The 97,385-nt window shown below is 60.1% G+C and carries 87 protein-coding genes, 3 pseudogenes and 2 CRISPR repeat arrays (1 of these 92 running past the window's edge); of the genes and pseudogenes, 45 read left to right on the top strand and 45 right to left on the bottom strand.

Annotated features, from left to right (window positions below; all coding sequences use genetic code 11):
* Together VCA57_RS06540 and VCA57_RS06535 are read left to right on the top strand one after the other, a co-directional pair.
* Positions 1 to 193 (top strand): annotated as a pseudogene (locus VCA57_RS06540) (IS110 family transposase); the annotation flags it as partial.
* Positions 194 to 1,094 (top strand): annotated as a pseudogene (locus VCA57_RS06535) (IS3 family transposase); the annotation flags it as partial.
* Positions 1,095 to 1,121: 27 nt separating this feature from the next.
* A CRISPR array of direct repeats spans positions 1,122 to 2,769; the repeat unit is 28 nt; unit sequence TTTCTGAGCTGCCTATGCGGCAGTGAAG.
* A gap of 130 nt (positions 2,770 to 2,899) precedes the next feature.
* Here VCA57_RS06535 and cas6f read toward each other — a convergent pair.
* The 4 genes from cas6f to csy1 are packed head-to-tail and all read right to left on the bottom strand — an operon-like array spanning position 2,900 to position 6,849.
* Positions 2,900 to 3,463: a type I-F CRISPR-associated endoribonuclease Cas6/Csy4 gene (gene cas6f / locus VCA57_RS06530; RefSeq protein WP_411184155.1), complete on the bottom strand. Its 564-nt coding sequence runs from the start codon at positions 3,461 to 3,463 to the stop codon at positions 2,900 to 2,902.
* A 2-nt stretch (positions 3,464 to 3,465) separates the two neighbouring features.
* Positions 3,466 to 4,485, bottom strand: a complete 1,020-nt coding sequence (csy3, locus tag VCA57_RS06525) for a type I-F CRISPR-associated protein Csy3 (RefSeq protein WP_411184154.1) — start codon at positions 4,483 to 4,485, stop codon at positions 3,466 to 3,468.
* Between the two features lie 5 nt (positions 4,486 to 4,490).
* Positions 4,491 to 5,495 (bottom strand): type I-F CRISPR-associated protein Csy2, encoded by a 1,005-nt coding sequence (csy2, locus tag VCA57_RS06520; RefSeq protein WP_411184153.1) that lies wholly within the window; start codon positions 5,493 to 5,495, stop codon positions 4,491 to 4,493.
* Entirely contained in the window at positions 5,488 to 6,849 is a 1,362-nt protein-coding gene (csy1, locus tag VCA57_RS06515) for a type I-F CRISPR-associated protein Csy1 (RefSeq protein ID WP_411184152.1), read from the bottom strand. Before csy1 ends, csy2 begins: the two co-directional genes overlap by 8 nt.
* Positions 6,850 to 7,133: 284 nt before the next feature.
* Between csy1 and VCA57_RS06510 the strand changes: the two genes are divergently transcribed.
* Both VCA57_RS06510 and VCA57_RS06505 read left to right on the top strand, forming a co-directional pair.
* A complete protein-coding gene (locus VCA57_RS06510) occupies positions 7,134 to 7,484 on the top strand; it encodes a helix-turn-helix transcriptional regulator (RefSeq protein WP_411184151.1) in 351 nt (116 codons plus the stop codon).
* Positions 7,484 to 8,749 (top strand): type II toxin-antitoxin system HipA family toxin, encoded by a 1,266-nt coding sequence (locus VCA57_RS06505; RefSeq protein WP_411184150.1) that lies wholly within the window; start codon positions 7,484 to 7,486, stop codon positions 8,747 to 8,749. Before VCA57_RS06510 ends, VCA57_RS06505 begins: the two co-directional genes overlap by 1 nt.
* A 167-nt stretch (positions 8,750 to 8,916) precedes the next feature.
* Here the strand turns inward: VCA57_RS06505 and VCA57_RS06500 are convergent, their stop codons facing one another.
* The 13 genes from VCA57_RS06500 to VCA57_RS06440 form a co-directional block, all read right to left on the bottom strand.
* A complete protein-coding gene (locus tag VCA57_RS06500; protein WP_411184149.1) occupies positions 8,917 to 9,072 on the bottom strand; it encodes a hypothetical protein in 156 nt (51 codons plus the stop codon).
* Between the two features lie 131 nt (positions 9,073 to 9,203).
* Positions 9,204 to 9,410 (bottom strand): addiction module protein, encoded by a 207-nt coding sequence (locus tag VCA57_RS06495; protein ID WP_411184148.1) that lies wholly within the window; start codon positions 9,408 to 9,410, stop codon positions 9,204 to 9,206.
* A gap of 234 nt (positions 9,411 to 9,644) precedes the next feature.
* On the bottom strand, positions 9,645 to 12,995 hold the full coding sequence (gene cas3f, locus VCA57_RS06490) for a type I-F CRISPR-associated helicase Cas3f (protein ID WP_411184147.1): 3,351 nt from the start codon (positions 12,993 to 12,995) through the stop codon (positions 9,645 to 9,647).
* Positions 12,992 to 13,960 (bottom strand): type I-F CRISPR-associated endonuclease Cas1f, encoded by a 969-nt coding sequence (gene cas1f / locus VCA57_RS06485; RefSeq protein ID WP_411184146.1) that lies wholly within the window; start codon positions 13,958 to 13,960, stop codon positions 12,992 to 12,994. Before cas1f ends, cas3f begins: the two co-directional genes overlap by 4 nt.
* 201 nt (positions 13,961 to 14,161) lie before the next feature.
* Positions 14,162 to 15,810: direct repeats of the CRISPR family, unit length 28 nt; unit sequence CTTCACTGCCGAATAGGCAGCTTAGAAA.
* A gap of 93 nt (positions 15,811 to 15,903) precedes the next feature.
* Positions 15,904 to 17,280, bottom strand: coding sequence for an efflux transporter outer membrane subunit (locus VCA57_RS06480; protein ID WP_411184145.1), 1,377 nt, complete (start codon positions 17,278 to 17,280; stop codon positions 15,904 to 15,906).
* A 13-nt stretch (positions 17,281 to 17,293) separates the two neighbouring features.
* Positions 17,294 to 19,246, bottom strand: a complete 1,953-nt coding sequence (locus VCA57_RS06475; RefSeq protein ID WP_411184144.1) for an ABC transporter permease — start codon at positions 19,244 to 19,246, stop codon at positions 17,294 to 17,296.
* The gene (locus VCA57_RS06470; protein ID WP_411184143.1) at positions 19,240 to 20,412 is read right to left on the bottom strand and encodes an efflux RND transporter periplasmic adaptor subunit; all 1,173 of its coding nucleotides are present in this window, start codon (positions 20,410 to 20,412) and stop codon (positions 19,240 to 19,242) included. The genes VCA57_RS06475 and VCA57_RS06470 overlap by 7 nt, the downstream gene beginning before the upstream one ends.
* Positions 20,413 to 20,439: 27 nt before the next feature.
* Entirely contained in the window at positions 20,440 to 20,784 is a 345-nt protein-coding gene (locus VCA57_RS06465; RefSeq protein ID WP_411184142.1) for a DUF3325 domain-containing protein, read from the bottom strand.
* Positions 20,781 to 22,421, bottom strand: coding sequence for a PepSY-associated TM helix domain-containing protein (locus tag VCA57_RS06460; protein WP_411184141.1), 1,641 nt, complete (start codon positions 22,419 to 22,421; stop codon positions 20,781 to 20,783). The genes VCA57_RS06465 and VCA57_RS06460 overlap by 4 nt, the downstream gene beginning before the upstream one ends.
* Positions 22,418 to 22,705 carry a DUF3649 domain-containing protein gene (locus VCA57_RS06455; protein ID WP_411184140.1) on the bottom strand — a complete coding sequence of 96 codons (288 nt, stop codon included), beginning with the start codon at positions 22,703 to 22,705 and terminating at the stop codon, positions 22,418 to 22,420. Before VCA57_RS06455 ends, VCA57_RS06460 begins: the two co-directional genes overlap by 4 nt.
* A 192-nt stretch (positions 22,706 to 22,897) precedes the next feature.
* Positions 22,898 to 25,399, bottom strand: a complete 2,502-nt coding sequence (locus tag VCA57_RS06450; protein WP_411184139.1) for a TonB-dependent siderophore receptor — start codon at positions 25,397 to 25,399, stop codon at positions 22,898 to 22,900.
* Between the two features lie 106 nt (positions 25,400 to 25,505).
* Entirely contained in the window at positions 25,506 to 26,444 is a 939-nt protein-coding gene (locus tag VCA57_RS06445; RefSeq protein WP_411184138.1) for a FecR domain-containing protein, read from the bottom strand.
* A 5-nt stretch (positions 26,445 to 26,449) separates the two neighbouring features.
* Positions 26,450 to 26,959 carry a sigma-70 family RNA polymerase sigma factor gene (locus VCA57_RS06440; protein ID WP_411184137.1) on the bottom strand — a complete coding sequence of 170 codons (510 nt, stop codon included), beginning with the start codon at positions 26,957 to 26,959 and terminating at the stop codon, positions 26,450 to 26,452.
* Between the two features lie 129 nt (positions 26,960 to 27,088).
* Between VCA57_RS06440 and VCA57_RS06435 the strand changes: the two genes are divergently transcribed.
* Entirely contained in the window at positions 27,089 to 27,736 is a 648-nt protein-coding gene (locus VCA57_RS06435) for an HAD family hydrolase (protein WP_411184136.1), read from the top strand.
* Between the two features lie 41 nt (positions 27,737 to 27,777).
* Here VCA57_RS06435 and VCA57_RS06430 read toward each other — a convergent pair whose 3' ends face one another.
* The gene (locus VCA57_RS06430) at positions 27,778 to 28,008 is read right to left on the bottom strand and encodes a DUF1161 domain-containing protein (protein WP_411184135.1); all 231 of its coding nucleotides are present in this window, start codon (positions 28,006 to 28,008) and stop codon (positions 27,778 to 27,780) included.
* Positions 28,009 to 28,073: 65 nt separating this feature from the next.
* A complete protein-coding gene (locus VCA57_RS06425; protein ID WP_411184134.1) occupies positions 28,074 to 29,126 on the bottom strand; it encodes an aminopeptidase in 1,053 nt (350 codons plus the stop codon).
* Between the two features lie 108 nt (positions 29,127 to 29,234).
* On the opposite strand from VCA57_RS06425, the gene VCA57_RS06420 reads away from it, so the two are divergent.
* Positions 29,235 to 29,654: a hypothetical protein gene (locus tag VCA57_RS06420; RefSeq protein ID WP_411184133.1), complete on the top strand. Its 420-nt coding sequence runs from the start codon at positions 29,235 to 29,237 to the stop codon at positions 29,652 to 29,654.
* Between the two features lie 341 nt (positions 29,655 to 29,995).
* On the top strand, positions 29,996 to 31,291 hold the full coding sequence (locus tag VCA57_RS06415) for a putative bifunctional diguanylate cyclase/phosphodiesterase (RefSeq protein WP_411184132.1): 1,296 nt from the start codon (positions 29,996 to 29,998) through the stop codon (positions 31,289 to 31,291).
* Positions 31,292 to 31,355: 64 nt separating this feature from the next.
* Here the strand turns inward: VCA57_RS06415 and VCA57_RS06410 are convergent, their stop codons facing one another.
* The 3 genes from VCA57_RS06410 to VCA57_RS06400 all read right to left on the bottom strand — a co-directional run bounded on the left by VCA57_RS06410 (position 31,356) and on the right by VCA57_RS06400 (position 33,305).
* Positions 31,356 to 31,781 carry an OsmC family protein gene (locus tag VCA57_RS06410; RefSeq protein WP_411184131.1) on the bottom strand — a complete coding sequence of 142 codons (426 nt, stop codon included), beginning with the start codon at positions 31,779 to 31,781 and terminating at the stop codon, positions 31,356 to 31,358.
* A gap of 146 nt (positions 31,782 to 31,927) precedes the next feature.
* Positions 31,928 to 32,923: an LLM class flavin-dependent oxidoreductase gene (locus tag VCA57_RS06405; RefSeq protein ID WP_411184130.1), complete on the bottom strand. Its 996-nt coding sequence runs from the start codon at positions 32,921 to 32,923 to the stop codon at positions 31,928 to 31,930.
* 166 nt (positions 32,924 to 33,089) lie between these two features.
* A complete protein-coding gene (locus tag VCA57_RS06400) occupies positions 33,090 to 33,305 on the bottom strand; it encodes a dodecin (RefSeq protein WP_411184129.1) in 216 nt (71 codons plus the stop codon).
* Positions 33,306 to 33,465: 160 nt separating this feature from the next.
* Between VCA57_RS06400 and VCA57_RS06395 the strand changes: the two genes are divergently transcribed.
* From VCA57_RS06395 to VCA57_RS06385, 3 genes are all read left to right on the top strand, one after another.
* Positions 33,466 to 33,972 carry a sigma-70 family RNA polymerase sigma factor gene (locus VCA57_RS06395; RefSeq protein ID WP_411184128.1) on the top strand — a complete coding sequence of 169 codons (507 nt, stop codon included), beginning with the start codon at positions 33,466 to 33,468 and terminating at the stop codon, positions 33,970 to 33,972.
* The gene (locus VCA57_RS06390) at positions 33,969 to 34,931 is read left to right on the top strand and encodes a FecR domain-containing protein (RefSeq protein ID WP_411184127.1); all 963 of its coding nucleotides are present in this window, start codon (positions 33,969 to 33,971) and stop codon (positions 34,929 to 34,931) included. The genes VCA57_RS06395 and VCA57_RS06390 overlap by 4 nt, the downstream gene beginning before the upstream one ends.
* 126 nt (positions 34,932 to 35,057) lie before the next feature.
* A complete protein-coding gene (locus VCA57_RS06385; RefSeq protein ID WP_411184126.1) occupies positions 35,058 to 37,439 on the top strand; it encodes a TonB-dependent siderophore receptor in 2,382 nt (793 codons plus the stop codon).
* 149 nt (positions 37,440 to 37,588) lie between these two features.
* Here VCA57_RS06385 and VCA57_RS06380 read toward each other — a convergent pair whose 3' ends face one another.
* Positions 37,589 to 38,470 (bottom strand): LysR family transcriptional regulator, encoded by an 882-nt coding sequence (locus VCA57_RS06380; protein WP_411184125.1) that lies wholly within the window; start codon positions 38,468 to 38,470, stop codon positions 37,589 to 37,591.
* 135 nt (positions 38,471 to 38,605) lie between these two features.
* Here VCA57_RS06380 and trpB point away from each other — a divergent pair, with 135 nt between their 5' ends.
* From trpB to VCA57_RS06365, 3 genes are all read left to right on the top strand, one after another.
* Positions 38,606 to 39,817 carry a tryptophan synthase subunit beta gene (trpB, locus tag VCA57_RS06375; RefSeq protein WP_411184124.1) on the top strand — a complete coding sequence of 404 codons (1,212 nt, stop codon included), beginning with the start codon at positions 38,606 to 38,608 and terminating at the stop codon, positions 39,815 to 39,817.
* Positions 39,814 to 40,623: a tryptophan synthase subunit alpha gene (gene trpA, locus VCA57_RS06370; protein ID WP_411184123.1), complete on the top strand. Its 810-nt coding sequence runs from the start codon at positions 39,814 to 39,816 to the stop codon at positions 40,621 to 40,623. Before trpB ends, trpA begins: the two co-directional genes overlap by 4 nt.
* 108 nt (positions 40,624 to 40,731) lie before the next feature.
* On the top strand, positions 40,732 to 41,364 hold the full coding sequence (locus VCA57_RS06365; RefSeq protein WP_411184122.1) for a TetR/AcrR family transcriptional regulator: 633 nt from the start codon (positions 40,732 to 40,734) through the stop codon (positions 41,362 to 41,364).
* A gap of 172 nt (positions 41,365 to 41,536) precedes the next feature.
* On the opposite strand, the gene argA is transcribed toward VCA57_RS06365, so the two are convergent.
* The 4 genes from argA to VCA57_RS06345 form a co-directional block, all read right to left on the bottom strand.
* Positions 41,537 to 42,835, bottom strand: a complete 1,299-nt coding sequence (gene argA / locus VCA57_RS06360) for an amino-acid N-acetyltransferase (protein ID WP_411184121.1) — start codon at positions 42,833 to 42,835, stop codon at positions 41,537 to 41,539.
* A 98-nt stretch (positions 42,836 to 42,933) separates the two neighbouring features.
* Complete coding sequence (argE, locus tag VCA57_RS06355; protein ID WP_411184120.1) at positions 42,934 to 44,124, bottom strand: acetylornithine deacetylase; 1,191 nt, start codon at positions 44,122 to 44,124, stop codon at positions 42,934 to 42,936.
* Between the two features lie 210 nt (positions 44,125 to 44,334).
* Positions 44,335 to 45,597, bottom strand: a complete 1,263-nt coding sequence (locus VCA57_RS06350; RefSeq protein WP_411184119.1) for an inorganic phosphate transporter — start codon at positions 45,595 to 45,597, stop codon at positions 44,335 to 44,337.
* A 39-nt stretch (positions 45,598 to 45,636) separates the two neighbouring features.
* Positions 45,637 to 46,314, bottom strand: a complete 678-nt coding sequence (locus tag VCA57_RS06345) for a TIGR00153 family protein (RefSeq protein ID WP_411184118.1) — start codon at positions 46,312 to 46,314, stop codon at positions 45,637 to 45,639.
* 112 nt (positions 46,315 to 46,426) lie between these two features.
* Between VCA57_RS06345 and VCA57_RS06340 the strand changes: the two genes are divergently transcribed.
* Positions 46,427 to 47,791, top strand: a complete 1,365-nt coding sequence (locus tag VCA57_RS06340) for an inorganic triphosphatase (RefSeq protein ID WP_411184117.1) — start codon at positions 46,427 to 46,429, stop codon at positions 47,789 to 47,791.
* A 233-nt stretch (positions 47,792 to 48,024) separates the two neighbouring features.
* On the opposite strand, the gene VCA57_RS06335 is transcribed toward VCA57_RS06340, so the two are convergent.
* Positions 48,025 to 49,401: a glutamine synthetase family protein gene (locus VCA57_RS06335; RefSeq protein WP_411184116.1), complete on the bottom strand. Its 1,377-nt coding sequence runs from the start codon at positions 49,399 to 49,401 to the stop codon at positions 48,025 to 48,027.
* Positions 49,402 to 49,678: 277 nt separating this feature from the next.
* On the opposite strand from VCA57_RS06335, the gene VCA57_RS06330 reads away from it, so the two are divergent.
* The 9 genes from VCA57_RS06330 (at position 49,679) to VCA57_RS06290 (ending at position 59,820) form a co-directional block, all read left to right on the top strand.
* Complete coding sequence (locus tag VCA57_RS06330; protein WP_411184115.1) at positions 49,679 to 50,431, top strand: gamma-glutamyl-gamma-aminobutyrate hydrolase family protein; 753 nt, start codon at positions 49,679 to 49,681, stop codon at positions 50,429 to 50,431.
* A 43-nt stretch (positions 50,432 to 50,474) separates the two neighbouring features.
* On the top strand, positions 50,475 to 51,833 hold the full coding sequence (locus VCA57_RS06325) for a glutamine synthetase family protein (protein WP_411184114.1): 1,359 nt from the start codon (positions 50,475 to 50,477) through the stop codon (positions 51,831 to 51,833).
* Positions 51,834 to 51,925: 92 nt separating this feature from the next.
* Positions 51,926 to 53,299: an aspartate aminotransferase family protein gene (locus tag VCA57_RS06320; protein WP_411184113.1), complete on the top strand. Its 1,374-nt coding sequence runs from the start codon at positions 51,926 to 51,928 to the stop codon at positions 53,297 to 53,299.
* Positions 53,300 to 53,455: 156 nt separating this feature from the next.
* Positions 53,456 to 54,550 (top strand): polyamine ABC transporter substrate-binding protein, encoded by a 1,095-nt coding sequence (locus tag VCA57_RS06315; protein ID WP_411184112.1) that lies wholly within the window; start codon positions 53,456 to 53,458, stop codon positions 54,548 to 54,550.
* A 68-nt stretch (positions 54,551 to 54,618) separates the two neighbouring features.
* The gene (locus VCA57_RS06310; RefSeq protein ID WP_411184111.1) at positions 54,619 to 55,710 is read left to right on the top strand and encodes a polyamine ABC transporter substrate-binding protein; all 1,092 of its coding nucleotides are present in this window, start codon (positions 54,619 to 54,621) and stop codon (positions 55,708 to 55,710) included.
* Between the two features lie 53 nt (positions 55,711 to 55,763).
* Positions 55,764 to 56,906 (top strand): polyamine ABC transporter ATP-binding protein, encoded by a 1,143-nt coding sequence (potA, locus tag VCA57_RS06305; protein WP_411184110.1) that lies wholly within the window; start codon positions 55,764 to 55,766, stop codon positions 56,904 to 56,906.
* A 26-nt stretch (positions 56,907 to 56,932) separates the two neighbouring features.
* Positions 56,933 to 57,814 (top strand): ABC transporter permease subunit, encoded by an 882-nt coding sequence (locus VCA57_RS06300; RefSeq protein WP_411184160.1) that lies wholly within the window; start codon positions 56,933 to 56,935, stop codon positions 57,812 to 57,814.
* Complete coding sequence (locus VCA57_RS06295) at positions 57,811 to 58,704, top strand: ABC transporter permease subunit (RefSeq protein ID WP_411184109.1); 894 nt, start codon at positions 57,811 to 57,813, stop codon at positions 58,702 to 58,704. Before VCA57_RS06300 ends, VCA57_RS06295 begins: the two co-directional genes overlap by 4 nt.
* 168 nt (positions 58,705 to 58,872) lie before the next feature.
* A complete protein-coding gene (locus VCA57_RS06290) occupies positions 58,873 to 59,820 on the top strand; it encodes a sensor domain-containing diguanylate cyclase (protein ID WP_411184108.1) in 948 nt (315 codons plus the stop codon).
* 25 nt (positions 59,821 to 59,845) lie between these two features.
* Here the strand turns inward: VCA57_RS06290 and VCA57_RS06285 are convergent, their stop codons facing one another.
* Positions 59,846 to 60,466, bottom strand: coding sequence for a TetR/AcrR family transcriptional regulator (locus VCA57_RS06285; protein ID WP_411184107.1), 621 nt, complete (start codon positions 60,464 to 60,466; stop codon positions 59,846 to 59,848).
* Between the two features lie 80 nt (positions 60,467 to 60,546).
* On the opposite strand from VCA57_RS06285, the gene VCA57_RS06280 reads away from it, so the two are divergent.
* Positions 60,547 to 61,401 carry an oxygenase MpaB family protein gene (locus VCA57_RS06280; RefSeq protein WP_411184106.1) on the top strand — a complete coding sequence of 285 codons (855 nt, stop codon included), beginning with the start codon at positions 60,547 to 60,549 and terminating at the stop codon, positions 61,399 to 61,401.
* Between the two features lie 52 nt (positions 61,402 to 61,453).
* Here the strand turns inward: VCA57_RS06280 and VCA57_RS06275 are convergent, their stop codons facing one another.
* Entirely contained in the window at positions 61,454 to 63,847 is a 2,394-nt protein-coding gene (locus VCA57_RS06275; RefSeq protein ID WP_411184105.1) for a penicillin acylase family protein, read from the bottom strand.
* A gap of 113 nt (positions 63,848 to 63,960) precedes the next feature.
* Between VCA57_RS06275 and VCA57_RS06270 the strand changes: the two genes are divergently transcribed.
* The gene (locus tag VCA57_RS06270) at positions 63,961 to 65,025 is read left to right on the top strand and encodes an AraC family transcriptional regulator ligand-binding domain-containing protein (RefSeq protein ID WP_411184104.1); all 1,065 of its coding nucleotides are present in this window, start codon (positions 63,961 to 63,963) and stop codon (positions 65,023 to 65,025) included.
* Between the two features lie 8 nt (positions 65,026 to 65,033).
* On the opposite strand, the gene VCA57_RS06265 is transcribed toward VCA57_RS06270, so the two are convergent.
* Positions 65,034 to 65,645 carry a DUF6436 domain-containing protein gene (locus tag VCA57_RS06265; protein ID WP_411184103.1) on the bottom strand — a complete coding sequence of 204 codons (612 nt, stop codon included), beginning with the start codon at positions 65,643 to 65,645 and terminating at the stop codon, positions 65,034 to 65,036.
* A gap of 84 nt (positions 65,646 to 65,729) precedes the next feature.
* Between VCA57_RS06265 and VCA57_RS06260 the strand changes: the two genes are divergently transcribed.
* Entirely contained in the window at positions 65,730 to 66,662 is a 933-nt protein-coding gene (locus VCA57_RS06260; RefSeq protein WP_411184102.1) for an alpha/beta hydrolase, read from the top strand.
* A gap of 57 nt (positions 66,663 to 66,719) precedes the next feature.
* Here VCA57_RS06260 and VCA57_RS06255 read toward each other — a convergent pair whose 3' ends face one another.
* Complete coding sequence (locus tag VCA57_RS06255) at positions 66,720 to 67,487, bottom strand: DUF2059 domain-containing protein (RefSeq protein ID WP_411184101.1); 768 nt, start codon at positions 67,485 to 67,487, stop codon at positions 66,720 to 66,722.
* A gap of 120 nt (positions 67,488 to 67,607) precedes the next feature.
* Between VCA57_RS06255 and VCA57_RS06250 the strand changes: the two genes are divergently transcribed.
* A complete protein-coding gene (locus tag VCA57_RS06250) occupies positions 67,608 to 68,240 on the top strand; it encodes a 2OG-Fe(II) oxygenase (RefSeq protein WP_411184100.1) in 633 nt (210 codons plus the stop codon).
* 17 nt (positions 68,241 to 68,257) lie between these two features.
* Here VCA57_RS06250 and VCA57_RS06245 read toward each other — a convergent pair whose 3' ends face one another.
* Entirely contained in the window at positions 68,258 to 68,815 is a 558-nt protein-coding gene (locus tag VCA57_RS06245) for a DUF6160 family protein (RefSeq protein ID WP_411184099.1), read from the bottom strand.
* 221 nt (positions 68,816 to 69,036) lie between these two features.
* Between VCA57_RS06245 and VCA57_RS06240 the strand changes: the two genes are divergently transcribed.
* Both VCA57_RS06240 and VCA57_RS06235 read left to right on the top strand, forming a co-directional pair.
* On the top strand, positions 69,037 to 69,552 hold the full coding sequence (locus tag VCA57_RS06240; RefSeq protein ID WP_411184098.1) for a DUF523 domain-containing protein: 516 nt from the start codon (positions 69,037 to 69,039) through the stop codon (positions 69,550 to 69,552).
* Positions 69,553 to 69,588: 36 nt separating this feature from the next.
* Complete coding sequence (locus VCA57_RS06235; RefSeq protein WP_411184097.1) at positions 69,589 to 70,023, top strand: DUF4399 domain-containing protein; 435 nt, start codon at positions 69,589 to 69,591, stop codon at positions 70,021 to 70,023.
* A 60-nt stretch (positions 70,024 to 70,083) separates the two neighbouring features.
* On the opposite strand, the gene serA is transcribed toward VCA57_RS06235, so the two are convergent.
* Positions 70,084 to 71,313 carry a phosphoglycerate dehydrogenase gene (gene serA, locus VCA57_RS06230; RefSeq protein WP_411184096.1) on the bottom strand — a complete coding sequence of 410 codons (1,230 nt, stop codon included), beginning with the start codon at positions 71,311 to 71,313 and terminating at the stop codon, positions 70,084 to 70,086.
* A 185-nt stretch (positions 71,314 to 71,498) separates the two neighbouring features.
* Between serA and VCA57_RS06225 the strand changes: the two genes are divergently transcribed.
* The 5 genes from VCA57_RS06225 (at position 71,499) to VCA57_RS06205 (ending at position 76,319) form a co-directional block, all read left to right on the top strand.
* Positions 71,499 to 72,893 carry an FAD-binding oxidoreductase gene (locus VCA57_RS06225; protein ID WP_411184095.1) on the top strand — a complete coding sequence of 465 codons (1,395 nt, stop codon included), beginning with the start codon at positions 71,499 to 71,501 and terminating at the stop codon, positions 72,891 to 72,893.
* A 196-nt stretch (positions 72,894 to 73,089) separates the two neighbouring features.
* Positions 73,090 to 73,755: a fumarylacetoacetate hydrolase family protein gene (locus VCA57_RS06220; protein WP_411184094.1), complete on the top strand. Its 666-nt coding sequence runs from the start codon at positions 73,090 to 73,092 to the stop codon at positions 73,753 to 73,755.
* 124 nt (positions 73,756 to 73,879) lie between these two features.
* A complete protein-coding gene (locus tag VCA57_RS06215) occupies positions 73,880 to 74,815 on the top strand; it encodes an SdiA-regulated domain-containing protein (protein ID WP_411184093.1) in 936 nt (311 codons plus the stop codon).
* Between the two features lie 82 nt (positions 74,816 to 74,897).
* Positions 74,898 to 75,245 carry a NirD/YgiW/YdeI family stress tolerance protein gene (locus tag VCA57_RS06210; RefSeq protein ID WP_411184092.1) on the top strand — a complete coding sequence of 116 codons (348 nt, stop codon included), beginning with the start codon at positions 74,898 to 74,900 and terminating at the stop codon, positions 75,243 to 75,245.
* 75 nt (positions 75,246 to 75,320) lie between these two features.
* Positions 75,321 to 76,319 (top strand): SdiA-regulated domain-containing protein, encoded by a 999-nt coding sequence (locus VCA57_RS06205; protein WP_411184091.1) that lies wholly within the window; start codon positions 75,321 to 75,323, stop codon positions 76,317 to 76,319.
* On the opposite strand, the gene VCA57_RS06200 is transcribed toward VCA57_RS06205, so the two are convergent.
* Positions 76,222 to 77,619 (bottom strand): NorM family multidrug efflux MATE transporter, encoded by a 1,398-nt coding sequence (locus tag VCA57_RS06200; RefSeq protein ID WP_411184090.1) that lies wholly within the window; start codon positions 77,617 to 77,619, stop codon positions 76,222 to 76,224. The genes VCA57_RS06205 and VCA57_RS06200 overlap by 98 nt on opposite strands.
* Before the next feature lie 137 nt (positions 77,620 to 77,756).
* On the opposite strand from VCA57_RS06200, the gene VCA57_RS06195 reads away from it, so the two are divergent.
* The 4 genes and pseudogenes from VCA57_RS06195 (at position 77,757) to VCA57_RS06180 (ending at position 81,994) form a co-directional block, all read left to right on the top strand.
* Entirely contained in the window at positions 77,757 to 78,677 is a 921-nt protein-coding gene (locus tag VCA57_RS06195; RefSeq protein WP_411184089.1) for a LysR substrate-binding domain-containing protein, read from the top strand.
* Between the two features lie 99 nt (positions 78,678 to 78,776).
* Positions 78,777 to 79,958, top strand: a pseudogene (locus VCA57_RS06190) (Cache 3/Cache 2 fusion domain-containing protein); the annotation flags it as partial.
* Positions 79,953 to 80,813 (top strand): methyl-accepting chemotaxis protein, encoded by an 861-nt coding sequence (locus VCA57_RS06185; protein WP_411184159.1) that lies wholly within the window; start codon positions 79,953 to 79,955, stop codon positions 80,811 to 80,813. The pseudogene VCA57_RS06190 and the gene VCA57_RS06185, both read left to right, overlap by 6 nt.
* A gap of 395 nt (positions 80,814 to 81,208) precedes the next feature.
* A complete protein-coding gene (locus VCA57_RS06180) occupies positions 81,209 to 81,994 on the top strand; it encodes a gamma-glutamyl-gamma-aminobutyrate hydrolase family protein (RefSeq protein WP_411184088.1) in 786 nt (261 codons plus the stop codon).
* A gap of 56 nt (positions 81,995 to 82,050) precedes the next feature.
* Here the strand turns inward: VCA57_RS06180 and VCA57_RS06175 are convergent, their stop codons facing one another.
* Together VCA57_RS06175 and VCA57_RS06170 are read right to left on the bottom strand one after the other, a co-directional pair.
* Positions 82,051 to 83,550: a YifB family Mg chelatase-like AAA ATPase gene (locus VCA57_RS06175; RefSeq protein WP_411184087.1), complete on the bottom strand. Its 1,500-nt coding sequence runs from the start codon at positions 83,548 to 83,550 to the stop codon at positions 82,051 to 82,053.
* 40 nt (positions 83,551 to 83,590) lie between these two features.
* Positions 83,591 to 83,860, bottom strand: coding sequence for an accessory factor UbiK family protein (locus VCA57_RS06170; RefSeq protein WP_411184086.1), 270 nt, complete (start codon positions 83,858 to 83,860; stop codon positions 83,591 to 83,593).
* 425 nt (positions 83,861 to 84,285) lie between these two features.
* Here VCA57_RS06170 and glnK point away from each other — a divergent pair, with 425 nt between their 5' ends.
* The 4 genes from glnK to sutA all read left to right on the top strand — a co-directional run bounded on the left by glnK (position 84,286) and on the right by sutA (position 87,869).
* Positions 84,286 to 84,624, top strand: a complete 339-nt coding sequence (gene glnK / locus VCA57_RS06165) for a P-II family nitrogen regulator (protein ID WP_021700071.1) — start codon at positions 84,286 to 84,288, stop codon at positions 84,622 to 84,624.
* A 33-nt stretch (positions 84,625 to 84,657) separates the two neighbouring features.
* Positions 84,658 to 85,974 (top strand): ammonium transporter, encoded by a 1,317-nt coding sequence (locus VCA57_RS06160; RefSeq protein ID WP_411184085.1) that lies wholly within the window; start codon positions 84,658 to 84,660, stop codon positions 85,972 to 85,974.
* A 76-nt stretch (positions 85,975 to 86,050) separates the two neighbouring features.
* Complete coding sequence (locus VCA57_RS06155; protein WP_411184084.1) at positions 86,051 to 87,301, top strand: ammonium transporter; 1,251 nt, start codon at positions 86,051 to 86,053, stop codon at positions 87,299 to 87,301.
* A gap of 238 nt (positions 87,302 to 87,539) precedes the next feature.
* Positions 87,540 to 87,869, top strand: coding sequence for a transcriptional regulator SutA (gene sutA / locus VCA57_RS06150; RefSeq protein WP_411184083.1), 330 nt, complete (start codon positions 87,540 to 87,542; stop codon positions 87,867 to 87,869).
* A gap of 138 nt (positions 87,870 to 88,007) precedes the next feature.
* On the opposite strand, the gene VCA57_RS06145 is transcribed toward sutA, so the two are convergent.
* From VCA57_RS06145 to lptM, 6 genes are all read right to left on the bottom strand, one after another.
* Complete coding sequence (locus tag VCA57_RS06145; protein ID WP_411184082.1) at positions 88,008 to 88,703, bottom strand: HAD family hydrolase; 696 nt, start codon at positions 88,701 to 88,703, stop codon at positions 88,008 to 88,010.
* Complete coding sequence (gene xerC / locus VCA57_RS06140; RefSeq protein WP_411184081.1) at positions 88,700 to 89,596, bottom strand: tyrosine recombinase XerC; 897 nt, start codon at positions 89,594 to 89,596, stop codon at positions 88,700 to 88,702. The genes VCA57_RS06145 and xerC overlap by 4 nt, the downstream gene beginning before the upstream one ends.
* A 110-nt stretch (positions 89,597 to 89,706) precedes the next feature.
* The gene (locus tag VCA57_RS06135) at positions 89,707 to 90,405 is read right to left on the bottom strand and encodes a DUF484 family protein (RefSeq protein WP_411184080.1); all 699 of its coding nucleotides are present in this window, start codon (positions 90,403 to 90,405) and stop codon (positions 89,707 to 89,709) included.
* Positions 90,402 to 91,232, bottom strand: coding sequence for a diaminopimelate epimerase (gene dapF / locus VCA57_RS06130; protein WP_411184079.1), 831 nt, complete (start codon positions 91,230 to 91,232; stop codon positions 90,402 to 90,404). Before dapF ends, VCA57_RS06135 begins: the two co-directional genes overlap by 4 nt.
* Before the next feature lie 12 nt (positions 91,233 to 91,244).
* Entirely contained in the window at positions 91,245 to 92,498 is a 1,254-nt protein-coding gene (gene lysA, locus VCA57_RS06125) for a diaminopimelate decarboxylase (protein WP_411184078.1), read from the bottom strand.
* A gap of 9 nt (positions 92,499 to 92,507) precedes the next feature.
* Entirely contained in the window at positions 92,508 to 92,684 is a 177-nt protein-coding gene (lptM, locus tag VCA57_RS06120) for an LPS translocon maturation chaperone LptM (protein WP_411184077.1), read from the bottom strand.
* 396 nt (positions 92,685 to 93,080) lie between these two features.
* Between lptM and cyaY the strand changes: the two genes are divergently transcribed.
* From cyaY to rnk, 3 genes are all read left to right on the top strand, one after another.
* Positions 93,081 to 93,413 carry an iron donor protein CyaY gene (cyaY, locus tag VCA57_RS06115; RefSeq protein WP_411184076.1) on the top strand — a complete coding sequence of 111 codons (333 nt, stop codon included), beginning with the start codon at positions 93,081 to 93,083 and terminating at the stop codon, positions 93,411 to 93,413.
* Positions 93,394 to 93,600, top strand: coding sequence for a DUF1289 domain-containing protein (locus VCA57_RS06110; RefSeq protein WP_411184075.1), 207 nt, complete (start codon positions 93,394 to 93,396; stop codon positions 93,598 to 93,600). Before cyaY ends, VCA57_RS06110 begins: the two co-directional genes overlap by 20 nt.
* Positions 93,601 to 93,718: 118 nt before the next feature.
* Positions 93,719 to 94,126 carry a nucleoside diphosphate kinase regulator gene (gene rnk, locus VCA57_RS06105; protein ID WP_411184074.1) on the top strand — a complete coding sequence of 136 codons (408 nt, stop codon included), beginning with the start codon at positions 93,719 to 93,721 and terminating at the stop codon, positions 94,124 to 94,126.
* A 51-nt stretch (positions 94,127 to 94,177) separates the two neighbouring features.
* Here the strand turns inward: rnk and VCA57_RS06100 are convergent, their stop codons facing one another.
* Together VCA57_RS06100 and VCA57_RS06095 are read right to left on the bottom strand one after the other, a co-directional pair.
* The gene (locus tag VCA57_RS06100; RefSeq protein ID WP_411184073.1) at positions 94,178 to 95,869 is read right to left on the bottom strand and encodes an ABC transporter ATP-binding protein/permease; all 1,692 of its coding nucleotides are present in this window, start codon (positions 95,867 to 95,869) and stop codon (positions 94,178 to 94,180) included.
* Positions 95,866 to 97,385: the 3' portion of an insulinase family protein gene (locus tag VCA57_RS06095; protein ID WP_411184072.1), read on the bottom strand. It continues 1,267 nt past the right edge of the window; the window shows 1,520 of its 2,787 coding nt (coding positions 1,268-2,787); its start codon lies beyond the right edge, outside the window; its stop codon occupies positions 95,866 to 95,868. Before VCA57_RS06095 ends, VCA57_RS06100 begins: the two co-directional genes overlap by 4 nt.

Genomic DNA, 97,385 nt, shown 5'->3' with positions numbered 1-97,385 from the left:
GGCTAAGGCGGTAACTGCGACCGCACGCAAGATCGCGATCCTGTTCTACAACGCGATGCGCTTCGGCATGGCTTACAAAGATCCAGGAGCCGATCACTACGAGCAAAAGTATCGGGAAAGAGTAGTTAAGGGATTGCACCGCAGAGCGGCAAAGTTTGGCTTCACGCTTCAGACCGTCGAAGGTGTTTCTTAGGAAGGCCGCCGCGTACTTTGCCAAGGAGTGCGGCTGAAGTACGCCTTCATCAATCATCTATCCGCAGACTATCCGGTTCGCCGTCTGTGCCTGACTCTAAAAGTGCATGCCAGCGGTTACTACGCCTGGCTGGCAGAGCCGAAGTCGGCACGAGCCAAGGATGATCAGCGGCTGCTAGGCCTGATCAAGCACTCGTGGCTAGAGAGCGGTGGCGTCTACGGTTACCGCAAAATCCATGACGATCTGCGCGAGCTTGGCGAACAGTGCGGCAGGCACCGCGTTGCTCGATTAATGCGTCAGGAAGGACTGCGTTCGCAGACGGGTTACCGACGTCGACCGGGGCGTTATGGTGGCAAGCCTCCAGTAGCTTCGCCGAATCATCTGGAGCGTCGATTCAACGTCACCGAACCCAACAAAGTCTGGGTTACGGACATAACCTACATACGTACCTATGAGGGCTGGTTGTTTTTGGCGGTGGTGCTCGATCTGTTTTCTCGGCAGGTTATTGGCTGGTCGATGAAGCCGCAGATGACTTGTGATCTAGCGATTGATGCGTTGCTGATGGCGGCGTAAGCCCAAGCAGGAAGTGATGATTCACTCAGACCAGGGCAGCCAGTTCAGCAGCGGTGACTGGCAGAGTTTCCTGAAAGCCAACAACTTGCTTGGTAGCATGAGTCGACGTGGTAACTGCCATGACAACGCGGTAGCAGAAAGCTTTTTCCAGTTGCTGAAGCGAGAGCGGATCAGGCGAAAGATCTACAGCACCAGGCAAGATGCTCGCGCTGATGTGTTCGACTACATCGAGATGTTCTACAACCCAAAACGCCGACATGGTTTCAACAATCAGCTGTCACCGGTAGAGTTTGAAAAGCGTTATTTCCAGAGCCTGGAAAGTGTCTAAGAAATCCGGGGCGATTCAAACGGGCTTTTTCTGAGCTGCCTATGCGGCAGTGAAGCTGCTGGCGGTCGACATCATTCTCGAATCGCTTTTCTGAGCTGCCTATGCGGCAGTGAAGCATGGTCATCAGCCGAACGCCTCTGCGGTCACTTTCTGAGCTGCCTATGCGGCAGTGAAGAAGTGCGGCGTTGTATTGCGCCGCCTCAGCTATTTCTGAGCTGCCTATGCGGCAGTGAAGAAGGTCAGGCTGTGTGAGCGCGCCGCACCGCTTTTCTGAGCTGCCTATGCGGCAGTGAAGACTTGCACCATGTTGCCGATGATGTAGAGCTTTTTCTGAGCTGCCTATGCGGCAGTGAAGAGCAGCGGTGCAGCATTGGCCGGGCTGCTTGATTTCTGAGCTGCCTATGCGGCAGTGAAGGTGAAGGCGCACCTGCGGGTGCGGCACGATCATTTCTGAGCTGCCTATGCGGCAGTGAAGTGACCTATCAGGACTGATGAGCGCGTTTGATATTTCTGAGCTGCCTATGCGGCAGTGAAGCCGAGCTACAACAACATCGAGGCGCAGACCAATTTCTGAGCTGCCTATGCGGCAGTGAAGGAGTTTGCAATCGGCGAGCGCGACCAGTTGTTTTTCTGAGCTGTCTATGCGGCAGTGAAGATGGGTAGGAAGGGAGTGAGTGGCTTCAATATTTTCTGAGCTGCCTATGCGGCAGTGAAGGCTGCTCACCAGTTGTCGCATCAAGCGGCTCTTTTCTGAGCTGCCTATGCGGCAGTGAAGAGCGATGGCTCGGTGTTCTACCAGCTTGGCCATTTCTGAGCTGCCTATGCGGCAGTGAAGCTTGCTGATGCCCTGGCTGGTGCCGCTGTGGTTTTCTGAGCTGCCTATGCGGCAGTGAAGTTGAGTCCCTTGAGGGTGCACCAGGCTCTGATTTTCTGAGCTGCCTATGCGGCAGTGAAGGTTAAAGGGCGCTCAGTGCCGCCGGCGTCACCTTTCTGAGCTGCCTATGCGGCAGTGAAGATCTGCATCGACCCATCCGGCGGCCGCTGGTTTTTCTGAGCTGCCTATGCGGCAGTGAAGACGCCTGGCGGAAAGTTCGCCACAAGGCTGCCTTTCTGAGCTGCCTATGCGGCAGTGAAGAAACCGTGCCAGAATATCCGCAGACGTAATTATTTCTGAGCTGCCTATGCGGCAGTGAAGCAGGCTACACCGCTGTGATGGATTACACGCCATTTCTGAGCTGCCTATGCGGCAGTGAAGTGACCAAAAAAACATTGAAGGCATATCACGTCTTTCTGAGCTGCCTATGCGGCAGTGAAGCGGACGTATGAGACAGAGTTAAGGAAGCTGCTTTTCTGAGCTGCCTATGCGGCAGTGAAGACCGTTAAGCTACCGAACGGCGCTACTGTAGATTTCTGAGCTGCCTATGCGGCAGTGAAGAGCGTTTATGGCGGTGGTATGGACCTCCACCTTTTCTGAGCTGCCTATGCGGCAGTGAAGATACATGGTTCTTGAGCTTTCAGAGGAGTCTGTTTCTGAGCTGCCTATGCGGCAGTGAAGCTTGGCGATAGCGTCAGCGCCTTGCAGTTCTATTTCTGAGCTGCCTATGCGGCAGTGAAGGCATAGGCAGCAGGTTTTTAGCCTTGTACTGATTTCTGAGCTGCCTATGCGGCAGTGAAGTAGCACCATAAAGCCGTAACGCTTTGCTCTGCAAAGCGTTTTTGGCCTTTTGGGGTGTTTGTCCCTGTTTTTTAGCTATTGGCTAAGTCTTTGATTTTTAAAGAGCCTGTTCCTTGTTCTGAAAAAAGGGTTAAAACCAGGGCACGGTTGCTTCGTGGCTGAGGCCGTAGGCGTTGAAGGTGCCGGGTTGGGGGTTGGTCTGGAGCGGGCCTTGGGCGATAAACAGGCGGAAGCGTTGGCCGCTGCTTTGGCTGCGCAGGTCGATAAAGGGCAGGGCCGTGGTTTTGCCGGCGTGGTCGGGGATGCGTTGTCGGGCTTGTTCCTCGGTCAGGCCGTGGCGCTTGATGGCGCGGCGGCGCAGGCGCTCGGGGTTGCTGTCCACTTGTACGCGGCGCAGGCGGCGGTGCTGGGCGTTGGCCGGTACGACGGCCAGCTCGCCGAGCTGCACATGGTCACGCATGCCCTTTAGCCAGTTGCCGGCCAGTAGCTGGTCCAGCGCTGCAGCACTGCCGTGTAAGCGCAGGCGTTGGCCGAAGCCATGGCCGGCGCTATCGCCATCGGGAAAGCTGATGCCGATAGCGGTGCTGCCCAGCTCGACCAAGCCACGGTGCAGTTTGGCGAACAGCGCGCTCATCAACTGCGTGGCGGCAAACTCCGGGTCGGGCAACAGTTTCAGGTCGAGGTAGTGGTCCATGGCTAGCCCGCCTCGCCGAAGACACCACCGCGAATCAGGGTGGCCATGACGAAATGCTGGTCGCCTGCGCTCGGCACTTTGTCCTTGAGCAGCCAGTTATCCAGCAGGTTGTAGAAGTCGGCCTTGGCTTTGGGCTGGCGGTAGGCGCGGCCTTCGGTGGTCACTGAGCCGTAGGGTTCCACGGCGATAGGGCCGAGGTCACCGGCATCGGGGTACCAGGTGTCGACGGTGCGCAGGGCGTTGCCGAGCTTTTGTGAGTGGATGCCGGCGATATCGTTGACCTTATAGAGCGTTTTGCTCTTATCGCCGCGCTCCCGACCAAGGATCAGCTCCTGCGACGGGAACACTTCCTGGCCAGCGCCGATACGCACGTAAGCGGTTACGCCGAGCAACACATGGCGTTCGCCGCCGAGGCCGCTGGCGATCAGGCCGGCCAGTTCGCCCAGCGCGGTGGTGGTTGCACCTGTGGCGTCGAAGTTACGCAGCGAAAGGCTCAGGGCGTCGAAGGTCCATTGTTTAGCGGCTTTGCCGTCGACCAAGTGGGCGACCTGCACTTCGACCTGTTCCGCGCCGATGCGGTTGCGCCACAGGAAGCGACCGTTGGCCAGGTTATGCGCGTAGCGCCGCGCCAGTTCGCCGAAGCCATGGGCGCTCACGTAGCCTTGCACGGTCTCCAGCAGTTTTTGCCGGTAGTCAGCCGCGTTACAGGCCGAGGGTGTGCCGGCACCGCCGAGTACGCGCAGGGTGAAGCTAACGCGCAGGGTGTCGGCGTCGTGTGGCAGGGCGGCGACGTCGACGGTTTGCAGGTTGGGGTTCTCGATGGCGGCATCGAGCTTGGCGGGGTCTTGGTCTTTGGTTTTGAGGCGGTTGGAGATGGTGCCGCGCACGGATTTGGTTTCTACGGCCAGCGGCTGCCAGTTGTCGCGCGCGTGCCAGTCACCGGCATAAAACAGCGCGTCGGAGGGGTCCAGCTTGCGCTCAAAGGCCAGTACGGAAGCGGTTTTCAGAGGTGTGGTGGTCATGATGGTCACTCCTTGTCATCAACAGAAAGGCTACGGGCATAGTGGTTGTGGCAGCGGTACAGGCCGGCGTCTGGCGCGGCGCTGGTGCACCAGAGCAGGTCATCGACATCGCGCAGGCGGTGTGGGCTGAGCCATTGGCCGATGGAATACAGGCTTTCAACGAAGCGCAGTGGGGTTTGCCCGTCGCGCGCGTTGGCGACGGTGCCGGCCTCTTGCAGCGGGCTTAGCGCGCCATAACCCACGGGGATCGGCACCAGCCAGCCGTTGGGGATAACCCGTTGCGCACGCCATTCAACCTTGGCCGGCTGAGTTTCGCTGGCCGCATGGGTTTCTGTGGCGCGGATATTCAGCCGCGAGAGGTCGAGCCAGGCGTCGAGCAAGTCGGCGTTGGGGCTTTCGCCGCGCAGATTATCCAAGCGCGTGGCAAGCAGGTCGTCACGGCTGACCAGGGCAAAGCCCGGCAACCAGCGGCGGCGCAAGCGGCGGAACTGCTTGCTGCGATCCTCACCACTTTGCGCCAGGCGCTCCAGTGAGGGTTTGCGCTGCGGGTCGAGAAACACGCTGCCGCCGGCGATGCGCATGCCACCGAGCAGGTCGGCAATGTCGTTGGCAATCTGCTGGCGCGGCGGGCCTTCGCCCTGTACCGGGTCGGGCTGATCGCCTTCGGCATAACCACTGACGGCGAAGACCAGGGTGATGTCCAGATGGATGCGCCCTTCTTCAACGATGCCGGCGGTTTCGCCACGCTCGTTGACCGGGTTGCGGGTCAGGTGGAAGGCGCGCTGGTAGCCGTCGGTAACTTGCGCCTCATGGCTATGGCAGATCACCCCGACGCTGTCGAACAGTAGCGGGTAGCGGCCATCCAGCTTGCGCTCGACAGCGTGCATCAGACCGATAAACGCGCTGATGGCAGGGAAGCCCCAGGTTAGCGGGCTGGAGATGGCGTTGGCGTTCTGCACCCGCACGTGGGGAATAATCAGCAGGCCGTTGGAGGATGGCAGTTCACTCATGCTCGTCTCCCAGGTCGCGTTGCTCGCGCTCAAATTGTTTTAGCCAAGCCTGGTTTAGCCCGTTGAGGTCGAGCCACAGGGCGTCGCTGCCGAACTGTTTGGCCCAGTAGCTGTTTTCCACATCACCGACCGAGAGCTTGCTGACCAAGCGGGCGTTGAGCCAGTTAGCGAAGCGCTGGCGGATTTCATCGACCCAGGCCATGCGTCGCCACTCGCTGGCAAACACCGCGTCCTGGCCGGCGCGGCGGTAGTCCAGCCACAGTTGCTCGGCGCGGTTGAGGTTGCATTCGGGCTTGGCCGACCAGCCCGGCTCAAAGGCCCACAGCTCGGCGGCGTACTGCAGCAATTCGTCGATCAGCTCGGTTAGCAGTTCATCGCGGCTGTTGCGGGTGTGCACATTTGGCGGCGGGCCACTAAGCAGGAAGTCACGCAGCGAACGTACCAACTCGGCCACGGCCGGGCGCTTGCCAAAGGCGGGGAAGATCGAGCCGTCCGGCGTGCGGATTGGCAAGCGCACATCGCGCTGTTGCCAGCTTGGCGGCAGCGAGGCGAGCAGGTAGTTGTCACCACGCCGTTCGCTGTTGAGCTGGGAGATATTTTGCGGCTTGGTGCCGCCGAGCTTCTGCACCGCCAACTGCGGGTACTCGTGGATCACGCCAGGGTGAACCTGCTTATCGCGACGTGCTTGGCGCGCCTCTTTAGCCGGCTCGCCGAAGCGATCCGCCTGAATGCCCAAGTAAACCCGGTGCGCCAGTGAGCTGGCATACAGAGGCGCGAGCAAATGAAAGTGCGCGTCGTTGTGCGGGTCATCACCGGCCAACCAGTAGAGCTGCTTGCCATGGGTGTGCGAGGCCAAACCGTCGCGCGGGCGGGTGATGCTGGTAAAGGCCTCCGCCAGGTTTTGCGCCTGTTCGGCATCGCCATGCAGCGCGGCCAAGGCGTCGCCATCGTTTGCCAATAGCAGGCTGAGCAGCGGCTGGCCGTCGTGCTCCAGCTTGAGCAACTTATACACATCCAGTGCGGCGGCGTTGCCCACCACATCGCCGGCAAAATCGTCGCCCAGGCAATGGCTGCCGACCAGTTGATGCTGGGGCAGCGCGCTTGGCAAACAGTAGAGGTTGCTGCCCTTGGCATCCGGGTGGATCGCCTTGAGCGTATGCGTCACCGCCTGAATCTGCCCGGCGCGGCGGGCGGCATCTGCCAGCCAGGTGGCCGGTGCGTATTGGGCCTGCAGGGTGGCGCGTTTGGGGTCGTCGTCGCTCAGGCCTTCAAGTTTGCTGGCCAGGCGCTCGGCGATAAAAGCTTCAATCAGGGCGCGAATTTCGCTTTGTCGGCGAGGGGATGGGTCGTGCATAGCAACAAATCCTTGTGCTGGATGGCGGCAGTAAAAGTAGCACTGTTTTGCCATCAGTCTTGAACACCCCTCCTTAAGGCGTATAACCCAGAAATGCAGCTTTTATGATTCAATCGCTCGTAGGTGAAGTATTTATGCTGCAAAAAATAGTTGTGAGGTTTGTAAGCTTCATTTAAATATGAAGCACATAAGCTTCTAATAGATTTTTTAGCAGCGTATAAGGCTCTTTTTATCCAATAGAGCCTTATATGCTTCACTTCTGCTGTGAATAACGAGGTGAACCCATGCGCAACACAGTGTTGACTCAGATCAAACGCCGGCGCGTGCAGCTCGGCTTGAAGGGTACAGACATGCCGCTGCGGGTGGGCTTGAATCGCCAGCAGTACGGCAAGATCGAGAAAGACGGCAACCCCAGCCTGGCCACTCTGGACAAGATCGCCGAAGGCCTGGACGCAACGCTGATGCTGATCCCCAAGGAGCTGGTGCGCCAGGTCGAGCAACTGCTTGCGAGCGGCGCGACCGATGCCGGCAGAGCGCAGCTGAATTACCCCTTGGTTCAGCCGCCAGTGCTTGCGTCTGGTGTGGGGATCAAGGAGACCATTGAAGATCCCTGGCAAGACCTGGATAACCACTGATGGCCGGCGAACAGGTTTCGGCACTCAAGCTGACGCTGCATGGGCAGTTGGTGGGCTACGTTGCCGGCTATGCGCATAACCGCACGGTGTTGTCGTTGGCGGCGGAGTTTATCGCCGATCAAAGTCGCCCCGCGTTGAGCCTGTCATTGGCCAACCCGGCCACCTTCGCGGCTCGGGCCAGCAAGATATTTCCGGTGGCGACCAACATGCAGCTGCACCCGCTGCTGAGCAATCTGCTGCCTGAGGGTGCCCTGCGCTTGCTGTTGGCCCAGCGCTTGAAAATCCATGAGCACAACGAATTTCCGCTGCTGGTGCATTTGGGTGGCGACTTGCCTGGTGCGTTGGTCGCCGAGCCGGTTGCCGCTGAGGCCATTCCGGACGCAGCCTTTGGCGACCGTGGACGGCTTGATCGGGTGGCGGTGGATGCGTTGGGCCGGGTGGCACATTTCTCCCTGGCTGGGGTGCAGATGAAGTTTTCCATGCGCCAGCGCGATGGTCGCTACCAGTTGGGGGATGCCACGGCTCCCGGCGACTGGATCATCAAAACACCTTCCACGGTGCATGCTCATGTGCCGCTGAACGAGTACACCAGCATGCAACTGGCGGCGTTGGCTGGGGTGGATATCCCGGAGATTCGCCTGGTAGAACTCGACAAGCTCGAACGCCTGCCAGAGATCAAACTGCCGGACGAAGGTTACGCCTACGCGATTCGCCGCTTTGACCGGGCCGAAGGCACCCGCGTGCATGCCGAGGACTTCGCTCAGGTGCTGTTCGCTTATGCGGCGGATAAGTACCAGAAGGCCAGCTACGAGCAAATCGCCCGGCTGATCTACCAGAACACCTTCAACGGCCAGCGCGATGCGGTGCAGATGGCCGTGCGCTTGTTGGTCAACATTCTGTTGGGTAATGGCGATGCTCATTTGAAGAACTGGAGCATCCTCTACCCGGATGGCATCGCGCCGGTGCTGTCGCCGGCCTACGACATTGTGTTCACCAAGGCCTACATTCCTGACGAGCAGCACTACGCGCTGAACATGGCGCAGAGCAAACAGTGGTACGCGGTATCGCTTGAGCACTTCCGCCGTTGGGCCAAGCGGGCGGACCTGCCGGAGTCGCCGATCCTCTACAACCTCAAAGCCGCCATCAGCAAAGCTCGCGAACTGTGGCCGGCCGCCTTGCGTGACAGCCCAATGCACGACGCGCACAAGGCCGCCCTGCGTGAGCATTGGCGGGCGTTGCATGAGGATTTTAGGATTGAGGGTTAGGGCTTCCACCCAACGGAGTCGCGGCTAAAGCCCCTCCCACAGGTCTTCAAATGCCGTGGGAGGGGCTTTAGCCGCGACGCTTGCAGCGCTTTCAAGGATTATCGCGAATAACGGCTAGGCGCCCCCTTCGCTTCTACAGGTAGTGACCAATTATGTGTGTCGTGACGCTAGCGGCTCAGCCAGTAATCCGGCTGCCGATGGTGGTGAGCAACGGCGAGTATCAGGATCACTTCTGCAAGCACCGCATAATGCAGGGAGTAGGGGAAGCGCGGCAATGTAGCCTTGCGGATGTCGTCGCGGTCGATGGGGTACATCAGGGGCATGCGCTGTATGCGTTCGCTGGTTTAGCGTACTTCAGCGATAAGCCGGTTACCCAGGCCGGGTTGTAGCTCGTCCAGCCAGGTGCATGCGGCCATCAGTTCGTCGCGGGCAATACGGGCGAAACGAACCTGCATCAAGAGCGCTCCAGCGCCTCGTTGAGGGAAAGCGTTTCCAGCTCGCCAAGGTGGTAGGCCTGCAGGCGGCGTGCGGCCTCTTCGCCCCAGATGCGCTCAATTTCAGGGTCGGGTTTGTCCAGGCTATGCAGCAACTGCTGGGCGATTTCAAAGCGCTGCGTGGCCGGCAATTTGAGGGCTTGCTCGACGAATTTCTCGGTGCTCATGGGCATCTCCCGACAAGGCGCGATAGGCGGTTAGCTTGAGCCTGCAGTGGCCGAAAGGCAACCAACTCGCGGGTAGGGTGTCGATCACCCTACGGCTGGATTGCCTGGCATCGTGACGTTCACCCAACCGGTTCGCGGCTAAAGCCCCTCCCACAGGGAATAGCTGCCTCTGTGGGAGGGGCTTTAGCCGCGATGCTTTAGCCCTGCTGCACGCCGCGCAGGGTGTAGGGGGGCTCACCTACGTTTGGCAAAACCCAGCAGCGGATGCGAGCGCCAGCCGTTGTCGTTATTTACCAGGCTGATGGTGCCGAAGCGTTTGGCGCAGGCGTGCAGATCCATGTCCAGCTCATCGGCCAGCTCATTGAGTGCGACGAGGTAGTCGGTGCTGCCCCAGGGGCTGATGCGCGGGCCGGCCAGTTCGCTATCGTCAATTTGCTGGTGCTGGCTGTTTTCCACCGGCACGTATTCCACTTCATAACGGCGTTTGCCGGGATCGATGCGGGTCAACTGATAGCGCTCGCCGTCTTCGTCGGGCAGCAGCACCAGCTCGACGCGCTGCTGGGTATCCAGGCGGAATGGCTGCTGTTGCTGAGCGATGGCCGTTAGGTGCAGCTGCGGCTGGCTCCAGCTGTCATGGCCATTCAGCTCGCGGGGTTGGCTGCTTTGCCGCAGGCGTTCGCGGGGGGACAGCGTGGCAGGGTCGGGCTCGGCTTTATGCAGCATCCAGTCTTGCAGACGGGCGTGTTCCAGGTCGACCAGATTACCGTGGTGGTTAAGCGGTGCTGGCCGTTCGAGGATGCGCGGGCGGGCGTCGATACGTTGGTACTGCTCAGCCTCTAGCAGCTTATCCAGGCGGTGCGAATTCAACAGCCACGGGCGTTCATTCTCGAAACCTGGTTTGCAGAATGCGGGCTTGTCGCGGTGTTCGGCGTGGCGCAGGTTGCTGTCGAAGATCTGCACATTGACTTGCGCACAAGGCTCGGGGCGATGACGGCGCACCCGGCCGGCAAGCTGGATCAGTGAGCGCATCGACGACGGCTCGACCAGCGCCCAGTCGTAATCATGGTCGCGGCCGACCTCGGTAACCGGCGAGCCGAGCACAATAAACAGCTGCTCCGGTTCATCAAACCGCGTCAGGCGCTGGCGGATCTCGGGCAGGGCGAATACCGCCTCGGGCTGTTCACGATTGAGGGTGGCGTCCAGCTGGCTTTCGATGGCCGAGCGCAGCAGCAGAGGGAATTGCGAGTGGTAAACGCACAGGTGAATCCGTGTGCCTGCAACGGCACCCAAGCGGAACAGCGCCAGGGCGACATCGAACAGCGGTTCGATATTGGCCATGCGCACCAAGCCGAAGCTGACCCGTTTGCCGCTGTGCGGGTCGATTGTGGCGTGGGCTGCATGCAACTGCTGGGCGGCGGCTAACACCTGCTCGGCAAAGGCTTGGCGGATTTCTTCGGGGCGTTGGCTGGCGAAACGCAGCTGAAGCAGTTGACCATGACGGCGCGCCGGTTGAGTGCCGAGCCAGGCGTGGCGACGCTCGGCAAACAGGTGATGGGCCGCGCTAAACGCTGCGCTGTCGCTGCAGTCCAGGCGGGTTTGCCGTTGTTCATCAATCCAGGCGCAGGCGATGGCCGGCACCTCGCCGGGGTGCTCGCCGCGATGTTGTTGGTACTCCACGCGGCCGGCGCGGTAGGCCTCGAACAGCCCCTGAATCAGCGCCGGCGGCAGGGTGGCCGAAGACAGCAGCACGCGGCTACCGAGCAAGCCGGCCCAATGCACCAGGCGCGCCAGGGCAGGCAGATCGGCGATGTCGAAATCGTCCGGCTCGTCGAGCACCAGATCACCGCTCATCAGGCGCAGCATGGGCGCGATTTGCCGGCCACCGCGTTGGCTTTCGGTGGCCGGGGTCAGGTGGTCGATGGTGCACACCAGCAATGGCGCAACCAGCAGGGCGCGTACTTGCGGTTCGTGAATCACTTTGTTGAGCAGTGGGTGGGCGTCGTGATTGCCGTCGAACCGCACGTGCCCGTCGTCATCAAACAGCGCCTGGCTGGAGGCCGAGCCGCTACGCTCGGCTGCGTTTTCGTGGTGCTCAAACAGCTCACGGCTGGCGGCACCGCCCACGCGGATCGCCAGATCATCCTCGCCGAGGCGCAGGCGATCACGAAAAGCCCGGCCGGTTTGCAAGGTCAGGCTGCGCAGGCCCAGGGCAAAGGCGCAGCGCATGCCGCGTTCGGGGTCGCTCAAGGCGTACATGATGCGCGCGTTGCCGAGGGTTTTGCCGCAGCCGGTGGAGGCCATGTTGACGATAAACGCGCCGTGCCGTGCGGCCTGTTCGCGCATGCTGGTGGCCAGGTCGGCGGCTTTGTCCTGCCAGCGGAAACGCTCGTCGCGGCTGCGTTTCTTCAGGCCTTTGTGGCGCGCCAAGCGCGGCAGGCTGCGCTCAAAATCCGCCAGGCGATGGCCGATCAGCGCGGCGTTGGCCTCGACGCCCAGCAGGTGTTCGTCTAGGCCTTGGTTGGGTTGGCCCGTCTTGCGTTCGGTATTGGCCCACAACGGATAGTTGGTTTCGCCCGGCACCCGGCCTGCGTCGGTGAGGCTGGAGTAGTAGTGGTCGGCGAGCATCAGGCTCAGGCGCGACAGGTGCATCAGGTAGGGGCTGCGCAGCCAGTCGGTTGATGTGCGTCGTGGCAGCAGAGCGAGCAGGCGTTCGGCCTGTTTGCTGGCGCGTTTGCACCAGCGCTCGGTAGTCACCGGTAGGCCGTGAGGGAACTGCCAGTAGGGCTCGATCAGGGCTTTGTCCTGGGTGCTGCAGTGCTCGTTCCAGGCGGCGTCGATATCGCCCGGTAGGTTCTGCAGCATGCCCAGTTGGAAGTTTTTGATTTTGCCGCCCAAGCGAACGTCTTCGCCCGGCATCACTGGCAGGCGGTGATGGGTCAGCACCAGCCAGGCCAGGGCCGCTGCCAAGGGTGGCAGGCTGTTGAAGGGTTTGTCGCAGGCACTGTCGAGGCCGTCGCGTTGCAGGCGCGTAAGCCAACTGGCGTGATCGGCCGCGCTGGGCTTGGCCAGGCGCGCCAGCCAGGCTGGGTCGTCGTCCGTGCCGACAAAGGCCTGGAACAAGCGCAGCGAGGTCCACTCGTGGCGGTACAGGTTGCGCTCCATAGGCGCGCCGGGCTTGAGGCGGTTCTGGAAGGCCAGGCTGGCTTTGCCGAGGTCATGCAGCAGGGCGGCCAGGGTGCTGAGCAGGCGGATGTCCTCTGCGCTGTGCCAGTCGTTTTCATCGGCTTTACGCAGCACATCGCGGCGGGTGGTGTTGGTTGGCACCGCGCCTTGAGCATTGAAGCGGCTGGCATCGCCGACGATCCACAGCAGTTCGCTGTGATCGCGCCCGCGAATCCAGTGGCAGGCCACGGCGCTGTTGCGCCGGGCGCTTTTCTTCAGCAGCTTGCGTAAGGTATCCAGGCCGGCTTGGGTGATTGGGGTTTGCCAGGTGCGTTCGCCACGGCGCTCGGCGAATTGGTCGAGAATGCGCCGGCTCTCCACCAGAGCGCGCTTGTCGCACTGGCTGATTAGCAGGATGTTCATGCGCCGACCTGCTCAGCCACGGCCTTGAGGGTGTCGATCATAAAATCCAGGGCTTCGCCTCGGGTCAGGTTCTCGATGCAGGCTTGGCGGAACTCCTGCTCCTCGTCGCCGCGCACCGCGCTGACAAAGGCTTGCGGCAGGATGGTGGCGTCCTTGACCAGATCGGCCACGTCAAACACCAGCCCGCCGCGCCGGGTCTTGCCGTGCAGCACGGCTAAACCATGAGGAATACCGAGCACCCAGGTGGCGCTGGCGGCCAGGCCGTAGGCCAGGTAATTGCCGTGGTCGAGAAAACGGTTGGCGGGGTCGCCACCTGAGCCATTTTTGGCGCGGGTAAAGTCGCCATAACTCACCGCGCGGGCGGCCAGGGCGAACAATTGCTTGCTGAGCCGTGCTTCTTCGGTAAGTAGCCAGGTGTTATCGGGCGCGCCCTGGATCGCCGTGCGCGAGGCATCAAGGGCGCGTTCGAGCGCTGCCGCATCGATATTAAATCCGGCATCCTTCAATACCCGATTGTTTAACCAACCCTGACGAATACGTTGCAGGCGGGCCAATTGAAATGCTTTGGCAGCATCCAACCGCTTGCTGTCGTCAAACCAGAAGCGCACCCATTTTTGCAGGTACTCGGTGGGCCGATATTCACTTTGCGGTGAGAACCAGGCGACCTCCACATCCATCTCATTGGCGGAAAACAGCGGTGTACCGCCGCCACCACAGAAGCCCACCAACACACCGGCCTTGGCCAACTCGCGCATCGCTGCCTGGGTCACCGAGGTGCCCGTGCCGAGCAGGATGGTTGTGGTGTTGGCGATGGGGATATTCCAGTACAGCGATTGCTTGCCGGCATCGGTGACGTACTCAACCCGCCCGCCGTTAACCAGCACGCGACAGTGCTGCAAGTAATACAGGTTGGCGCGTTTGGAGTGCAGGATGGTCTTGAGGTCGCCGGGGCTGATGTCGTCCATGAGTAGGCTCTGCGCAATGATCTAAGGCGCATTCTGGGCACCTTCACGGGCAAATGAAACGTCGCCACGCCGACCCTTTTCTACGGGCCTTGGGCGATCCCTTGTAAATCAATAGCTTGGCCAAGCCTGCCAAAAAAGGGTTTTGCAGCGCAAAACCGGCATAAGCTATCGAGCGTGGGGCGTTGCGGGATAAGCTCTCTACTTCACTGCCGAATAGGCAGCTTAGAAAAGCTCGCGAACAATTGAGCCGTCAGGCTTGAGCTTCACTGCCGAATAGGCAGCTTAGAAATGAACTCGCCGCCTTCCTCCATCACCAAATCACTTCACTGCCGAATAGGCAGCTTAGAAACTCTGGCGGTGGCGGTGCGGTCGATAGCGTCAACTTCACTGCCGAATAGGCAGCTTAGAAATTGGAAGCGGCAACCCATACCGGGCCGAAAGACTTCACTGCCGAATAGGCAGCTTAGAAATTGCAATGTCGTGAGAAAATGGACAGAGCGTCCTTCACTGCCGAATAGGCAGCTTAGAAAGTATGAGAACAGCGGGCGCGATTGTTTACTTCCTTCACTGCCGAATAGGCAGCTTAGAAATGGGAGATCATCTATGTGATTAGTAACGCTGCCTTCACTGCCGAATAGGCAGCTTAGAAAAAGCTGAAAGAGGCCAAGGAAGAAAAGGCCGACTTCACTGCCGAATAGGCAGCTTAGAAAATCCCAGCGGATGCCAGGCGCATGTTGCGGCCCTTCACTGCCGAATAGGCAGCTTAGAAAACGACCAAGAGCGCGCCGCGCAGTCTGGTCAGCTTCACTGCCGAATAGGCAGCTTAGAAAAGAAGGTCTACTTGGTAAAGGTGCAAGATGACCTTCACTGCCGAATAGGCAGCTTAGAAAGAGGTGTCGGTGAACTTGCCTTTGTCGCCGCCCTTCACTGCCGAATAGGCAGCTTAGAAAAAGAATATCCAGGCTGCAACAGGCATAAGCAACTTCACTGCCGAATAGGCAGCTTAGAAAGATGTGGTCAAGCGCATACAGGACAGCGCTGTCTTCACTGCCGAATAGGCAGCTTAGAAAAGCAGCCTTGGCCGCTGGATGACGCAGAGCCACTTCACTGCCGAATAGGCAGCTTAGAAACCACAGTATTGCCAGTAACGGGCGTTCTGTTCCTTCACTGCCGAATAGGCAGCTTAGAAACTGCCGAGCTTCAGTAAGACACACCGCTTTATCTTCACTGCCGAATAGGCAGCTTAGAAATCGATGCGTTGGCCGGTGGCGCGGCGCTCATCCTTCACTGCCGAATAGGCAGCTTAGAAATGTCATTGAATGCCGCTGCTTGCGGTGCACGCCTTCACTGCCGAATAGGCAGCTTAGAAATGCCCATTCTCCAGCTGGACCAAGCCAACGAACTTCACTGCCGAATAGGCAGCTTAGAAACGCACGATCTGGGGTGAAGCGCGGGGCGAAGGCTTCACTGCCGAATAGGCAGCTTAGAAACTAATCGCCCTGCTTGCCGGCCTGTCATCGCTCTTCACTGCCGAATAGGCAGCTTAGAAACATTCCATGCTCCGGCATCTGGCGTATACGGCCTTCACTGCCGAATAGGCAGCTTAGAAAGCCGACAGCGCATTCCTCATGACCTTCGATGACTTCACTGCCGAATAGGCAGCTTAGAAACACTGGGTGAGCTTCTTGGGTGGCGGTGCTGGCTTCACTGCCGAATAGGCAGCTTAGAAAAGTCCGCAACCCCGATAACGATAGAAACCACCCTTCACTGCCGAATAGGCAGCTTAGAAAAAAACCGCCACGGCCGACACCACCGCCGCAGACTTCACTGCCGAATAGGCAGCTTAGAAAACACACCGGATTGGCAAGATAGTGTGAGCTCCATTAACTGCCGAATAGGCAGTTTTCAACAAACCACCCAGGCGGTGCGGTCTTCGTTTGGGCTTATGGCGCGGTTGAGGCCATTTGCCAGCCGCCGCCGAGGGTGCGGTATAGGGTTACGCCGGCTTGCAGGCGTGTCAGTTGCAGTTGCGCGCTGTTGTCTTGGGCGGTGTAGAGGGTGCGTTGGGTGTCGAGCAGGGTGAGCAGGGTTTCTGCGCCGGCGCGGTAGCGTGACTCGGATAGGTTGAAGGCCAGCTCGGCTTGTTCCAGTACAGCTTGCTGCGCTTGCCACTGGGCTTCGATGCCGGCCAAGCCGTTGAGTGCCAGTTGCACCTCGGCAAAGGCGCTGATGATGCTGCTGCGGTAGCTGGCCAGCAATTCTTCGCGCTGGGCCGCCGCCAGGTCGCGGCTGGCTGCCAGGTAGCCGCCGTCGAAGATTGGCGCGAGCAATGCTGCGGTTAGTGAGTAGAGCGGGTCGGCGAATACATCTGCCACTCTGGCGGCGTTACCGCCAGCCGTTGCCGTTAGGTTTAAGCGGGGCAGCAGTGCAGCGCGAGCGGCCTGCAGATTGGCATCGGCGGCGGCCAGTTGTGCTTCGGCGCGGGCCAGGTCCGGGCGACGCAGCAGTAGTTCGCTGGGGATGCCGGCGCTGACTGTTGGTAGCTGTAGGGCGTCGAGTGGCTGTGCGGCCAGTTGCAGTTGGCTGCTGTTGCTCTGGCCCAGCAATACCGCCAGGGTCACGCGGCTGTCTTCGCTCTGTTGGTTTAACGCGGCGAGGGCGAGGCGCTGTTCGGCCACCACGCCGCGTTGTTGAGCTTGCTCCAGGCGGGTCGCTGCGCCGGCGCGTTGGCGTGATTCGACGGTGCTCAGCACCCTTTCGGCGTTATTCAGGTTGAGTGTGGCAATGCGTCGGCGTTGTTCCAAGCCAACCCATTGCAGCCAACTCGATACCACGCTGGCGCTAAGGGTGACGTGCAGCGCGGCGCGGTCGAACTGGCTGGCGCGCAAGTCGGCCAAGGCGCTGTGCTGGTCGGCAGCGAGACGGCCCCAGAGGTCGACTTCGTAGCTGGCGGCCAGCCCCGCCGAGTAATCGCGGCCGTCCACTTCGGCCGCGCCACCCAGGCGGCCTTCATGGCTTGCGCCGAGAGTGCCATCAAGCTTGGGCAGCAAGGGTGCGCCGGCCATCCGTGCGCTGGCTTCGGCCTGTCGCACGCGGGCCAGGGCGGCGGCCAGGTCGTCGTTGGCGCTTAACGCTTGTTCGACCAATTGATCCAGCTCGGCATTGGCGAAGCCGCGCCACCAATCGGCAGTAACCTGCTCGGCCGGCAGCGGTGCATGTTGCCATTGCGTGGGGGCAGCTGGGAGCGCCGTGGCGGGCTCCTGGCGCGCGCAGCCGTGCAGGGCGAATAGGCTGAAGAGCATAAGCAGGCGGTAATTCATGACGCAGTTCATCCTATTCCGCGGCCAACGCAACGACGGGGTCGAGGGCGGCGGCGGTTTTTGCCGGCAGGTAGCCGAACAGCAAGCCGGTGGCCACCGCGCAGACGAAGGCGGCCAGCATGGCGCTTAGAGAAAAGATCAGTGGCACGTTCCACAGGATCAACCCGGCACCGACCAGCAGCCCCAGCAGCACGCCGATGCTGCCGCCCACCAGGGTCACCAGCACGGCTTCACCGAGGAACTGCCGCAGGATGTCGCGTTGGCGCGCGCCTGTGGCCATGCGGATGCCAATTTCACGGGTGCGTTCGCGCACGGTCATCAGCATTACGTTCATCACGCCGATGCCGCCAACCAGCAGCGATACGGCGGCGATCAGGCCGAGCATGCGGGTCATGCTGTCTTGCGTGGCGGCCTCGGCCTGGACCTTGGCGGCGGCGTTGTCGACGGTGAAGTCCTGGCGGCCGTGACGGGCCAGCAGCAGCTCGCGCACCGCTTCGCCCGCCGCGCTTACCTGGCGCGTTGAAACCGCCGTGAGGGTGGCGTATTCGGGGTCGAGAATGTCCTGGTAGACCCGCGCGCGCCCGGCTTTGTAGGGGATGAACACCATGTCGTCGTAGTAGTCGGCACCGGATTCTTTGCCCTTTTCCAGCATGACCCCGATGACCTCGAACGGCGCATCGCCGATCAACAACTGGCGACCCAATGGGTTGGGCTCGTCGCGGAAGAACACTTGCCGCGCCTTGTGCCCGAGTACGACCACCGGGGCCAGGGAGTCGTCTTCGCTAGCGTTGAAGAAGCGGCCCAGCGCCAGCGGCCAGTGGTGGATCGCCGGCAGTTGTTCGTTGCTGGAGTACACATAGGTATCGCGCGCCACATTGCCGTATTGCACCGGCAGTGGGTTGCCAATGACCGCCGTGGCCAGGTCAACCTCCGGCAGCCTGGCCACGGCTTCCAGGTCATCCTCGGTGAGCACGCCCCATGGCCCGCCCTCTGGCGGCTGGGCGCTGAACAGGTAGAGGGTGGTGGCGCCCATCGAGGCCATTTGCGTCATCACTTTCTGCTTGGTGCCCAGGCCGATGGCCAGCATGACGATCACCGAAGCAACGCCGATGACGATGCCGAGGAGGGTCAGTGCGGTGCGAAAGCGGTTCAGCCACATCACCCGCCAGGCCGAGCGCGCTACCTCGTGGAAGGTTTTCCACCAGGCCAGGTTTGGCACGCTGCCGGCGGCGGCCATGTCCGGCGCGGGCAGCGCTTGGGCGCTGGGTTGTGCACCGCTGTCGCTGACGATTTCGCCATCGCGGATCTCGATAACCCGCTGCGCCTGGGCGGCCACGTCGCGGTCGTGAGTAATCAGGATCACCGTATGCCCGGCCGCCGCCAGTTCGCGCAGCAGGGCCATGACCTCCTGGCCGCTGTGCGAGTCGAGGGCACCAGTGGGCTCGTCCGCGAGAATGATCCTGCCGCCGTTCATCAACGCGCGGGCAATTGAGACGCGCTGCTGTTGGCCGCCGGAAAGCTGGCTGGGGCGATGCTCAAGACGCTCGCCCAGGCCCAGGCGCGCGAGCAGGCTGCTGGCGCGCACGCGGCGTTGTTCGGCATCGATGCCGGCATACAACGCCGGGATTTCCACGTTCTCGCGGGCGGATTCGGTGGCGATCAGGTGGTAGCCCTGGAACACAAAGCCGAAGGCCTCACGGCGTAGCCAGGCCAGTTGGTCGGCGTCAAAGTCGGCGACATCGCGGCCGGCAAAGCGGTAGGTGCCGGAGGTTGGCCGGTCGAGGCAGCCAAGCAGGTGCATCAGGGTCGATTTGCCAGAGCCGGACGCGCCGACGATGGCGACGAACTCGCCAGCGGCAATTGCCAGGCTGACGCCGCGCAGCACGGCCACTTCTGGCGCGCCATCGTGGCCGCCATAGCAGCGGCGGATCGCCTGCAGCTCGATCAGTGGCGGGTTGCTTACCACTGGAACCTCGTCACGCGGGTGTCTGGTAGCTCAGCGGTAATCAGTTGCTCGTGCTCGTGCAGGCCGTTGAGCACCTCGGCGCGTTGCCGGCTGCGAGCGCCGACCTGGATTTCGCGGTCTGCCGGGCGGCCCTTGGCATCGAGGATGCGTGCATTGAATACGCCGCTTTTGCCTTCGACCATTTGCAGCGCCTCCAGCGGCACGGTCAGCACGTCGCGGGCTGCTGCGCTGATAAAGGTCACTTGGGCGGTCATTTGCGGCATCAGCTCGCCATCGTCGTTGTTAACGTCGAACAACACGGTGTACTGCACGGCCTTGACCGGCTGCGGCGCAGCGCTGGCGTCGCCACTGGCCGAGGCCGCCACGGGTGGCGAGGGCAGCACTTGGCGCACGCTGCCGTGCCAGCGCCGGCCATCGCCGCCGAGGGTGGTGAAATACAGCGGCATGCCGACCCGCAGTTGGCGGATATCCGCCTCGGAAACCTTGGTCCAGGCGGTCATGGCCGAAAGGTCGGCGATGCGCATAACGGTTGGCGTTTGGTAGGTGGCGTTGAGCGTTTGCCCCTGTTTGACGTCAACCCCAAGCACGGTGCCGGCAATGGGCGCATAGAGCCGGGTGTAGCTCAGCTGGGCTTCGTTGCCTTTGAGGCGCGCCTGGCTCTCGGCAATTTGCGCGCGCAACTGCTTGAGCCGGGCTTGCGCGGCTTTCAGGTTGGCGGCGGCTACTTGCACGTCTTCCTCGCGGGTGGCTTGGTCCGCCACCAGGCGTTGCTGGCGCTGGTGCTGTTGCTGCGCCAGAGTCAGTTGCGCCTGCTGTTCTTCGAGTTGCGCGCGCAGGCCGTCCAGCGCGGCACGGTCGGCCTCGACGGTGGCTTGATGCAGGCTGGCGTCGATCTCGGCGAGCAACTGGCCCTTTTCCACTTGATCGCCGGGAGCGACATGCAAACGGGTGATTTGCCCGGATACCTGCGCGCCTACCTCCACCGATTCACGCGGTTGCAGGGTGCCGATGGCCACCACCGTGGCTTCGATATCCCCCCGGCTGACGGGCTCGGTGGCGAAGGCGGGCGCGGGGTCGCCGTGCCACAGCCACAGTACGCTCAGCATGCCGAGGGGCAACGCCAGCAGCAGGCTGCGGCGGACAATTTTCGAAGTGGGCAAACGCATACGACTTGGTCCTTGTACACCAGCGGGTCAGCCGGCACTCCACAACAGCACAGGCAGACTGCCCAGCATGGCCAGCACCATCAGCAGCGCTGCGCCTTGTGGGCGATAAGGGAGTAGCAACACCAGCAGCAGGGCGGCGGCGCTGAGCAGGCCAAACCAGATCACCACGCCAACCGCGCCGCCCCAGGCCTGAACGCAGGGCCACAGAGCGATGGCCAATAGCAGCCAACCTGCCAGCCGTAGGCCACGTTGCCGGCGCGGTGCCTTGCGCGACCAAACTTGTTGGTGATGACGGTCCATGCCCAGGCACAGCGCGGCCATGCCGGCGTAGCAGAGGGCGGCAGCCAGGAGCAGGGCGAGTGTGGTGCTCATGACGCCACCTCCACGCTGGCTGTGCGCGGGCTGTTCCGCCGGGCTTTGGCGGTGGCCGGCTGCTGGCTCTTCTGCCAGACCCGGCGCGCGGTCCACAGGCAGAGCAGACCGAGGGCGATGGCCACTAACTCGACCCCGGCACGTTCGCCATCGCCACGCTGCAAGTAACGGATGAACTGATCGCCGACCACCAGCCAGTTGAGTAGCGGCAGCGTCAGGCAGAGCAGTGCCGTGGCCAGCAGTTGCTCGACCCAGGCGCGTGTTGCGGGTCGCCATGCCGCGTGCACGAAGGTCAGCAGCCAGACAACAAAGAAGGCCGCTACTTCCCATTCAGGGCGGTCGGCGATGCCCAGTGGAATAAGCCGGTTACCCCAGAAGAAGGCGATACACGCCAGGCTCAGGCCGCTGATGGAGGCGATGTTGAGCACCTCGATCACCCGGTAAACCTGCGGCGTGCGTGCACCGAACTCATTCAGCGCGCGCTGGCGACGCTTGACCATAAACAGGATCGCCCCGGTGGCCATCATGGCCGCGCCGGCCAGCCCGCAGATGAAGTACAGCCAGCGTGCGGCGTGACCGCCAAAGGCCGCGAAGTGCAGGTTGCGCATCACCGACTGCACGTCCTGGGCGGCACCACCACGCAGCTCGCCTGGGGCTTGCAGGTCGAGTTGCGCGCCGCTGACGCCGTCAAAGAACACCTGCCCGGCACCATCGCCGAGCAGGCGGTACTCGCCGGTTTTTTCGATAAAGCGGCCAAAGGTCACCACGGAAGCGCTGCTATCGCCCGGATGCTCGACGCTGACAAAGCTGACCGGACGCTGCAGTTGTTGCTCGCTGCTGAGCAGCAGCGCATCGAGTGCGGTGACGGGCGCATCAATGCCGGTTTCCTCGCGTGGCTCGGGTTGCGTCAGCAAGTTGGCAAAGTAGGCGTCATCGCTGGGGTAGTGCACGGCGATGCCAGCCGGCATGTAGAGCATGTAGAAGGTTGCCAGGCCGGTGTAGGCGATCATTAGCTGGAAGGGCAGGCTGAGCACCGAGACGGCGTTGTGCGCGTCCAGCCAACTGCGTTGCGCCTTGCCTGGGCGGAAGGTGAAGAAGTCCTTGAAGATGCGTTTGTGGGTAATCACGCCACTGACCAAACCCACCAGCATGGCCATGGTAAAGAAGCCGACAAACCAAATGCCGGCAGTGCCCGCATGGAACTCGAAGTGCATGTGCACGAAATGATGGCCGCCTTCGCTCTCGCGTTCGTCCGTGGCCTTGATCGGTTCGCCGCTGGTGGCGTCGATGCGGATGTTGTGGAACTGCTCGTTCTGGTCTTCCCAGAAAAGGCGCACGGCGGCGTCGTTATCGTTGGGTAGGCCAATGCCCCAGAAGTGGCTGCGGGGCACGTGCTCGCTCAGGTAGGCCTGGCCCAGGCGTACGGCTTGTGGGCGATCCACACCGTCGTCCATGCCGCGGGTTTCACTGGCTTGCGGCAGCTGCGGTTTCATCCAGCGGGTGATGGCATCGTCGAACACACCAAAAGTGCCCGTGAGGAACACCACGAACAACACCCAGCAGGCCCACAACCCGCCCCAGGTGTGCAGCCAGGCCATTGATTGACGTAGGGCGGTTTTCTCTTCGGCTTGGCTCATTGCATGCCCCTCCCCAGCCACCAGCCGAGTAGCGCCAACAGCACTGCCGGCAGCAACAGGCCGAGCCAAGCGCGGCGGTTATCCTGCACTGCAAAAACCCAGATGATGGCTGCGGTATACACCGCAAAGCTGGCCAGTGAGGCGGCCAGAATGGCCTGGCTCTTGGGCAATGGCAGTACGGCCCCGAGCATGATTACCACCGCTGAGGTCAGGGCGTAGCCGCCGAAAATTGCGGCAGCTGTTCGCGACAGCAATGTGAGCATGGGGCTGCGGGGGGAGGGCATGGGTTTCATCAGTAACCGATCAACAAGGTGTGAATAGACAAACTGCTGGTGCGGCCAGCAGCGCGACTAGAGGGTGGGCTTATATCTAGGACGGATAAGCCCGGCAAAACAGGAAGCATCGCGCGGCGCAAGCTGTGACCGAATGTGTCTGGCGTGCGCCGGCTATTCGCGCGGCAGCACGCCGGAGCTACCTCAGAACTCCATGCGCAGGCCCACGGTGGCGTTGCGAGGGGTGCCGAAGTAGCTGGAGGAAGTGGTGGTGTAGTACTCCTCGTCGAGCAGGTTGTTGAGGTTGAGGGTGGCGCTGAGCTGCTTGGTTAGCGGGTAGCGAACAAAGGCATCCACCAGGGCGTAGTCGTCCTGGGTGAAGCGCACGCCTAGCGGCCCCATGCCGTCGCTGTAGATCTCGCTCTGCCAGTTGACCCCGCCACCGAGGGTCAGGCCGTTACCGACGCTACGCAGGGTGTAGCTGGTGAACAATTTGGCGGTGTTCTGCGCGACGTTGGTGTTGAGCTTGTTGCCCTCGGCATCCTTTACCAGGTTGCGGCTAAAGCTGGCGCTGGCCTGCCAGTCGGTGGCCAGCTCACCGCTAAGCTCCACCTCGAAACCACGGGTTTTGGTGCCGGACTCGGCGCGATAGGCTTGGCTGCCGTCCGGTGCAAACTGGCCATCACCCAAGGACACGGCAAGGTTGTCTTGCTCGATTTGGTACAGCGCCAGACCAAGGTTCAAACGGTTATCGAAGAACGCCGCCTTGCTGCCAACTTCATAGCCCACGCCTTCCAGCGGGTCGATATAGGCGCCGTCCAGGGTCTTGTTGCTTTGTGGTTTGAAGATGCTGGTGTAACTGCCGTATAGCGACCAGTTGTCGTTGAGGTCGTAGACCACGCCCGCAAACGGGGTGACGACCCCGGTTTCTGTGCGTTTTTCATTGCTGTCGGTGGCCGTTGGATCGAAGTAATCGGTTTGAACGGTGTTTTCCCAATCGATCACCCGGGCGCCGAGAATCACCGACAAGTCATCGCTGATGCGCAAGCGAGTGCTGCCATAGGCGGCCGCCTGCTCTTCGTTAAAGTCTGTGCGGCCATCGGCTGGCAGTTCCGGGCGGCCTGGTGTACTGCCATCCCAACTGTAGATATTGTCGATTGTGGGGAATCGGCCTGTTACGGCGTCACGCCACCAGCTGTAGGTTGGGGCTTTGTAGTCGGTTTTCTGCTGGCTGTAGCCGAGCACAACATCGTGCTCGCGACCGAACAGGTCGAAGTTGCCGGCCACGTTGAAGTCGAAGCTGTTCTGTACCGGCTTGGCTTGCCAGCGGTTGGCGTAGAAGACGACCCCGCCGCCTGTGGCTGGGTTCGGATTGCCGCCACCGGCGTAACCACTCAGTTCATCGAACTCGTTGCGGCGCTGGTTGAGGGTCAGCTTGGCTTTCCAGCGTTCGTTCAGGTTGTGTTCGAGTATGGCGAAGCCGGAAACCGCGCTGCGCTTGGAATAGGCCCAGCTCGCACCGGCGGAGTCTGACCGGCTCCAGTTGGCCAGCGAGCCATCGCTGTTGAACAGCGGCAGGCCGCCACGCGCATGGTCGTTAAAATTGTCGGATTGCGAGTCGATGCCCATGGTCAGCAGGGTATCGGGGGTGAGGTCGGCCTCGATCACGCCGTAGAACACTTTTTTGCGTTCGTTGAGGCGGTCGATAAAGGAGTCATTCTCCTGATACGCGCCGACAATACGTCCGCGCAGATTGCCGCTTGCGCTCAGTGGGCCGCTGACATCAACCTCGGTGCGCTGATAGTTCCACGAACCGCCCTTGACCGTGACGCTGGCTTGCGGTTTGAAGGTCGGGCGTTTGCGGATCATGTTCAAGGTGGCACCAGGCGTGCCCACACCGTTGGTTAGGCCAGTGGCACCACGGATAATTTCCACCCGGTCATAGAGCACCATGTCGTTGCTTTGCGCGGTCGAGCCATAGTTGCTGTTGAGTAATTGCAGGCCATCGATTTGGTAGTTTTCCACGGCAAAGCCGCGTGAGTAGATGGTGTTGCTGTCAGAGCCGCTGTTGCCGTTCTGGTTGATGGTCAGGCCGGGTGTTTGCCGCACCACCTCGTTGAGTTCGCTGAGGCCTTGGTCGCGCATGCGCTGGCTGGTGATTACCGTGACTGACTGCGGCGTTTCCCGAATGGACAGGGGCAGGCCGGTGGCGGTGCTGGTTGAGCCCGTGGTGTAAGAGCTGCTGCCTTCGCTGGTATCGCCCAGGCCCTGGCCCGTGACTGTGGTGGCACCGAGGTCCAGCGAGTCACTGCTCTGGCGTGGCAGCAGCGAGTAATTGCCATTGGCTTGTTCGACGGCTTGCAGCGTGCTGCCGGCCAGCAACGCCTGTAACGCCTGGTTGGCGTTGTAGCGACCTTGTAGCCCGGCGGATTGCTGCCCGGCGGCAGCTGCGGGGGTGAACGAAACGGTGACCCCAACTGTGGTCGAGAAGTGCATCAGGGCTGTTTCCAGCGAGCCGGCAGGGATTGCAAAGTCGAATTCCGCCGCTGCTGTTTGTGCCCACGCCGCAGGCGCTGCCAATAAGGCGCTCGCTGGCCCTGCGAGGGCGGCACCGAGCAGTGCGCAGCGGATTGCGCGGCGCAAGGGTTGTGGGGTGACGGCGGCGTGCGGGTGCGGAGCGTGGAGGTACGACTTGCAGGAGAACATTAACTTTCCTTTCGCCCTATGGCAGGTAATGGCAGCGTCTGTATGCGCCTCTACCTACCAAGACGAATGAGAATTTAAATCAACAACCCCTGTAAGAAAAAACCTTCTACCGCGCCTCCAGTTGCGCCCAGTAGCGGGTGAAACGATTGACCCGCACCGGTAGCGTGGTGGCGAGGTTATCCAGCACGCCGTCGATGTCTTTGAGTTGGAATATCCCGGAAATACGCAAGTCGGCGATCGCAGGTGCGGCGCGAAGATGGCCGGGGTGGTAGCGCGACAGCTCGGTGAGGAAATCCGCCAGTCGCCAATCGCTGACGACCAATAGGCCGCGGCTCCAGGCATCGGCGTATGGCCGCGCCGGCTCCAGCGTGCCAGCGTGCTGCGCGGAAAAACTCAAGCGCTGCCCGCTGGAAACGTGGACTGCCTGCTCGGGCACTGCGTCTGGGCGTACCTCAACCGCATGTTGCAGCACCTCAACCTGCGTGCGTTCGCCGTCGCTGCGCACCAGAAAGCGCGTGCCAAGCGCGCGGATGCTGCCTTGTGCGCTGTGCACGATAAACGGCCGCGCGAGCTGGTCCTTGGCCGTCTCAATAAGGATTTGCCCGCTGTACAACTGCACTTCGCGTAACTGTGCGCTGTAACGCACGTCTACCGCGCTGTTGGTATCCAGTGTCAGCTGGCTGCCGTCGTCCAGGTTTAGGCTGCGGCGCTGGCCGCGTTCGGTACGGTAGTCGGCCTTTAGCTGCTGCCAGGGTGTGAGCTGCCAAACCAGAGCGCCGCTACCGCCTGTCATCAACAGAACACTGAGCACCTTGAGGGTATCGCGGCGGTTGCTGTGGATGCCGGCCAATAGTGGCTTGGCCACTACGGGTTCGACCTTGGCCAGGGTTTGGTCAAGTTTCTGTACGCGAGCCCAAGCCTGGCGGTGGCGTGGATCGCGCTCCAGCCACTGTTGATGCGCCTGTTGCAGATGGGCTTGTGAACCATCATCACGGAGGTCGACGTACCATTGCGCGGCGGCTTCCAGCACCTTGAGGTCAAGCATTGTGCTTAGTCCTCAATCAGCAGCAGGCAGTGAGTCATCGCGCGGATGAAGTGCTTGCGGACCGTGTTGGTCGATAGCTTCAACTGCTTGCCAATGTCGACGAAACTGAGTCCGTCGAGCTGTGCCAGCAGGAAAATGTCCCGGGCGCGGCTGCCTAAGCCATCCAGCAAGGTGTCGATTTCCAATAGGGTTTCAATAACCAGGGCGCGTGTTTCTGGCGAAACATCCAGCTGTTCCGGTTGGCTCGCCAGGGCATCCAGGTAGGCCTGCTCCAGCGTGCGGCGGCGGTACATATCGATCATCAGGCTGCGCGCGATGGTGCTCAGGTAGGCGCGCGGCTCGCGCAACTCTGGATCATTGCGTTGGCTGATCAGGCGCAGAAATGTGTCGTGGGCCAGGTCAGACGCTTTGTCCGCACAGCCCAAGCGCTTGCGCAACCAGCCCTGCAGCCAACCGTTGTGGTCGTGGTAGAGCTGGTGCACCCTGTGTTGCGGGGCAAGATCAGGGATCGACATAAACAATGGCCGGCTATGCGCAAATGAGAATTGATATTATTCTGCTGCGTTTGCGGCCTTCCTGCAAGCCAGTCATCACGGGCGCTTCAGGCGCACGCGGTGTGCACTTATTTATTGTGTGATTTAGCCATGCATTATCAGAACGTTCTTTTCGACCTTGATGGCACCCTCACCGACCCGCGTGAAGGGATAACCCGCTCAGTGCAGTACGCGCTGGCCAAACTGGGCATCGATGAGCCTGACCTGCAGGCACTGGAGCACTTTATCGGCCCACCGTTGTTGCAATGTTTTATGCAGACGTATCAGTTCGACGAGGCTACGGCCTGGCAGGCAGTGAACCACTACCGCGAGCGTTTTCGTGAGGTGGGGCTGTATGAGAATCAACTGTTCGACGGCGTGGACGCCTTGTTACAGCTGCTCCACAACCAGCAGCGCACGCTGTATATCGCTACCAGCAAGCCGACGGTATTTGCCGAGCAGATTGCTAAGCACTTTGGTTTCGCCAAGCACTTCAAGGTGATCTACGGCAGCGAATTGGACGGTACACGCAGTGACAAGATTGAGCTGATCGCGCATTTACTGGCGCAGGAGCAGTTGCCGAAGCAGCACACGTTAATGATTGGGGATCGTAAGCACGACTTGATTGGGGCCAAGCGTAATGGCCTGGATGTCGCGGCGGTGGGGTATGGCTTTGGCAGTTTTGCCGAGTTGCAGGGCGAGCAGCCGACGTATCACTTCCACAGCCTGGCCGAGTTGCACCAGGCGTTTATGGGCTAAGGCGATGGGTTACGTCGCTGCGCGTCTAACCCATCCTACGGTTAGCTATTTTTCTGATAGATGATTTTCTTGCTGCCGCCGTCGCAGCTGCCGACCACCATGTTGGGGTCTTGGGCTTCTTCGTTGGGGACGATTTCCAGGGTGTAGCTGGCTACGCCGGCGGCTTGGATTTTCACTTCAATCTCCGCGCGCAGCTCTTCGCAGGGCTTGGGCGCGGCCAATACGCTACTGCTTAGCAGGCCAAGCAGTACAGCCAGGGTGACTTTGTTCATGGCGAAGCTCCTCTCGTGTGAACAGAAACTACAGGGAGTTTGACTGGGGCACAGGCGAGTAAGTTCTAAGCGCCCGGAGATAGTTCTTGTAGCGCTTGCTGGCGCTCGGTTTCAGGCAGTTTGCCCAGGGCGGCGACGCGCTGATAGAAGGTGGGCCAATTGCCGCCAACCTGCGCGAACAAGGCGGCAAAAGCCGGCACCCATTGATCATAGAGGCCAAATGGCAACAGCTTGGCGTTGTTCATCGGTGCGTTGATCCAGTCATCGTAGCGACCTTGGCCGGCCCACTCGCGGTCGCGTAGCGTCCGGTACTCGCTGCGTAGTCGGGCTAACTCTGCCTGCTTGCCGATACGCATCTGCGCCGGCGGCAGGCCGCTGTCGTAGAGTTGCTGCAGGCGTGCCCGGCTGGCCAGGACCAACGCAGAAAACTGTTCACGCTGCTGCTCGCCTTGTGGGTCGCTGGCTGGCAGTCCTTGTTTGGCCTGCCATTGGCGCAGGCCTTCGTGCTCGACAAAGCTGGCGAAGGATTCATTGAAGGCGGTGTCATCCGCGACATAAAACTGCTGGTGCGCCAGTTCGTGGAAGATCACGGCAACCAGGCGTTCATCACTCCAGCGCAGCATGGTGTTGAGAATCGGGTCATCGAACCAGCCCAGCGTCGAGTAGGCCTCAACGCCGCCCATATAGGTGTCCAGCCCCTGCTGTTTCAGGAGTGCGGCAGCACCGCGCGCGCGGCCCAGGCTGTAGAAACCGCGATAGGCCACACAGCCGGCAATGGGGAAGCAGTGCAGCTGCGGTGCCAGAGAAAACTCCGCGGTGGCGAACACATTCCACACCACGAAGGGCCGCTGGATATCGGCATACAAACGGTAGCTGCGGTTATTCGGCAGGCTTAGTTGGCTACTGGCAAAGTCCCGCGCTTGCTGGGCCATGGCCAGGCGTTGCTTGAGGCGTGGATCGGCCGTTGGCTCATCCAGCAGCTCGGCAATCGGTTCGCGGGCGTGCAGCAGCTGCAGTTGCCCGCCGGCCAGGTGGCTGTAGTAATCCAGGGTACTGCAGCCGCTCAGCAGCAGCGTGGCCGCCAGCGGAACCCAGCGCCAGAGTAGGGCGTCGAACATTGATCAGTACCGGCGAGAATTCAGGCTGCCACGCTAGCGCATTGGCGCTGCTGCCTCCAGTACGCTATCGGCGTAGGCTAGGGTCTGTTGCGATTTATGGAGGTATTTATGCGTTATCTGGCTTTGTTTGGCTGCGTGCTGGTGCTCAGTGCCTGCGCCTCGCCTGTACCTCCGGCAGATCCGCGCCAGGCTTGGGTCGACTTGCGCAGTAATGCCGGCACGTTGCTGATGGCGGAACGTCTCGATGATCAGCGCCTGAATGACGGGCGTTATTTTCAGGTTCCGGCTGGGGCCCATGAACTGCTGGCGCGTTTTCAGTTCGATGTGAGCAGTGGTGGTGGCCTCGATGGTTTTAGTGAGCCGCGAGAAATGACCTGTGAGATCCGCGTGCGCTATGCCAATTTTGCCGCAGGCCAGCGCTATCAACTCGAGGCCAGGCCTCTGCAGATGAAGGCTCAGGCCTGGCTCTACGATGAGCAGCGCAATGTTCTAGCGCGCGGCAAGGTGATGCGCTGCGGGACGTTCTGAGATCATCCTCCTACTGGGCAACCCCTACGCCACGCTGAGCTACGCTGAGAGCAGAACTCATTGAGACCCGCGTGACAATGCCCTTTTCCTTCGCTCTTTTGTCGGCACCCCGTAAGCGTCTATTGCGCGACATATTCATCGCACTGATAGGCGGCTTGGTGTTTTTTGCTCTATTGCACTCTGTTGAGGTCTTTGAGGAACTCTACGCCGTCACTCGTGAATATGAGGACTATGAGCTTGATGAGCTCCTGCTGCTTATTACTGCGCTGATTCCCGTGAGCATCTGGTTTGGTTTGCGGCGGCTACAAGACATCAGACAACTCAATCATAAAATTGTAAACTTGGCCTATTATGACCCCCTGACCAAGCTGCCAAACCGCGCGCAATCTTTAGAGCAGCTTGATTTGGCGGTTGAGCGTGCCCAGCTACAGCAGGGGCAGTTTGCTGTGTTGTTCGTTGACTTCGATAACTTCAAGTTAATCAATGACAGCTATGGGCACGCCACTGGCGACGAGTTTCTCTGTCATATAACCCAGCGCCTGAACAGCACGGTGCGCGAGGGGGACTTCCTGGGGCGTATTGGTGGGGACGAATTTCTCTTGCTGGTGCGCGAGCTGGCCGACGGGCAGACTCTTGATGGGATCCTGCTGCGCCTGTTTACCGTATTGCATCAGCCGGTAAAGCTGCAGAACACCCAATTACAAGTCACCATGAGCATCGGCGTTGCGCGTTATCCACACGACGGGCGTTGTGGAAGTGAGTTGTTAAAGGCTGCCGACACAGCGATGTATGCGGCTAAAGCGCAGGGCAAAAACAAGGCTCACTATTACAGCCTGCAGATCAGTGCGGACCAGCAAAAACGGATGCAGATCGAGCAAGGTTTACGCAATGCCATTGCTCTCAATGAGTTCAGCTTGGCTTATCAGCCACAGGTTGATAGTCACAACGGCCAGTTGTTGTTGATGGAGGCCTTGTTGCGCTGGAACCCGGTTACCGGCTCGATGCCGCCAGATCTGTTTATCCCGGTTGCCGAGGAGTGTGGCCTGATGACACAGATCGGCCAATGGGTCTTGCGTGAGGCGGCTAGGCAAAGCAAAGCCTGGGAAGAGCAAGGGTTAGGGCAATGGGTGGTGGCCGTGAATGTAGCGAATCAGGAGCTGCAAACCTGCGACTATGCCAAACACGCCTTGGCCATTCTGGCAGAGGTCGGCTTGCCCGCTAGCCGCATCGAATTAGAGGTGCGCGAGAGCGTTTTCAACAACCGCGCCGAGCATGTACGTGGGCAATTGCAGGCGCTGCACCGGCAAGGCATGAAGTTGACGGTTGATGATTTTGGCAGTGATACATCTTCGCTACGCATCTTGCGCGAAGTTGGCGTGGGTAAACTGAAGATCAACCGCTGTTTTGTCGCCACGCTGCATGGTGAGGCGCACGATCCGGTTATGACCCAAGCCATCGTCAATCTGGCTCATAACCTGGATATGCGCTCACTGGCCGCCGGGGTTGAACTGCGCGAGGACGTTGTTTTTCTGCAACACATCGGCTGCGACGGCCTGCAAGGCTATTTGCTGACGCGTCCGCTGAAGTCCGCCGATATGACGCAGCTGCTGCACAATCAGCGTAATTTGCTGCCTTGAGCTGCAGCGTGCCAATGCTTATGCAGAGACGTTCCAATCCCGCGCTTTAGGGGCTCATGCCCGATCAATTGTCGAGCACTGCTTCCAGGGTGATCTCGGCGTTCAACACTTTGGATACTGGGCAGCCGTTCTTCGCGGTTTCCACGGCTTTCTCGAACGCGTCACGGTCCGCGCCGGGGATTTTTGCCCGTAAAGACAGGTGTACGGCGGTGATGGCAAAGCCGCCATCCTGTTTGTCGAGCGTAACGTCAGCGCGGGTTTCGATGCTTTCAGCGGTCATCCCGGCGTCGCCGAGCTCCTTGGACAGCGCCATGGAGAAGCATCCGGCGTGGGCTGCGCCGAGCAGTTCTTCGGGGTTGGTGCCCGGCTGATCTTCGAAGCGGGTATTGAAGCCGTAGGGCGCCTTCGCCAGTGCGCCGCTCTGGGTTGAGATGGTGCCTTTGCCATCCTTGATGCCACCTTGCCAATGAGCTGATGCTGTCTTCTTCATCCGAATACTCCTGTACGTGGGTTATAGGGTTGAGAGCCGTCTCGGGCGGCACAAGTTCGACAATAAGTCGTTGCACCATGCTTCATGACTCTAGAGGCTGATCGACATCCCACGAGCTAGAGCGCTGCCGGACCGACCTCTGGTGCTTAGCGTAGCTGCGTGACCAGCTCGAATGCATGCAGGCGGTCGGCAAAGTCATACAGGTCGCAGGTAAAAATCAGCTCATCAGCACCGGTCTGCTCCAGCAGCATTTCCAAGCGTGCCCGAACCCTCTCCGGGCCGCCGATCAAGGCCAGGCCGAGGAAGTTGTTCACCGCCTCTTTCTCATGCGGCAGCCACAGACCCTGCATGCTGGTTACTGGCGGCTTTTGCACCAGGCTCTGGCCGCGAATCAAAGCGAGAATGCGCTGGTAGGCTGAGGTGGCCAGGTACTCGGCCTGCTCATCGCTGTCCGCGACAATCAGCGGCACGCCCAGCATCACATAGGGTTTGTCGAGTACAGCCGAAGGCTTGAAGTGGTTGCGGTAGACGCGAATCGCCTCATGCATATAGCGCGGTGCAAAGTGCGAGGCGAAGGCATAGGGCAGACCTTTCTCGCCCGCTAGTTGGGCGCTGAACAGGCTTGAACCGAGTAGCCAGATCGGCACGTTGGTGCCGCTGCCGGGCATGGCAATCACCCGTTGATTAGGCGTGCGCGGGCCTAGATAGCGCTGCAGTTCCTCTACATCGGCGGGGAAGTCGTCGGCGGTGCCAATGCGGTCGCGGCGTAATGCCTGAGCGGTGAACTGATCGGCCCCTGGCGCGCGGCCCAGGCCCAGCTCAATTCGGCCTGGATAGAGGGTGGCCAGGGTGCCGAACTGCTCGGCAATCACCAATGGCGCATGGTTTGGCAGCATCACCCCGCCAGATCCCAGGCGAATACGTGATGTGCCGGCAGCCAGGTAACCCAGTAGCACGGAGGTGGCCGAGCTGGCGATGCCATCCATATTGTGGTGTTCGGCCACCCAGAAACGCTCGAAGCCCAGGCGCTCGACGTGCTGCGCCAGTGCCAGCGAGTTGTGCAGGGCCTGGGCGGCGTTACCGTCGTCGCGAATTGGGGCGAGATCCAGGGTGGAGAATTTGCTCTGTGCGAGTGCGCTCATCGGGCCTGCCTGTTGGTTATACGGTTGTATGGGTGCAGTAATACGCCAATACCATAGTTAGATAGTGGGGCTTGTTAGGCGGATTCCAAGGGCGAGGCTGTTTGTTGGTGGCTGTGTTGATCAACCTGGTCAGCGACTATGCGTGACCAGGTTGGTTGGCGGCGGGCTAGCTGTTGCTCATGCGAAAACCAACTTTCAAGGTGACCTGATAGTGGCCAACCTTGCTGTTGACGATATGCCCGCGGGTCTCCACGACCTCAAACCAGTCCATATTGCGCACTGACTTGGCACACTCAGCCAGGGCATTTTCGATGGCGTTCTCGATACTAGTTGTCGATGAGCCGACAATTTCGATTTTCTTGTAGGTGTGGTGATCGGACATGGGGGTTCTCCTGTGGCGATTGAAAAGAACGTTGCTGATCTTGAGCGGCACCTGCAAAAGCTACTGTTTAGGGTAGCTGCAACTGCTAGGTACTGTTGCCGGGCGTAGCGTCAAGCCGGTAAGATGAGAACAATTCACAACAAAGCAGAGATACCCAGCCGTGCGCAGCACCACGACCAGCAAGCTGGGATTCTTCTTCAGCGACCACCATCGCTGGCTTCTGCAACATATCCAGCGCCGCCTACGCAATCGCGCTGATGCCGAGGACACGGCTGCCGAGACCTTCTGCCAGATGCTGGCCTCAAGTGTTGATCCGGATAGCATTGAGCAGCCGCGTGCCTACCTGTCGACTATCGCCCGCCGGCTGATCTTCGACCGCCATCGCCGTAGTCAGCTGGAACTCGCCTACCTCGAACGTCTGTCTGCGTTGCCTGAAGCGCTGGCACCGTCGCCGGAAGAACTCGCTCTGCTGGTCGAAGCCCTGAGCGCCATCGACCGTACGCTCGCAGGCCTGCCGCAGGTGGTGAAGAAAGCCTTCCTCTACAGCCAGCTCGACGGCTTCAGCTATGTGGAGATTGCCCGGCGTCTAGGCGTGTCAGAGCGCACGGTGGGGCGTTATATGAGCCAGGCGCTTAAGCAGTGCTACCTAAGTGGAATGCAGCCATGAGTCATTCAGCCCTGACTCGCGCTGGTGAAGAAGCCATCGACTGGATGGTGCGCCTGCGCGCTGCCACGCCAGATGCGCAATTACAGGCTGGCTTTGATGCCTGGCTGGCCAGTGATTCGGCTCACGTTGCCGCCTGGAAGCGTCTGCAACAGGGGTTGGGTGGCCATTACGACACCCTGCGTAACTTCGAGCAGCGTGCTCCCGGTCAGGCTCGTGAGGTGCTGTTGCAGCCGGAGGTTTCGCGTCGTGGTGTGCTGCGCGGCCTGAGCGGCCTTGCGCTGTTCGGCGGTGGCTTGTGGTTGGCGTCGAGTACTCCGTCTGGCCAGGCGTTGCTCGCCGACCTGCACACGGGGACAGGTGAGCGGCAACTCTTCAGCCTGACCGATGGCAGCCAGCTCAACCTGAATGCCGGCAGCGCGGTTGACCTCGATTTCAGCGCCAGCCAACGTCTGCTGCGTCTACGTCGCGGCGAGCTGGTGGTGCAGGTCGCGGCCGACCCGAGCCGGCCATTTATCGTGCGCAGCGCCCAGGGTGATATCCGCGCGCTCGGTACGCGTTTTCTGGTGCGCCAGGAAGGCCAAGTAACCCGTGTGCTGGTGCAGGAGCACGTGGTGCGTCTGAGTCTGCCCAATGGCGCGACTCAAGACCTCAACGAAGGCGAGGCAGCGCTGCTGCACGCACGGCATATTGAAAGGCTGGGCCGTAGTGAGCAGCACTGCGCCGACTGGCTGCAGGGCCAGTTGAGTGTGCTCGACGAACCGTTGGAGGCGGTGATCGAGGCCTTACGTCCCTATCGCTCCGGGCTGATTCGCGTTGCCCCTGCCGCTCGCCCGCTACGCGTACAGGGTGTTTTCCCGCTGGATGACAGTGAGCGTACGTTGACTGCGCTGGGCGAGACCCTGCCGATCCGTATCAGCCATTACGGTCCGTGGTTGACCTTGATCGACGCGCAAAACTGACGCCTTAGCTACAGAGCTTTCAGCGATCTCGGCAAAATATTTATGGAAATTATTCTCATCCGTGTCCGGTTTTCATTGTTCGTCCCACCTATCTCCTGACAACACCACTTTTATCAGGAGCATCCCGTGTTCAAACCCTGGCCCCGCGTCCTTGCTGTAGCTATCGCGCTCGCCACCGCCGGCCCGTTCGGTTATGCCCATGGCGAACCCGCCACCCAGCAGCAGACCCTGCGTTTTGATCTGCCGGCCGCCAGCCTGGGCGAGACGATCAACGCCATCGCCCGCCAGAGCGGTCAAGTGGTGTCGCTGGAACCGGAGTTGGTGCGTGACAAGCGGGCTCCTGCGGTACGGGGTGAATTTACGGCTGCACAGGCGTTGCAGCAGGCATTGAGTGGCAGTGGCCTGGAACTGCGCACCACCGCGAGTGGTACCTTGAGTGTGCTGCCGGCCAGCAACCCGTCCGCAGCGCTGGAGTTGCAGTCCATCAATGTCATCGGCCAGGCCTATAGCGCAGTTGCTCCAGACGACGGCTACTTGGCCAAGCGCGCGTCTGCCGGGACCAAGACCGATACGCCGCTGATCGAGACGCCTTATTCGGTGTCGGTGGTTACCCGTGAACAGCTCGAAGCCCTGCAACCCAAGACCGTCACCCAGGCATTGCGCTATACCCCGGGCATCCACGCTGAGCTCGCCGGCCCGCAGTTCGTCACCGACCAACTGACCATCCGTGGCTTTCAGCAGGGCACCGGGCGCATGCTGCGTGATGGTACGCGCACCTTTCTGCCAGAGTTCCTTGGCTGGGACGCCCCCGAACCCTACGGTCTGGAACGTATTGAAGTGCTGCGCGGTGCTAGCTCGGTGCTCTACGGTGCGTCCGACCCAGGCGGCCAGATCAACCTGGTGAGCAAGCGCCCGAGCACCGAGCCACTGCGTGAAGTGCAGTTGCAAGCGGGCAACTCGGACTACAAGCAAGGGGCTTTTGATCTAGGCGATGCTCTGGACGAAGACGGTGTGTGGAGCTATCGCCTAACTGGCTTGTTCCGCGAAGCCGATGCGCAAACCGAGCACATCACCAACCGCCGGCAGTATTTCGCGCCGGCCATCAGCTACCGCCCCAATGGCGATACCGAGTTGACCTTGCTCGGTGAGTATCAGAAGCAGACCGGCAATTTTTCCAACCCGCTGCCGGTTTCGGGCACTGTGTTCCGCGACCCGCGTGGCCGCCTCGACCGCGATACCTACGTGGGCGACAGTGCTTCCGATTTCATGACCAACGAGAAGACTTCGTTGGGCTACGTATTTGAACATCGCTTTGACGATATCTGGACTCTGCGCCAGAACGTGCGTTACAGCGATTATCGCCAGTCCAGCTCGGAGATTGCCCTGTTCGGGCCGTTGGGTGGCGGGCAGTACTCGCGCTACAACGATCAGCGCAAGGGCAGCGGCCGGTTGTTCACCATAGACAACCAGGCGCAGGCTAATTTCTTTACCGGAGACTTTGAGCACAACCTGCTCGGTGGAGTCGACTACAACAACGGCGAGTTCGACCAGCAGCAGTCGTTGAACTTTATCCTCGAAAGCTTCGACCCGTTCGCTCCGGTCTACGGCCAGCCACTGACCTTTATCCCGTTCAGTGGCAGCAGCTATGAGCAGACGTTGTCACAGACCGGCGTCTATCTGCAGGAACAACTGAAGTTCGACAACTGGGTGTTCTTGCTGGGTGGGCGTTATGACTGGGCCAGTAACCAGAAGGATGACCGTAGTCCGCAAACCCAAAAGGATGAGAAGTTCAGCGGCCGCGCCGGCATTGTCTACTTGTTCGACAACGGCCTGGCACCCTACATCAGCTACAGCGAATCCTTTATGCCTGTAATGGGCACCACCGTTAATGGTTCGCAACTGAGTCCGGAAACAGGCAAGCAGTACGAGCTGGGCCTGAAATACGAGCCGCCGGGAGCCAACAGCCTTTACACCATCGCGTTGTTCGACCTGACCAAGCAGAACGCTTCCGAGTTCGTTAGCGGCTTTGCCCGTCAGGAAGGCGAGGTGCGCTCCAGGGGCGTTGAGCTGGAGGCCAAGACCGAGATCACCCAGTGCTTCAATCTGATCGGCAGCTACACCTGGAACGATGTTGAGGTGACCCAGTCGGAAAATGGCAACAAGGGCAATACTCCTTTTCGCGTACCGGAGCACATGGCCTCACTGTGGGGTGACTACACCGTTCAGGGCGACTCTCTCGCTGGCTTACGGATAGGCGCCGGCGCGCGTTACGTGGGTAGCACCTACGGCGATTCGGCCAACAGCTTCAAAGTGGGCAGCTATGCCCTAGTCGATGCACTGGTCAGCTACCCGCTAGGCAAACTCGATGCTTCGCTGAATGGCGTCGAGCTTTCTCTGAATGCGGTCAACCTGTTTGATGAAGACTACGTAGCCGGTTGTTTCAGCACCGTTGGTTGCCAATATGGGCAGCAGCGCACGTTGTACGGCAGCGTCACCTACAACTGGTAAGCCCGTTCCTCAACGCAAGTGCTTTGATCGTTCCCACGCTCTGCGTGGAAACGTCGCTCGGGATGCTTCGCGTCCGCTCCGCGAGCACATAGGGTGGAAAAACGCGCAGCGCTATCCACCTTACAACCTGGCGGTCACTGCTCGATGCCTTACAGTGCCTGTCGCAACCACTGTGCCAGGCGCTCGGCGCGGCCATCACGGCTGCGTACTGGCACCCACAGCGCCAAGCGTGCCGAGGTTTCGACAAAGCCCCAGGGCGCAACCAGGCGACCGGCGGCTAGATCGTCGGCTACCAGTTGTTGCGGGGCGATAGCTACACCCAGGCCTGCGGCAGCGGCTTCCAGCAGGTAGTACAGGTGTTCGAAGCCCTGGCCGAGTTTCAGTGCGGCGGCATCCAGTGCATTGCTAGCGGCCCAGCTGGGCCAGGCTTGCGGGCGCGAACTGGTGTGCAGCAAGGGTTCGCCGAGCAGGGCCGCTGCGGGAGCCTGATGCAGTGCGGCGAAGTGCGCGTAGCGTGGGCTGAGCACTGGGCCAATACGCTCAGCGGCCAGCTCGAACACCTGCATATCCGCTGGCCAGGGCGGCTCGGCGAACCATAAGGTGGCGTCTACACCTGCGCGGCGTGGGTCCAGTTCACCTTCACTGGCGGACAGTTGCAGGCGCAGTTCCGGCAGCTCGCGATTGAGCCGGTCCAGGCGCGGGATAAACCAGCGCGCCAGCAGGCTGCCCGGGCAGGCCAGAACAAACGGCGCATCGGCCTGGCCCTGCTGCAGTTCGGCGCAGGTGCTGCGCAGGCGGCTGAACAATTCTGCGCTGACATCGCGCAAACGAATCCCCGAATCTGTGAGTTTAAGGCCGCGCCCTTCCTTGCTGAACAAGGCCACGCCCAGGTGCTCTTCGAGGAGGCGAACCTGCCGGCTGACGGCCCCATGCGTGACATAAAGCTCGTCTGCTGCCTGGCTGATGCTGTTCAGGCGCGCGGCGGCCTCGAAGGCGCGCAGGGCGTTTAGCGGCGGAAGGTCGTGGCTCATGTGTGAGTTTTCCTAACAGGTTGCGGCGATCTTATCGCTTTTGCCGCGCGTGCCACAGCTTTATCCTGTGCCCATTGCCGTAGCAGCGTGGCGCATGCCCGCGAACTACAGCCCCACTTTCCCAAGGAGAACGCCATGACTTCCTTCCGCGCTGGCCCTGACGCCAACGGCCTGTTCGGCTCGTTCGGTGGCCAATATGTTGCCGAAACCCTGATGCCGCTGATTCACGACCTGGCCGCCGAATACGAGAAGGCCAAGCTTGACCCCGAGTTCCAGAAGGAGCTGGCCTACTTTCAGCGTGATTTCGTTGGTCGCCCAAGCCCGCTGTACTTCGCCGAGCGCCTGACCGACATGTGCGGCGGCGCGAAGATCTACTTCAAGCGTGAAGAGCTCAACCACACCGGCGCGCACAAGATCAACAACTGCATCGGCCAGGCCCTGTTGGCTAAGCGCATGGGCAAAAAACGCATCATCGCCGAGACTGGCGCGGGCATGCACGGCGTGGCTACAGCCACCGTGGCGGCGCGCTTCGGCATGGAATGCGTGATCTTTATGGGCACCACTGACATTGATCGTCAGCAGGCCAACGTATTCCGCATGAAGCTGCTGGGTGCCACCGTGATTCCCGTAGTTGCGGGCACCGGTACGCTTAAGGATGCGATGAACGAAGCCCTGCGTGACTGGGTGACCAACGTCCACAACACCTTCTACATGATCGGCACCGTGGCTGGCCCGCACCCGTACCCGGCGATGGTGCGTGACTTCCAAGCCGTCATCGGCAAGGAAACCCGCGAACAGATCCTCGCCCAGGAAGGTCGCCTGCCTGACAGCCTGGTTGCGTGCATCGGCGGTGGCTCCAACGCCATCGGCCTGTTCCACCCATTCCTTGACGATAAAGACGTACAGATCGTCGGCGTTGAAGCCGCCGGCTACGGCATTGCCACCGGCAAGCATGCGGCCAGCCTGAATGGCGGCGTGCCGGGCGTGCTGCACGGTAACCGCACCTTCCTGCTGCAGAACGACGATGGCCAGATCATCGACGCTCACTCGATTTCCGCCGGCCTCGACTATCCGGGCATCGGCCCAGAACACGCCTGGTTGCATGATGTTGGCCGCGTCGAATACACCTCGGTGACCGACGATGAAGCCCTGGCGGCGTTCCACACCTGCTGCCGTCAGGAAGGCATCATCCCGGCGCTGGAAAGTGCTCACGCCTTGGCTGAAGCCTTCAAACGTGCGCCCAATCTGCCCAAGGATCACCTGATGGTGATCAACCTGTCCGGTCGTGGCGACAAAGATATGCAGACCGTTATGCACCACATGGGTGAAGAGGAGAAACACGCATGAGCCGCCTGCAGAGCCGCTTTGCCGAGCTGAAACAACAAAACCGCGCCGCCCTGGTGACCTTCGTTACCGCTGGCGACCCGAACTATGATGCCTCCCTGGCCATCCTCAAGGGCCTGCCTGCAGCGGGCGCTGATGTGATCGAGTTGGGTATGCCCTTTACCGATCCGATGGCCGATGGGCCGGCCATCCAACTGGCCAACATCCGTGCACTGGATGGCGGTCAGAATCTGGCAAAAACCCTGCAGATGGTGCGTGAGTTCCGTGAGGGCGAGCAGGTTACGCCGCTGGTGTTGATGGGCTACTTCAACCCGATCCACAAATATGGCGTCGAGCGCTTTATCGCCGAAGCCAAAGACGCCGGTGTTGATGGTCTGATCGTCGTCGACCTGCCGCCCGAGCATAACGTTGACCTGTGCGACCCGGCGCAGGCGGCGGGCCTGGACTTTATCCGCCTGACCACGCCGACCACCGACGACAAGCGCCTGCCGACCGTTCTCAACGGCAGTTCCGGCTTCGTTTACTACGTCTCGGTGGCCGGTGTGACCGGTGCCGGCTCGGCCACGTTGGACCACGTTGAACAGGCGGTTAGCCGTCTGCGTCGGCACACCGAGCTGCCGCTGTGCATCGGTTTTGGCATCCGCACCCCTGAGCACGCTGCAACCATCGCGCGTCTCGCCGAAGGTGTGGTGGTTGGCTCGGCGCTGATCGACCAGATCGCCAGCGCAACAAGTGATGAACAGGCCATAGACGGTGTATTGAGCCTGTGCAGCGCCCTTGCTGAAGGTGTGCGCAGCGCGCGGGGTTAACCAACCTTAGGTCGTTGCCGTCGCCCAGATTTCATCCGGGCGACGGCTTCGGTGTAGGGTGGGCGGCGACATGTCGTCCACCTTTACTTCCTTGCTCCGAGTCTCGCTATGTCCCGTCCGTCTACCGTTCGCAAAGCCCGCGCCAGTAGCCAGAGTCGCATCGCCGGTATTCTTGCCGCTGCACGTGAATTGCTGACCGAGCAGGGCGTGGCCAGTTTGTCGATCTACAGCGTGGCTGAGCGTGCGCAGATTCCACCCTCGTCGGTGTACCACTTCTTCGCCAGCGTCCCCGCGCTGCTGGACGCCTTGACGGCAGATATTCACGCAGCATTTCGTGCCTGCCTGCAAGAGCCGGTGGCGCATGACAGCCTGCATGACTGGCGCGATCTGTCGCGGTTGGTAGAGCAGCGGATGTTGGCGATTTATGCTGCCGATGCGGCGGCACGCCAGTTGATTCTCGCCCAGCATGGTCTGGCGGAAGTCATGCAAGCGGATCGTCAGCACGACATCGAGTTAGGTCAGGCGTTACAGGCGCTGTTCGACCGCCACTTCGTTTTACCGCAGTTGCCGGATGATATGGATGTGTTCGCCCTGGCCATGCAGCTGGGTGACCGCGTGTATGCCCGCTCGGTGCAACTGCACGGGGAAATTACCCCGCGTCTGGCCGAAGAGGGTATGCGTGTCTTCGATGCTTATCTGGGCTTGTACTTGCCGCCGTACCTGCCGAAGCGCGATCTGTAGGGTGGCTAGGCGCTTAGCTAACGATTAACGCGTAGTGGCTGCGCCGTAACCCACTAAATGTGGGCTGATACCGTTCGGTGGGTTACGCAGCACTCGCTTACCGCAGTATTCCGAGAGCCACGCGCCAGGTGCTGCTAACCCACCCTACAAAGCGTTCCTAACGCGATTGGTTTCAGAGCGCTTTTTCAAACACCTGCGAGTTACGCTGGAAGTTGTACAGCGAGGCGCGCGCGGCGGGCAGGCGGTCGACGCTGCTGGGCGTGAAGCCACGTTCGCGGAACCAGTGGGCGGTGCGCGTGGTGAGCACGAACAGAGTTTTCAGCCCTTGTGCGCGTGCCCGCTCCTCAATGCGTTCGAGCAGTTCGTCACCACGGCCGCCATGGCGATAGGCCGGGTTTACCGCCAGGCAGGCCAGCTCGCCAAAGTCCGAGTCGGCAATCTGGTACAGCGCGGCGCAGGCGATGATCAGCCCTTCGCGTTCAACAATGCTGAACTGTTCAATCTCGCGCTCCAGCACCTCGCGCGAGCGGCGTACCAGAATGCCTTGATCTTCCAGCGGGGTGATCAGCTCCATCAGGCCGCCGACATCCTCGATGGTGGCTTCACGCAGCGATTCAAACTGTTCCTGGGCGACCAGGGTGCCGTTACCGGTACGGGTGAACAGTTCGCTGAGCAGTGCACCGTCTTCGGCATAGCTGACGATATGGCTGCGACGTACCCCGGCCTTGCAAGCCTCGGCAGCGGCGTCGAGCAGTTCGCCCTGGTAGCTGTTGCCCAGGCGCTTCAAGTGCGCGGGCACCTGCTGCGGGCGCAACTCACGCACCAGCTTGCCGGCATCGTCGAGCAGGCCGCATTCGGCACCGAACAGCAGCAGCTTGTCGGCGTCGAGGTCAATGGCGGCGCGGGTGGCGACGTCTTCGCAGGCCAGGTTGAAGATTTCCCCGGTGGGCGAGTAACCCAGCGGCGAGAGTAAAACGATGCTGCGCTCATCCAGCTGGCGATTGATGCCCTTGCGGTCTATGCGCCGTACTTCGCCGGTGTGGTGGTAGTCGATGCCGTCGACCACGCCGATTGGCCGCGCGGTAACGAAGTTGCCGCTGGTGATGCGCAGGCGTGAGCCCTGCATTGGCGAGCGCGCCATGTCCATCGACAGGCGCGCTTCGATGGCGATGCGCAGGTGGCCGACGGCATCAATCACGCAGTCTAGGGTCGGGCTGTCGGTGATGCGCAAGTCGCGGTGATAGCGCGGGGTTAGGCCGTTTGCCGCCAGGCGTGTTTCGATCTGCGGGCGTGAGCCATGTACCAGCACCAGGCGCACGCCGAGGCTGTGCAGCAGCACCAAGTCGTGAACGATATTGCCGAAGTTCGGGTGGGCAACACCCTCGCCGGGCAGCATCACCACGAAGGTGCAGTCACGGTGGGCATTGATATAGGGCGAAGCGTGGCGAAGCCAGTTTACGTGGTCGTGCATTGCGTAAATAACCTGTGTCGAATTGGAACGCATGGATTGGCGCAAGCGCGCCAGACGAGGCAGCCGGGAGCGCTTTTATCGTCGCAGTTGGGGCAGCTTCACGCGTTCTCTCCTCCAGATGACACAGTGCTTTGGCTCGGATAGGCCGGTTGCAGGCAGTAATGTTCAATCAGTTGTTGCAGCAGACGCACAGTAGGCTGCAAACGTGACATTTCTAGGTATTCGCCAGGCTGGTGGGCGCAATCGATATCGCCGGGGCCAAGTACCAGGGTTTCGCAGCCAAGCTGCTGAAGATAAGGCGCTTCGGTGCCAAATGCCACTGCGGCGGCCGTATGCCCGGTCAAGCGCTCGGCCACGCGGACCAGTTCGGCGTCGGCATTTTGCTCGAAGGGCGGCACGCTGGGGAATAAGGGCGCGAAGTCGATTTTGACCTGATGCTGTTCGGCCAGCGGATGCAGTTTTTGGCGGATCGCTGCGCGCAGTGCTTCTGGCTGCATGCCGGGCAGCGGGCGCAAGTCGAATTCCAATGAGCACTGACCGCAGATGCGGTTGGGGTTGTCGCCGCCGTGGATGCAGCCAAAGTTCAGAGTCGGTTGCGGCACGCTGAACTGCGGGTTGTTGTACTCGCGCTGCCATTGTGCCCGTAGGTTGCGCAGCTCCAGCATCACGTCCTGCATGGCTTCCAGGGCGCTATGGCCGAGGCGCGGGTTAGAGGAGTGGCCGCTCTGCCCGAGAATGTCGATGCGCTCCATCATCACGCCCTTGTGTAGGCGGATCGGCTTCAAGCCAGTCGGCTCGCCGATCACCGCTGCCCGCCCCAGTGGCCGGCCGGCGTCAGCCAGGGCGCGTGCGCCGGACATCGAGCTTTCTTCATCGCAGGTGGCGAGAATCAGCAGCGGCTGTTGGAAGCGCTGCGCCAGCAAGGGCTGCACGGCTTCGATGATCAGCGCGAAAAAGCCCTTCATGTCGCAACTGCCGAGGCCCACCCAGCGGCCATCGACCTCCGTGAGCTTGAGCGGGTCGGTCTGCCAGAGCGCCGCATCAAACGGCACGGTGTCGCTGTGTCCAGCGAGTACTAAGCCGCCAGGGCCGCTGCCATAACTGGCGAGCAGGTTGAATTTGCCGGGGGAAACTTCCTGTATGTCACAGCTGAAACCGAGGTCGCCGAGCCAACTCGACAGCAGCTCGATGACCGCGCGGTTGGACTGGTCCCAGTGCGCCTGGGTACAGCTCACCGAGGGGGCGGCGATCAAGGCGGCAAATTGGTCTTTGAGGGAAGGCAGGGGCATCGGTTATCTCCACAAGCGAGCCCCATCATAGGGGCATTGCTTGCAGAGATAAAACCGCGAGGGGCTTTCTTAGAATCAGTTTACGATCTAGCGAGCTAGAGTCCTGCAAGACAAAAACAGGCGAGGACGCGCAGTGTACGAGTTGTACATGAGCATCCGAGCCTGTTTTTAACGCGGCAGGGCCGACGCGCAGCAGATCGTAAGCGATTCTTAGAGGAAGATGCCGCGCAGTATAAAAAAGAACACGATCGACAGGGCCGCACCCACGGGTAGGGTGATCAGCCAGGACATAAAGATCTTGCCGATCACGCCCAGGTTCAGCGCGCCAATACCACGCGCCAGACCGACACCGAGTACCGCACCCACCAGGGTGTGCGTCGTCGACACGGGCAGGCCAATGGCGGAGGCACCGACTACGGTGGTGGCAGTAGCCAGCTCGGCGGCGAAACCACGGCTTGGGGTCAGTTCGGTGATTTCCTTACCGATGGTGGCGATCACTTTGTAGCCATAGGTGGCCAGGCCGATAACGATACCTACGGCCCCGAGCAGCAGCACCCAAGCTGGTAGCGCGGCTTTGGCACCGACAGCGGCACCACCCGACTGGATCACCCCAACAATCGCCGCTAGCGGACCGACTGCATTGGCCACGTCGTTGGAGCCGTGGGCAAATGCCATGGAGCAGGCAGTGAAGATCATCAGCACGGCGAAGACTTTCTCCACGCTGGCGTAGTGGAATTCCTTGTCCGCTTCGACGTCGACCTTGATTCGGCTGAGCAGGGCGACGCCCATCAGCATTACCGCTGCACCCACGCCGAGCGACAGCAGGAAGCCCTCACCGCTGGTGAGGTTCAGGCCGATATGTTTGAGGCCTTTGGTCAGGGTCATGATGCTGACCATAAAACCCGTGGCAAACATATACAGCGGCACGAAGCGCTTGGCATTCAGGAATGGGTTGTCGGTGTCGATAATCAGCTTCTGTACGCTGACGAACAGGCCGAAAGCCACGATGCCGGACAGCACTGGGGAAATTACCCAGCTGGCCACGATTGGACCAACACCGCTCCAGTGGACGGCGTCTACCGAGACGCCAACCGCCGCAAAGCCGATCACTGCGCCAACGATGGAGTGGGTGGTGGACACTGGCCAACCGCGGGTTGAGGCCACCAGCAGCCAGGTGCCCGCCGCCAGCAGTGCCGACATCATGCCCAGCACCATAAGGTCGGGTGTGATCATCGACGCATCAACGATGCCGCTTTTGATGGTTTCGGTGACTTCGCCGCCGGCCAGATAGGCACCGGCGAACTCGAACACCATGGCAATCAGGATGGCTTGCTTAATGGTCAGTGCGCGCGAGCCCACTGAAGTACCCATGGCGTTGGCAACGTCGTTGGCGCCCACACCCCAGGCCATAAAAAAGCCGAAGAGACAGGCAAGCAGCAGCAATACGAGGCCGTAGTCCGCAATTAGAGACATAAATAATTAACCCGTAGATTCCAGAAAGGACACTGGCGCTTAACGCGCCAGCAGTTGTTCCAGTCGGTTGCCGACACGTTCGGCACGATCGGCTACGTCGCCGATCCATTCGATGATCTGATAGAGGAACATCACATCGACAGGCGGGAGATCCTTTTCCAGCTTGAACAGCGTACGACGTACTTCAACTTGCATTTTGTCGGTGTCGCGTTCGATTTGCTCCAGCTCCATAACCATGGATTCGACCAGGGCAGCTTCACGGCCACCAAAGCCGGTTTCCAGCAGTTCATCCAGCTCGTTCATGGCCTTCAGCGCTTGCGCGCTGGCGTCCACGGTGCGTTGTACGAAGGTCCGCATCAGCGGCTGCAGGCCCTGCGGAATGGCCATTTGACGGCCGAGCATGAGGCCAGCGATGTCCTTGGCGCGGTTGGCGACTTTGTCCTGTACACTCAGCAGCTCAAGCAAATCCGAGCGCGGTACGGGCAAGAACAGGCTCTTGGGCAGGTGCAAGCGCACGCTTTTCTTGAGCTTGTCAGCCTCATGTTCGAGGCTGGCCATTTCCTGTTGTACCTGTTCGACCTTGGCCCAATCTTCAGCCATTACGGCTTCGAAGAACGGCACCAGATTCGCTGCACACTCGTGGGCTTTGGCAAAGTGCTTTTGCATTGGCCCAATAGGCGAACGGCCAAACAGGCTGGCAAATGGATTGACTGGCATAGGGTGAACCCCGGCGTTAAGAAGGCGGCAAGTATACGGATCAGTCTGCAGGCTCGCCAGCGCAGGTAATCGGACTCTCACACTTTCATAGTAGGCGTTGAACCCCACCATCATGAACAAAGAAACTGAAATCAAACTGCGCGTTAGCCGTGAAACCCTGGCTGCTCTGCGTGATCACCCGTTGCTCAAGAAGCGCAACAAAAGTGGTTGGGAACAACGTGAACTGCTCAATCAGTATTTCGATACTCCGGCCCGTGACCTGGCGGCAGCCAAGGTGGCCCTGCGTGTACGGCGTGACGGCGAGCAGTTTATCCAGACCCTGAAGACCCGTGGGCAGAGCGTGGCGGGCTTGTCCGAGCGCAACGAGTGGGACTGGAACCTGGCCAAGGCCAAGCTGGACCTGAAAAAGCTCGATGACAGCTGCTGGCCGGCGGCGCTGGCCGAGTTGGACAAGAAGCAGCTGGTGCCGATCTTTACCACCGACTTTGTCCGCGAAAAGGCAGAAATTGCCTGGGGTCGCGGCAAAGCCAAGGTGGTAATCGAGGCAGCGCTGGACTTGGGCAAGGTGATTGCCGGCGAAGGTGAAGAGGAAATCTGCGAGTTGGAGCTGGAGTTGCGCCAAGGTGAACCGGACGCCTTGCTGGAGCTGGCCGCTGAACTGGCTGCCGATCTGGCGCTGATGCCCTGTGATATCAGCAAGGCCGAGCGCGGTTATCGGCTGTTCGATGCCAGCAGCTACAGCCTTAACCTGGCGGCACCGCAGCTGCTTGTTGAAACCAGCTTGGACGACAGTGTTGCCGCGCTGGCCTGGTATCTGCTGGGCAGCAGCCAGCGTTTGGCCGAGCAGTACCGCTTCAACGGTCACTGGAGTTTGTTGGTTGAGTGGCTGGAACAACTGATCGGTTTGCGTGCGCTGCTCGGCAGCCTTGGTCAGGCCGCGCCGCGCGCGAGTAGTCATGCGCTACGTGAATTGCTTGATGCGCTGCTGCTGGAATGGCGGCCACGGGTACAGGCAGGGCAGTTGGATGAGCAGGCCCGCAAGAATGCACCGGCGCAGTTTGCTGCCGAGCTTGCAGCCACCCGTTGGGGCTTGTTCTCTTTGAGTACCTCACGTTGGTTGCTGGCGCGCAGCTGGACTGTTGAGCGTAACAGTCGTGGCAACCGTCAGGGCGCGGCACCATTGGGTAATTGGTTGCCGACCTTGATTGGTGAAGAAGGCGATGCCTTGCAGTTGCGTCGTTATCAGCAGCAACCGGAAGACTTGGCCGAACAGCTACCGCGCATCGAGCGCTTGTTGGTTTGGCTGCACCTGGCGCGTGAGGTGCTGGAAGTGCCAGAAGTCGACCGTCTGTACGGTGAGCTGAACAAACTGGCGAAGTTGGCCAATCAGGCCATTGATCCTGACGTACTGGCGGCGCGCAAGGCGCAGCTATTGGCCATTGGCTCGCTGAAAGCCTGGCGTCAGTTGGTCAAGTAAACGCTGCCGACTGATGCTCCGCGCGGGGCATCAGTCTTATGGGCGGCGCTTTAGCGGCAGGCTTTATAGCCGGCAACCAGCGCTCATCCCACGCTCGGCAATCGCCACATCACTCAACTTACATTGCGAAAATGCGCCCACCTGCATCGCGGGTGGCGCTGTGCTTTTCCGGCAGGTTTGCGCGGCGCGCAGAATAAAAAACGCCGGCTCGAAGGCCGGCGTTGGGTGTTGCATCAAACCGTGTGCAAGTACCAGTTGTACTCGAGGTCAGAGATGGAGTTCTCGAACTCGGCCAGCTCGCTTTCCTTGCAGGCGACGAAGATATCGATGTATTTCGGGTCGATATAGCGCGCCAGCACTTCACTGTCGTCCAGTTCACGCAACGCATCGCGCAGGTTGTTCGGCAGGCTTTGCTCGTTTTGCTCGTAGGAGTTGCCTTCCACGGGGGCGGTCGGCTCGATCTTGTTGGTCAGACCGTGGTGCACGCCTGCCAGCACGGCCGACATCAGCAGGTAAGGGTTGGCGTCCGCACCAGCAACACGGTGTTCGATACGCACGGCATCGGCTGTGTCATTCGGTACGCGCAGCGCTACGGTGCGGTTGTCGATGCCCCAGCACGGCGAGTTGGGTACGTAATACTGCGCACCAAAACGGCGGTAGGAGTTGACGTTGGGGCAGAGGAAAGCCATCGAGGCCGGCATGGTTTCCAGTACGCCGCCAATGGCATGGCGTAACGCATCGTTTTGCTCGGGGTCTTCGCAGGCGAAGATATTGTTGCCCTGCTTGTCGAGAATCGAGATGTGCACATGCAGCCCGTTGCCCGCCTGATTAGGGTAGGGCTTGGCCATGAAGGTGGTGTCCATCTCATGGTCGTAGGCGATGTTCTTGACCAGGCGCTTGAGCAGCAGTGCGTGGTCGCAGGCTTTGATCGGGTCGGCGACGTGATGCAGGTTGACCTCGAACTGCGCGGGGGCACTTTCCTTGACGATGGCGTCAGCTGGAATGCCTTGTTCCTTTGCACCTTCAAGAATGTCTTGCAGGCACTCGGCGTATTCGTCGAGGTCGTCGATCAGGTATACCTGAGTCGAGTGCGGGCGCTTGCCCGACAGTGGCGACAGTGGCGGCTGCGGACGGCCGTTCACGTTGGCCTGGTCGATCAGGTAGAACTCAAGTTCAAAAGCGGCACAGATGGTAAGGCCCAGTTCGTCGAACTTCGCAACCACCTGGCGCAACACTTCCCGAGGGTCAGCGAAGAACGGCTGGCCTTCCATTTCATGCATGGTCATCAGCAGCTGCGCGGTTGGACGCTTCTGCCAAGGCTCATTGCTCAGGGTGTTGGGGATGGGAAAGCAGACCCGGTCTGCATCGCCGATATCCAGACCCAGACCGGTGCTTTCCACCGTCGAGCCGTTGATGTCTAGGGCGAATAGAGACGCTGGGAGATTAATGCCGCGTTCGTAAACCTTATGCAGGCTCGCACGCTCGATACGCTTGCCGCGTACCACACCATTCATATCTGCGATGAGAAGGTCGACGAACAGGACCTCAGGATGTTTCTTAAGGAACGCGTTCGCTTCGTTAAGCTGAACGGCACGCGGGGGTACCGACATGATGCAACACCTTTTTTGTTAAAAATATCAATCATGCAATTGCACGGGTGTGAGTCAATCTTAAACGCCATGTGCTGTCAAGAGAGTCCCATTTTGCCCCAGTATGGGGCGTTGTGGCCATTTTTAGGGCGCTACAGGCCGTCCCTGCGCTACTGAAACCCTTGTCTGCCGGGGTGCTCAGTAGGGTGTGTTCAATTATTTACATGGCTGTTGTGAAAAAAAATGAACAAGGCTAAGCTCGGTCGAAACCCACTAACAGCAATAAAACGGGTGTCTCATGTCGCGCCAGCCGATTATCGGCGTTAGTGCCTGCACCAAGCAGATCGGGCACAACATCTATCACACTGCAGGTGATAAATACCTGCAGGCCATTGTTACCGTTGTCGGCGGTATGCCGGTAATCATTCCCGCGTTGGGCGAACAGATCGACCAACAGTACCTGCTACAGCATATCGATGGCCTGGTGTTTCCGGGTTCACCGTCGAATGTCGAACCCCATCATTATAGTGGCCCGGCGAGTGAGGCCGGTACTTTGCATGATGCGGCCCGTGACAGCACCACCTTGCCTCTGATTAAAGCAGCTATTGCTCAGGGCATTCCTGTGCTGGGAATTTGCCGCGGTTTTCAGGAAATGAACGTGGCCTTCGGCGGTGCCTTGCACCAGAAGGTACATGAGGTCGCAGGTTTGATGGACCACCGTGAGCCTGAGGACACCCCCGTAGAACAGCAATATGGCCTGCGCCACCTGCTGCATGTGCAGCCGGGTGGGCTGCTCGCCGGCATCGGCTTGCCGGACGAGATCCACGTTAATTCCATTCATGGCCAGGGCGTTCAGCGTCTGGCGCCGGGCCTTCGCGTAGAAGCACTGGCGCCTGACGGGTTGATCGAAGCCTTCTCCGTCGAAGGTGCTAAAAGCTTTGCATTGGGGGTGCAATGGCACCCTGAATGGCAGGTACGATCTAACCCGAATTATCTCGCCATCTTCCAGGCCTTTGGTGAGGCTTGCAGGAAGAAGGCGGGGCAACGCTGAGCCGACTATATATAGGTCGGTTCTCACCAACCCTGAGGTCTCTATGAGTACCAAACTAGACCAGCTTTCGAGCTGGCTGAAAGAACGCAAAATCACCGAAGTTGAATGCTTGATCAGCGACCTTACCGGCATTGCTCGCGGCAAGATCTCGCCGACCAACAAGTTTCTCGACGAGAAGGGCATGCGCCTCCCCGAGAGTGTGCTGCTGCAGACCGTGACCGGCGACTACGTCGAGGATGACATCTATTACGAGCTGCTCGACGAAGCAGACATCGATATGTTCTGCCGCCCCGATGAGAACGCTGCCTTCCTGGTGCCGTGGGCCATCGAACCCACTGCGATGGTGATCCACGATACCTTCGACAAACAAGGCAATCCGATCGAGCTGTCGCCACGCAACATTCTTAAAAATGTACTCAAGCTGTATGCCGATAAAGGCTGGAAGCCAATTGTTGCGCCAGAAATGGAGTTCTACCTGACCAAACGCAACAGTGACCCGGACTTCCCGCTGGTGGCACCTATGGGCCGCTCCGGTCGCCCGGAAGTGGGCCGTCAGTCGTTCTCCATTGATGCCGCCAACGAATTCGACCCGCTGTTTGAAGACGTTTATGACTGGTGTGAAATCCAGGGTTTGGACCTCGACACGCTGATTCACGAAGACGGTCCGGCGCAGATGGAAATCAACTTCCGTCACGGTGAAGCCCTGCACCTGGCCGACCAGATCACGGTATTCAAGCGCACCATGCGCGAAGCGTCGCTCAAGCACGATGTGGCGGCGACCTTTATGGCCAAGCCGATCACCGATCAGCCCGGTAGCGCGATGCATATTCACCAGAGTGTGGTGGACATCAAAACCGGCAAGAACCTGTTCTCCAACCCTGATGGCAGCATGAGCCAGCTGTTCATGAACCATATCGGTGGCTTGCAGAAGTACATCCCTGAGCTGCTGCCGCTGTTCGCCCCCAACGTCAATTCGTTCCGCCGCTTCCTGCCGGATACCTCTGCGCCGGTGAACGTTGAATGGGGTGAGGAAAACCGCACCGTGGGCCTGCGCGTACCGGAAGCCACGCCGCAGAACCGCCGTGTGGAGAACCGTCTGGCGGGCGCGGATGCCAACCCTTACTTGGTGCTGGCCGCCTCCTTGCTGTGCGGTTACATGGGCATGGTCGACGACCTCAAGCCGAGCGCACCGGTTAAAGGACGAGCTTATGAGCGGCGCAACCTGCGTCTGCCTATCACCATTGAGCACGCGCTGGAGCGTATGGAAGCCTGCAAGGCGGCCGAGAAATACCTCGGCGAGAAGTTCATGCGTGGTTATGTGGCGGTCAAACGTGCTGAGCACGAGAACTACAAGCGCGTGATCAGCTCCTGGGAGCGCGAGTTCCTGCTGCTGTCGGTGTAACAGTCCGGTGGTTGGCGCGGGTGATCCCTGCGCCAGTCGCTAAGAATTTTTATCGGGCTGCAATGCGCAGCCTGCGTAAGCAAGGTGTTGTTATGAACAGTCAAGTGACCAACCCGAAAACCCGTGAGTGGCAGGCCATGAGCCGCGAGCACCATCTCGCGCCCTTCAGTGATTTCAAGCAGCTGGCAGAAAGTGGGCCGCGGATTATCACCAAGGCCGACGGGGTGTACCTGTGGGACAGCGAAGGCCACAAGATCCTTGATGCCATGGCTGGGCTCTGGTGTGTGGCGATTGGCTATGGTCGTAAGGAGCTGGCAGACGCTGCCGCCAAGCAGATGCAGGAGCTGCCTTACTACAACATGTTCTTTCAAACGGCCACGCCGCCGGCGCTAGAGCTGGCCAAGGCGATTTCCGAGCTGGCCCCAAAAGGCATGAACCATGTGTTTTTTACCGGTTCTGGCTCCGAAGGCAACGACACCATGCTGCGTATGGTGCGCCATTATTGGGCAGTCAAAGGCCAGCCGAACAAGAAGGTCATCATCAGCCGGGTTAATGGTTATCACGGCTCAACCGTCGCTGGTGCAAGCCTGGGCGGCATGAAGTACATGCATGAGCAGGGCGATCTGCCGATTCCTGGCATCGTGCATATCCCGCAGCCTTACTGGTTCGGTGAGGGTGGCGATATGAGCCCGGATGAGTTCGGAATCTGGGCTGCCGACCAGTTGGAAAAGAAGATTCTCGAAGTCGGTGAAGACAATGTCGCGGCCTTTATAGCTGAGCCGATCCAGGGCGCGGGCGGTGTGATTATTCCGCCGGATAGCTACTGGCCGCGCATTCGCGAAATCCTCGCCAAGTACGACATTCTGTTTGTTGCCGATGAAGTGATCTGCGGGTTCGGCCGTACCGGTGAATGGTTCGGTAGCGACTATTTCGGCAATACGCCGCACATGATGACCATCGCCAAAGGACTGACCAGCGGTTACATCCCAATGGGTGGGCTGATTGTGCGTGACGATATCGTCGAAGTGCTCAACCAGGGCGGTGACTTCAACCACGGCTTCACCTATTCCGGGCACCCGGTGGCCGCTGCCGTGGCGCTGGAAAACCTGCGCATTCTGCGTGAAGAAAAAATTATCGAGCGAGTCAAGGCTGAAACGGCACCGTATTTGCAAAAGCGTTTACGTGAGCTGGCGGATCATCCATTGGTGGGTGAAGTACGTGGCGTTGGCATGTTGGGAGCCATTGAGCTGGTTCAAGACAAGGCCAGTCGCAAACGTTTTGCAGGGGATGTCGGTGTTGGCATGATCTGCCGAGGCCACTGCTTTAATAATGGTCTGATCATGCGTGCTGTGGGCGACACCATGATTATTTCTCCGCCGCTGGTGATCAGCCATGCCGAGATCGATGAATTGCTTGAAAAGGCCCGTAAGTGCCTCGACCTGACCGCTGCTGAGGTGCTGGCTTAAAGCTAATAGCCTTTTTTATCAGATGCTTGCGTCTGAACGTTGGCAACAAGAGCATGACCTTGCCAGACTGCGCCAATGCGTGGGTCAGGCTCACCGGAAGGTGCTGCAGATCACGCGCATCTTCCGGAAACGACTACGACAACAGGAGCTGTACGCATGAATATATTCGGCAAAACCCTTCTCGCGTTGTCCCTTGCTGGGGCTGTTGCGGGTGCCGCACACGCGGATGACAAAGTCCTGCATGTTTACAACTGGTCCGACTACATTGCAGAAGACACCATCGCCAACTTTGAGAAAGAGACCGGCATTAAGGTTGTCTACGACGTTTTCGACAGTAACGAAACCCTGGAAGCGAAGATGCTTTCTGGTGGTTCCGGCTATGACGTGGTGGTGCCGTCTAACCAGTTCCTGGCCAAGCAGATCAAAGCTGGCGTGTTCCAGAAACTGGACAAATCCAAGCTGCCTAACTGGAAAAACCTCAATCCGGATTTGCTGAAAGCGCTGGACGCTTCTGATCCGGGTAACCAGTACGCCTTTCCGTACCTGTGGGGCACTACTGGTATTGGTTACAACCCAGCTAAGGTCAAAGCCGCGCTGGGCGTAGACAAGATTGATTCCTGGGACGCTGTATTCAAACCGGAAAACATGGCGAAGCTGCAGTCCTGTGGTGTTGCCATGCTTGATGCCCCAGAAGAAATCTACGCCGCAGCGCTGCACTACTTGGGCAAGAACCCAATTGCTAAAAGCGCTGAAGACGTAGCGGCCGCTGAAGAGCTGCTGATGAAAGTGCGTCCGTACATCACCTACTTCCATTCCTCCAAGTACATCTCTGACCTGGCCAACGGCAATATCTGCGTGGCAGTCGGTTGGTCCGGCGACGTGTTCCAGGCTCAATCCCGTGCCGAGGAAGCGAAGAACAATGTGCCTGTCGCGTATGCGATTCCCAAGGAAGGTGCAGCAACCTTCTTTGACATGATGGCCATTCCTGCGGACTCCAAGAACACCGAGGAGGCCTACACCTTCCTCAATTACATCCTCACGCCTGAAGTGATCGCGCCGATTTCTGACTACGTTGCCTACCCGAATGGCAACAGTGCGGCCACACCGCTGGTTGAAGAGTCAATCCGCAACAACCCAGGTATTTACCCAACCGAAGAAGCCTCCAAGAAGCTCTACGCCTTCTCCGAGTTGAGCCCGAAAGTGCAGCGTGCGATGACCCGCAGCTGGACTCGGATCAAGTCGGGTAAGTAATAGCCTCGCTGTAATGGTGTGCGGCGGATTACTCCGCCGCATTCACCCACAACAATAAGGAAGCTTCCATGCGTCGTACTCCACTTCTTGCAGGTATGTTGGCTGCTGCCGTCAGCACCTGCGCCGTGCAAGCCGATGAGCCAGTGGTCAAGATTTACAACTGGTCTGACTATATCGGCGAAAACACGTTGGCTGATTTCCAAAAGGCTACCGGCATCAAGGCCCTGTACGACGTCTTCGACTCCAACGAAACCCTGGAAGGCAAACTCCTGGCGGGCCGTTCCGGCTACGACATTGTGGTGCCATCCAATCATTTTCTCGGCAAGCAGATTAAAGCGGGAGCGTTTCAGAAGCTCGACCGCAATCAGCTGCCCAACTGGGGCAATCTCGATCCAGCGCTGCTCAAGCAGTTGCAAGTGAATGACCCCGGTAATCAGTACGCCGTACCGTATCTCTGGGGTACCAACGGGATTGGCTATAACGTGGCCAAGGTCAAAGAAGTACTGGGGGTCGATAAGATCGACTCCTGGGCCATGGTCTTCGAGCCTGAGAACATGAAGAAGCTCGCCGCCTGCGGCGTCAGTTTCCTCGATTCGGCCGATGAGATGATCCCTGGCGTGCTCAACTACATGGGCCTCGACCCCAATACCCGTAACGCTGACGACTACGCCAAGGCTGAAGCCAAGCTGCTGGCCGTACGTCCTTATGTGCGTTACTTCCACAGCTCCAAGTACATCGGGGATCTGGCCAACGGCAATATCTGCGTAGCAGTCGGCTTCTCTGGCGACATCCTGCAGGCTGCTGATCGTGCCGAAGAAGCTGGCAAGGGCATCGATATCGCCTACAGCATCCCCAAAGAAGGGGCCAACCTGTGGTTCGACATGCTTGCCATTCCGGCAGATGCCAGTAACCCGAAAGAGGCACATGCCTTTATCAATTACCTGCTGGAGCCGGCCACCATTGCCGGCGTCAGCGACTACGTCGGTTACGCCAACCCGAATACCAAGGCTGGCGAGCTGATGGATCAGGACGTGCGCAACGACGAGTCGGTATATCCGCCACAAGCGGTGCTGGACAAGTTGTTTATTTCGGCGGAGTTGCCGGTCAAGGTGCAGCGTTTGATGACGCGCAGCTGGACCAAGGTTAAGTCAGGTCAATAATTTACAACGCCCGGCCACACTGGCCGGGCGTTACTTTTGCGGGAGTGTTGGGAATGGCAGTTGCTTCCAGTGCCTATAAGAAAGTGCTTGAAGGCGATCAGCAACCGAAAGAAGTGCTGGTCAAGATCGAGCGTGTATCCAAGAAGTTTGATGAAACGCTGGCGGTTGACGATGTATCACTGACCATCAACAAGGGCGAGATTTTCGCCCTGCTCGGTGGCTCTGGTTCGGGTAAGTCGACTCTGTTGCGCATGTTGGCTGGCTTTGAGCGACCGACTGAAGGGCGCATCTGGCTCGACGGTGAAGACATCACCGATCTGCCGCCCTACGAACGGCCGATCAATATGATGTTCCAGTCCTACGCCTTGTTTCCGCACATGAGCGTTGCTGAGAACATCGCCTTTGGTCTCAAGCAGGACAAGATGTCTAAGGCGGAGATCGCCGCCCGCGTCGAGGAAATGCTCAAACTGGTGCACATGAGCCAGTACGCCAAGCGCAAGCCACACCAGCTTTCCGGTGGTCAGCGTCAGCGTGTGGCGTTGGCCCGTTCCTTGGCCAAACGTCCCAAGCTGTTGCTGCTCGACGAGCCAATGGGTGCTTTGGACAAGAAGCTGCGTTCGCAGATGCAGCTTGAGCTTGTCGAGATCATCGAGCGCGTCGGCGTAACCTGCGTCATGGTGACCCACGATCAGGAAGAGGCCATGACCATGGCCCAGCGCATTGCCATCATGCACCTCGGCTGGATCGCCCAAATCGGCAGCCCGGTGGATATTTACGAAACGCCGACCAGCCGTCTGGTTTGCGAATTCATCGGTAACGTTAACCTATTCGACGGCCAGGTAGTCGAGGACATGGAAGATCACGCGTTGATCGACAGCCCGGACCTTGAGCGCAACATCTATGTCGGCCATGGGGTTAACACCTCGGTGCAGGACAAGAGCATCACCTACGCTATCCGCCCGGAAAAACTGCTGTTCAGCACCGAGCAGCCAAGTTGTGAATACAACTGGTCGCGCGGCACCGTGCACGACATCGCCTACCTCGGCGGCCATTCGGTGTTTTACGTTGAGCTGCCGAGCGGCAAGATTGTTCAGTCATTTGTTGCCAACGCTGAACGGCGTGGCGCACGACCCACCTGGGACGACGAAGTGTACGTCTGGTGGGAGGACGACAGCGGGGTGACATTGCGCACATGAACATCATCCGAAGCATCAGCCGCCGTATGCCCAAGGGCCGGCACCTGGTAATCGGGGTGCCCTTCCTCTGGCTGTTCCTATTCTTCCTGCTGCCTTTCATCATCGTGATGAAAATCAGCTTTGCCGAAGCCGACGTTGCCATCCCGCCGTATACCGAGATTTACAGCTGGGCGGAAAACACCTTCACGTTGATCATCAACCTGGGTAACTACATCTTCCTCAGTGAGGATGCGCTCTATCTTGCGGCCTACTTGGGCTCGCTGAAGATGGCTGCGATTAGTACCTTGCTCTGCCTGGTGATTGGCTTTCCCATGGCGTATGCCATTGCTCGGGCCGACAAGGCCAAGCAAATGGTGTTGCTGTTGCTGATCATGATGCCGACCTGGACGGCCATCCTGATCCGCGTCTACGCCTGGATGGGTATTCTCAGCAACAACGGCCTGCTCAACGCCTTTTTGCTCTGGCTGGGGGTTATCAACGAGCCGCTGCAAATCCTTAACACCAACCTGGCGGTGTACATCGGCGTCGTTTACTCGTACCTGCCGTTTATGATCTTGCCGCTGTTCGCGAACCTGGTTAAGCATGACCAGAGCTTGCTGGAGGCCGCTGCAGATCTCGGTTCGAGTACCTTCAACAGCTTCTGGAAAATCACCGTACCGCTGGCCAAAAACGGCATCATCGCCGGCTGCATGCTGGTGTTTATCCCGGTGGTGGGTGAGTTCGTGATTCCTGAACTGCTCGGTGGTCCGGAAACCCTGATGATCGGCAAGGTGCTGTGGCAGGAGTTCTTCAACAACCGCGACTGGCCGGTAGCGTCCGCCTTGGCTGTGGTGATGCTGGCGATCCTGATCGTTCCGATCATCCTGTTTAACCGCAACCAGGCCAAAGAAATGGAGGGTCGCCCATGAAGCGTTTCAGTTTCTCCAACTTTATGTTGTGGTCCGGGCTGGTTTTCATCTACCTGCCGATGCTGATTCTGGTGATTTACTCGTTCAACGCCTCGCGTCTGGTGACCGTGTGGGGTGGCTGGTCGGTGAAGTGGTATACCGGTCTGCTCGATAACACGCAGCTGATGAACGCAGTGATGCGCTCGCTGGAAATCGCCTGCTACACCGCAATTGCTGCGGTTGCGTTGGGCACCATGGCCGCCTTCGTGCTCACCCGCGTCACCCGCTTCAAGGGCCGCACGCTGTTCGGTGGCCTGGTCACCGCGCCGTTGGTGATGCCCGAGGTGATTACCGGTCTGTCGCTGCTGCTGTTGTTTGTGGCCATGGCCCAGCTGATCGGCTGGCCTGCCGAGCGTGGCGTGCTGACCATCTGGATCGCCCACACCACCTTCTGTTCCGCCTATGTGGCGGTGGTGGTGTCGTCGCGCTTGCGTGAGCTGGACCTGTCCATTGAAGAAGCAGCCATGGACCTTGGTGCGAAGCCTTGGAAGGTGTTCTTTCTGATCACCATTCCGATGATTGCGCCGTCCCTGGCGGCTGGCGGCATGATGTCCTTCGCCTTGTCGCTGGACGATCTGGTACTCGCCAGCTTCGTGTCTGGGCCGGGCTCGACCACCTTGCCGATGGAAGTCTTCTCCGCCGTGCGTCTGGGCGTGAAACCGGAAATCAACGCGGTTGCCAGCTTGATTCTGTTGGCGGTGTCACTTGCGACTTTCCTGGTCTGGTTCTTCGCCCACCGTTCCGAAGAGAAGCGCAAGAAAGCCCTGCAACAGGCCATGGACGAAACCACCGGTGCTCATCTGCAGAGCGGCCCGGATGTCCGCCGCGATCCTTCTCAGGTGCATGCCTGATAGCTTCGCGCAATAACCCACAAGGGCCACATCAGTGGCCCTTGTGCATTTTGCCGATACCTGTTGCCCACTGCTCATCAGCGCCGCGAAGGCTGCCGGCTGGCTATCGCTGCCGCTGTTGCTTCGTGCGCTGATCTTGGTTACAAGCTCTGCTAACGCTCGCTCGGAATGTCTGCCATGACTGAACCAACAAGCGCCGACAGCACGGTGTACAAAACCTTGCTGGAGTCGACCAAGGCCATCCCCTGGAAGATCGACTGGGCGACCATGACCTTTGCCTATATCGGCCCGCAAATAGAAGCCCTGCTTGGCTGGCCACAGTCCAGTTGGCTCAGCGCCAACGACTGGGCCGAGCGCATGCACCCCGAGGACCGCGATAGCGTAGTGGGCTTCTGCGTCTCCCAGTCCCAGGCGGGCTGCGACCATGAGGCTGACTATCGCGCGCTAACTCGCGATGGCGGCTATGTGTGGATCCGCGATGTGGTGCATGTACTGCGCAATGAGTCGGGCGAAGTGGAGGCGCTGATCGGCTTTATGTTCGACATCAGCGAGCGCAAACAGACCGAGCAGCAACTGCTGCAACTGCAACAACAGCTAGAAGAGCTCTCCTACCTGGATGGCCTCACCGGGGTGGCCAACCGGCGTATGTTCGACAGTCGCCTGCAAGTCGAGTGGAACAACGCCCAGCGCACCGGTCAGCCGTTGTCACTGATTCTGCTGGATATCGACTTCTTTAAGGAATACAACGACCACTACGGCCATATTCAGGGCGACGACTGCCTGAAGAATGTGGGGCAGGCCCTTAGCCGTGCCGCCGTCCGTCCGCGTGACCTGATGGCCCGCTACGGCGGTGAGGAGTTTGTCCTGCTGCTGCCGGAAACCGATGCCCTGGCCGCTGCTCAAGTCGCAGAGCGGTGCCGTCAACTGATCGAAGAACAGAACATCCTGCATGCCCGTTCCCAGGTAGCCCCTCTACTGACCCTAAGCCTCGGTGTTGGCACCCTGATGCCAGGTCCACATGACCAGCCACAAACCTTTATCGAGCAGGTAGACCGCCTGCTCTACAAGGCCAAGCACCAGGGGCGTAATCGCGCGGTATTGATCGCTGACCTGTAGGTGTAAAGGCGGGTTCTGCGTATTGCTAGCTGTTGGCCTGGTGGGTGCCCGCTGCTGCCGCCAAATAGGCGGCGAGCATTTCAGTAAGCTCATCAATCAATTGTTGGTCGCTCAGTGGCGGCTCGTCCAGTGCCAGGTGGCGTACCAGTGTCATCAGGGTGGCGTTGATCATCACGAATAGCATTGGCGTGGGGTTGTCGATGGGGAACTGGCGAACGTGGCGCACTAGATAGCGTCGGCAAACTTCCGACAGGTAGCGCTCCAGTCGGTCAACCACATGCAGCGCTTGCAACTGATGCCAGTGGCGTACCAGTAAGCGGTAGTGGCCATTACCGCTAAGAATAAATGCGAGCACTTCGCTCAGTAGCATCCGCACTGCCGTCCTGACGTCGACTTCCAGCACTTGCGCCATGCGGGCATCGACCAGGCGTGTGATATCGAGCGCCATCCGCCCAAGTAGTGCTTCCAGCAGTTCTTGCTTGTTGGCGAAGTACTGGTACAGCGAGCCCACGCTTACGCCTGCCTCGGTTGCGACCCTGTTGGTGGTCAGGTTGGCCAGGCCCTGGCGTTCGATCACCCGGCCGCAGGCCTCTAGCAGAATGTCCACCATTTGTTGTGAGCGTTGCTGGCTGGGTTGTTTGCGCATGGCGACTCCATTGCGAATTTAATGCGAGCTAATACTCGCATTATTCTGGGCTCCAGTTAATCACACAGGAGCGCCCCAGCATGCAAGCGATTTGTCCCGATTCAGATGCGCACCCGATACACCTTCTGGGGCCGGAATCACTGACCTGGCGTTACTTCGGCGACCTGCGAGGGTTGCTGTTGATCAGTCGCGTTGGCCTGTTGCAGAACTTGCACCCCGGCCTGGCTGCGGGGGTGCAGGAACATTCCGATTTGTTTGTTAACCCCTGGAACCGTTTGTTTCGCTCCATCCCGCCGATTCTTGCGGTGGTCTATGGCGGTGAGCAGGCGGCCGGGACCGGCCTGCAGATTCGTGATTGGCATCGGAAGATCAAGGGCGTGGACGCTCACGGGCAGCGCTACCATGCCTTGAGCCCCGAGCTTTTCTACTGGGCCCACGCCACCTTCTTCGAGGGGCAGATCGCCGTTCAGGCGTTGTTTGGCACACCGCTCGACGAGACGACTCTGGAGCGTTTGTATCAGGAGTCCATCCACTGGTACGCCTTGTACGGTCTGCCGATGACGTCGGTTCCAGCCGACTACACGGCGTTCAAAAAGTACTGGCAGGAGATGTTGGACACGCGGCTGGAAATGACTGATGTGGCGCGCTGGTATCTCGATGAGAGCAAGGATCTTCCCGCGCCATTTCCCTGGATGCGCGGCCCGCTATGGTGGTTGTTGCGACCGCTGTTCGACCAAGGCGCGCGCTGGCTGGCGGTGGGCAGCATGCCTGCGCCGCTGCGTCAGCGCCTTGGCTTGCCCTGGAGTGCCAAGGATCAGCGTCGTTTGAGCATTCTGGCGCGGGTGGTCAAAGCGCTGTGGCGGGTTTTGCCTCAGCGCTTGCGCTATTTTCCCCAGGCACACGCGGCCATGCGACGCGAGCGACAATCAGGCTGAGGCGCAGCCAAGGCCCGTGTTGTTTGCCAGACGTCACGGGTGTTGGGCTGTTTTATTGAGCTCCATTGGCTGCTGGGCGCAGTATCAACTGGCTGCGGCTGTTGGCTTTGATCGCACTCGCATCCAGGTGCATCGGCACGTACTCGCCACGGATATAGCGCTCGGCTTGGTCTTTGTAGTGGGTGTCGAACGCTACGCCGCTTTGCCCGACCGGGTTGATGCCCAGTGCGCTGTTGGCGTCGGCCAGGTCAATCAGGCGACGCGTCGATGGGCCGTAGGTGACTGACCACGGCGCTGGGCCAATTGATTGCGACAGGTTGTTGGGCGTTTCGTGGCTGCCGGGCGCGGCGAATGGACCGACGTTGAACAGTTTATCCAGCGGTTTCTGTTGGCCCAATGGATGGCTGTGGGTAAGCGTATGCACGCTGCCCCAGGTCCATTGCGCGGGGTCGTTGCTGAGGGTGTTGCGTAGGTGGGCGAGGCTGGCTTGCCAGGCGGCTTTGACAATATCGGCGCGGCTTTCCACGGCTTCGCTGCCGCGCTTATCCCACCACGGCGAGTTGGCATCGGCGGCTAAACGTGGCATCGCGCCGTCAATCACGCGGGTTTGCAGCAGGGTGGCGAAGAAGGCGTCACTCAGTTCGTCGGCCATGGCCTCATGGGCCAATTGGTAGAGAAACTGGTTAAACAGCGTGGCAGTGGTCGATTCGAGGGTGTGTTGGCCATCCCAGCTCAGCAGTTGTTCGACCAGGGCCTGCTCCTGCGCATCGCTGGCGGCCGCGTGCAGGTCGGCGGCAAGCGGTGCGAGTAAGCGTTGCGGGTAGCCTGTGCCGGTGTCGAGTTGCAGTGCCTGGCTGTTGTTCAGGTCCCATTTCACGCTGCTGTCGCTAAGGCGCTGGTTTAGGCGCTGGCCGCGGTCGGGCAGGTTGTAGTAGCCAGGCACCGCCATGCCGGTAGGTGATACAGGCTGGTAGTTGGCGGAGACGATGTAGCCGCGCGCTGGGTTCTCTTCCTGCGGGTTGGCACTGAAGGGGTAGTAGCCGTCCTTCTCGGCCTCGTTGCTGGCACCGTCAAGGATAAAGTTGGGGTTAACTCCCGCCGGCCGGCGTGGCAGTTTCGCCGCTGCCCACCAGGCGATGTCACCGCTGGCATTGGCCCACATGATGTTGAGGCCGGGGGCTTCGATGTGCTCAACGGCGGTGCGGGCTTTATCCAGCGTATTGGCGCGGTTGAGCTGGTAGAAACCTTCGAGGATCGGGTTGTCGCTTTCGAGAAACGTCCACCACATGGCAATCGGCGTGCTGCCGGCAGTTTCGCCCAAGGCGCTGTTGATGATCGGGCCGTGTGGCGAGCGGCGAATGGTCAGGTTGACCGGCTCGGCATCCTTGACCTTGATTTGCTCTTCACGGCTTTGCAGCTCGACCCACTGGCCGCGATACCAGACTTGGTTGGGGCTCTGCGGGTTGGTTTTCTCGGCGATTAGGTCGAGGTCGTCGTTCTGGAACATGGTCAGGCTCCAGGCGAACTCGCGGTTATGGCCGAGCGAGGCGACCGGATTGAGCGCCTGGTGATGGCCGTACAGGCTGAAACCAGGGTAGCTGAGGTTAGCCTCGTACCACACCGATGGTACGGAGAAGCGGATATGCGGGTCGCCCGCCAGCAGCGGTTTGCCGCTGGCGGTGTGGCTGCCGGCAACGGCCCAGGCATTGCTGCCCTCAAATTGCGGCAGGCCGGCTTCCTCTAGCGCCGCCATGCTCAGTTCGGCAATGGCGTTAAGGTCTAGCCAGTCACCGGCGGCAAGGCGCTGATCGACCACACCTTGCGGGTGCCAGTCGAGGTCGAAGACCTTGAGGTAATCCGCGCCCAGTTGATCGCGAATATGCGTCAGTACCGGCTCGGTGCGGAACGCGGCTGCAAAACTGTAGGCCATATAGCCGGCGACGCTCAGGGTATCCGCAGCGGTGAACGGGCGTTTCTTGATGCCCAGCATGTCGAATTCAAACGGTGTCGGATGGCTGTCCTGGTACTGGTTGATGCCGTCCAGATAAGCCAACAACGCCTTGCTTGATGCGGCGTTCATGTCCATTTTCGCCGCGTAACGGTCAGCGTGTTCGCGGATGCCAAGCGTGCGGAACAGGCGGTCGGTATCGAGCATTTTGCTGCCGAGAACCTCCGCCAGCTCACCGCGCGCCAAGCGGCGCAGAATCTCCATTTGAAACAGGCGGTCTTGGGCGTGCACGTAGCCCAGCGCCCGGTACATATCGGCCTCGTTTTGCGCCTGAATATGCGGCACCCCACGCTCGTCGTAATCCACCGTGACGGCTGCCTGCAGAGCGCTCAGCTGGATCTCGCCAGCGCGTTGCGGCTGCTTGCTGTCGATGTACCAGTAAGCGCCAGCGGCAGTGGCTATGACGATCACAGCAAGGGCGGTCAGGGTGCGTTTCATGGCGTTTCCTTGTTATAGGTTTTATGCGCTGCGCATTGTGCGGTTTGCTCGGTGTGCCGACATTGACCAAATGCGCGAGTAATGAAAGTCTTTGGTCAATTATTGAGGCTTTTATGGACAGCGATCGACATAGCAGCAGCCCCAGCGCGCTGACCCACTCCTCAACCCTACGCCGCCTGCTGTATGAGGCACTGGCCGCGCTGGGGTTTGATCCGACGGATACCTACCGGCAGGCCTATCACGGTGTGGTGCTGGCTCCGCGCTTGCTCAATTCCCGCGAGGACCATGACAACGCTCCACGCTTTTGGCAGGCGCTAGAACGTATCAGTGGCGATGTCGATATTGGCCTGCACCTGGGTGCGGCCATGCAGCCACGGCCGCTGGATGTGGTCGGCTATCTGCTGCTGGCCAGCCGTGATTTGGGCCAGGCGCTGGAGAGCTTTTTGCGCTTTCAGCACATTCTTTCCGGCGGGTTTGCCGCGCGACTGGAGCTGCAGGGGGAGCAAGCACAGCTGATTTTTAACCTCAACTACCGTGGCGTCGGCTCGTTGCGTCAGCAGATGGAATGTCTGGCGCTGCTGTTGCAGAAGATGCTGGCTAGCGTCAGCGCTGATGGCTTTGTTTTGGATGGTTTGGATTTTCGCCACCCTGCGCCGCGCCGGCTCAGTGAGCATCGGCGCTTGTTGGGTCTGTCGCCGCGCTTTGCTCAGACCAACGATGCGCTGATTTTCCCGCGTGCTTGGCTCAGTCGGCCCTCGCGCAGCGCCAACCCGAGGCTGTTCGCGGTGCTTTGGGCGCAGGCTGAAGTGGAGTTGGCGGAGCTGGAGGAGAATCAGCTGCTTAACCGTGTGCGCTACTGGCTGGAGGTCAATTTGGGCGTGCAGCTGTGTGACCTGGCGCATTGTGCCCAGGCCCTCGGTTACCGCGCGAGTGCGTTGCAGCGGGCGTTGGCCGAGCAGCAGCAGAGCTTTCGTCAACTGCACGATGAGGTGCGCCGCCTGCGCGCGCAAAGCCTGCTGGAGCAAGGGCTGGCCATCCGTGAAGTGGCCCGCGCCTGCGGCTTTGCCGAGTTGTCGCCGTTCTATCGCGCCTTCCGCCGCTGGCAGGGCGACACGCCGCAAGGCTTTCGTTCGCAGTCCGTCGGGCCGGGGGGCGGCGGTAGCTCTGATCAGGGTTAAAGGCGGCGCTAGTTCGGCGTGAGCCAGTCGCAGAAGCATCCGACTGCCAGGGTATTGCTGGCATTCACCGCGCGCCCTGCGACCAGCGCTTCGAGAATCGGCTCGATAAAGCTGTTGCTGGAGCTGCAGATGGCTCCTTCGCTGTAAGGGCCGAAGTAGGCCAGTTGGCCTGAGTTGTCCCAGATGGCGACTGCCGGGCTGGCCGGGATCTGCTCGCTGCCAGGCAACGCGCTTAGCGGCTGCATGGCGCTTAGGGTGTTGGGTAACAGGCCGGTGCTGCCGGGCTTCTGCAGCGCATAAAAGCTCACACCCTGAGGGCCGAAGCGTTCGAGCAATTCGGCCAGGTGCTGCTGATTGCCGACGTTGCACGGGCAGGCCGGGTCCCAGAAGTGCACCAGGCGGATCGGCCCGGGGCCGGCCAACTCATCCGGCAGGCGCAGCTGCTCGCCATAGAACAGCGCCGTCTGCTCGCTGAAACTGCGTAGGTAACGGGCGTCGTACCAGCGGTAGGCAGCGAGCATGGCCGCGCCCCAGAGCAGGAGCAGCAGGCTGAGGAATAAGGTCTTGCGTGTGGGTCGCGTCATGAGTGGTCTTCGGCAAACAGGCGCGCAGCTTGCCATGACTGGCCTGAGAGCTGAATATCCGCTACCTGATTCGTTGGTTTGGATGGCCGGCGACTAACCTGCATAAATGATGGAAAGCCTATGCCAGCGCTGCTTCAGCCGGAAACTCTGATTGCGGGTCTGCGACCCTTGGCCGTAGCGGCGCCGTTGTCTGCGGTCGAGCAGGCTTATCGGCAGTTCTACCGTTTTACTGATGCGCTGGCCGTGCGCAGTTGTATGGGCAGCCTGCACGCGGGCGGCTATCAGATTGTTGCGCAAGCCTGGTGGCCACAAGAGTCCCGCGCCACGCTGGTGCTGTTGCACGGTTATTACGACCACACGGGCTTGTACCGCCATGTGATTGAGTGGGCGTTGGGCCAGGGTTTTGCGGTGTTGGCTTTTGACCTGCCGGGGCACGGGTTGTCCAGCGGCGCGCGCGCCAGCATTGGTGATTTTGCCGAGTACCAGACGGTGTTGCAGGCGGTGCTGGTCGAGGCCGCCGGTTTAGCCTTGCCGCAGCCCTGGCACCTGTGTGGGCAAAGTACTGGCGGGGCGATTCTGATTGATTACCTGCTCACGGGTGAGCCTCTGGCGCAGATTGGTGAAACCCTGCTTATGGCCCCGTTGATACGGCCACGGGCTTGGGGCTGGTCGCAGCTCAGCTATCAGGTGATGCGCCACTTCGTTAGCGAGATCCCACGGCGCTTCAGCAGCAACTCCAACGATGCGGAGTTTCTCGACTTTATCCACCACCATGACCCGCTGCAGCCGCACAACTTGCCCACTGCCTGGGTCGGTGCGCTAAGGCACTGGGTGCCGCGCATCGAGGCTGCACCGCGCAGTGCGCGCAGCCCGTTGATCATTCAAGGCGAGGCGGACATGACTGTGGACTGGCAGCATAACCTCAAGGTGTTGCAGGACAAGTTCGCCGCGCCGCAGATTCTGCGCCTGGCCGAGGCACGGCATCATTTGGCCAATGAAGTGCCGGCCTTGCGCCAGCGCTATTTCGACTTTCTCAGCCCGCGCCTCGGCTAGGTCTGTTGCCGTTTCACTCGCGGCCACGCCGCTCGCGATGAAGCGGCCAGACTCTAATCAGATACCGCGCGGTGCTGGTGCCAGGTTGGCGGTGCTCTGGCCAACCGCCAAGCCGCTGCGGATCGCTGCCAAGGCGGCCTGGTAGTAGGCCTTGCCGGCAGCCGATTCAGCAAAGCTGGCAAACTCTTCCAACTCTGGGTCGCTCAGCTCGCGGTAAACGTGCAGCAAGGTGTTGTCGAGGTCGGCAGCAATCTGTTCCATCAGGCGCTGGCGCTGGCCACTGAGCATGGCCTGGGTGTTGTCGCCGCCGAGCAGACCAGGGAGCATTTGGCTGAGGCTGTCGGCCGCGACGCCGGCCAGCGCCAGGCTGACTTCCGCGCCGGCTTCCTTGGCGGGTAGGGCCTGGGCCAGGTGGCGAATCAGCAAGCGGCGGGTGGCGCTGGCTTCAATGCGCGGTAGGCCGTTGGCGTAGCGCGCCAGTTGGTCACTGCGGGTGGCCAGCAGTTCGGCATCGACAATCTTGCGGCCAAGGGGTGATTGGAAGAACTGCAGGGCGCTGTTCGGCTCGCTAAGGTTGTCACGCAGGCCCTGTTGCGCGCGTTGATCAACAGCCGTGGCGGCAAAGCGCTGGTTGCTGTTGTTCACCAACGCCTGGAACACCGCTGGCGGCAGGCTGCTGCGGTAGCGGTCTTGAGCGGCTTGCAGGGCATCGCTGAAGTGCATGCGCTGCTGCGGCCAGCCGGCCGTCTGATACAGCTGCAGGTAATCATCGGCCAGGGCGGGCAGGCTCAGCAGCAGGGTCAGTACAACGGATAGGGCGCGCATAGGGACTCCATTCAGGGGCGACTATTTTCGATGGGTCGCGGGGGGTTGTCGAGGCCGGTAAGAGGCCTGCTAGAATCGCGATCCTGCGTCCATGCAGGTTCTCTTCCTTCGGGGCTATTATTGAACACCTGCGCAAGTGACGAGCTAAGCACCCGCTTGGCGTGCATCATCGATGACTTGGCCGAGCACGGCTGGTCGCTACAAACACAATTCATTGCCCCAACTCTGACCCACGATCTGGCCGAAGAGTGCCGTAAACGTGCCGCTGCCGGTTTATTGGTGCAGGCTGGCGTCGGTCGCGGTGCCTTGGCGGTGGTCAGTGAAGGCCTGCGCGGTGACCATATCCAATGGTTAGATGCCGGCCAGAGCGTCGCCTGCGATCAATTCCTGGCGGTGCTGGATGAGCTGCGCCAAGCCTTGAACCGCGCGCTGTTCCTTGGTCTGGAAGATTTTGAAAGCCACTTCGCCCTGTATCCACCGGGGGCGTATTACAGCAAGCATCTGGACCGCTTCCGCGATGACGATCGCCGCGCTGTGTCGGTGGTGTTTTATCTCAATGACGATTGGCTGGCCGAGCATGGTGGTGCATTGCGCCTGCACTTGGCCGACGGCCGCTTGCATGATGTGCTGCCCCAGGCGGGCAGTCTGTTGGTGTTTCTCTCTGCCGATATGCCGCATGAGGTCCTGCCAGCGACCCGTGAGCGCTTGTCATTGACGGGCTGGCTGCGTCGCCGAGGTGATGCGCCGTTCTGAGTCGCGTCGGCGGCCGGTCAATGGCCCCACACCTTGAAGGTGCCGCGCAGGTCGGTGATGTCGCGCAGTTCGAAAGTGCCCAGGCGGCTTTCGCCGACATACATGTCGGCGGCCATGCGCACGCGAATACGCTGCGCCGGGATGCCGCTGGCGACGAGTTGCTGATTGATTGTGGTTAGATCGGGCAGGGTGAGTTGCAGCTGTTGTTGGCCGCTGGCGTTTCTCACCACATCGATTTTCAGGGTAGGCAGGTTGACGCCGAAAATCGGCAAAGTCAGGCCCAACTGCGCTGCGCCGAAGGCAAAACTGCCGCCGGAGCCGTTCGGGCAACTGGCTGGCGTGGTGCAGCCGTTATCGATCTTCACGTTGCGCAGCGAGGCATAGTTGCCGTCATCCGTCCAGCGCACCTCTTTAATCGTGGCCAGCACGTCGGCGCGGATGCTGATGCCGTCTTGCCCGCTAACTTCGCTCAGGCTCTGGTTATCCATGGGTAGCAGGGCAGCCTGGCTCGGTAGGGCATAGGCTGCCAAGCTGGCCGCAAGTGGTAGGGCGAAGGTGCGAAGTGAGCGGTACATGGGGGCATCCTCTGCTGAATGGCGAGAGTGTGTGCCGGGCCTGGTGCGTGCGCCATTGGGTGAGCCTGCTTCCCGCCGAAGGATAGGCCGGCATGGCGTGCTGAGCGTTGTGCCGACGTGATGCGCTTGGCAATAAGTCGCGCACCCCGTCCCTTTGATCTGCCGGCATCAAGCGCAGTAACCTGACGGTGTTACGGCTGGTGACTGAATGTGAGTGACTAATGCAGAAAATTTTGGTGAGCCGCTGCTTGTTGGGCCAACGGGTGCGCTATGACGGTGGCGCGCATGGCCCGTTTGGGCTGCTTGAGCGCTGGCAGCAGCAAGGGCGGATTGTGCCGCTATGCCCGGAAGTAGCCGGCGGCCTACCGACCCCGCGGGCACCCGCAGAGATTGCCGGTGGCCAGGGCGCGCAGGTACTCGACGGACATTTGCCGGTGCTGACTATTGAGGGCGAGGATGTTACTGCGGCATTTGTTGATGGTGCCGAGCAGGCATGTGCCTTGGTCGCCCGGCACGCTATTCGGATCGCGTTACTCAAAGCGCGCAGTCCTTCGTGCGGTAATCGCGAGAACTATGACGGCACGTTTAGCGGCACCAAGGTGGTTGGTGAGGGTGTAACCGCCGCTGCGTTGCGACGCATTGGTGTGCAGGTGTTCAGTGAAGAGGAGTTGCCCGCTGCCGAGGCTGCGCTGATGGCGTTGGAGCATGGCACCAGTGGAACGATCGACCTGGGCTAGGGTCGACTTCAGGAGCGTTCACCTGAAGGAGTCACTATGAAAGCCTTAATGATTGGATTCGGCCTGTGCGCCACTCTGCTCGGTGCCACGTCGTCGGCCTGGGCAGAGATGCCACGTACCAGTGCGCCAGCGGATGCAGCGGTGTATTTCATTGAACCGGCAGACGGTGCCACGGTGGGGCAGACATTCACCGTCAAGTTCGGCCTCAAGGGCATGGGCGTTGCCCCGGCCGGTGTTGATGTGCCGCAAACCGGCCACCACCATCTGCTAATCGACCTCAAGCAGCCCCCGGCCATGGATCAGCCCTTGCCAATGAGCGACAACGTACGGCATTTCGGTAAAGGCCAAACCGAAACCGAGCTGACCCTGCCACCTGGCAAGCACACCTTGCAGTTGCTGGTTGGCGACAAAAACCACGTGCCGCTAGACCCTCCGGTGATTTCTAAAACGATCAGCGTGACGGTGAAGTAGGGCGTTATTGCAGACATGAAAAAGGGAGGCCGAGGCCTCCCTTTTTCGTTGCTGTGCTGCTTAGAACAGCACGCGGCTGCGGATAGTCCCGCGTACGTGTTGTAGCTTCTCCAACGCCAGGTCGGAGTACTCGGCGTCGACGTCGATGACCACGTAACCAACTTTGTCGTTGGTCTGCAGGAACTGGCCAGAGATGTTGATGCCGTTCTCGGCGAACACGCTGTTGATTTCGCTCATCACGCCCGGCACGTTCTCGTGAATGTGCAGCAGGCGGTGTTTGCCCGGGTGAGCTGGCAGGGCCACTTCAGGGAAGTTGACCGACGACACCGAGGTGCCGTTGTCGCTGTATTTAACCAGCTTCTCTGCCACTTCCAGACCGATGTTGGCTTGCGCTTCGGCCGTCGAACCACCGATGTGTGGAGTCAGGATCACGCGATCCAGACCACGCAGCGGGCTTTCGAACTCTTCGTCGTTAGACTTGGGCTCGACCGGGAACACGTCGATGGCCGCGCCGATCAGGTGCTCGTCCTTGATCGCAGCTGCCAGGTGCTCCAGCTCGACCACTGTGCCGCGTGCTGCGTTGATCAGGATGCCGCCTTTCTTCATCGCGCGGATTTCCTTCTCACCGATCATCCACTGGGTGGACGGCAGCTCAGGAACGTGCAGCGAGACGATGTCGCACATGCCCAGCAGGTCATGCAGTTTGCCGATTTGCGTGGCGTTACCCAGCGGCAGCTTGGTCACCGTGTCGTAGAAAAACACCTGCATGCCCAAGGCTTCGGCAAGTACCGAGAGCTGGGTGCCGATGGAGCCGTAACCGACGATACCGAGCTTTTTGCCACGGATTTCGAACGAGTTGGCCGCCGATTTGATCCAGCCGCCACGGTGGCAGGAAGCGTTCTTCTCAGGGATGCCGCGCAGCAGCAGGATGGCCTGCGCCAGTACCAGCTCGGCGACCGAGCGGGTGTTCGAGTACGGGGCGTTGAATACGGCGATGCCGCGTTCGCGAGCGGCGTCCAGGTTGACCTGGTTGGTGCCGATGCAGAAACAGCCCACCGCGACCAGGCGCTTGGCGCAGTCGAAAACGTCAGCCGTTAGCTGGGTACGTGAACGGATACCGATAAAGTGCGCGTCGGCGATCTTTTCTTTCAGCTCGTCGTCGGAGAGTGCGCCCTTGTGGTACTCGATGTTGGTGTAACCAGCGGCCTTCAGGGTATCCACTGCATTTTGGTGGACGCCTTCAAGAAGAAGGAACTTGATCTTGCTCTTGTCGAGAGAGGTCTTGCTCATCGGAGTGCCTGTTGTCCCACAAATAGTGTCAGGGAGGAGGCCGGGCGCGGCCGGCCGCAGCTCGCAGATCGGCCCAGGGGCACGATTCACGGGGGGCGTATGCTAGCATACGAGCCCCGCGAAACACCTATCCTGGCAGATGAAGCGTGCTCAGGGTGACCATGAATCGTATGAGAGTTCCGTAGATGACTAACCCTGCGCTGATCGAAGAGCTGAAGACCCTGGTTGAGCCCGGCAAGGTGCTGACCGATGCCGATTCCCTCAACACCTACGGTAAGGACTGGACCAAGCACTTCGCCCCAGCGCCGCTGGCGATTGCCTTCCCCAAGAGCATTGAGCAGGTGCAGGCCATCGTCCGTTGGGCCAATCAGCATAAGGTGGCGCTGGTGCCATCCGGTGGCCGCACGGGGTTGTCCGCCGGTGCCGTGGCCGCCAATGGCGAAGTGGTGGTGTCGTTCGACTACATGAACCAGATTCTCGACTTCAACGAGTCCAACCGTACCGTGGTTTGCCAGCCGGGCGTGGTTACTGCCGCTCTGCAGCAGTTTGCCGAAGACAAAGGCCTGTATTACCCGGTGGATTTCGCCTCCGCCGGTTCCAGCCAGATTGGCGGCAACATCGGCACCAATGCTGGTGGCATCAAGGTGATTCGCTATGGCCTGACCCGCAACTGGGTGGCGGGCCTGAAAGTGGTCACCGGTACTGGTGAGCTGCTTGAGTTGAACAAGGATCTGATCAAGAACGCCACCGGTTATGACCTGCGCCAGCTGTTTATCGGTGCCGAGGGCACGCTGGGCTTCGTGGTTGAGGCGACCATGCGTCTGGATCGTGCGCCGCGCAACCTCACGGCGATGGTCCTGGGTACCCCAGATTTCGATTCGATCATGCCGGTGCTGCATGCCTTCCACGGCAAGCTGGATCTGACGGCGTTCGAGTTCTTCTCCGACAAGTGCCTGGATAAGATTCTCGCGCGTGGTGACATACCCGCGCCGTTCGAAAGCCGCACGCCGTTCTATGCCTTGCTGGAGTTCGAGGCCGTCAACGAGGACGTGGCCAATGCCGCCCTCGCCACCTTCGAGCATTGCGTTGAACAAGGCTGGGTGCTCGACGGCGTGATGAGCCAGAGTGAGCAGCAATTGCAGAACCTGTGGAAGCTGCGCGAGTACATCTCTGAGACCATCAGCCACTGGACGCCGTACAAGAACGACATTTCAGTGACGGTCTCCCAGGTGCCGGCGTTCCTTGCCGATATCGACACCATCGTGGCAGGCAGCTACCCGGATTTCGAAGTGCTCTGGTACGGCCACATCGGCGACGGCAACCTGCACCTGAACATCCTCAAGCCCGATGCGCTGAGCAAGGACGAATTCTTCGCCAAGTGCGCCACCGTGAATAAATGGGTGTTCGAGACTGTCGAGAAGTACAACGGCTCGATCAGCGCCGAACACGGCGTGGGTATGACCAAGCGCGATTACCTGGAATACAGCCGCTCGCCAGCAGAAATCGGTTATATGAAAGCGGTCAAAGCGGTTTTCGACCCCAACGGCATCATGAACCCGGGCAAGATATTCCAGCTCTGATAGCTGCGGGGGCTTCGCGGACATGCTGCCTTGGCGAAGCTTTCAGCAAGCAGATTAAATCTTTGGTCGAGACGACAGCCCTTGATGATTCGTCCACTATGGGCGGTCAACGATTCAGACCGTAGGGCGGGCTATCCGCTCTACGCGGCCTGCTCCCATAAAGAGCAGTGCAACGCATTCCCATAAGGAGTTGCCCATGAGCTACCAACACCAGTATGTCGATGGCACCCGTATCCATTTTCCGATGGGGAAGGTGGTGTGCATCGGCCGTAATTATGCCGAGCATGCCAAAGAGCTGAACAACCCGGTGCCGACCGAGCCGTTGCTGTTTATCAAGCCGGGCAGTTGTGTGGTGCCGTTTGTTGACGGTTTTGCTCTCGTTGAGGGCCGTGGTGACGTGCACTACGAGGCAGAAATTGCCGTGTTGATTGGTAAGCCGCTGTCACGCACGCCGAGTACCGAGGAAGTGCGCGATGCGATTTCCGGCTTTGCTCCGGGCCTGGACCTAACCCTACGTGATCTGCAGTCCACGCTTAAGGCGAAGGGCTATCCCTGGGAAACCGCCAAGTCCTTTGATGGTGCCTGCGTCCTGGCTCCTTTTATCCCCGGTGATGCTGTCGAAGACCTGCGCGATATGGGGATTCGTCTGACAATCAATGGCGATGTACGTCAGGACGGCAACAGCCGTGACATGCTCAATCCAATTCTGCCGATGATCCAGCACATCTGTGGTCATTTCAGCCTGCAGCCAGGTGACGTGATCCTCACCGGAACACCGGTTGGCGTCGGGGTGTTGAACAAGGGCGAGGAACTGGTCTTAGAGCTGGTTGGCCATAGTCGCTTCGCTAGCCGTACGCTTTAATAAACGCTCAATTTGCCGCCTAGCGGGCACGGGCACCTGGAGGTGCTTTTTGGCTTGGCGGCATGACCGAAACTTACGCATAGCGCTCTAGTCTGACTGCCATCGTTGTTATGGGTTGTGTGCGATGTCGATCTGGCTTACCCGGTTGCGGGCGCAGCGCTGGCTGGTGCTGCTGTTGGTCCTGCTTATTACGGGCCTGTTGGTGGCGAATTATCTGCACTGGGATGATCGTCTGTCGTTCTGGGCGAAAGAACAGCAGGTGGGCGCTGCCGAGCAGGCGCAAAACATCTGGTTGCCGGGCTATCGGGCGGTTCTGCAAGGCAAGCCATTGCAGGGGCTGGAAGATGACGAAGTCTCCGGGCTGACCTACAGCGCCGAGAGCAACACCCTGTTTGCGGTGACCGGCAAATTCCCGCAGCTGATTGAGATCAGCCTGAATGGCCAGGTGATGCGGCGTGTCGATCTGCATGGCTTTGCCAACCCGGAAGGGGTGGAAATGCTCGCAGATGGCCGCCTTGGAATCATCGATGAGCGCAAGCGTACGCTGACGACCTTCAAACTGGGTGCTCTGACCCGCAGCTTGGAGTTTGCCGACCATCCCTCTTTTGATCTTGGCTTTGCCGATGCCGGTAACAAGGGCTTCGAGGGGATTGCCTGGGACTCACGCAATGAGCGGGTGTTGCTCGGTAAGGAGCGCGGCCCGCTGGGTTTGTTCAGTCTGCCGTTCCCCGGTGAAGGCGGCGCAGCTGGTGTGTTGCAGCCGATGGCCTCGGGGCATCTGTTCCTGCGTGACATTTCCTCACTGAGCTACGACGCGCGTACCGGCCATGCGCTGGTACTGTCGGATGAGTCGCGGCTGTTGTTGGAGGTCAATGCACAGGGCGAGCCGGTCAGCTTTATCAGCCTGTCCCGTGGTATGAACGGCTTGCACCATGGCATCAGCCAGGCTGAAGGCGTGACGATGGATAAGGCCGGCAATATCTATATTGTCAGCGAACCCAACCTGTTTTACGTGTTGCGCAAGGAGCCGGTTGCCGTGCCGGCCGAGTCTGCGGATTAAGTTTGGCTTAAGCACCGATTAAGCCTGGTTTCAGCAACGCCCTCTAGTCTGGCCCCATCACCAACTGATTAGAGGGTTCACCATGAAACGTTTTACTTTAGCTCTGCTGCTGGCTCCACTGTTCTCCACCGCAGTAATGGCTGCTGGTTATACCGGCCCAGGTGCAACGGCTCAGGTCACTACAGTAGCGGCGGCGCTGGATGCGGCGGATGACACGCCGGTGGTGCTGCAGGGGCAGATCGTCAAGCGTCTGCAAGATGAGCTATATGAGTTCAAAGACGCCAGCGGCACCATCAATGTCGAGATTGACGATGAGCATTGGCCAGCCCAGGCCATTTCTGAAACGGCGATGGTCAAGATTAGCGGTGAGGTTGATCGTGATCTGACCAGCCGTGAAATCGATGTTGAGTACCTCGAACTGGTCAAGTAAGCCAGGCCATCCTTTGCCCGCATCAGCCCGAAGCCCTGCTTCGGGCTGATGTTGTTGTGTCGCGAGTAAATCACCATGCGAGAGTTTTTCACCCTGAAGCGTTTGCTGTTGAGTCTGGCTGCGTTGCTATTGCTGTCGCTCACACTTTTCGCCCAGGAGTACCGCCTATTTGAGCGCGCCTGGTTCAATCTGCAGCAGTGGCAACAGCCGGGCAAAGGTCAGCAGGCGTCCATGCTGTTGTCGGATTATCAGGTGGAGATCGAAGCTCAGGTGATCGAGGGCTTGAGTGATGATGTCTCGGCGCTGACCTATGACCCAGACCGTAACAGCCTGTTTACCGTGACGAACAGCCAGGCGCAGTTGATCGAGTTGTCGTTGGATGGCGAGCTTTTGCGGCGCATCGATTTGCATGGTTTTGGCGATGCCGAGGCGGTCGAGTACATCAGCCAAGGGGTGTATGTGATCACTGATGAGCGGCGCCAGCGACTGCTTAAAGTGCGGGTGAGTGACAGCACCACGGCGCTGTATGCCGAGCAGTCTCAGCAGCTGTCGTTGAGCATTGGCCTGAATGGCAACAAGGGTTTCGAGGGCTTGGCCTACGATTCGCTCGGGCAGCGCTTGTTTGTTGCCAAGGAGCGTGACCCGCTGCGTATATATGAAATACACGGCTTTCCACAGCGCGATCCCGGCCAACCGCTGGCGGTGCATGTGGTGGACGATCGCAAGCGTGATGCCGGGCTGTTTGTGCGTGACCTTTCCAGCTTGCAATTTGATCAGCGCACTGGGCATTTGCTGGCGCTGTCCGATGAGTCGCGGCTGGTGCTGGAGTTGGATATTGCTGGGCGGCCGATCAGCAGTTTGTCGTTGCTGCGCGGGCGTAATGGCTTAAAACTTAGCGTGCCTCAGGCTGAGGGTATTGCCATGGATAATCAGGGCGGTCTCTACCTGGTCAGCGAGCCAAACCTGTTTTATCGCTTCAAGAAGTCAGAGTCGTCGGGACGGCGTGCGGAGCTGTTCTCACCGGTTGCAGCAGCCGCGCAGTCTTCCACTCAAAGCCCAATGTCAGGCCAATAGCGGCGCAGGCCAGGCCACCCGCCAATCCCCACCAGATACCTTGGGCACCCCAGCCCAAGGGGAAGGCCAACGTCCAGGCCAGTGGTGCGCCCACTGCCCAGTAGCAGGCCAGGCCGACCCAGAAGGTGGTTTTGGCGTCCTTGAAACCGCGAATCGCGCCCATGGCGATGGTCTGAATACCATCAAAGAATTCGAACCAGGCCGCTATCGCCAGCAGTGCCACGGCCAGTTGCACCACCTCGGCATAGGCACTGTCCGTGGTGTCGAGAAACAGCCCAACCACCCAGTGCGGAGCCAACCAGAACAGCCCGGCAAAACCCAGCATACACAGCGCCCCCAGCCCCAGCCCTAAGCGTCCGGCCTGCCGCGCTTGCACTAGGTTGCCCGCGCCGAAGTGCTGACCGATGCGGAAGGTTACCGCGTAGGAAATCCCCACCGGCACCATAAAGGCCACGTACACCGACATGATCGCGATCTGATGCGCGGCCAGCTGGGTGCTGCCCAGCGCGCCCATACCCAGTGCGGCAAAGGCGAATAGCCCGGACTCTACAGCGTAGGTACCGCCAATCGGTAGTCCCAGGCGCAATAGCTCTTTCAGCTCGGCCCATAGCGGGCGCAACAGACCCTGTGCCAGTGGATAGCCGCTATAGGCGTTGTGACGCAGGATGTGCCAGGCCAGTAACAGAGCCATGACGTTGGTCACGATGGCGGTGACCAGGCCAATGCCGGCAAGACCCAACTGAGGCAGGCCAAGCCAGCCCTTAATTAAGGCGTAGTTGAGGATGAAGTTGGCCAGCGCCCCGCCAATGCTGATGGCCATTACCGGGCCTGGACGGCCGATGGCGCTGGTAAAGCCGCGCAGGGCCATAAAACTCATATAGCCGGGGAGGGCAAATACCAGGGTGGTAAGAAACTGTATGGCCCCCGTGACGTTCTCCGGTTCCTGGCCGAAATACAGCAGTGCGGGTTTCAGGTTCCACAGTGCCAGGCCGGCCATCAGTGCCAGGCCCCAGCCCAGCCACAGGCCATTTTGTGTCAGGCGGGTAACACCGGCGGCGTCCTGCGCACCGTGACGAATGGCCACCAGACTGCCGACAGAGGCAATCACTCCAGCACAGAAAATCGAAACAAAGGAATAACTGGCCGCGCCCAGGCCCCCGGCGGCCAGAGTCGCTGGGCCAAGCAGGCCCATCATTACGGTGTCGGTGAAGACCATCAGCACGTGCGCGAGTTGGGCCGCGACCAGCGGTCCAGCCAGTTTAAGAATGGCGCACAGCTCGCCACGAATAGGTTGCCGCATGATGAGTTCTACTCAGTAAGAAGCTTGCTCGGCTGATCCGCGCAGGCAGAGAATGCGCCTATTCTCCAGAGCCATTCGTGGCGGCACAAAAGGATAATAGCGATGAAAGGCATGACTATTACTCATGGATTGAGCCTATGAGCCGGCGCTTGCCAGCGCTCTATGCTTTGCGCGCGTTCGAAGCCGCGGCGCGACATTGCTCCTTCACTCGCGCCGCCGAGGAGCTGGCGATTACCCAAAGTGCGGTCAGCCGCCATGTGCGCACGCTTGAGGAGCACTTCGCTTGTCGACTGTTTGAGCGCCATGGCCGCAGCCTGCAGCTCACGGAAGCTGCGCGGATGCTGCTGCCAGGGTTGCGTGATGGCTTTGCGGCACTTGAACGGGCCTGTAATACCCTGCATGTGGACGACTCAGTGCTGCGCTTGAAAGCGCCCTCGACGTTGACCATGCGCTGGCTATTGGCGCGGCTGTCGCGCTATCGCCTAAGCAGCGCCAGTGAAGTACAGCTGACCAGTGCTTGGATGGACGTCGACAAAGTTGATTTTCTGCATGAGCCGTTTGATTGCGCCGTGCTGCTAAGCACGGGTGACTTCCCGGATGAATGGGAGCGTGCTGAGCTGTTCGCTGAGTGGCTGATTCCCGTCTGTGCGCCAGAAGCCTTGGGTGACCAGCCCTGGGATTTGCCGCGCTTGCAGGCTGCGGATTTACTCCATCCCACTCCGGATCGCCGTGACTGGCGGCGATGGCTGCAAGCCGTGGGGCTAGCTGATCAGGTGCCACTCAAGGGTGGCCAGGTGTTTGACACCCTGGAGCTGGGCATAGTCGCCGCCGCACGTGGTTATGGCGTATCCATCGGTGATCTGGTGATGGTTGCCGAGGATGTTGCCCAAGGGCGACTTGCTCTGCCGTGGCCCAGCGCAGTACCCAGCGGTTGCAGCTACTATTTGGTTTGGCCCCGAGCCCGTCGCGGACAAGAGCGTTTCCGGCGTCTACGGGACTTTCTGGTGGCCGAGGTGGCGCTGATGCATATGCCTGAGGTAACGCGGATCGAGCCATAAAAGACGGTCAGTTCATAGTTTTCGACGAAATGATGGCCTTTGGCCGCTTTTTTATTGACCCACGAATGCGCTCAAGTATTCTGCCCCGCCGTCGATTAAATGATGGGTTTTAGGCCTTTTTGTGCCTTATATCGGCCGTTTGTGGCCTTGGAGAGTTGCATGGTATCCCCTCGTTCACGAATTGCCTGGCAATTAGCCACAGCATTGGCCTGTGTTTTAGTTGTGTTGATCAGTGCCAGTACGCTGTTCGCACTGCGCTCCCTTGGCCAAGCCAGTCTGGCCACTCGCGAGGAGCACCTTGGTAGTGAGGCGCGTCTGCTGGCAGACCAATTGAGCACTTTCCACAGCAGCCTGCGGGAGAGCACCCAGCGTCTGGCTGGCTTGTTCGAGCGGCGCTTCAGCGGCGGCTTGGTGCTGCAGGGCGGCGATCGGGTCGCTGTGGCGGGTATGCAGACGCCAGTGCTGTCCTTGGGGGCGGCTCCGCTAAACAACAATTTCGCCGAGGTTGATGAGTTCCATCAGCTGACCGCCGGGGTTGCCACGGTCTTCGTACGCGATGGCAACGAATTCGTACGTATCAGCACCTCGCTGACCAAGCCGGATGGCACGCGCGCGATCGGTACCGTGCTGGATCACAAGCATCCTGCTTATCAGCTTCTGCTGAGTGGCAAAGGTTATGTCGGGCGCGCGTTGTTGTTCGAGCGCTTCTATATGACGCAGTACACGCCGGTTCTCGATGGCAGCGGGCAGGTTATTGCGGTGTTGTTCGTTGGCTTCGATTACACCGATGCACAAAATGCCCAGTTTGCTGACCTCAAACGTTTTCGCATCGGCTCTACCGGCTCTCTGGCTCTGCTTGATGATCAGAATCAGTGGCTGGTGCCGCCGGCTGGGGCGCGGCAGCCAGAGCAGGTTGCTAGCAGCATCCGCGCAGTGCTGGCTGACCCGGGTAAGGGGGCTTTCTGGAGTGATGGTGGCGAAGAGTTTTTCAGTGTTGCCATGCCGTTCTCGGGCGGCCCATGGTTGGTAGTGGCTAGCATGCCGAAGGAGGAGATCCAGGCGGTGACTTGGCGTGTAGGCAGCCAACTGGCAATCGGCAGCTTGGTGACGTTGTTGCTGGCTGTTAGCGCGGTTATCTGGCTGCTACGGCGCAAGCTGCGCCCGTTAGGTGACCTTGTGGCGCAGGCGCAGGCCCTTGGCTCAGGTGACCTCAGTGCGCGATTGAATATCACCAGCAACGATGAAATTGCCGAGCTGGCGCGTAACTTCAACCAGATGGGTGAGGCGCTATCGAGCATGGTTGCGCGGATTCGCAGTGCCGCGCAAAACGTCAGTAGTCGCGCTCAGGCGTTGTCCGGATTAGCCAGTGGTGCTTACGAAGGTATCGAGCAACAGTCTGGCGAAATCAGCAGCATGGCCGGCGCCGTCGAGGAGTTCAGCGCTACCTCGCTGAATATCGCCGACAACATGCGTAACACCGAGCGCTTAGCCAGTGAAAATGCGCAGCAAACGCGCATTGGCCGTTCTTCCATGAACGAAGCCTCTGGCGCGCTAGAGCAGATCGCTAAATCGCTCAATGGCACCGCTGAAGTGATCAATACGCTGGGGCAGCGCTCCCAGGAAATCGGCGGGATTGTCAGCGTAATTACCTCTATTGCTGATCAGACCAACCTGTTGGCGCTGAATGCGGCCATTGAGGCGGCTCGCGCTGGTGAGCAGGGGCGCGGCTTTGCTGTGGTGGCCGATGAGGTGCGTAATCTGGCCGGCCGCACACGTGAGGCGACCAATGAAATCTCGACCATGATTGCCAGCATTCAAGGCGAGACCACTAGCGCTATCACCACCATGGAGCAAGGCAAGGTGTTGATGGAGGACGGCCTGCAGCGTAATGCCAAAGTGGCCGATGCCTTGGCGCAAATTGATGAGCAGAGCAATGCCGCGGGCGAGCAGTTTGCCGCAATCACCACGGCCACCAGCGAACAGAGCAGCACGGCTACATTGCTGAGCAGCAACCTGCAGAGTATCGCTCTGGCCAACAGCGAGCAGCGCGAAGTTGTCGCCAACCTGGCCCAGACGGCGCGAGAGTTGGATCAGTTGGCCAACGACCTGCGTCAGGAAGTTGGTCGCTTCCAGTAGGTTTTCCTGTAGGCGTAGTCACTAGCAGAAAGCCCAGCCGCCATAAGTGGTTGGGCTTTTTTTCTGCCCGTTGTTTGGTCCTGTATGCCTGTGTCTCGATGTGTAGGGCTGCGTAAAAAATATTGGACTGTCGTGGCCTGGGTATATCAATAAATATCTTTTATAACAGTGTCTTATATAAGTTTGTTGGTCTGGATTGATTAGGCTAGCGGCCTTTTCGCTTAATATCCCCTTTGAATTGTTTGACATATTTTACGGCTTTGGCAGACTGCCTACAGTGTTTCGCCTGTCGTGTAGGCTTTATGGCGGGCGAACCAGCGGTAAAACAGGAGGGTTTGACGGCCGTCAGTCTTCCTGCCCATAACGGCAGGCCCATGCCTGCCCCAAGGTGATGTATGTCCAACAACAATACGAAACAGCGCCCCGGCGCGCGTAAACCGGTTGTCCTGATGTCCATGGGCGCTCAAGAGCGCAAAGGGCATGCCTATCAAGTCATGACCCACAAATACATAACCCCTCTGGTTGAACTGTCTGGTTGTGTGCCGCTGTTGGCCCCCAGCTGCTGCGGCGCTGATGACATCGACCAGTACCTGTCGATGGTTGACGGTGTTTACCTGACCGGTGCCGGCAGCAATATCGATCCGGCGCTATATGGCCAAGAAAATCTGACCCCCAGTAAAGGCCAGGATCCGCAGCGCGATCTGTTTGATATTCCGCTGATCCGTGCAGCGCTGGCGCGTGGTCTACCGCTATTCGCCATTTGCCGTGGCATGCAGGAAATTAACGTAGCGCTGGGTGGCACCATCCACCAGAAGGCTTATGCAGTGCCAGGCATGAACGACCATCGCGAAGACAGCAGCGCGCCAGTGGATGTGCAATATGCTGACAGTCACACTGTGCGAGCGCTGCCTGGTAGCTGGTTTGCCGAGCTGATGGGCGAGGCTGAATTTCCGGTTAACTCGCTGCACGGTCAAGCGCTGGATCAGTTGGGTGAGGGCGTTGCCGCGCTGGCCCATGCGCCGGACGGTTTGGTTGAGGCGATTCACCTGCCGGCCGCCGAGCAGTTCACCTTGGCGGTGCAATGGCACCCGGAGTGGCATGCTGCAGAGAATCCGCACTCGGTGAAGATCTTCAAGGCTTTTGGCGATGCCTGCCGCGAGCGCGTATCGCAACGCGATTAGCCGCCAGCATCACCCATGAAAAAGCCCCGCATGCGGGGCTTTTTCATATCTGTCACTCAGGCACCACTAGTGCTGGGCCTGTATTGCAACGCTTCGCCTAGGTGGCCGCGACTGATGTGTGCGGTGCTATCGAGGTCGGCCAATGTGCGTGCGACCTTCAACACCCGGTGTGCTGCGCGCAGGCTCAGGCCCAGCCGCTCGCAGGCGTTTTCCAGCCAGAGGCGGTCTTCGTGCTGTAAGTCGCAGTGCTGTTGCACGCCGTTGAGGTCTAAATGGGCATTGGCGCAACCTTGGCGATCCAGTTGCTGCTGGCGTGCCTTGATCACTTGAGCGGCCAGTTCTGCGGTGCTCGGGCCTTGTTCAGTGTTGGGATTCAACCGAGTGGTTTCTCGCGGTACGCTGAGGTGCAGGTCGATGCGGTCGAGCAGTGGGCCGGAGAGTTTGCTGCGGTAGCGCTGGATCTGCTCGCTACTGCAGCGGCAGCGCCCGGACGGATCGCCCAAGTGCCCGCAGGGACATGGGTTCATCGCTGCCACCAATTGAAAACGCGCCGGGAAGCGCACTTTGTCGCGGGCGCGGGCGATCACGATATGCCCGCTTTCCAAGGGCTCACGTAAAACTTCCAAGACTTTTCTGTCAAATTCAGGCAGCTCGTCTAAAAACAGCACACCCTGGTGTGCCAGCGTAATTTCGCCAGGTTGCGGGCGACTGCCGCCACCGACCAGTGCCGGGCCGGAAGCACTATGGTGCGGTGTACGAAATGGTCTCTGTGGCCAGGCGCTCAGCGGGGTGTGGCTGGCGACTGAGTGAATGGCCGCCACTTCCAGCGCTTCCTGTTCATTTAACGGTGGTAGCAAGCCTGGTAAGCGGCTGGCCAGCAGCGTTTTGCCGGTGCCGGGTGGGCCTGTGAAGAGTAGGTTATGCGAGCCAGCTGCCGCTACCAGCAAGGCGCGTTTGGCGGCAATCTGTCCTTGTACTTCGGCTAGGTCCGGGTAGGGCTGCACCTGACGCAGTAAGCCCTGCGCTTGGTAGGGCGCGATTGGGGTTTGGCCATTCAGGTGGGCGGCGACTTCCAGTAGGTGCTCGACGGCAATCACCACCAGCCCTGATGCCAGGCTGGCTTCCTCGGCATTGGCCTTGGGCACCAGCAAGGTGCGGCCTGCGGCGCGGGCGGCAAGAGCGGCGGGCAAGACGCCTTGGACTGGACGTACAGCACCGGACAGTGCCAATTCGCCAAGGCATTCCAGCTCCTCCAATGCGGCTGCCGGTACCTGGCCGCTGGCTGCCAGAATGCCCAGGGCAATAGCCAGGTCGAAGCGGCCACCATCTTTAGGTAAGTCAGCCGGGGCTAGATTCAAGGTGATGCGCCGGGGCGGAAAATCGAAGGCGCAGTTGAGGATGGCGCTGCGTACGCGGTCCTTACTTTCCTTGACGGCGGTTTCCGGGAGGCCGACCAGGGCCAGAGAGGGTAGGCCGTTGGCCAAGTGAGCTTCAACGGTGACGGCTGGTGCTTCAACCCCCACCTGGGCGCGGCTGTGGACTATGGCCAGGGACATCGATCACTCCTTGATCGGCTGATGCATGCGCAGTGAGTGGCTACTCGTTGGCGGCTAAGGCATCTGCGCTGCGGGCTTCCATTTCGGCAACCTTGGCCTCGAGGGCTTCAAGGCGAGCGCGGGTGCGTGCCAGTACGACCATCTGGCTGTCGAATTCGTCCCGGCTAACCAGGTCGAGTTTGCTGAAGGCGCTTTGTAGTAACACTTTGAACTGGGCTTCAAACTCGCCGCGCGGCAAGGGCGCATCGCCATTAAATAGACGCGAGGCGTGAGTGGTCAGGGCATCTAGCAGGACTTTAGGTGGCAGCATGGTGAGGTTCCGTTTGCAGATGGCGGCAGTGTAGCACGCGCCTTTATTGGGCTTTGTGGGGCGACTGTCGCAGGGGAGCACCATCTGCGCACGGTTTTCGCGCGCCGTCCGCCAGGCTTGTGCACTGTTATTGTGCGTGGCGCGTAGGTGGTTATCCGGCAGATAGTCGCTTTTACCGGGTAAATGCATGAAATAAATCATTTTTTACCAATCTGGCAAGCTTTCTGCTTTGTCTCCTGTGACGCATGCACCGATGCAGTTCCGGTGCGTTAGGCGAAGCGGGAAGTGCTTCGTCAGGAGCGGTTGGTGAGTATCGCTGTCGCTGGGTTAGGGCAACGATGCATTACAAAAGCCAGACACTGCGCTTAGACTTGGTCCGGGTTCGCAATTCCTGGGGCAAGTCCACCTACACGGGAGAGAGTTACATGAAGCTAGTCACTGCCATCATCAAGCCGTTCAAGCTGGACGACGTCCGTGAGTCACTGTCGGAGATCGGCGTGCAGGGCATCACTGTTACTGAAGTCAAAGGCTTCGGTCGTCAGAAGGGCCACACCGAGCTGTACCGCGGTGCTGAATACGTAGTCGATTTTTTGCCAAAAGTGAAAATCGACGTGGCTATCGCTGACGATCAACTCGATCGCGTGATCGAGGCCATTACCAAAGCTGCCAATACCGGCAAGATCGGTGACGGCAAGATTTTCGTTGTAAACCTGGAACAGGCTATCCGCATCCGTACCGGCGAAACCGGCACCGACGCAGTTTAAGCCTCCGAACCCCCACGCCCCAGGAGTTAAACCATGACTCTGCGAAAAATCGCAGGGCTAGGAGCCCTTTTGTCCCTCGTTACGCCAGGCCTGGCCATGGCTGACGAGGCTGTGTTGAACAGCGGTGACACAGCATGGATGCTGACAGCCACTGCGCTGGTGCTGTTCATGACTATCCCTGGTCTTGCACTGTTTTACGCTGGCATGGTGCGTTCGAAGAACGTCCTGTCGGTGATGATGCAGTGCTTTGCCATCACGTGCGTCATGAGCATCGTCTGGTTTGTTTATGGTTACAGCCTGGCCTTCGACACCACAGGAATGGAGGCTGGTGTAACCAACTTCAATTCCTTTGTCGGTGGTTTGGATAATCTGTTCCTTAGCAAGCTGACGAAGGAAGCACTAACAAGTGCGTTCCCGGAAAGTATCTTCATTACTTTCCAGATGACCTTCGCCATCATCACGCCTGCTTTGATCGTCGGTGCTTTCGCAGAGCGCATGAAGTTCTCCGCCATGCTGATCTTTATGGTGGTTTGGTTCACCCTGGTTTATGCGCCAATCGCCCACATGGTATGGGGCGGTGATGGTGCGTTGCTGTGGGATTGGGGCGTGCTCGACTTCGCTGGTGGCACTGTTGTGCACATCAATGCCGGTGTTGCTGGCCTGGTGGCTTGCATCGTGTTGGGCAAGCGCAAGGGTTACCCAACCTCTGCAATGGCTCCGCACAACCTCGGCTATACCCTGATCGGTGCAGCCATGCTTTGGGTCGGCTGGTTCGGCTTCAATGCGGGTTCGGCGATTGCTGCTGACGGCACTGCGGGCATGGCCATGCTGGTCACCCAGATTGCTACTGCCGCCGCTGCATTGAGCTGGATGTTTGCCGAGTGGATTACTCACGGTAAGCCGAGCGCTCTGGGCATTGCCTCTGGTGTGGTCGCCGGTTTGGTGGCGATTACTCCAGCTGCCGGCACAGTCGGTCCAGTCGGTGCATTGGTTATCGGTCTGGCAGCGGGCGTGATCTGCTTCTTCTGCGCCACTAGCTTGAAACGCAAGCTGGGTTACGACGACTCCCTGGATGTATTCGGCGTGCACGGTGTCGGTGGCATCGTCGGTGCACTGCTGACCGGTATTTTCGCGGCACCAGCCTTCGGTGGTTTCGGTGAGGTGGAGAACGTGGCCCTGCAACTGTGGATTCAGTTCAAGGGCGTGGCCTTTACCGTCGTCTACACCGCCATCGTTACCTTCGTAATCCTGAAGGTGCTGGATGTGGTGATGGGGCTGCGGGTCAGCGAAGAAGCCGAGTCGGTCGGTCTGGATCTTTCCGAGCACAACGAGCGCGGCTACAACCTGTAAGCACACGGAGTGCGCCCGGAGCCAACCCGGGCGCCTTAACCGAACAGCGCTAAAGCGCGACGGCAAGAGGTGATCTATGGACAACACAGCATTGACTGCATTGCAGTACGGTTTTGATACGTTTTACTTTCTGATTTGCGGCGCGCTGGTGATGTGGATGGCGGCAGGTTTCGCCATGCTCGAATCCGGCCTGGTGCGCGCCAAGAACACCACTGAAATTCTCACCAAGAACATCGCGCTGTATGCGGTTGCTAGCGTCATGTACCTGGTGATCGGCTATCACATCATGTACTCCAGCCCAGAAGGCGGCATCCTGCCAAGCCTGGGCTTCCTGCTGGGCGACGAACACAGTGTTGAGTCGGTTCTGGCGGGTGGTGACGATGCACCTTACTACGCTGCGCGTTCGGACTTCTTCTTCCAGGTGGTGTTTGCCGCTACCTGTATGTCGATTGTTTCCGGTGCTGTGGCTGAGCGTATGAAGCTGTTTGCCTTCCTGGCTTTCGCCGTGGTCATGACGGGTTTCATCTACCCGGTACAAGGCTTCTGGAAGTGGGGTTCAGGCTTCCTCAACGCCGCTGGCTTCCTTGACTTCGCCGGTTCTGGCGTGGTGCACATGGCTGGCGCGACCGCTGCTCTGGCAGGTGTACTGCTGTTGGGTGCACGTAAGGGCAAATACGGCGCTAATGGCCAAGTCAACGCCATTCCGGGTGCCAACCTGCCGATGGCAGCGCTGGGTACCTTCATCCTGTGGATGGGCTGGTTTGGTTTCAACGGTGGTTCGCAGTTGAAGATGAGCACCATCGAAGATGCTAACGCCGTAGCCAACGTGTTCGTTAACACCAACATGGCCGCTGCCGGTGGCTTGATTGCTGCGCTGATTGTGGCGCGCATCCTGTTTGGCAAGGCTGACCTGACCATGGCCCTTAACGGTGCTCTGGCTGGCTTGGTGGCGATTACCGCTGAACCGCTGACTCCAACTGCCCTGCAAGCGACCTTGATCGGTGGTGTGGGTGGTGTGCTGGTGGTGTTCTCGATCCTGGCGTTGGACAAGCTCAAGCTCGACGATCCAGTTGGTGCCATCTCTGTTCACGGTGTGGTCGGTATCTGGGGTCTGCTGGCGGTCTGCTTGACCAACAGCGATGCCACTCTGGGCGCGCAGTTGCTGGGTATTGGCTCGATCTTCGCCTGGGTCTTCGTTTGCAGCCTGATCGTCTGGTCTGTCATCAAGCTGGTCATGGGGCTGCGTGTCAGCGAGGAAGAAGAGTACGAAGGTGTGGATATCGCCGAGTGCGGTATGGAAGCCTACCCGGAATTCACCAAGCGCTGAATTTCTTGGGGTTGAACAAGGGCGCCTTTTGGCGCCCTTTGTTTTTTCTGCATAAGCAGTAGTGCTGGACCTGTTGTGATGAAGCGGCAAGAGCCCCTAGAATGCGCGCCGTTGGGCGCAGATCGCGGATGCGCGGCGCGCAGCTTGAGTAAAACTACTGATTTTTTCCGGCAACGTTAGAAAGTTGACGTAGCTGGGCTATAACTACTCTGCTTTTCGCAAGTCATGAGGTTGGAACATGAGCGACGAAGATCTGGAACACGACGAATTAGACGGCGCTGAAGAAGACGACGGCGAGGAACTGGCTGCTGCCGATGATGGCGATAGCAGTGATGATGGCGATGGTGACGACGAAGTTGTACCTGCCAGCAAGAGCAAGAAGGTCAAGGCTGCGGTTGATGTAGAAGATCTGCCGAGCGTTGAAGCCAAGCAGAAAGAGCGTGATGCCCTGGCGCGCGCCATGGAAGAGTTCCTCTCCCGTGGCGGCAAGGTGCAGGAGGTCGAAGACAACGTGGTTGCCGACCCACCCAAGAAGCCTGATAGCAAATATGGCAGTCGTCCTATCTAGGCGTTTGCCATAAAACAAAAAGCCCGCAGGCCAAAAGCTTGCGGGCTTTTTGTTTTTCAGGCGTAAGGGTGGCAGGGCATAGATGGGGCTCGAAAAGCGCTCAGAGCATTTAGCCGGAGCCGCCCTATGATGCTCAGCCTAGGCCCAGCTGTGTAGCAGTGCTGGTAGCTCCGCGAGGCTGCGGATTTGCGCGTCAGGTTGGTTATCGGCAGCCCAATCCTTGCCCTGTGGGTTGAACCAGATTGCGCGTAAGCCAGCAGCCTGTGCGCCGGCAATGTCATCGCTGGGGTGGTCACCAATGTGCACCGCGTGTTCAGCGGCAATGCCTGCGCGTTTTAGGGCTTCGGTAAAAGGTTTTGGGTCGGGTTTGCCGATGCCCAATTCCTCGGCACACAGGGCAAATTGGAAGTAGTCGGCCAGGCCCAGACGACGTATATCGGCATTGCCGTTGGTGATCACCCCGAGTTGGAAGCGGTTGGCTAACGCCTCAAGCGTTGGATGGACCTCGGCGAACAGCTCAACTTGATGGCGCGCCGCGAGAAACACCTGAAAACCTGCCTCGGCCAGCATCTCGGCATCCGTATGCGAATAACCGGCGTTTTCCAGCGCATGAAACAGGATGCGCCGACGCAGCTCGCTGAGCCGGTGCTTGAGCAGCGGTTCGGCTTGCAGCAAGGCGGCGCGAATCGACCAGAGGTGTTCCACCGGCACAGCGCCGAGCTTTGGTGCATGCAGGGCCAGCCAGTTGCGCAGCGCGGCTTCGGCGTCCTGCATCACGGGGGTGACATCCCACAGGGTGTCATCGAGGTCGAAGGTGATCAGCTGAATGCTCATTCGGCGTTGCCTTTGCGTTTAGCCCTAGGGTGAGCCTGGTCGTAGACCGTGGCCAGGTGTTGGAAATCCAGGTGGGTGTAAACCTGCGTGGTGGCGATATCGGCGTGGCCGAGCAGCTCTTGCACGGCGCGTAGATCTTGCGACGACTCCAGCATATGGCTGGCGAAGCTGTGCCGTAGCATGTGCGGGTGCAGGTGCTGGCCCAGCTCGCGTACGCCTGCTTGGCGCACCCGCAGCTGTACCGCGCGTGGACCGATCCGGCGGCCTTGCTGGCTGATAAACACCGCGCCATCGGCCGGCTTGGCCAGGGCGCGCAACGGCAGCCACTGTTCCATGGCCTGGCGTGCCATGCGGCCGATGGGTAGCTCGCGGGTTTTGTTGCCTTTACCGGTGACGCGCACCAGGCCGGCAGGTAGGTCGAGGCCATCGAGATTCAGGCTGACCAGCTCTGACAGGCGCAGGCCTGATGAATAGAACAGCTCAAGCATGGCCTGATCGCGCAGGGCGATAAAGTCGTCCTCCAGCGCGCCGTCGAGCAGTTGTGCGGTGCGGTCGGCATCCAGGGTTTTTGGCAGGCGGCGTTCACCTTTGGGCGGCATCAGGCCGCTGGCCGGATCGCTTTGGCAGTGGCCTTCGCGGATCAGGTAGCGGTACAGGCCGCGGGTTGCCGACAGCAAGCGTGCCAGGCTGCGACTGGAATTGCCCTGCATATGCAGGCGGCCGACCAGGCGGCGCAGGCGCGGGGTGTCGAGCGCGCGCCAGTGTTCGAGTTGTTCGCTCTGGCAAAACGTCAGCAGCTTGGCCAAGTCATGGCCATAACCGCTGAGAGTGTGGGAGGAGAGCTGGCGCTCGCTGCGCAGGTGTTCGAGGTAGGCGTCCAAGAGGTCTTGCATGGAAGCTCCCTACGTGTGACCGATGCAATGACTGGGATACCGTCGGTGCGGTGCAATAGCCATGTCACGCGGACTTGATGGCTATCGTGTTGTGCAACCCATTCTGGGTTTCAGCGTACCGAGCGCAGTGGTGTGGCAAAGCCGGGTACGACGCGGGCCAGCACTTCGGCGATGTAACCGAGGAATAGCGTACCCAGCGAGCTTTTGTAATGTTGCGGGTCGGCGCTGCCGATGGCCAGCACACCATGCAGGCCCTGATGACTGATGCTGACGACTGCTGCAGAGCCGACTTGCGCGCCGTCTTCACTGCCGAACAGAAACCCCAGCTCATGCTCGCGCAGCACGCCGCAGATGGTCTTGCCGCTGGTTAGCAGGCCGCCGATGGTTTGATGCGCTTCAGCGCTGCTGACCGACTTGCCTACCGGCAAAGGCGCGTCGCTGAACAGGATCAGGCTGACGAAGGGCACCTGAAACTCACTGCGCAAGCTGTCTTCAACGCAGCTGACCACTTCCTCCAGGCTGCTGGCATCGAGCAGATCAAGCACCAGGCGGCGGGTCTTGTCGAACAGGCGGTCGTTGTCGCGGGCCACGTCCATCAGTTGCGAGAGGCGGTGGCGCATTTCGATATTGCGTTCGCGCAGCAGTTTCACCTGGCGTTCGACCAGTGACACGGTGTCGCCGCGTTGATGCGGAATACGCAGCTCGGGTATCAGTTCGTCGTGATCGATAAAGAACTCCGGGTGCAGGCGCAGATACGCGGCAACTGTCTCCGAGTCCAATGGCTTGGGTGAATCCGGCTTATCGGTCATAGGCGAACCTGTCCTTCGTACACACGTACAGCGGGGCCAGTCATCATAACGGGCTGGCCTGGGCCTGCCCACTCGATGCTCAGCCTGCCGCCGGGCAATTCGATTTGTACCGGTGAGTCCATCCAGCCCTGACTGATTGCCGCTACTGCCGCCGCGCAAGCGCCGGTGCCGCAGGCCTGGGTTTCTCCTGCGCCACGTTCCCACACGCGTAGTTTCGCGCGCTGGCGGTCGACTACCTGCAGGAAGCCAACATTGACTCGCTGCGGGAAGCGCGGGTGGTGTTCGAGTTGTGGGCCAAGGCTGTGCACCGGGGCGCTATCGACACTGTCGACGCGCAGCACCGCGTGCGGGTTGCCCATCGACACGGCGGCCAGCTCGACCTGCTGATCATTCACCGCAACCTGGTAGCTCAGTGCTTGCTGTTCGGCCTGGAACGGGATCTGCTCCGGCACCAGGCGCGGTGCGCCCATGTTGACGCTGATCTGCCCGTCGGATCGCACGTCCAGCTCGATGATGCCGCCCTTGGTCTCCACGCGGATCTGCTTTTTCACCGTCAGGCGCTTGTCCAGCACAAAGCGCGCAAAGCAGCGTGCGCCATTGCCGCATTGCTCCACTTCCGAGCCATCGGCATTGAAGATGCGGTAGCGAAAGTCGACATCCGGGTTGCTCGGCGGTTCGACTAGCAGCAGTTGGTCGAAGCCCACGCCAGTGTGGCGGTCGCCCCACTGCTTGGCGTTCTTCGGCTGGATATGCGCGTGCTGGCTGACCAGGTCGAGGACCATAAAGTCGTTGCCGAGGCCGTGCATCTTGGTAAAGCGCAATAGCATGAGCGTGTCCTTTTAGCTCGCGGGCGGCAGGCAGTTTTCGCCTGCAAAGAGCTCGCTGAGCGTCTCGCGACGACGCACTTCGAAGGCCTGTTCACCATCCACCATCACCTCGGCGGCACGGCCGCGGGTGTTGTAGTTGGAACTCATGACAAAGCCGTAAGCGCCTGCGGAGCACACGGCCAGCAGGTCACCTTCGGCGAGGGCCAGCTCACGGTTTTTGGCGAGGAAGTCACCAGTCTCGCAGATGGGCCCGACGATGTCGTAGTTGCGCGTCGCGCAGTCGCGTGGCTTCACTGGCACCACGTCCATCCAGGCCTGGTACAGGGCTGGGCGAATCAAGTCGTTCATCGCCGCATCGACGATGGCGAAGTCCTTGTGCTCGGTGTGCTTGAGGTACTCGACCTGGGTCAGCAGTACGCCTGCGTTGGCGACAATTGAGCGGCCCGGCTCAAACACCAGCGCCAGATCGCGGCCGGCAATGCGCTCGCGTACGGCGGCGATATAGTCGCCGGCCAACGGTGGTTGTTCGTCGCGGTACTGCACACCGAGGCCGCCGCCGAGGTCCAGGTGTTTGATCTGGATGCCGCTGGCCGCCAGGTTGTCGATCAGCGCGAGCAAACGGTCGAGCGCGTCGAGAAACGGCGGCAAGCTGGTTAGCTGCGAGCCGATGTGGCAGTCGACGCCAACCACGTGCAGGTTCGGCAAAGCAGCGGCGCGGGCGTATACGGCCGGCGCATTGGCGATAGCGATACCGAATTTGTTTTCTTTCAGCCCGGTAGAAATATACGGGTGAGTGCCGGCGTCGACGTCCGGGTTGACTCGCAGCGAGATCGCGGCGGTTTTGCCCAGTTCTGCGGCAACCACTTGCAGGCGTTCCAGCTCGTCAGTGGATTCGACGTTGAAGCAATGCACGCCGACTTCCAAGGCGCGGCGCATGTCATCGCGACTCTTGCCAACGCCGGAGAAGACGATCTTGCTCGCCTCGCCACCGGCCGCCAGCACGCGCTCCAACTCGCCACGGGAGACGATATCGAAACCCGCGCCAAGGCGTGCCAAGACATTCAGCACGCCGATGTTGGAGTTGGCTTTGACGGCAAAACAGACCAGGTGCGGCATGCCTTGCAGTGCATCGGCATAGGCGCGGTACTGCGCTTCAATGTGCGCGCGCGAGTAAACGTAAGTCGGCGTGCCGAAACGTTGGGCGATGGCGGACAACGCCACGCCTTCCGCGAACAGCGTACCGTCGCGGTAGTTGAAGGCGTTCATGTGCTGTCCTTATTCGGTCTGCGCAGGTTCAGCTGCTGGTTCAGCCTGTGCCGGTACTGGCTGGCTTTCTTCTGGCAAGAAAAGTGGGCCTTTTTGGCCGCAGCCAGCGAGCAGTGTGCTGATAGCAACCACGGTGAAGAGGGCAGTAAATAACCGCTTCATGATGAAATCCCTGTAATAAAGCATGATTGCGCCGGAGTATACCGACCCCCCGACGCCTTGCCTATGCGCCGGGCTTCCCGTCTGGCGGGGCTTTGCCTGGATCTTTGGGCTAAGCGCCAAGCTCCGGCGATCAGGAGGGTGAATGGGCTAGGTGCTTGTTATGAGTCGTTCGGTACGACTTGAAACGCTCGCGGCAATTGCCGGGTGCCGGTATAGGTCTGCAATAAATCTCCGCGCGTTTGGCGCTTCATGCGCGTACCCTGCTGCGGCTTTTGCGCGGGAGCGGGTTATCCTTCAGTCGGTTTGCTGGATTAAACGCGCCCGCTATTACCTGCTGCGCCTTGCCTAAGTTGGCCCGTCAGGCTTTCATAGCGCCAGTTTCCAAGACTTTGTAGTCGCTGATTTTTTGAGGTAGTCGTAATGAGTTTGACCGAAGCCCGCTTTCACGATCTGGTCGATGCCACCCAGCAGGCGGTGGAAGATATTTTCGATGACAGCGACCTGGACCTGGATCTGGAGAACTCCGCCGGTGTGCTGACCGTGCGTTTCGAGGGCGGCAGCCAGTTGATCTTCAGCCGTCAGGAGCCACTGCGCCAACTTTGGCTAGCGGCGCGTTCCGGCGGTTTCCATTTCGATTACGATCAGGCCAGTGAGCGTTGGATCTGCGACAGCAGCGACGAACAGTTGGGTGAAATGCTGGCGCGTATTGTTCTGGAACAGTCAGGTGCCGACCTTGAGTTCGAAGAACTCTGAGGCGGCAGGCGAGCCTGTTGTCTCGCCATGCAGGCGCCAGTGTTGCCTTGATGATCAGGATGTTTGCCTGGGCTGTGGCCGTACGCTGCAAGAGATTCTTGATTGGAGCAAAGTCGACCCGCCGCGCCAGCGCGCGATTTGCGCCGCTGCTGAGGCGCGTCTACAACAGCGTCATAGCTGGCCTTGAGCGGGTGGTCTTGTTTATTTAAGTGGCTGTGTTACGGTCAGCCCACTACTTGCAAAACCCCATCTTCGTGATGGGGTTTTGCTTTTTTCACGATCCGTAAAGGGGAAATGCCCGCACCATGACCAGCACACCTTCGCTCACCATCACCCGTCTTGATCTGCAGCGTCTAGAGCATTTGCTCGACGGTTTGGATGATTTCGGCCCTGGCGCTGTGGCTTTGCAGGCTGAACTCGATCGTGCCGAAGTGGTTGGCCATGACGAGGTGCCGGCTGGTGTGGTGACCATGAACTCACGGGTACATTGCCGTGAAGAAAGCAGCGGTAAGGATTATCACCTCACCTTGGTCTACCCGCAGGATGCCGGTGGCGAAGGCTGCGTATCGATTCTTGCGCCGATTGGTACGGCATTGCTGGGGCTGTCGGTCGGCCAGCATATCGATTGGGCTGCGCCCGGCGGCAAAGTGCTAAAACTGACGCTGTTGGCAGTGGAATACCAGCCGGAAGCGGCGGGCGAGTACACCCGCTAACGCCTCCTCTGCGCCCGGTTGCGGCCGGGGCTCACCTATCCAGGCACCGGCTCATGTTGGCTGCTGCGCGCGGGTTAGCTGCTGGCAAGCTACGCCATAGGTCTGCAGATCAATACTGCGCTTGAACAACTGCTGTACGGCAGGTTGATGACTGATGCCGATCAGTGTGCAGGCGGGTAAACGCTCGCGCAGGCGACCGAGTAATTCGCAGGCCGCCTGCTCATCGAGCTGGTTGGTGGCTTCGTCGAGGTACAGCGTATCCGGGCGATAGAGCAGGGCGCGGGCCAGGGCCAAGCGCTGCTGCTCACCGCCGGAAAGCTCCCGACCCCATTCGGTGTTCCGCGCCAGATCTGCCGTGAGCTGGCCGAGACCAACATCCTTCAGTGCGCCAATCAGTTCGAGGGCGGCTGGAATCTGCGTCGCCGGATAGGCGAGTAACTGGTCCAGGCGACCGCTGGCCAGATAGGGTTTTTGTGGCAGTAATAGGCTGCGCCCGCCTGGTAGCTGCCAGGTACCGCGGTGATGCGGCCAGAGCCCCATCAGGGTACGCAGCAGGGTGGATTTACCCAGGCCGCTGTCGCCCGCCAGGCGCAGCCATTCGCCCGGACGGGCCTGCAGTGTCAGGTCGCACAGCAATGCTTCACCCGTGGGCCGCAGTATATCCAGCGCGTAAGTAGCGAGTGCTTCGCCGCGCGCGAGCTGAATGGGCGGCAGTTGCGCCATGGCCTGCTGGAATTGGCTCAGGCGCTGTACCGTGGCGCTCCACTCCATCAGGGTGCGGTAGGAATAGATAAACCAACCCAGCGAGTCATGTACCGCGCCGAAGGCCGTGCGGATTTGCATCAACCCGCCCAGGGTGATGGTCTTGGCCAGGAACGCAGGCAACGCGAGGAACACCGGCACGATATTGCTGACGCGGTCATAGCCGACGGTGAAGGTGCCCAGCTTCAATTCCCGACGCATCAGGTCGCGCCAGTTGTCGGCGATGGCGGCGAAGCTTAGCCCCAGGCTCTGCCGCTCGGCCTGTTCACCGCCGTACAGGGCGATCTGCTCGGCATGGTCGCGTTTGCGCAGCAGGTCGGCGCGAAAGGCTGCCTCGCTGCGCTGGCGTTCGTAGTTGAGGCCGTGCAGCGGATGGCCTAGCCAGTGAGTGACCAGGGTGCCGATCAGGGTATAGATCACCACGGCCCAGACCAGGTAACCGTCGAAGGTCAGGCTGTAGTCACCGAGTCTGAAAGTCTGGGTGCCGGAGAGTTGCCAGAGAACGCTGATGAAGGCACCGATCTGCAGCGTATTGATAAACAGCGAAACCACCAGGCCGACGGTCTTGTCCGTCAGCAGGTGTACATCCTCGGCGATGCGTTGATCCGGATGATCCGGCTCGCCGCTCAGACCCAGCCGGTAGTAGCGACGCTCGCCCAGCCAGTGATCGAGTAGGTGGTCGTTAAGGTGCTGGCGCCAGCGCAGGATCAACTCCTTGGTCAGCCAGTTCTTCGACACGATCACCAGGATCAGCGCACCGATGGCCAGTGAGTAAGTAGCCATCAGATCGAGCAGGGCGCTGCCATTGAAGGTCGCCAGGGTGTCGTAGAAGGTCTTGCTCCAGGCGTTGATATAGACATTGACCTGGACGATGCCGGCGCCCATGACGAACACCGAAGCCAGCAGTAACCAGCCCGACCAGCCGGCGCGGCTGGCCCAGAAGGGGCGGGCCAGGGCGAAGAACAGGCGCAGGGTTTTCATGATTCTGCGTCCTGTACCGGCAGCACTTGCAGGCGCACTTGATTGGCCTCGGGGAAAAGCTGGCGGGCCAGACGCTTGAGGGCTGCAGGCTCAAGCGCCGCAGGCAACTGGTGTTGTTGGCTGAGGTAACGCGGGTCGTTCCAGGCGCGCTCGCTGAGGATCAGGCGGTGCAGCTGGGTGCTGGGATCCTTGCGGCGCTGGGCTTCCTGGCGCTGTAGCTCGCGGCGCATCGTGGTCACGCGCGCGTCGTCGATGGCCTCCGGCAAGCTGGCGAGGGTTTGTCGGGCCAGTTGCCACAGCTCGTCGGCGCGCTGTGGATCACTGCTGAAACGCAGTTCACTGTCGATGCGCTGGTGCTCGGGGCTGAGTTCGCTGTCGAAGGTCAGGCTGTAGATACCGCCAGCCTCGCCGCGCAGCCGTTGCTTGAGCTGGGTGTTGGCGATTTCACGCAGCGCCGCCACTCGTGCAGCATCTGCCGGGCTCCATGGATACGCCTGAAAACTGCCCCCATAGAGGCTGGTGCGCGGTTCCTGGGCGATGGCCAGGGTGGCCTGGCGTTGGCCCGGCTGGCGAGGGCTGGGCTTGCTGAGTAGTTGCTCGCCCCGCGGGATACCGGCCAGGTAGCGGCTGACCAGCGTACGCAGCTCGGCCTCCGGTAGATCGGTCATCAGGTAGTAGGTCACCGGCGCGGCGGCTTGGCGGCGCCATTCGGCTTCCAGCACCTGCCGGCTGAGCTGGTCGATTTCCTGGGTCGTCGGCTCTTGCCAGTCATTCTGGCCCTGCTTGAGCTCACGCCAGGTGGCGTCTTGCGCTCTGCGTACATGATCGCGTTGGCGCAGCACGCTCTCACGCAGGTCATCCAGGCTCTCGCGATAGGCTGTGTCGTCCAGGCGGCTGCGAACTTGTTGCGCCTGGTAGAGCGCCAGTAGGCTTGCCAGCTGTGCGGGCTCGGCGTTGCCCTGGGCTTCCAGGCGCTGCGGGCCTTGGGTAAAGGACAGTTGTACAGCTTCGCGCTGTTTCCAGGCGCTGAACTGCTCGGCGCTCCAGCCCATGGGCGGCATCTGCAGGGCTAGCTGGTTGGCGATCTGCGCGCGCCAGGCTGGCGCGCCCTGGTGCATAAATCCGGCACCGGAATCGACGCGCAGCTGTGCTTTGCCGTCTGCTCCCTTTGCACGCAGCCACACCAGGCGGTCACCATTGCTCAACTGCCAGTGTTCGACGTTTTCAGCGGCAAAGCGCCGACGCGTATCGATACGGCCAGCCGCTGCGCTGCTGTGCAGCGTAGGGATAGCCACTGTCACCTGGGCGACTGGCGCCTGCGGTGCGGCGAGTTGGCTGGCTGTCCAGTCACGAGCCTGCAGCTCGACCCTGTCGGCGTCAGGCAGGGTCAGCGGCGTACCGCCTGGCGCGCTGAGTTGCAGCACCCGATCCGGGCTGGCGAGCCAACTGTTGATGCGCTGGTGCAGCTCGCGGCTGCTGATGCTGTCAAGGTTGACGAGGGTGTTGCGCGCGATGG

It is taken from the genome of Pseudomonas sp., assembly GCF_046581935.1.
Taxonomy (GTDB): Bacteria; Pseudomonadota; Gammaproteobacteria; order Pseudomonadales; family Pseudomonadaceae; genus Aquipseudomonas.
The sequence above is the reverse complement of the archived record's forward strand: the minus strand, read 5'-3'. Positions and strand labels throughout refer to the sequence as shown.

What these genes read in the sequence shown, in the direction of transcription:
- cas6f (WP_411184155.1), bottom strand. Translation starts at nt 3,463, where the DNA reads ATGGACCACTACCTCGACCTGAAACTGTTGCCCGACCCGGAGTTTGCC.
- csy3 (WP_411184154.1), bottom strand. Translation starts at nt 4,485, where the DNA reads ATGACCACCACACCTCTGAAAACCGCTTCCGTACTGGCCTTTGAGCGC.
- csy2 (WP_411184153.1), bottom strand. Translation starts at nt 5,495, where the DNA reads ATGAGTGAACTGCCATCCTCCAACGGCCTGCTGATTATTCCCCACGTG.
- csy1 (WP_411184152.1), bottom strand. Translation starts at nt 6,849, where the DNA reads ATGCACGACCCATCCCCTCGCCGACAAAGCGAAATTCGCGCCCTGATT.
- VCA57_RS06510 (WP_411184151.1), top strand. Translation starts at nt 7,134, where the DNA reads ATGCGCAACACAGTGTTGACTCAGATCAAACGCCGGCGCGTGCAGCTC.
- VCA57_RS06505 (WP_411184150.1), top strand. Translation starts at nt 7,484, where the DNA reads ATGGCCGGCGAACAGGTTTCGGCACTCAAGCTGACGCTGCATGGGCAG.
- VCA57_RS06500 (WP_411184149.1), bottom strand. Translation starts at nt 9,072, where the DNA reads ATGCCCCTGATGTACCCCATCGACCGCGACGACATCCGCAAGGCTACA.
- VCA57_RS06495 (WP_411184148.1), bottom strand. Translation starts at nt 9,410, where the DNA reads ATGAGCACCGAGAAATTCGTCGAGCAAGCCCTCAAATTGCCGGCCACG.
- cas3f (WP_411184147.1), bottom strand. Translation starts at nt 12,995, where the DNA reads ATGAACATCCTGCTAATCAGCCAGTGCGACAAGCGCGCTCTGGTGGAG.
- cas1f (WP_411184146.1), bottom strand. Translation starts at nt 13,960, where the DNA reads ATGGACGACATCAGCCCCGGCGACCTCAAGACCATCCTGCACTCCAAA.
- VCA57_RS06480 (WP_411184145.1), bottom strand. Translation starts at nt 17,280, where the DNA reads ATGAATTACCGCCTGCTTATGCTCTTCAGCCTATTCGCCCTGCACGGC.
- VCA57_RS06470 (WP_411184143.1), bottom strand. Translation starts at nt 20,412, where the DNA reads ATGCGTTTGCCCACTTCGAAAATTGTCCGCCGCAGCCTGCTGCTGGCG.
- VCA57_RS06465 (WP_411184142.1), bottom strand. Translation starts at nt 20,784, where the DNA reads ATGAGCACCACACTCGCCCTGCTCCTGGCTGCCGCCCTCTGCTACGCC.
- VCA57_RS06460 (WP_411184141.1), bottom strand. Translation starts at nt 22,421, where the DNA reads ATGAGCCAAGCCGAAGAGAAAACCGCCCTACGTCAATCAATGGCCTGG.
- VCA57_RS06455 (WP_411184140.1), bottom strand. Translation starts at nt 22,705, where the DNA reads ATGCCCTCCCCCCGCAGCCCCATGCTCACATTGCTGTCGCGAACAGCT.
- VCA57_RS06450 (WP_411184139.1), bottom strand. Translation starts at nt 25,399, where the DNA reads ATGTTCTCCTGCAAGTCGTACCTCCACGCTCCGCACCCGCACGCCGCC.
- VCA57_RS06445 (WP_411184138.1), bottom strand. Translation starts at nt 26,444, where the DNA reads ATGCTTGACCTCAAGGTGCTGGAAGCCGCCGCGCAATGGTACGTCGAC.
- VCA57_RS06440 (WP_411184137.1), bottom strand. Translation starts at nt 26,959, where the DNA reads ATGTCGATCCCTGATCTTGCCCCGCAACACAGGGTGCACCAGCTCTAC.
- VCA57_RS06435 (WP_411184136.1), top strand. Translation starts at nt 27,089, where the DNA reads ATGCATTATCAGAACGTTCTTTTCGACCTTGATGGCACCCTCACCGAC.
- VCA57_RS06430 (WP_411184135.1), bottom strand. Translation starts at nt 28,008, where the DNA reads ATGAACAAAGTCACCCTGGCTGTACTGCTTGGCCTGCTAAGCAGTAGC.
- VCA57_RS06425 (WP_411184134.1), bottom strand. Translation starts at nt 29,126, where the DNA reads ATGTTCGACGCCCTACTCTGGCGCTGGGTTCCGCTGGCGGCCACGCTG.
- VCA57_RS06420 (WP_411184133.1), top strand. Translation starts at nt 29,235, where the DNA reads ATGCGTTATCTGGCTTTGTTTGGCTGCGTGCTGGTGCTCAGTGCCTGC.
- VCA57_RS06410 (WP_411184131.1), bottom strand. Translation starts at nt 31,781, where the DNA reads ATGAAGAAGACAGCATCAGCTCATTGGCAAGGTGGCATCAAGGATGGC.
- VCA57_RS06405 (WP_411184130.1), bottom strand. Translation starts at nt 32,923, where the DNA reads ATGAGCGCACTCGCACAGAGCAAATTCTCCACCCTGGATCTCGCCCCA.
- VCA57_RS06400 (WP_411184129.1), bottom strand. Translation starts at nt 33,305, where the DNA reads ATGTCCGATCACCACACCTACAAGAAAATCGAAATTGTCGGCTCATCG.
- VCA57_RS06390 (WP_411184127.1), top strand. Translation starts at nt 33,969, where the DNA reads ATGAGTCATTCAGCCCTGACTCGCGCTGGTGAAGAAGCCATCGACTGG.
- VCA57_RS06380 (WP_411184125.1), bottom strand. Translation starts at nt 38,470, where the DNA reads ATGAGCCACGACCTTCCGCCGCTAAACGCCCTGCGCGCCTTCGAGGCC.
- trpB (WP_411184124.1), top strand. Translation starts at nt 38,606, where the DNA reads ATGACTTCCTTCCGCGCTGGCCCTGACGCCAACGGCCTGTTCGGCTCG.
- trpA (WP_411184123.1), top strand. Translation starts at nt 39,814, where the DNA reads ATGAGCCGCCTGCAGAGCCGCTTTGCCGAGCTGAAACAACAAAACCGC.
- VCA57_RS06365 (WP_411184122.1), top strand. Translation starts at nt 40,732, where the DNA reads ATGTCCCGTCCGTCTACCGTTCGCAAAGCCCGCGCCAGTAGCCAGAGT.
- argA (WP_411184121.1), bottom strand. Translation starts at nt 42,835, where the DNA reads ATGCACGACCACGTAAACTGGCTTCGCCACGCTTCGCCCTATATCAAT.
- argE (WP_411184120.1), bottom strand. Translation starts at nt 44,124, where the DNA reads ATGCCCCTGCCTTCCCTCAAAGACCAATTTGCCGCCTTGATCGCCGCC.
- VCA57_RS06350 (WP_411184119.1), bottom strand. Translation starts at nt 45,597, where the DNA reads ATGTCTCTAATTGCGGACTACGGCCTCGTATTGCTGCTGCTTGCCTGT.
- VCA57_RS06345 (WP_411184118.1), bottom strand. Translation starts at nt 46,314, where the DNA reads ATGCCAGTCAATCCATTTGCCAGCCTGTTTGGCCGTTCGCCTATTGGG.
- VCA57_RS06340 (WP_411184117.1), top strand. Translation starts at nt 46,427, where the DNA reads ATGAACAAAGAAACTGAAATCAAACTGCGCGTTAGCCGTGAAACCCTG.
- VCA57_RS06335 (WP_411184116.1), bottom strand. Translation starts at nt 49,401, where the DNA reads ATGTCGGTACCCCCGCGTGCCGTTCAGCTTAACGAAGCGAACGCGTTC.
- VCA57_RS06330 (WP_411184115.1), top strand. Translation starts at nt 49,679, where the DNA reads ATGTCGCGCCAGCCGATTATCGGCGTTAGTGCCTGCACCAAGCAGATC.
- VCA57_RS06325 (WP_411184114.1), top strand. Translation starts at nt 50,475, where the DNA reads ATGAGTACCAAACTAGACCAGCTTTCGAGCTGGCTGAAAGAACGCAAA.
- VCA57_RS06320 (WP_411184113.1), top strand. Translation starts at nt 51,926, where the DNA reads ATGAACAGTCAAGTGACCAACCCGAAAACCCGTGAGTGGCAGGCCATG.
- VCA57_RS06315 (WP_411184112.1), top strand. Translation starts at nt 53,456, where the DNA reads ATGAATATATTCGGCAAAACCCTTCTCGCGTTGTCCCTTGCTGGGGCT.
- VCA57_RS06310 (WP_411184111.1), top strand. Translation starts at nt 54,619, where the DNA reads ATGCGTCGTACTCCACTTCTTGCAGGTATGTTGGCTGCTGCCGTCAGC.
- potA (WP_411184110.1), top strand. Translation starts at nt 55,764, where the DNA reads ATGGCAGTTGCTTCCAGTGCCTATAAGAAAGTGCTTGAAGGCGATCAG.
- VCA57_RS06300 (WP_411184160.1), top strand. Translation starts at nt 56,933, where the DNA reads ATGCCCAAGGGCCGGCACCTGGTAATCGGGGTGCCCTTCCTCTGGCTG.
- VCA57_RS06295 (WP_411184109.1), top strand. Translation starts at nt 57,811, where the DNA reads ATGAAGCGTTTCAGTTTCTCCAACTTTATGTTGTGGTCCGGGCTGGTT.
- VCA57_RS06290 (WP_411184108.1), top strand. Translation starts at nt 58,873, where the DNA reads ATGTCTGCCATGACTGAACCAACAAGCGCCGACAGCACGGTGTACAAA.
- VCA57_RS06285 (WP_411184107.1), bottom strand. Translation starts at nt 60,466, where the DNA reads ATGCGCAAACAACCCAGCCAGCAACGCTCACAACAAATGGTGGACATT.
- VCA57_RS06280 (WP_411184106.1), top strand. Translation starts at nt 60,547, where the DNA reads ATGCAAGCGATTTGTCCCGATTCAGATGCGCACCCGATACACCTTCTG.
- VCA57_RS06275 (WP_411184105.1), bottom strand. Translation starts at nt 63,847, where the DNA reads ATGAAACGCACCCTGACCGCCCTTGCTGTGATCGTCATAGCCACTGCC.
- VCA57_RS06270 (WP_411184104.1), top strand. Translation starts at nt 63,961, where the DNA reads ATGGACAGCGATCGACATAGCAGCAGCCCCAGCGCGCTGACCCACTCC.
- VCA57_RS06265 (WP_411184103.1), bottom strand. Translation starts at nt 65,645, where the DNA reads ATGGCAAGCTGCGCGCCTGTTTGCCGAAGACCACTCATGACGCGACCC.
- VCA57_RS06260 (WP_411184102.1), top strand. Translation starts at nt 65,730, where the DNA reads ATGCCAGCGCTGCTTCAGCCGGAAACTCTGATTGCGGGTCTGCGACCC.
- VCA57_RS06255 (WP_411184101.1), bottom strand. Translation starts at nt 67,487, where the DNA reads ATGCGCGCCCTATCCGTTGTACTGACCCTGCTGCTGAGCCTGCCCGCC.
- VCA57_RS06245 (WP_411184099.1), bottom strand. Translation starts at nt 68,815, where the DNA reads ATGTACCGCTCACTTCGCACCTTCGCCCTACCACTTGCGGCCAGCTTG.
- VCA57_RS06240 (WP_411184098.1), top strand. Translation starts at nt 69,037, where the DNA reads ATGCAGAAAATTTTGGTGAGCCGCTGCTTGTTGGGCCAACGGGTGCGC.
- VCA57_RS06235 (WP_411184097.1), top strand. Translation starts at nt 69,589, where the DNA reads ATGAAAGCCTTAATGATTGGATTCGGCCTGTGCGCCACTCTGCTCGGT.
- serA (WP_411184096.1), bottom strand. Translation starts at nt 71,313, where the DNA reads ATGAGCAAGACCTCTCTCGACAAGAGCAAGATCAAGTTCCTTCTTCTT.
- VCA57_RS06225 (WP_411184095.1), top strand. Translation starts at nt 71,499, where the DNA reads ATGACTAACCCTGCGCTGATCGAAGAGCTGAAGACCCTGGTTGAGCCC.
- VCA57_RS06220 (WP_411184094.1), top strand. Translation starts at nt 73,090, where the DNA reads ATGAGCTACCAACACCAGTATGTCGATGGCACCCGTATCCATTTTCCG.
- VCA57_RS06215 (WP_411184093.1), top strand. Translation starts at nt 73,880, where the DNA reads ATGTCGATCTGGCTTACCCGGTTGCGGGCGCAGCGCTGGCTGGTGCTG.
- VCA57_RS06210 (WP_411184092.1), top strand. Translation starts at nt 74,898, where the DNA reads ATGAAACGTTTTACTTTAGCTCTGCTGCTGGCTCCACTGTTCTCCACC.
- VCA57_RS06205 (WP_411184091.1), top strand. Translation starts at nt 75,321, where the DNA reads ATGCGAGAGTTTTTCACCCTGAAGCGTTTGCTGTTGAGTCTGGCTGCG.
- VCA57_RS06200 (WP_411184090.1), bottom strand. Translation starts at nt 77,619, where the DNA reads ATGCGGCAACCTATTCGTGGCGAGCTGTGCGCCATTCTTAAACTGGCT.
- VCA57_RS06195 (WP_411184089.1), top strand. Translation starts at nt 77,757, where the DNA reads ATGAGCCGGCGCTTGCCAGCGCTCTATGCTTTGCGCGCGTTCGAAGCC.
- VCA57_RS06185 (WP_411184159.1), top strand. Translation starts at nt 79,953, where the DNA reads ATGGGTGAGGCGCTATCGAGCATGGTTGCGCGGATTCGCAGTGCCGCG.
- VCA57_RS06180 (WP_411184088.1), top strand. Translation starts at nt 81,209, where the DNA reads ATGTCCAACAACAATACGAAACAGCGCCCCGGCGCGCGTAAACCGGTT.
- VCA57_RS06175 (WP_411184087.1), bottom strand. Translation starts at nt 83,550, where the DNA reads ATGTCCCTGGCCATAGTCCACAGCCGCGCCCAGGTGGGGGTTGAAGCA.
- VCA57_RS06170 (WP_411184086.1), bottom strand. Translation starts at nt 83,860, where the DNA reads ATGCTGCCACCTAAAGTCCTGCTAGATGCCCTGACCACTCACGCCTCG.
- glnK (WP_021700071.1), top strand. Translation starts at nt 84,286, where the DNA reads ATGAAGCTAGTCACTGCCATCATCAAGCCGTTCAAGCTGGACGACGTC.
- VCA57_RS06160 (WP_411184085.1), top strand. Translation starts at nt 84,658, where the DNA reads ATGACTCTGCGAAAAATCGCAGGGCTAGGAGCCCTTTTGTCCCTCGTT.
- VCA57_RS06155 (WP_411184084.1), top strand. Translation starts at nt 86,051, where the DNA reads ATGGACAACACAGCATTGACTGCATTGCAGTACGGTTTTGATACGTTT.
- sutA (WP_411184083.1), top strand. Translation starts at nt 87,540, where the DNA reads ATGAGCGACGAAGATCTGGAACACGACGAATTAGACGGCGCTGAAGAA.
- VCA57_RS06145 (WP_411184082.1), bottom strand. Translation starts at nt 88,703, where the DNA reads ATGAGCATTCAGCTGATCACCTTCGACCTCGATGACACCCTGTGGGAT.
- xerC (WP_411184081.1), bottom strand. Translation starts at nt 89,596, where the DNA reads ATGCAAGACCTCTTGGACGCCTACCTCGAACACCTGCGCAGCGAGCGC.
- VCA57_RS06135 (WP_411184080.1), bottom strand. Translation starts at nt 90,405, where the DNA reads ATGACCGATAAGCCGGATTCACCCAAGCCATTGGACTCGGAGACAGTT.
- dapF (WP_411184079.1), bottom strand. Translation starts at nt 91,232, where the DNA reads ATGCTATTGCGCTTTACCAAGATGCACGGCCTCGGCAACGACTTTATG.
- lysA (WP_411184078.1), bottom strand. Translation starts at nt 92,498, where the DNA reads ATGAACGCCTTCAACTACCGCGACGGTACGCTGTTCGCGGAAGGCGTG.
- lptM (WP_411184077.1), bottom strand. Translation starts at nt 92,684, where the DNA reads ATGCTTTATTACAGGGATTTCATCATGAAGCGGTTATTTACTGCCCTC.
- cyaY (WP_411184076.1), top strand. Translation starts at nt 93,081, where the DNA reads ATGAGTTTGACCGAAGCCCGCTTTCACGATCTGGTCGATGCCACCCAG.
- rnk (WP_411184074.1), top strand. Translation starts at nt 93,719, where the DNA reads ATGACCAGCACACCTTCGCTCACCATCACCCGTCTTGATCTGCAGCGT.
- VCA57_RS06100 (WP_411184073.1), bottom strand. Translation starts at nt 95,869, where the DNA reads ATGAAAACCCTGCGCCTGTTCTTCGCCCTGGCCCGCCCCTTCTGGGCC.